The organism is Streptomyces sp. NPDC006487 (assembly GCF_042870555.1).
GTDB lineage: Bacteria > Actinomycetota > Actinomycetes > Streptomycetales > Streptomycetaceae > Streptomyces.
Genome location: NZ_JBIAHN010000004.1, coordinates 1 through 115,343, shown reverse-complemented (window position 1 = coordinate 115,343; position 115,343 = coordinate 1). Strand labels below are relative to the sequence as shown.

Genomic DNA, 115,343 nt, shown 5'->3' with positions numbered 1-115,343 from the left:
GCCGTCGTGGTCCCGCGCTCCTCCCAGCCCACCGTGGACTGGACCCCGACGATCAGCGGGAGCTGGAAGAGGCCGAGGGCCCCGCCCAGCAGCAGCATGATCAGTACGGGCTGCCAGACCGGGGCGGGGTAGGGGAGCAGGGTGAAGGAGCCGAGGATGAGGGCGGCGAGGGAGACCCCGGTGGCGGCGGTGTTGCGGAAGCCGATGCGCCGGTAGACGTGCTGGGCGCAGGCGGCGCTGATGGGCCAGCTCAGGGTCATCGCGGAGGTGACCAGGCCGGCGCCGGTGGGGCCGAGGCCGAGTACGGACTGGGCGTACGTCGGCATGAACACCATCGGGGCGACCATCAGCAGGCCGAGCCCGGCCATGGCCAGGTTGACGGCGGCGATGGTGCGCCGGCGCCACACCCAGCCGGGCAGGATGGGCTGCTCGGCCCGGCGTTCGACACAGACGACGAGCACGCCCAGCGCGGCGGCGGCCGCGAACAGTCCCAGCGAGGGCGCCGACAGCCAGGGCCAGGCGACCCCGCCCTGCACCAGCGCGAAGAGCAGCAGCCCTCCGCAGGCGAAGACGGAGAGGGCTCCGGCCCAGTCGACCGGGCCGGTACGGCCGGGGGCCCGCGTGGGCTCGACCAGATGACGGTTGATGACCCACAGGGCGGCGGCGGCCAGCGGCAGGTTGATCAGGAAGATCCAGCGCCAGCCGGTGTACGTGGCGATCAGCCCGCCGAGCGCGGGGCCGGTCAGTGCCGAGGTGGCCCAGACCGCGGACATCCGGGCCTGGATGCGCGGCCGGTCCTTGAGCGGGTAGAGATCGGCGGCCAGGGTCTGGACGGTTCCCTGCAGGGCGCCGCCGCCCAGGCCCTGGAGGATCCGGAAGGCGATGAGGGCGGCCATGTTCCAGGCCGCCGCGCACAGCAGCGAGCCGAGCAGGAAGAGGCTGATGCCGAGGAGCAGGACGGGCTTGCGGCCGTAGGTGTCGGACAGCTTGCCGTAGACGGGCAGGGTGACCGTTCCGGCCAGGATGTAGCCCGAGAAGATCCAGGAGAAGACGGCGAAGCCGCCGAGGTCGCCGACGATCTGCGGGACGGCGGTGGCGACGACGGCGCTGTCGAGGGCGACGAGGCCCATGGTCAGCATCAGGGCGGCGACGACGGCCGTCCGGGGCCGCGGCTTGGCGGAGGCGTGGGCTCCGGGTCCTGCCGGGTCGCTCCCGGGTATGCCTCCGGCGCTGCCGTCGGTACTCGCGCCCGTGCTCTCCCCTGAGCCCATGAAAAACCCTTCCCCCCGTGCGTACCTGCGCGGACACCTTCTCACTGCGGCAGGACGGGGTGGTATCCCCGTAGGGCGCCTCGTCCCAACGGGCGAGATCCCCTAGGGGTTGCTCCTTATAAGGATCCAGGGACGGTTCGTCCCGGGGGAGGAGGAGGAAAGGCCGCGGGGCTCCTTAACTGGTTACTACAGGGCGGGAGTCCGGGGGGTAGGGGTAGCACCCCTATGGATACGGCGATTGGCACCAGCGCGCCGCGGAACTCCGCCCAGCAGACTTCGAATGAAGCGCGTCACAGCGCGCGAACCGACGAGCAGACGCATCGACACGAGGGGAAACACCGTGACAACGGCTATGACCGAAACCAGGCACGGGGGTACTGGAGGGCATGAGGCCGTCGCGGCGCGGGCGCGGAAGGTCGTCAAGGCCTACGGCTCCGGCGAGACGCGGGTCGTCGCCCTCGACGCGGTGGACGTGGACATCCAGCGCGGCCAGTTCACCGCGATCATGGGGCCCTCGGGCTCCGGCAAGTCCACGCTGATGCACTGCCTGGCCGGTCTGGACACGGTCACGAGCGGCCAGATCTTCCTGGACGACACCGAGATCACCGGTCTGAAGGACAAGAAGCTCACGCAGCTGCGCCGCGACCGGATCGGTTTCATCTTCCAGGCCTTCAACCTGCTGCCGACGCTCAACGCCCTGGAGAACATCACGCTCCCCATGGACATCGCCGGCCGCAAGGCCGACGCGGAGTGGCTGAACCGGGTCGTGGAGACCGTGGGTCTGGCGGGCCGCCTCAAGCACCGTCCGACCGAGCTCTCCGGCGGCCAGCAGCAGCGCGTGGCAGTCGCCCGCGCCCTGGCGTCCCGGCCCCAGATCATCTTCGGCGACGAGCCCACCGGAAACCTCGACTCCCGGGCCGGCGCGGAGGTCCTCGGCTTCCTGCGCCGTTCGGTGAACGAGCTGGGCCAGACCATCGTCATGGTCACCCACGACCCGGTCGCCGCCTCCTACGCGGACCGCGTCATCTTCCTCGCGGACGGCCGGATCGTGGACGAGATGCACCGGCCCACCGCCGACCAGGTCCTGGACCGCATGAAGGACTTCGACGCCCGTGGGCGGACGTCATGACCGTCATGAAGACCGCGCGGCGCAACTTCCTCGCGCACAAGGGGCGGATGGCGCTCTCCGCCGTGGCCGTCCTGCTCTCCGTCGCCTTCGTCTGCGGGACGCTGGTGTTCACGGACACCATGAACACCACCTTCGACAAGCTGTTCGCGGTGACCAACGCCAATGTCACCGTCAGTCCGAAGGAGGCCGAGACCACCGGGGAGACCCCCGACACCGGCAAGCCGCAGGCGCTGCCGGGCTCGGTCGTCGAGCAGGTGAGGAAGGCCGAGGGCGTGAAGTCCGCCGAGGGCGGCGTGTCCTCGATGGCGGTCACCGTCGTCGACTCCAAGAACGAGAACCTCGGCTCGACCACGGGAGCACCGACCTTCGCGGGCAACTGGACCGAGAACGAACTGAGGTCGATGAAGATCATCGAGGGGCAGGCCCCGCGCGGCCCCACCGATGTGATGATCGACGGCGACACGGCGAAGAAGCACCACCTCAAACTGGGTGACGACATCCGCACCATCGCCGTCACCGGCGACATCCGCTCCAAGATCACCGGTATCGCCGCCTTCACCGTGACCAACCCCGGCGCGACCGTCGTCTACTTCGACACCGCCACCTCCCAGCAGAAGCTGCTCGGCGCGCCGGACGCCTTCACGCACGTGAACGTCACCGCCAAGGACGGGGTGAGCGACGCCCAGCTCAAGCAGAACGTCGCCGCCGCCGTCGGTGCCGACGCCTACAAGCTGCAGACCGCCAAGGAAGCCGCGGACGCCAACCGCAAGAGCATGGACTTCCTCGACATCATGAAGTGGGTGATGCTCGGCTTCGCCGCGATCGCCTTCCTCGTCGGGATCTTCCTGATCTTCAACACCTTCTCGATGCTGGTCGCCCAGCGCACCCGTGAGATCGGCCTGATGCGAGCCATCGGCGCCGACAGCGGCCAGGTCCTCAAATCGGTGGTCATCGAGGCCCTGCTGCTCGGTGTCGTCGGCTCGATCCTCGGCGTCGCCGCAGGCATCGGCCTGGCCGTCGGCCTGATGCAGCTCATGAGCGGGCTCGGCATGAGCCTGTCCACCGAGGACCTCACCATCGCCTGGACCACCCCGGTCATCGGGATCGTCCTCGGCGTCGTCGTCACCGTCGTCTCCGCCTTCATCCCGGCCCGCCGGGCCGGCAAGGTCTCCCCGATGGCCGCCCTGCGCGAGTCCGGTACCCCCGGCGACAAGAAGGCCGGCCGGATCCGCGCCGCCCTGGGCCTGGGCCTCACCGGCATCGGCGCCGCGGCCCTCTACCTCGCCGGCAGCGCCGACGCCGCCGGCACCGGGGCGCAGTGGCTGGGTCTGGGCGTGCTGTTCAGCCTCATCGGGTTCATCGTGATCGGCCCGCTCCTCGCGGGCGTCGTGGTCCGGGCCCTGTCCGCCCCGGTGCTGCGCCCCTTCGGCTCCATAGGCCGCCTCGCCGAGCGCAACGCGCTGCGCAACCCGCGGCGCACCGGCGCCACCGCCGCCGCGCTGATGATCGGCCTCGCGCTGGTCGCCTGCCTGTCGGTGGTCGGCTCCTCGATGGTGGCCTCGGCCACCGACGAGCTCGACAAGTCGGTCGGCGCGGACTTCATCGTCCAGTCCCAGACCGGGCAGCCGGTCGTACCGCAGGCCGAACAGGCGCTGCGCCGGACGCAGGGCCTGGCGCACGTCACCGCCTACCGGGAGGTCGACGCCAAGATCACCGCCCCCGACGGCACCACCGAGGGCGACGGCCTCGGGGTCCAGGACCCCACCTACGCCCAGGACGTCCGCCGCAAGACGACGGCCGGCGAGCACGCGGACGCGTACAAGCCGGGCTCGATGTCGGTGGGCTCCGAATACGCCACCAAGCACCGGGTCAAGCTCGGTGACGAGCTGACGGTCGCCTTCACCGGCGGCAAGACCGCCAAGCTCAAGGTCGCGGCGATCACCAGCGACGAGGGCAACCTCGACAAGGGCATGAAGTACGTCAGCACCGCCGTCGCCGAGGCGAACCTGCCCGCCGACAAGCTGCCCAGGCCCTTCATGGTGCTGGCCACCGCGAAGGACGGCCAGGACGAAGCCGCCTACGCGGCCGTCAAGTCGGCGCTGGCCGAGTACCCGCAGTACCAGGTGCTCAACCAGACGGACTACAAGCAGGCGCTCAAGGACCAGGTCGGCCAGCTGCTGAACGTGGTCTACGCGCTCCTCGCCCTCGCGATCATCGTCGCGGTCCTCGGCGTGGTGAACACCCTGGCCCTCTCGGTGGTCGAGCGGACCCGCGAGATCGGCCTGATGCGCGCCATCGGCCTCTCCCGCCGCCAGCTGCGCCGCATGATCCGCCTGGAGTCGGTGGTCATCGCCCTCTTCGGAGCCCTGCTGGGCCTCGGGCTCGGCATGGGCTGGGGCGCCACCGCCCACCAGCTCCTCGCACTGGAGGGCATGAAGATCCTCGAGATCCCGTGGCCCACCATCCTCGGCGTGTTCGCCGGCTCCGCCCTGGTCGGCCTGCTGGCCGCACTGGTCCCGGCTTTCCGGGCGGGCCGGATGAACGTCCTGAACGCGATCGCCAGCGAGTAGTCGCCGGCCGGTCGTACGGGGGAGCGCCCCGGCCCCGTCTCACCCGTTCGGGTGGGCCGGGGCCGGGGTCGTTCGCGGCAGGACCGGGTGTCCCGCCGCCACCGCCACGAGCGACCCGAATCCCGGCCGGATCCCACGCGCGGCCGTCGGACCCGCGTCGTAGGGTGGGAACCCCCGGCCCGTTCGACGTGTCGGGTCCTTCGCGTTGCCGCCCCGCGGGAACTCGCCGCACCTCACCGGACGGAAAGCCGCCTTCATGAGCCTGCACGGACTGCTCGACGCCGTCACCCGGGACCCCGCACTCGCCGAGGCGGTCACCGCGGCCGGGGACGGCAACCGCATGCACGTGGACCTCGTCGGCCCGGCCGCCGCGCGGCCCTTCGCCATCGCCGCGCTGGCCGCCCGTACGGGGCGCACCGTGCTCGCGGTCACCGCCACCGGGCGGGAGGCGGAGGACCTGGCCGCCGCGCTGCGCTCGATGCTCAACCCCGACGAGGTCGCGGAGTACCCGTCCTGGGAGACGCTCCCGCACGAGCGCCTGAGCCCGCGCAGCGACACCGTCGGCCGCCGCATCGCCGTACTGCGCCGCCTCGCGCACCCGAGCAAGGACGACCCTGCCGCGGGCCCGGTCTCCGTGGTCGTCGCGCCGATCCGGTCCGTGCTCCAGCCGCAGGTCAAGGGGCTCGGGGACCTGGTCCCGGTGAGCTTGCGCCAGGGCGAGAGCGTGGACCTCGGCGCGGTGACGCAGGCACTCGCCGCCGCCGCGTACGCCCGGGTCGAGCTCGTCGAGAAGCGCGGGGAGTTCGCGGTGCGCGGCGGCATCCTCGACGTGTTCCCGCCCACCGAGGAGCACCCGCTGCGCGTGGAGTTCTGGGGCGACGAGGTCGAGGAGATCCGTTACTTCAAGGTCGCCGACCAGCGCTCCCTGGAGATCGCCCAGCACGGCCTGTGGGCCCCGCCCTGCCGGGAGCTGCTCCTCACCGACCAGGTGCGCGAGCGCGCCGCGGCCCTCGCCGAGCTCCACCCCGAGCTCGGCGAACTGCTGCACAAGATCGCCGAGGGGATCGCGGTCGAGGGCATGGAGTCCCTGGCCCCGGTCCTGGTCGACGACATGGAGCTGCTGATCGACGTACTGCCGGCCGGTTCGATGGCCGTCGTGTGCGACCCGGAGCGGGTGCGGACGCGGGCCTCCGACCTGGTGGCGACCTCGCAGGAGTTCCTGATGGCCTCCTGGGCCGCCACCGCCGGCGGTGGCGAGGCCCCCATCGACGTGGGTGCGGCCTCGCTCCGCGGAATCGCCGACGTACGGGAACACGCGCGCGAGCTCGGCATGATGTGGTGGTCGGTGTCCCCGTTCGCCGCCGACGAGGACGCAGCGGTCGGCAGCGACAGCCTGACCCTCGGCATGCACGCCCCCGAGGCCTACCGCGGCGACACCGCCCGCGCGCTCGCCGACACCAAGGCCTGGATCGCCGACGGCTGGCGCACCGTCTTCCTGACCGAGGGCCACGGCCCGGCCGCCCGTACCGTCGAGGTGCTGGGCGGCGAGGGCATCGCGGCCCGCCTCGAGGCGGACGTCACCGTCCTGGAGCCCTCGCTGGTCCACGTCTCGTGCGGCTCCCTCGACAACGGCTTCGTCGACCCGGTCCTCAAGCTCGCCGTCCTCACCGAGACCGACCTGACCGGCCAGCGCACCGCCACCAAGGACCTCGGCCGGATGCCGACCCGGCGCCGCAAGACGATCGACCCCCTCACCCTGGAGGTCGGCGACTACATCGTCCACGAGCAGCACGGCGTCGGCCGCTACATCGAGATGGTGCAGCGCACCGTTCAGGGAGCCACCCGCGAGTACCTGCTCGTCGAGTACGCGCCGGCCAAGCGCGGCCAGCCCGGCGATCGCCTCTACATCCCCACCGACCAGCTGGAGCAGGTCACCAAGTACGTCGGCGGCGAGGCCCCGACCCTGCACCGGCTCGGCGGAGCCGACTGGACCAAGACCAAGGCGCGCGCGAAGAAGGCGGTCAAGGAGATCGCCGCCGACCTGATCAAGCTCTACAGCGCCCGCATGGCGGCCCCCGGCCACACCTTCGGCCCCGACACCCCCTGGCAGCGCGAGCTGGAGGACGCCTTCCCGTACGCGGAGACCCCCGACCAGCTCACCACCATCGCCGAGGTCAAGGAGGACATGGAGAAGTCGGTCCCCATGGACCGGCTGATCTGCGGCGACGTCGGCTACGGCAAGACCGAGATCGCCGTGCGCGCGGCCTTCAAGGCGGTCCAGGACGGCAAGCAGGTCGCCGTCCTCGTCCCGACCACGCTGCTGGTCCAGCAGCACTTCGGGACCTTCTCCGAGCGGTACGCGCAGTTCCCGGTCAAGGTGAAGGCGCTGTCCCGCTTCCAGAGCGACACCGAGTCCAAGGCGACGCTGGAGGGCCTGCGCGAAGGTTCCGTCGACATCGTCATCGGCACGCACCGGCTGTTCTCGCAGGAGACCAAGTTCAAGGACCTGGGCCTGGTCATCGTCGACGAGGAGCAGCGGTTCGGCGTCGAGCACAAGGAGCAGCTGAAGAAGCTGCGCGCCAACGTCGACGTGCTCACCATGTCCGCGACCCCCATTCCGCGCACCCTGGAGATGGCGGTGACCGGCATCCGCGAGATGTCCACGATCACCACCCCGCCCGAGGAGCGCCACCCGGTCCTGACCTTCGTCGGCCCCTACGAGGAGAAGCAGATCGGCGCCGCGATCCGCCGGGAGCTGCTCCGCGAGGGCCAGTGCTTCTACATCCACAACCGGGTCGAGTCCATCGACCGGGCGGCCGCCAAGCTCCGCGAGATCGTGCCCGAGGCGCGCATCGCGACGGCGCACGGCCAGATGTCCGAACAGGCCCTGGAACAGGTCGTGGTGGACTTCTGGGAGAAGAAGTTCGACGTGCTCGTCTCCACGACGATCGTCGAGTCCGGCATCGACATCTCCAACGCCAACACCCTCATCGTCGAGCGCGGCGACAACTTCGGCCTCTCCCAGCTCCACCAGCTGCGCGGCCGCGTGGGCCGCGGCCGCGAGCGCGGGTACGCGTACTTCCTGTACCCGCCGGAGAAGCCGCTGACCGAGACCGCGCACGAGCGGCTCGCGACGATCGCCCAGCACACCGAGATGGGCGCGGGCATGTACGTGGCGATGAAGGACCTGGAGATCCGCGGCGCGGGCAACCTGCTCGGCGGCGAGCAGTCCGGGCACATCGCGGGCGTCGGCTTCGACCTCTACATCCGGATGGTCGGCGAGGCCGTGGCCGACTACAGGTCCGCGATCGACGGCGGTGTGGAGGAAGAGCCCCCGCTGGAGGTCAAGATCGAGCTGCCGGTTGACGCGCACGTCCCGCACGACTACGCGCCGGGCGAGCGGCTGCGCCTCCAGGCGTACCGGTCCATCGCGTCGGCCAACTCCGAGGAGGACGTCAAGGCGGTCCGAGAGGAGCTCACCGACCGCTACGGCAAGCTGCCGGAGCCGGTGGAGAACCTGCTGCTGGTGGCCGGACTGCGGATGCTCGCCCGCGCCTGCGGGGTCGGCGACATCACCCTGCAGGGCCCCAACATCCGCTTCGGGCCGGTGGAGTTGCGCGAATCGCAGGAACTGCGGCTGAAGCGGCTCTACCCGGGCTCGGTGATCAAGCCGGCCGCCTCGCAGGTGCTGGTTCCGCGGCCGAAGACGGCCCGGGTGGGCGGGAAGCCGCTGGTCGGGCGGGAACTGCTGGGCTGGACCGGGGAGTTCCTCGCCACGATCCTCGGCTCGTAGGCGTGGCGCGCACGGGCGCGCCACGACCCCCGGCTCGTCGGCGCGCACACGGTGCGGGCGGACACGGCGACGGCCGCGACGGGACCTTCCGGTCCCCGGTCGCGGCCGTTCGCGTTCCCGCGGGGGCTACTTGTTCGGGTCGTCGTCGATGCCGAGCTTCTCTTCCATCTGCTGTTGGGCCTTGTCGACTTGGTCGGCGTACTTGTTGCCGGTCTTCTCGTTGACCTCTTGTTCGAGGTTGTCCGAGATGTCCTTGCCCTTGTCCTTGAACCTGTCGAAAATCCCCATGCTCGGGCTCCTTCCGTAATCCCGTTTGCGACGCTACGCCCGTTTGGGGTGGTTCGCCCGCTGGAGAGTCGGAACGCCCCGTAAAGCCATGAAGTTTATGATCTTGTCCTATGCGCCCCCACCTGCTGGTTCCCGCCCTCCTGTTCGCCGCGGCCGTCGCGCTCTCCGGCTGTACGGGGCTTCCCGGGCCCGGCGCCGGTGCGGGTGTGAACGCCCGCGGCCCGGCGAACGGGCCGGTGGCCCTGGCCTCGGTGGACGGGCTCGCGGTGAAGGGGCGGGCGCCGAAGACGGGGTACGCGCGCGAGCGGTTCGGCAAGGGCTGGCTGGACACGGACGGCAGCGGCTGCGGGACCCGCGAGGACATCCTCAAGCGGGACCTGGCCCGGACCACCTTCAAGGACGGCTGCAAGGTGCTGACCGGGGTGCTGGAGAGGGACCCCTACACCGGGGCCCGCATCATGCACGAGCGGGGCCGCACCGGCGTGGACATCGATCACGTCGTGGCCCTCTCCGACGCCTGGCAGAAAGGGGCCGGCGGCTGGGACAAGGGCAAGCGGATCGCCTTCGCCAACGATCCGCTGAACCTGCTCGCGGTCGACGCCGCGGCCAACCGCAAGAAGGGGGACGGTGACGCGGCCACCTGGCTTCCGCCGGACCGCGGGTACCGCTGCCGCTACGTCGCGTCCCAGATCGCGGTCAAGCAGAAGTACGGCCTGTGGGTCACGCCCGGTGAACGCGACGCGATGAAGCGGGTGCTGACCGGCTGTCCCGGGGAGCGCCTGCCGGCCGGGGGCAACCCCACCCGCCCGCCGGAGCGGCTGCGCTGATCCACCCCGCAGGGTCGGGTCCCGGGCCGCCGTTTCGGCCCGGCCCCGGACCACCCCCCTGCATCAGGTCGCGGGGCACCCTGTGCCGGGCCCCGGACCACCCCCTGCAACTCCCTGCCTCAGGGCTTTGATCAGCCCTTCTTCCAGTCCTGGCAGTCGGCGGTCTTGAAGAAGCCGTCCCCGGCGGCGATCGTCACGACGGCCTGACCCTCGGGGTTCTCGTTGGCGATGATCGTTTCGATGCTGCCGGTCGCGTCCTTGGTGCGCTCCCAGTAGCAGCCGCTGCCGTCCTCGGTGGAGCCGGCGGACTTGTAGGTGCCCGGGGCGACGTCGACGCCGACCTTGAGCATGCCGGCCTTGCCGGAGATCTCGGCCTTCGGGGTGCCCTTGGCCTTCGGGTCCACGAGCTCCCAGCCCTTGCAGCCCTCGGTCTTGAAGATCTTGTCGGTGGCGGCGATGGCCACGTAGGTGGAGCCGACGGCGTTGTCGTTGTCGATGATCGAGTCGGCCTCGCCCTTGGAGTCCTTGGCGCGCTCCCAGTAGCAGTTGTCGTCGGCCTTGTTGCCCGTCGAGCGGTAGAGCCCCGGCTGGACGTCGGAGCCGACCTGGAAGGTGCCGGTGCCCTTGACGGCCGACTTCGCCTTGCCCGCGTCGGCGGCCGGGGTGCTGCTCGACTTCGCCGGCTTCGAGGCGGCCGCGTCGGCGCCCTTGCCGGTGGTGGTGTCGGCGCCGCCGCACGCGCTGAGCGTCACCAGGGCGATGGCCGCGCCGCAGCCCGTCAGAACCTTGCGGGCGTTTCGGGCGGTCCAACTGGCGGGCGTGGTGTGGGACATGTGTGTGGCTCCTGCCTCATCTGACGACCTGTTCGGTGTGGTCATCACAGCAGATGCCTGTGAACCGAGTCAACGAGTTTCGTGTGGATTATTAAATTCACACTGTGAATGGGTCTCTCCTCTTTGCAGCGGTATGCTCGCGCACATGCCGGAGCAGAAGCCCCCCACCGAGGCCCCAGCCGCCCCATCCACGTCCGAGGCCACGCCCGACGCCACGTCCGAGGCCACGCCCGACGCCACCCCCGAAGTCACCGCCGCCGAGATCGCCCGCCTCGCGGGAGTCGGCCGCGCCGCCGTGAGCAACTGGCGCCGCCGGCATGCCGACTTCCCCCGTCCCGTCGGCGGCACCGACACCAGCCCCTCCTTCGCCCTGCCGGAGGTCACCGGCTGGCTCCGGGCCCAGGGCAAGCTCGCCGAAGTCCCGCTGCGCGAACGGGTCTGGCAGTACGTCGCCTCCCACCCCGGCGGCTCCGTGGCCGCGCTCGTCAAAGCCGGGAGCGCGCTGCTCCTCGTACGGGACCGGCCCAGGGAGTGGCTGGAGGCCTCGGCCGTCTCCGACGCGCGGATGGCCACCCTGCTGGCGCCCGCCGTCGACCGGGTGCTCGCCCTGCGGTTCGGGCCCGCGCACCCGCTCGGAGCCACCGGCCCCCTGCGGCCCACCGCGATGCCCTTCCTGCGGGCCGCCGCCGAGCTCGCCGCCGAACTCGGCACCAGGGGAGCCTTCGAGTTCCTGCTCGGCCGCCACCTCGAAGCCAACCCCCGGCAGTACACGCTCACTCCGGACGGCCTCGCCATCCTCATGGCCGCCCTCGCCGGGCCCTCGGCCCGGACCGTCCTGGACCCCGCCTGCGGCACCGGCAGCCTGCTGCGGGCCGTCCCCGGAGCCACCACCCGCTACGTGCAGGACAGTTCGCCCGAACTCGCCTCCCTCGCCGCTCTGCGCCTCGCCCTGCAGTCGGACGCGCCGGTCCGCGCGGCGGCCGCCGACAGCCTGCGCGCCGACGCCTTCGCGCGCCCCGCCGCCGAACCGGTCGACGCCGTGCTCTGCCACCCGCCGTTCAACGAACGCAACTGGGGCCACGAGGAGCTGTCCTACGACCCGCGCTGGGAGTACGGGCTGCCCGCCCGCGCCGAATCCGAACTCGCCTGGGTCCAGCACGCCCTCGCCCACCTGCGCGAGGGCGGCACCGCCGTCCTGCTCATGCCGCCCGCCGCCGCCGCCCGCCGCTCGGGCCGCCGCATCCGGGCCGACCTGCTGCGCCGGGGCGCGCTGCGGGCCGTCGTCGCCCTCCCGGCCGGCGCCGCGCCTCCGTACGGGATCCCGCTGCACCTGTGGGTGCTGCGCAGGCCCGCCCCGCACGCGGCGCCCCCCTCCGGGCTGCTCCTCGTGGACACCACCGCACTCGCCGACGGTCCCGGAGCGGGTCCGGGGCGGGCCGGCTGGGCCACCGTGCACAGCGCGGTGGAGGAGTCCTGGACGGCGTACGAGCGCGGCGGCCCGGCCCCCGACGTCCCGGCCCCCGACGTCCCGGGCGTGCGCCGCGTGGTGCCCGTCGTGGACCTGCTCGACGACGATGTGGACCTGACCCCGGCCCGCCACCTGCCGCCGCCCGCCGCGGGCGGCGGCGTGGCCGAGCTGACCGCCGTACGGGACCGGCTGGACTCGACGCTGACCCGCGCGGCCCGGCTCACCCCGCCCGCCCCGCCCGCCGTCTCCCCGGATGGGCCCGCCGCGGCGCCCGCCCGGCTGCCGATGACCACCGTCGGCGAACTCGCCCGCGCCGGAGCCCTGCTCCTGGCCACGGGCACCGGCGCCGGCGAGGGCCGGGCCCCCGTCCTGACCGAGCACGACGTGAGCGCTGGCACCGGACCCACCGGCACTCTGACCGCAGCCGCGGAGCCACCGCTGCTCACCGCACCGGGGGACGTGGTCGTCCCGCTGACCGGAGGCGCGGGCGTGGCCCGCGTGGTCGACGCGGCCACCGCCGGGGCGGCGCTCGGCCGGGGCCTGCAGTTGCTGCGTCCCGACCCGGCCGCGCTGGACCCCTGGTTCCTGGCCGGCTTCCTGCGCGCCACCGCCAACAACCGCCGCGCCAGCAGCCACGCGTCCACCACGACCCGGCTCGACGTGCGCCGCCTCGAACTGCCCCGGCTGCCACGGACCGAGCAGGAGGTCTACGGGGCGCGGTTCCGGGCGCTGGCCGAGTTCGAGGACGCCCTGCGGCTGGCCGCCCGGCTCGGGGAGCAGCTCGTACAAGGGCTGTACGACGGGCTGTCGGACGGCACGGTCCGGCCGGAGTGAGCGCCAGGGGGTGTCTTGCCGATCAGGCCGGGCTGCGACCGTACAACGGTTGAGCGCATCCCCTCACTCCCGGCCGGGAACGCTGTATACCCTCAGACGCGGAATCCTCCGCACTTCTCAGCCCTTCTCGCCCTTCCTCCACCCTTCCTCCGCACGGCCCGTCAGGAGCAGCGATGCACGGCCCCGGCACCCCGCCGCCCCACGGTCACCAGCCCAGCACCGGGGGCGTGGTGGCGCTCCGCGTGCTGTTCGCGCTGCTGCCCATCCTGAGCTGCGGGTTCCTCGCCTGGGGGACGATGCTGCGGCTCGCGCTGGTCACCCGCAAACCCCGGGACTGGTGGCTGTTCGGGGCCTCGTGCGCGGCCGAGGTCCTCTCGCTGGCGCTGATCGGCGCGGACCCGACCCCGGACGCCAGCGCCTGGCAGGGCAACGCGGGGGCCTTCGGCACGCTCCTGAACGGCCTCGTGGTGTGCATCTACTACCTGGTCGCCGAGATCCGGCACTTCGAGGCGCTCAAGGCCGGGCCCGCCGCGGCCGGCTGGTACCCGCCGCCCGCCTCCCCCTACGTACCGCCCCAGCAGCAGGCCGGGCCCGCCTACGGATACCCGCCGGCGGCCCAGACCGCCCAGCAGCCGCAGCACCAGCAGCCGCAGCACCAGCAGCCGCAGCACCAGCCCCAGCCCCAGCAGCCCGCCCCGCAGCAGGCCCCGGAGTCCGCGCCCGCCCCGACGCCGCCCCCGCGCATCGGGCAGGTCCGCGCCGAACTCGACGAGCTCAGCGAGCTCCTGCGCCGCCAGCAGCCGCCCCACAACGAGGGCCCCCGCCCGTGACGGACCGGCTCATCGGCGACCGCTACCAGCTCGCCACCATCCTCGGCCAGGGCGGCATGGGCCAGGTCTGGACGGCCTACGACCGGCGCCTGGACCGCCGTGTCGCGGTCAAACTGCTCCGCCCCGACAAGGTGGCCGGCCCCGGCTCCGTGGCCGAGGAGCTGCGCCGCCGCTTCGTGCGCGAATGCCGGGTCACGGCGCAGGTGGACCACCCCGGGCTGGTCACCGTGCACGACGCGGGCAGCGACGGGGACGAGCTGTACCTCGTCATGCAGTACGTGGAGGGCGCCGACCTCGCCGACCACCTCGCCGAGCACGACCCGTACCCGTGGCCCTGGGCGGTGTCGGTCATCGCGCAGCTGTGCTCGGTGCTGTCGGCCGTGCACGCGGTGCCGATCGTCCACCGTGACCTGAAGCCGCGCAACGTCATGGTCCGCCCGGACGGGACCGTGCTCGTCCTGGACCTCGGTGTCGCCTCCGTGATGGACACCGACACCACCCGCCTCACCAGCACCGGTTCGCCGATCGGCAGCCCCGCGTACATGGCCCCCGAACAGGCCATGGGCGGGGCCGTCGGCCCGCACACCGACCTCTACGCGCTCGGCGTGGTCCTGTACGAGCTGCTGTCCGGCAACGTCCCCTTCGCCGGCTCCACCGCGCTCGGGGTGCTCCACCGTCATCTGTACGAACCCCCGCTCCCGGTGCGCCAGTTGCGCCCCGAGGTGCCGCAGCAGCTGGAGGCCCTGCTCCTGAAGCTGCTGGCCAAGGACCCGCAGGACCGGCCCGCCTCCGCGCAGGCGGTGTACGCGGCCCTCGCGCCGCTGCTGCCCCACCACGGCTCGGGCGCCCCCACCGGCCCCCTCGACCCGACCCGCCCCTTCCTGCGCCCGCAGGCCCCCTGGCCCGACCGGGCCCACGTGATCCCGCCCCGGCCGGCGACCCCGCCCCCGCCGCCGCGGCCGGACGTCCCGGCGGCCGTCGAGGAGGCCAAGAAGCTCCTCGACCAGGGCATGCTCACCCAGGCGGTGGACATCCTCGGCGGCATCCTCCCGGCGGCGGCCGAGCAGCACGGCGCGCACTCGCCTGTGGTCCGCTCCCTGCGCAAGCAGTACGCGGCCACCCTGATGGACGACGGCCAGTACCGCCGCGCCCTGCCCGAACTGCGCCGGCTCGCCGAGGAGTTCCCGGCAGGCGACCCGCAGTCCCTGCGCTTCCGCTACGACGCGGCCCAGTGCCTGGAACAGCTCGGCGAACCGGGGGCCGCCCTCGCCGAGTACCGCGCGCTGCTGCCGCTCTTCGAGAACCACTACGCGAACCCGGACCCGGGCCTCCCGCTGGAGGTCCGCCGCCGGATAGCGCACCTGCTGCTCTCCCTCGGCGACCGCCCGGCGGCCCACGACACCCTGGCCCGCCTCCTCTTCGACGCGGAACGCCTGCACGGCCCGAACCACCCCTTCACCGAGGAGGTCCGCCGGACCCTGCTCTGGCTGGGCCAGGTCCGCTGACGCCCCGGCCGGCGCAGGTCGCGACGAGCCTCCGGCCGGTGCAGTCGCGCTGACGCCCCGGCCGGCGCAGGTCGCGCCTTCGCCCCGGCGCGTCAGGTCCGCCGACGCCGCCGGTCCGACGCGAGCGGCCCGGGCCGGCCGGGCAGCCCCAGCAGGGCGAGCAGGCCCAGCACGGCCGCCCCGGCGACGGCCGCGCCCGGGACGAGGCCCGGGGGCCGGAAGGTGCAGTCGATGCCGGTGGTGCGGCCGTCCAGCGGGATCGCGATCAGGCCCAGCCGGGTGGCGGCCGGGCGGCCGTTGCAGGTCCAGCCCGCGATCGCGGGGGCGGAGAGCACCGCCGTGCCCGTGCTGCCCGGCGGGAGCACCGCGCGGACGCCCGAGGAGCCGACCCGTACGGACACCGCCGCCGTGGCGCGCAGGCGGTCGACGGCCGCCGCCAGCAGGGAGCGGTCCAGGCAGGCCAGCTGCCGGTGCTCCGGAGCCGCCTGCTCGAAGACCAGCGCCGAGGCAGGGCCGCGGGAGACCCCCAGGGGCTGCAGGGCGGCCCTGTTGCGCGGCGGGTTGGCGTTCAGCCGGAAGGCCGGTCCGTCCGCGAGCCGGGCCGTCCCGTTGTATTCCGGGGCCCACAGGAAGGCCTCCGTCCCCGCCCGGCAGACCCCGGGGGAGAGCGGATCCTCGTAGACCCGCGCCCCCAGCAGCAGCTCCTGGTTGGCGAAGGGAGAGGCCCCGTACGCCGGCTGCGGACCCGGCGGGCGGACCGTGACCAGCGGCGGGACCTCGGCGCGGGTCACCGTGCCGTCGGGCCGCAGCCGGGCCCCGACGGAGAACACGGCGTCCGTCACCGGGTTGTCGAGGCTCTGCACATTGCGCCCGCGCGAGGTCCAGCCCGCCCCGAGGGCCGCCATGGTCCGCGTGAACAGGTCCGGGGTGTGGCTGCTGTAGTACGCGCCGCCCTCCCCGCCCAGCAGCATCGGGTCGTTGCCGGTCAGTGCGGGCCGCCCGGCGTCCGTGCGGTACGCGGGCCACCCCTCGGCTCCCGCCAGGGCCCCGGCGCGCGCGGTGTGCGCCGCGCCCCACACGGGGTAGTCGTCCAGGCCCGCCAGCTTGCCCCGCTGCCCGTTGGCGGTGGTCGCCGCCGCCTGGGCCAGCAGGACCAGCGCCAGCACGGCCGCCGCCGGCAGCACCAGGCGCCGGTGGCGCAGCGCCCACCAGGCGGCGCCCGCCAGGGCCAGGCCGCCGCCGAAGAGGGCGAGCCCCCACGGGGTCGCGAGCCCGCTCCCGCTCGCCGCGAGCAGCACCACCGCCAGCACCGCCGCCCCGCCCGCCAGCGCCCGCGCCCCCGGCGGGCCGGCCGACAGCCCCGCCCAGGCGGCCATCACCACGATCCCGGCCAGCACGAAGGTCTGCCGGTAGGGGCTGCCGTTGGGCGTCGCGAAGAGGTGCCATGCCAGGTGCGTCGGCATCCACTGGAAGGACAGCGGCACCAGCAGGACGAGCCCCGTCCACACCAGGCGCTCCCGCCCGGCCACCGCCCGGTGGAAGGGCAGGGCCGCCGCGAGCAGCAGGGTCCCGGTGCCGATGAACAGGGCGGGGGAGGAGAAGGAGTAGGTGGCGGGCAGCAGCCGGGCCAGCATGTCCTCGGTCGCCACCGGCACGAACGGCTTGAACCACCCCGGGTAGGCCTGCTTCGAGCTGAGGAAGAGGGGGACGAGCACCGGCGCCGACAGGGCGACGCCCAGCGTGGTGGTGAGCGCCGCCCGCAGGAGGCCTCGCAGCCGCTCCCGCGCGCCCTCCCGGGTGAGGAGCAGCCGGACCAGCAGCACCAGGACCGCGCCCAGCGTCGCCATGTAGGCGGTGTAGAAGTTCGCCGTCCAGCAGAGCGCCACCACCACGACGGCCGCCACCGGCCGGCGCGAGCGCAGCGCCCACTCACCCGTCAGACACAGGAGCGGGAAGGCGATCAGCCCGTCCATCCACATCGGGTTGTACGAGGCCTCGATCACCGACCAGCCGCAGAGCGCGTACGAGGCCCCGAGCAGCCCCGCCGCCCACGCCGGCCCGCGCCGCTGGGTGCGCAGCAGCCATGTCATCGCCGCCGCGGCGGCCGCCGTCTTGAGCACGGTGACCACGTACACCGCGAGGTCGATGTCCTGGCGCGGGAACAGCCCCACCAGGACCGCGAACGGGCTGGTCAGGTAGGTCCCGAAGTCGGGCAGGAAACTGGTGCCGTACCCGGACTGCCAGTTCAGCAGCAGTCCGCCCGCGGCGCGCCCGTGCAGCAGGTCCCACAGGTGCGCGTGGAAGGGCACGAACTGATTGCCGAGGTCGTTGATGCTGCGGTGGCGCGGCCCGTACGGGAAGACGCGCGCCACGGCGTCTCCGGCGCACACGGCCACCGTCGTGACCAGGGCGGCGAGCGCCGAGCCGAGCAGGGAGCGGCGGCGCGGGGAGCGGTGCGGTGTCGACATGGTGGGCCGACCGTGGCACTCCCGGTGGGCCGAAGGGTGGCCATCGGTGGACGCGAACCCCAACACCCCCGGAATCGTTGGTCGAACCAGTGGCTCTGATCACCCCGACTGCATAACATCGATCACCGCACGGCCCTTGTGCACCGAAGCACAATCTCCCGGCCCTGGAGGCTCCTTTGCACCGTCGCACAGCGCTCTCCGTTTCCGCCGCCCTGCTCCTGGCGGCCCCTCTGCTGTCCGCGTGCTCGGGCGAAGCCCGCCCCGGCACCGCGGCCGTGATCGGCGGCGAACGGATCACCACCTCCGCGCTCCAGGCCCAGGTGAACGACGTCCGCACCGCACAGAACCGCTCCGAACACGCGGCCGAGCTCATCGCGGCCGTCCCGCAGCTCGACCGGGTCAAGCTCAGCACCATGCTGCAGAGCCGGATCCTGGACCGGATGGCGAAGGACGCCGGGATCACCGTCACCCCCAAGGAGCTCCAGGAGGCCCGCAAGGCCTACGACGAGGGCAACCGCGGGGCCGAGGCGTTCGAGGAGGCCATCCTGCAGAAGGCCGCCGTCGCTCCCGACCAGATCGAGCGCTGGGTCCGGGACCAGGTGCTCTTCGAGAAGCTGAACGCCAAGTACGGCGAGGGCAAGCTCGCCGAGCCCGCCGCGAAGGCCGCGGCCGGGCTCGGCATCGAGGTCAACCCGCGCTACGGCGTCTGGGACCCCCAGCGGGTCACCCTCGGCGAGCACTCCACCCCGTGGATCACCCAGGTCACCCGGCCCGAGCAGCCCCCCACCGGCGCCTAGCCCGACGGCCCGGGCCGTCCCCGCGGGGAGGTAGGTTCGGAGGGTGACTGACGACGTGTCCTCCGAGCCCACCGGCCGCATCGTGCTGCTGACCACGAGCCACCGGGTGGCCCCCGGCGTGCTGTCCTGGCCGGCCTGGCAGACCCTGCACGCCGCGGACCGGGTGCTGTGCGCCGACCCGGGCCACGTCCAGCTCCCCTACCTCCGCGACGCGGGCGTCGAGGTGGCCCTGGAGACCCCCGACGCCCAGGCGCTGATCGAGGAGTGCGCCGGCGGGCACACGGTCGTCGTCCTGCTGAGCGGTGAGGGAGACCGGCGGCTCACCGACGGGCTGGCCCGCTTCGCCGGCTCGGGCCGCGTCGCCGTACCGGACCTGGAGCTGCTGCCGGGCTCGTACGATCTGCCGGGCGCGCGCCTCCTCGACCTCGTCCAGGTCATGGACCGGGTCCGGCGCGAATGCCCCTGGACCTCGGAGCAGACGCACGAGGGACTGGCCAAGTACGCCATCGAGGAGGCCTACGAGCTGGTCGAGGCCATCGAGGACGGGGACCGCGAGGAACTGCGCGAGGAACTCGGGGACGTCCTGCTCCAGGTCGTCTTCCACGCGCGCATCGCCGAGGAGGGCGGCCCCGGTGAAGAGGACGAGCCGTTCTCCATCGACGACGTGGCAGGGGCCCTCGTCGAGAAGCTGATCCACCGGCACCCGCACGTCTTCGGCGACGCGACCGCGGAAACCCCGCAGGACGTGCACGCACACTGGCAGCGCACCAAGCAGGTGGAGAAGCAGCGGGAGTCGGTGACCGACGGGATCCCGCTCGGCCAGCCCGGTCTCGCGCTCGCGGCCAAGCTGGCGGGCCGCGCCCGTGCCGGGGAGGTGCCCGTGGAACTGCCCCGCGGAGAGGGCGTCGGGTACGAACTGCTGGACCTGGCGGCGCGTGCCGAGGCGGCGGGGACCGACCCCGAGACCGCACTGCGCGCGGCGGCCCGGACCTACCGGGACGCGATCCGTGCGGCCGAGGGCGTCGGCGGATAGCCCTCGGCAGCGGGAGCCATCCCGCGACGGTGTCAGGCAGCGGTGTTCTCAGTACCCCCGGGGCGCGCGGCCCGACGGGTTGTGCCAGTGCGGGTCGGGGCGGTTGAGGAACCACTCGCCGAAGCCCATCGGGCGGCTTCCGTCCTCGTGGCTCTTGCCACTGGCAGGTACGGAGTCGTAGAAGATCCGGTCGGGGCGCGCGCCGAGCTCCTCCAGGAGGTACGAGGTCTCCCGGATGAACTGCGGCGGACCGCTGAGGTAGACGTCCTGGTCGGGCCAGAGCCCGCGGTTGCTGAGCGCGGTCGCCAGCCGGTCGGTGGCCTGGTTGCGGTGCCGGCCGGGAGCGGGGGTGATGTAGGTGACGCTCAGCCAGCCGAGGGAGGCCGCGTACTCGTCGATGAGCGGGCGGTCGTAGAGGTGGGCGGCGTCGCGTGCGACCACGAAGAGCCGTACGTCCTGATCGGGAGGGTGTTCCGCCAAGTCCTCCAGCATGGCGCGGACGGGTGCCCAGCCGGTGCCGGCGGCTATGAAGCTGACCGGGCGGTCCTCGCGGCGGAAGGTCATCTGCCCGCCGGCCGCGCCGACCCGCAGTACGTCCCCGGGCTGCGTCTCACGGATCAGGGCGGTGCTGAGGCGGCCCCCCTCGATCCGGCTCACGTGCAGGTCGAGCGTCCCGTCGGCGCGCGGCGCGTTCCCCAGGGAGTACGTGCGCCAGGTCGTCGGCACCCGGTCGCTGCTCACGCTCGCGTACTGGCCGGGGAGATGGGGGAAGTGCGTGTGCGGGCGGAGGGTGAGGACGCCGATGTCCTCCCCGTACAGCAGGTGGCGCACGACTTCGGCGTCCCACCAGGGTGGGTCCTCGCTCTCGGCGGCGCCGGCCATCATCGCGTCGGCGATCATCTGATACGCCTCTGACCAGGCCTTTTCCGTCTGGGGGTGCCAGGCGGAACCGGAGGCCTCGGCGAGCGCGGCGATGAGACTGGTGCCCACGGCCGCGTAGTGCTCGGGCCCCGCCAGGAACTTGCGGTGGTCGCGGCCGAGGTCGCGGAGATAGGGGACGAGCGTTTCGTTCTCCAGGTGGGCGATCACATGGGTGAGCGCGGCGAAGAGCCGGTCCCGCTGTCGTTCCATGTCTTCGAAGGAGGCCGGGAAGAGCTCACGGACTCCGGGGTTGTGCCAGAACAGGTGGGAGTAGAAGAACTTGACCGCATGCTCGGCCCGTCTCTCCACCACCGCGAAGCTGCTTTTCAAGATCCTCACATCCACAAAACCGAAAGTAGGAACGCCACGGAACGTGAGGTCAAGCCAGAGCCGATCTACGGACAGCCGCGACAACCACCCCATATGGGGTGATGGGCGAGCGGCGGGATACGGTCTCCGGGTGCACGAGCAGACCCCCGCAGCCCCCGAAGAGCCCGCCGCCGACCAGTCCGTGGTCGGATCCGCGGATGCGTCCGCCCCACCGCCGACCCTGTTCGACTGGGAGTTCGCGACCGACCCGTACCCGGCGTACGCCTGGCTCCGCGAGCACGCGCCCGTGCACCGCACCACGCTCCCGAGCGGCGTCGAGGCCTGGCTCGTCACCCGGTACGCCGATGCCCGCCAGGCCCTCGCCGACCAGCGGCTCAGCAAGAACCCGGCCCACCACGAGGGCTCCGCGCACGCCAAGGGCCGGACCGGGATCCCGGGGGAGCGCAAGGCCGAGCTGATGACCCACCTCCTCAACATCGACCCGCCCGACCACACCCGGCTGCGTCGCCTGGTGTCGAAGGCGTTCACCCCGCGCAGGGTCGCCGAGTTCACCCCGAGGGTGCAGGAACTGACCGACCACCTCATCGACCGGTTCTGTGAGAAAGGTGAAGCCGACCTCATCCACGAGTTCGCCTTCCCGCTCCCCATCTACGCCATCTGCGAGATGCTCGGCGTACCACGAGAGGACCAGGACGACTTCCGCGACTGGGCGGGCATGATGATCCGCCACGGCGGCGGCCCGCGCGGCGGGGTCGCCCGGTCCGTGAAGCAGATGCGCACCTATCTGGGGGAGCTCATCCACCGCAAGCGCGACGATCTCGGCGACGACCTGATCTCCGATCTGATCCGTGCCAGCGACCACGGCGACCACCTGACGGAGGCCGAGGCCACCGCCATGGCCTTCATCCTTCTGTTCGCGGGGTTCGAGACCACCGTGAACCTGATCGGCAACGGGGTCCACTCCCTCTTCATGAACCCGGAGCAGCGCGAGCGCCTCCAGCTCTCCCTCGCCGCCGGCGAGAGCGGGCTGCTGGCCACCGGCGTGGAGGAGCTGCTGCGCTACGACGGCCCCGTGGAGCTGGCCACCTGGCGGTTCGCCACCGAAGCCTTCGTGCTCGCAGGTCAGGACATCGCCGCCGGAGACCCCGTACTGGTGGTCCTGGCGGCCGCCGACCGGGACCCCGAACGGTTCGACGACCCGGACGCCCTGGACCTCTCCCGGACCGACAACCAGCACCTCGGCTACGGGCACGGCATCCACTACTGCCTGGGCGCCCCGCTCGCCCGGCTCGAAGGGCAGACCGCGCTCGCCACCCTGCTGACCCGGCTGCCCGATCTGGAACTGGCCGTGGCTCCCGGGGAGCTGCGCTGGCGCGGCGGGCTCATCATGCGGGGGCTGCGGACGCTTCCGGTCCGCTTCACCGTCGAATCAAAAGCCCAAAACGCCTGAAACCATCCTGACCGGAAGTCAGTTGGCTGCCCAAACTTGTGACTGGCGTTCGAAGGCCGCTAGGTTCTGCCGTTACCCCGCCGTTATGCGAAAGGTGCAGCCTCATGCGTTCCGGGAACGGCCGCCACAGACGCCCCCGACAAGTGCCCGCACTTGTCGTCACCGCCGGAGTCACCGGCACCGCACTCGCCTTGCCCCTGCTCGCCGCCACGGGCGCGAGCGCCGCGGAGACCTCCACATGGGACAAGGTCGCCGAGTGCGAGAGCGGCGGTACGTGGAGCGCCAACTTCGGCGGTGGCACGTACGGCGGGCTGCAGTTCAGCCAGGAGCAGTGGAAGAGCGCCGGCGGACTGGACTTCGCCGAGCGCGCCGACCTCGCCAGCCGCTCCCAGCAGATCGCCGTGGCCGAACGGGTCCTGGCTTCCCAGGGCCCCCAGGCATGGCCGCTGTGCGGGGTGCAGGCCGGTCTGACGCAGGACGCGCCCGCCGCCGAGGTGGACCCGGGCCTGCCCGGCGGTTCCGGATCCGCCGCCCCGGCTCCGTCCCGCCCGGACGCCTCCGTGCCCCACACCGGCTCGGGCAAGCAGTCCACGGACTTCGGAGCCCCGACGCAGAAGGGTCCGACCCCGTCGGCCTCGGTGCTGCCCGACTATCCGATCGGCGTGCCGGGCGAACTGCCCGTCATGCCGCTGCCGGAGCTGGAGACGCCGCCTCCCGGCCTCCCGGGCGACCCGACGGCTCCCACGAGCCCCGCGGACCCCACCGCCCCGACGGACCCCACCACTCCGGTGAACCCCACCACTCCCACACCGCCGTCCGTGGACCCGACCCTGCCGGTGGGGCCGACGCAGCCGGTGGACCCGACGGCTCCGGTGACTCCGTCCGCCCCGGGGAACTCGGCGAATCCGGCGAACCCGGGGAATCCGGCGAACCCGACACTTCCGGTCAACCCGGTTGATCCCACGGCCCCGACGACTCCGGCCGCGCCCGGCGAGTCCGCCTCCCCGACCGCTCCGGCGGCCTCCGGTGCGAGCGAGGGCGGCGGCAAGCACCGCGGCCCGGCCGCCGTCGAGACGCCCGCCGTGCCTGACGCCGCGTCGGACCCGACGTACACCGTGAAGGAGGGCGACAGCCTGATCGAGATCGCGGACGCCAACGGGGTGAAGGGTGGCTGGAAGGGTCTCTACGAGGCCAACGAGCAGGTCATCGGCGGCGATGCGGACCTGATCAAGCCCGGCCAGAACCTGGATCTAACGCATCAATAAGGACACTTGAAGCGCCCGGAACCAGCTGATTGTCCGTTTTCTGTAAGTGAGACATGTGTCTCTTCAGGTCAACTGGCGTGTCCGGCCCGGAGGGTTCCGCAAACCCCGCCCTCACCTGCGCAAACGCCCTTCCGGGGAGCGCAAGTAGGCACTGTTTCCCCCCGATGTCGCTCGTTGAACATCGGGGGGAGACCTGTCTACCTTCTGAATCGCTCGCCACCGCGGGCTCCTTCGACCGCATCGCCGAATCCTGCCGGCGGACGGAGGGAACACTCGTCGCGTAAAGCGCCGAAGGCAGGAGCGGGGGAACCAAGGTAGGCGCCGGTAGCGGCCGTTGAGAGACGGTCACATCGCCGGCTAGGGGTTAAGCCAAGCGCTAGGTCGCTCGGCCGGGCACTCACTCGCCCGAACCCGACAGCTCACCTCGTAGGCGTCGGTGAGGAGAACTCCATGCTGCTTTCGGGCAAGGGCAAGCACCGTCGCGGTTCCAAGGCCGTCCGCATCGTCACGCTCGCCGGTGTCGCCGGTGTCGCCGTGGCCGCGCCGCTGATGGCCGCGGGCACCGCCTCGGCCGCGACCGCTTCCGAGTGGGACCGCGTCGCCTCGTGCGAGTCCGGCGGCAACTGGTCCATCAACACGGGCAACGGCTACTACGGCGGCCTGCAGTTCTCGTCCTCCACGTGGGCCGCGTACGGCGGCAAGGCGTACGCCGCGCAGGCCAACCAGGCCTCCAAGTCGCAGCAGATAGCCATCGCCGAGAAGGTCCTCAAGGGCCAGGGCAAGGGCGCCTGGCCGTCCTGTGGCGTGGGCCTGTCGAACTCCTCCTACACGGGCGGCTCGACCCAGACCCCCGCCAAGCCGAAGACGCAGCCGAAGCCCGCGCCGAAGCAGGAGAAGGCCGCGCCGAAGCAGGAGACCAAGCGCGTCGAGGCTCCGACCACCCGCTCCGAGCGTCCGGCCGCGAAGACCGAGGCCCCCAAGACGGGCAACGGCTCCTACGCGGTCAAGTCCGGCGACACGCTGGGTGCGATCGCCGACGCGAACAACGTGGCCGGTGGCTGGGAGAAGCTCTTCGAGCTCAACAAGGACATCGTCACGGACGCCAACCTGATCTTCCCGGGTCAGAAGCTCAAGCTCAGCTGAAGCAGGAGCTGAAGCGGGACCCGAGGCGCGGGCCGAAGCCGAAGCTGAACCCCGGCTGAAACCTGCGAGAACGGTCGTGTCCGCTTTCGCGACACGCAGTAGTTCCACCGCATGATTCCACCGCCCGGCGCGCAACCCCCTTCGCGCCGGGCGGTGCTGTGTGCGGATGCCTTCGGTCTGACGGGGCCTCCGAAATGCCGATGATCAAGGGTCCTATGTCCTGTAAGAGGGGCATTCAGGCCCTTTTTCGTCCCAGGACCCGGGCGGTCGGCTGGCCGAGTGCCCGCAGGCGGTTAGGCTCTAAGCGGCAAGGCCATCCCACGGCCTGACATGCCACCGCACACCCAGCGTCACATCCCAGAAGGAGATGCTCGTGCCGTCCATCGACGTCGTCGTAGCCCGGGAAATCCTGGACTCCCGAGGCAATCCCACGGTCGAGGTCGAGGTGGGCCTCGACGATGGCAGCACCGGCCGTGCTGCAGTCCCGTCCGGCGCCTCCACCGGAGCGTTCGAAGCCGTAGAGCTCCGTGACGGTGACCCCAACCGCTACATGGGCAAGGGCGTAGAGAAGGCCGTCCTCGCCGTCATCGAGCAGCTCGGCCCGGAGCTCGTCGGCTACGACGCCACCGAGCAGCGCCTGATCGACCAGGCGATGATCGACCTGGACGCCACCGAGAACAAGGGCTCCCTCGGCGCCAACGCCATCCTCGGCGTCTCCCTCGCCGTCGCGCACGCCGCGTCCGAGGCCTCGGACCTGCCGCTCTTCCGCTACCTCGGCGGTCCGAACGCGCACCTGCTGCCCGTTCCGATGATGAACATCCTGAACGGTGGGTCGCACGCCGACTCCAACGTCGACATCCAGGAGTTCATGATCGCCCCGATCGGCGCGGAGTCCTTCTCCGAGGCCCTTCGCTGGGGCGCCGAGGTCTACCACACCCTCAAGAAGGTCCTGCACACCAAGGGCCTCTCCACCGGTCTGGGCGACGAGGGCGGCTTCGCGCCGAACCTGGAGTCGAACCGCGCCGCGCTCGACCTCATCGTCGAGGCCATCAAGCAGGCCGGCTACGTCCCGGGCAAGGACATCGCGCTCGCGCTCGACGTCGCCGCGTCCGAGTTCTACAAGGACGGCAAGTACGAGTTCGAGGGCCAGTCCCGCTCGGCCGCCGAGATGACCGAGTACTACGAGGAGCTCGTCTCCGCGTACCCGCTCGTGTCCATCGAGGACCCGCTGTACGAAGACGACTGGTCGGGCTGGAAGACCCTCACCGACAAGCTGGGCGCCAAGGTCCAGATCGTCGGCGACGACCTCTTCGTCACCAACCCCGAGCGTCTCGCCCGCGGCATCGAAGAGGGCTCGGCGAACGCCCTGCTCGTCAAGGTGAACCAGATCGGCTCGCTGACCGAGACCCTGGACGCCGTCGAGATGGCCCAGCGCAACGGTTTCAAGTGCATGATGTCGCACCGCTCCGGTGAGACCGAGGACGTCACCATCGCCGACCTCGCGGTCGCCGTGAACTGCGGCCAGATCAAGACCGGCGCCCCGGCCCGCTCGGACCGTGTCGCCAAGTACAACCAGCTCCTGCGCATCGAGGAGATCCTCGACGACGCGGCCGTGTACGCGGGCCGCAGCGCGTTCCCGCGCTTCAAGGGCTGATCAGTCCTTTAGGGCGCAAGCCTCCCTACGTCCCCGCACTCGGTCCCGTACCGTGTGCGGGGACGTAGTGCGTCGTGCGCATATAGGGGAGGCGGATCAATGGCCGGGAACCGGGACCGGTTCGCCACGTTCTCGACCGCGACCAGGCTCAAGCAGCTCGGTGAGCGGACCGCGGCGCACGTGTACCGCTCGCAGTCCCGCCGTCAGGTACGCCGCAGCCGGCTCACCGGCCGGGCCGCCCTGCTCGTCCTCGTCCTCTGTACCCTGGTCGTCGCCCTCGCGTATCCGATGCGCCAGTACGTGTCCCAGCGCTCGGAGATCGCGAAGCAGCAGAAGGACGCCGTCGCCGCGCGGGACCGGCTGGAACGTCTGCGCGACGAGAAGGCCCGCTGGCAGGACAACGCGTACGCCGAGCAGCAGGCGCGCAAGCACCTGCACTTCGTCCGGCCGGGGGAGATCAGCTACATCATGACCGACCCCGGTGCCGGCGGCGCCGAGCAGCGCCGCGGCGGACAGGCCGCCACCGACCGGCCCTGGTACTCCAACGTCTGGGACGGCGTCGACAAGGCCGACCGCCCGGGCGACTGAGTCCCACCCATCCACGAGAACGAAAAGACTTCCTCCAGGCATGCAGACGCCCCCGCCCCAGACCGACCGGACCGAGCCGACCGCCGCCGACATCGAGGCGTTCGAACAGCAGCTCGGACGCCCCCCGCGCGGGCTGCGCGCCATCGCGCACCGCTGCCCCTGCGGACAGCCGGACGTGGTGGAGACCGCCCCGCGGCTCCCCGACGGCACTCCCTTCCCGACGCTGTACTACCTGACCTGCCCGCGGGCCGCCGGTGCGATCGGCACGCTGGAGGCCAACGGCGTGATGAAGGAGATGCAGGCCCGCCTCGCCGTGGACCCGGAGCTGGCCGCGGCCTACCGGGCCGCCCACGAGGACTACATCACCCGCCGCGACGCCATCGAGGTGCTCCAGGGCTTCCCGAGCGCCGGCGGCATGCCGGACCGGGTCAAGTGCCTGCACGTGCTGGTCGGCCACTCCCTGGCCGCGGGCCCGGGCGTGAACCCGTTCGGCGACGAGGCCCTGGCGATGCTGCCCGAGTGGTGGGCCAAGGGCGCCTGCGTCACCCCGTGCGGCGAGAAGAAGGCCGACGAGAAGAAGGCCGACGAGAACGCGGCGGCGGAGGCGGGCGCGTGACCCGGGTCGCGGCCGTCGACTGCGGTACGAACTCCATCCGGCTCCTCGTCGCCGACCTCGACCGCGCCACCGGCGAGCTGACCGAGCTGGACCGGCGGATGATCGTCGTCCGGCTCGGCCAGGGCGTCGACAAGACGGGCCGGCTGGCCCCGGAGGCCCTGGAGCGCACCTTCGCGGCCTGCCGCGAGTACGCGGCGGTCATCAAGGAGCTCGGCGCGGAGCGGATCCGCTTCGTGGCGACCTCGGCCTCCCGGGACGCGGAGAACCGCGACGAGTTCGTCCGGGGAGTCCTGGACATCCTGGGTGTGGAGCCCGAGGTGATCAGCGGCGACCAGGAGGCCGAGTTCTCCTTCACCGGCGCCACCGGCGAGCTGACCGGCCGCACGGACCTGGAGCGCCCCTTCCTGGTAGTGGACATCGGCGGCGGCTCCACGGAGTTCGTGGTCGGCACCGACCACGTCCGGGCGGCCCGCTCCGTCGACGTGGGCTGCGTCCGGATGACCGAGCGCCACCTGACGGTGGACGGGGTCGTCACGGACCCGCCGACCGGGGAGCAGGTGGCCGCGATACGGGCCGACATCGAGGCGGCGCTGGACCTGGCCGCCGAGACCGTCCCGCTGGCCGAGGCGCGCACCCTGGTGGGCCTGGCCGGTTCGGTGACCACGGTCGCCGCGATCGCGCTGGGCCTGGAGGCGTACGACTCGGCGCGGATCCACCACTCCCGGATCCCGTACGAGACGGTCCGCGAGATCAGCGAGCGGATGCTGACGCTGACGCACGCCGAGCGCGCGGCCATCCCGGTGATGCACCCGGGCCGGGTCGACGTGATCGGCGCGGGCGCCCTGGTCCTGCTGGCGATCATGGAGCGGATCGGCGCCGCGGAGGTCCTTGTCTCGGAGCACGACATCCTCGACGGCATCGCCTGGAAGACCGCAGAAGAGGTCGAGACGGACAAGCAGCGCTCCTGACCCGCGGAAAGGCCGAACGGCGGCGCTCCGGTCAGTCGACCGGAGCGCCGCCGTCGGACTTGGAGTCAGATGTTGCGGTAGATGTCGCGGCGGTCGCCCAGCTTGACGACGAGGATGACGAGCTCGCCGTCCAGGACTTGGTAGGCGATCCGGTAGCTGCCGACGCGGAGCCGGTACAGGCCGGAGGGGCCGGTGAGCTTCTTGATGTCGGCGTCCTCGCGGTACGGGTCGTCCCCCAGCGCGGTCAGGGCGGCGAGGATCCGCATGGCTGCCGGCCTGTCGATCGCCCGGAGCTGCCGTTGCGCCGCGGTCGTGAACCGGAAGGCGTACTTCACGCCGCGCCGTCACCCCGTTCGCTGAACAGGTCGGCCAGCAGCTCGGCCATCGTCACGGTCGATCCGCCCTCGGCGAGTACCGCCTCCGCCTCGCGTGCGAGCAGCTCGTCCGCCGCCTCTTCGAGCGCGTTGAAGTCCGCGATGGGGACGAGGGCGGCCACCGGAGCGCCGTTCCGCGTGATGATGGTCGGGGCGCCCTGCTCGGCACGGTTGATGTGGTCCGCAAGATGGGCGCGGGCTTCGCGCACGGTCACGGCGTTCTCATCACTCATGACAGCGAGTGTACGCGCGAACGTGTACACCTGCCGGGTGTCGCGTACACGGGTGTGGGTTCACCGGTAATGCCGGACGGCATCGCCGGGTCCATCGCCTGGCGGCCGGTACGAGCGCACGTGACGGTGCCCCCGGCGGATCCCGCCGGGGGCACCGTCACGTCCGGACGGTCACCCCTCCAGCCGGACCGGCATCAGGAGCGAGAAGGACTCCTCGTCGTCGGGGCGGCGGATCGCCACGGGGGCCTTGGGAGCGCCGAGCTCCAGGATCAGCCGGTCCCGGGCCCCGGCGGCGAGCGCGTCCAGCAGGAACGCGCGGTTCAGGCCGACGTCGGCCGGGTCGTCGTCGCCGTCGGCGCCGAGGGACACCGTGCCCTCGCCGGTCACCCTGAGCACGCTGACGTCGCCGGTCGCGCCGTCCTGCTCGCGCTCGGCCGGGCGGACGGGGCCGTTTTCCAGTGCCTTGCGGAAGGCGGGTACGTCGACGGGGACGCGGCGCCCCGCGGGCAGGCTGACCAGGCGGCGGTAGTCGGGGAACTCGTGGTCCAGGCAGCGGCCGGCCGCCTGGCGGTCCGCCGACTCCGTCTCCAGGGCCACGCGGTCGCCGTCGACGGCGAGCAGGACCGGGGCGTCCTCGCTCAGCAGCGCCCGCATCGCGTCCGCGAGAGGGGCGGGTACGAGGAGCTGGAGGCGGGGTCCGGAGTGTCCGGCCGCCCCGGCGCGGGCGACGGCCAGGCGGTACCGGTCGGTGGCCACGACGCGCAGCGCCCCGCCCTCGATGTCGAAGAGGATGCCGCCGAGCACCGGCAGTGCGGGGTCGGAGCCGACGGCGAACCGGACCGCGTCCAGCGCGGCGGCCAGCTCGGGCCCGGAAACGGTGAGCCGGGCGGTCGTGCCGGCGGTGGCATGGGCGGTCGTGTTCGTGGTCGTGCTCGTGCTCGTGCTCATGAGGGTCTCCCTGCGGTCGAGTAGGGCGCGGATCGCGGAGAGCTCGGTGCGGGCATCGGACAGGCCCTGTTCGAGCCGGAGCAGGTGCGCCCGGAGCAGGCCGCGGACCAGATCGGTGTCCGCGCCGGCCCAGCCGGCCAGGACGAGCCGGATGTCCGCCAGGGGCATGCCGGTCCGCCGGAGCCGTGCCAGCAGCCGGGCCTCCTCGACCTGCTCGGGTCCGTACCAGCGGTATCCGCTGGCCGGATCCACCCGGACGGGAACCAGCACTCCGGCCCCGTCGTAGAACCGCAGGGCACTCACGCTCAGGCCGCTGTCCAGGGCCGTCTCGCCGATACTGCGCATCTCGTTCTCCACGCCCTGAACCCTGGGCCCTCGACCAGGTCGAGGGTCAACAGCGGGGGTCGAAAGCGGTCCCGGGGGGCCGCTCGGGGGTCTTAGGTCCCGTCGTCCACATGAACTTCGTGAAGTTCTTCACAAGGAAAAGGTGCCCGTGAGGGCTCTGGAGGAGCCTTTTGGGCGAGTCCGAGGCCCCTCGGGCCTTCTTTTCGCTCGCGTTCGTGCGATCGGCGGACCGTGCGAGCCTCTGGCGGTAGGTATCCACGAAGGCTGTGGTCTACTCCGCTTGAGGGCCTGGAGGCCAGGTCGGGACTGGTGTTCAACGACTCCCGTTACACCCTGGTTCCCGTTTCGCGCCATGACCTCGGTCACGTGGGCGGCGGAGTGTAGCAGAGGGTCTTCAGGTCCTTGTGAAGGGGCTCACGAGCGTCACCCCTTGGGGTGCTGGATACTCGTTCCATGAGCACCACGGAGCGTCCCAGGATCCTCGTTGTAGGAGGTGGGTACGTAGGCCTGTACGCAGCCAAGCGCATCATGAAGAAGATGCGCTACGGCGAGGCGACCGTCACGGTCGTCGACCCGCGCTCGTACATGACCTACCAGCCCTTCCTCCCCGAAGTGGCCGCAGGCAGCATCTCGCCTCGGCACGTCGTCGTACCGCTGCGACGCGTGCTGCCCAAGGCTGAGGTTCTCACCGGCCGGGTCACGAACATCGACCAGGACCGCAAGGTCGCCGTCGTCACGCCGCTGGTCGGCGAGGCGTACGAGCTGCCCTTCGACTACCTGGTGATCGCGCTCGGCGCCATCTCCCGCACCTTCCCGATCCCCGGCCTCGCCGAACAGGGCATCGGCATGAAGGGCGTGGAAGAGGGCATCGGCCTGCGCAACCACGTACTCGAGCAGCTCGACAAGGCCGAGTCCACGACGGACGAGGACGTCCGCCGCAAGGCCCTCACCTTCGTCTTCGTCGGCGGCGGCTTCGCCGGCGCCGAGACGATCGGCGAGGTCGAGGACATGGCCCGCGACGCCGCGAAGTACTACACCAGCATCAAGCGCGAGGACATGCGCTTCATCCTGGTCGACGCGGCCGACAAGATCCTTCCCGAGGTCGGGCCCAAGCTCGGCACCTGGGGCAAGGAGCACCTCGAGTCGCGCGGCATCGAGATCTACCTGAACACCTCCATGGACTCCTGCGTGGACGGCCACGTGGTGCTGAAGAACGGCCTCGAGGTCGACTCCAACACCCTCGTGTGGACCGCCGGCGTCAAGCCCAACCCGGTGCTGGCCCGCTACGGCCTGCCGCTGGGCCCCCGCGGCCACGTGGACGCCGAGCCGACCCTCCAGGTCAAGGGCACGGACTACATCTGGACCGCCGGCGACAACGCCCAGGTGCCCGACCTCGCCGCCCGCAAGGCCGGCGTGGAGAACGCCTGGTGCCCGCCGAACGCCCAGCACGCGCTGCGCCAGGCCAAGGTCCTCGGCGACAACGTCATCTCCGGGATGCGCGGCTTCCCGCAGAAGGAGTACGCGCACTCCAACAAGGGCGCGGTGGCGGGCCTCGGCCTCCACAAGGGCGTGGCGATGATCGTCATGGGCAAGATGAAGATCAAGCTCAAGGGCCGGCTCGCCTGGTACATGCACCGTGGCTACCACGGCATGGCCATGCCGACCTGGAACCGCAAGATCCGCGTCTTCGCCGACTGGACCCTCGGCATGTTCCTCAAGCGCGAGGTCGTCTCCCTCGGTGCCCTGGAGACCCCCCGCGAGGAGTTCTACGAGGCCGCCAAGCCGGCTCCGGCCGCCGTCGCCGCGGCCCCGGCCGAGAAGGCCAAGGCCTCCTGACCCCGTAGGGCCGGCAGGACGAGCACGACCAGCAGGACGAGTACGACCAGTACGACCCAGCGTGTCCCGAAGGGGCCGCCCGCCATCCGTGGTGCGGGCGGCCCCTTCGGCATATTCGGGACCGGATCCGGGTATGCCGTGCGGTCGGAACTTGTCGGAACTTGTCGGAGCTTGTTGGAGGGTCCCGCATGAACGACGCCGCGCCGCGGCTGGCCGCTTTAGCCGAAACCCTGATGGGAGCCCCTCTCCCCGTCCGCATCCGGGCCTGGGACGGCAGCGAGGCCGGCCCGCTCGGCGGACCCGTCCTGGTCCTGCACAACCGGCGCGCCCTGCGCCGGATCCTGTGGAAGCCGGGCGAGCTCGGCCTGGCCCGCGCCTGGGTGGCCGGGGACCTCACCGCCGACGGGGACCTGTTCGAGCTGCTGGACCGGGTCGGCGGGCTGCTCTGGGAGCGGGACCGCGAGCCCGGGCCGGCCGCCGCCGAGCACACCGGCACCGGGCCCGCCGCCCTGCTGCGCGACCCCCGCGCCCGGGCCGCCGTACGGGGCCTCGTGGGCCTGGCGCGGCCGTGGACCAAGCCGGCCCCGCCGCCCGAGGAGGCCGTCCGCCGCGGCGGACCCCGGCAGCCCCGGCACAGCAGGGGCAGCGACCGGCGGGCCATCAGCCACCACTACGACGTGGGCAACACCTTCTACGAGCGGGTGCTCGGCCCGTCGATGGTGTACTCCTGCGCCTACTGGACCCCCGGCGGGAGCCTGGAGGACGCCCAGCGGGACAAGCTGGACCTGGTCTGCCGCAAGCTCGCCCTGGGCCCCGGGGACCGGCTCCTGGACGTCGGCTGCGGCTGGGGCTCGATGGCCCTGCACGCGGCCCGGGAGTACGGGGCCAAGGTCACCGGGATCACGCTCTCGCGCGAACAGGCCGCCTACGCCCGCAAGCGGGTCGCGGAGGAGGGCCTGGCCGACCTCGTCGAGATCCGGGTCCAGGACTACCGGGACGTCAAGGACGGCCCGTACGACGCCATTTCCTCCATCGGGATGGCCGAACACGTCGGCGCCGACCGCTACCGCACGTACGCCCGGAGCCTGTACGGACTGCTGCGGCCGGGCGGGAGGCTGCTGAACCACCAGATCGCGCGGCGTCCCGAGCCCGACGAGGAGGCCTACCGGATCAACGCGTTCATAGACGCCTACGTCTTCCCCGACGGGGAGCTGTCCCCGCTGGGCACCACCGTCGGCGAGCTGGAACGCGCCGGCTTCGAGGTCCGCGACGTGGAGGCGCTGCGCGAGCACTACGCGCTCACCCTGCGGGCCTGGGTGGCCCGGCTGGAGGAGCACTGGGAGGAGGCCGTACGGCTGACCTCGCCCGGGCGGGCCCGGGTCTGGCAGCTGTACATGGCCGCCTCGGCGCTCGCCTTCGAGCACAACCGGCTCGGGGTCAACCAGGTGCTCGCGGTGCGCACCGGGACCCGGTCGGCCTCCGGGATGCCGCTGCGCGCCCGGGAGTGGCCGCGGTAGCCGGTACCGGGTGAGGGAACGCCGCAGGGCCCCGCGACGGGATGTCGCGGGGCCCTGCGGCTTCGTACGGAGGCGCTCGTACGGAGGTGCCCGTACGGCTGCTTCGGCTACTCCGTCTTGATCGCGGTCAGCATGTTCAGCCGGGCCGCGCTGCGGGCGGGCCACATGGCCGCCAGGGCTCCGACGATGCCGGCCAGCAGCATGAAGATCGCGATCCGGTCGAACGGGATCACCAGGGCGTAGTTCGGGATCGAGGCCTTGATGGTCTCGCCGACGGCCCAGGCGATGAAGGTGCCGAGGGCCACGCCGATGACCGCGCCGAAGAGCGAGATCACGATGGCTTCCAGCCGGATCATGTTCTTGACCCGGCCGCGGTCCAGGCCGATGGCCCGCAGCATGCCGATCTCCTGCGTCCGCTCGTACACGGACATCGCCAGGGTGTTGACGACGCCGAGGACCGAGATGATCAGCGCCATGGCGAGCAGGCCGTACATGATGTTCAGGGCGGTGTTGATCATGCCGCCCATCTCGTTGCGGATGTCCTGCTGGGTGGCGAAGGTGATCGCCGGGTTCTTGCCGAGGGCGTCGACGAGGGCCTGCTCGCCCTTGGCCGAGGGACCGCCGTCCATCTTGACGAGGACCTCGCGCAGGTACGGCTTGTCACCGTGCTTGTCGAGGATGCCGGAGTCGATCACGTAGGGGGAGAGCATGCCCTCCATGTCCTTGTAGACCGCGCCGACCTTCAGGTCCGCCTTCTTGTTGTCCACGAAGGTGACCTTCAGGGTGGAGCCGACCGACAGGCCGTCCTCCTTCGCGGTCTTCTCGGCGACCGCCACCTCGCCCTTGGCGAGGCTGGTGAGCTGCCCGCTGAGCACGTCGAAGTTGAGGAGCTTGCCGATGGTCGCCGGGTTGACCCCGGAGACGGAGCGGTAGGAGTCGCCGTTCCCGACCCGGAAGTCGCCGGCCTGCTGCGGGGAGACCGCCGTGACGCCCGGGGCCTTCTCCAGGGCGGGGATCACGGAGGCGTCCAGGCTGCCGAAGCTCTCGCCCATGGAGACCGTGTAGTCGGCCCTGAGGTTGTCCGTGGTCATCCGGTCGATGGCCTTGCCCATCGTGATGCCGAGTACGGACAGGGCGGTCACCAGGGTCAGGCCGATGGCCAGCGAGGCGGCGGTGACGGCGGTGCGGCGCGGGTTGCGGACCGCGTTCTGCGCGGCCAGCTTGCCGGCGACGCCGAAGACCTTCTCCAGCAGCGGGCGGACCGCCGCGATGACCGGACGGGAGAGGGCCGGCAGCAGGATGATGATGCCGATCATGGTGAGGAAGGCGCCGGCGCCGATGAGCATCTTGCCCTCCTTGCCCGTCATCGCGCCGCCGAGGATGCCCAGCAGACCGAGCAGGGTGACGGCGCCGCCGATGCTGTTGCGCAGCACCAGGGACTTGGCGGAGGCCGGCAGGTGGGCGCTGCCCATGGCGGCGACCGGGGAGATCTTGGCCGTACGGCGCGCGGGCAGCCAGGCGGCGAGCATCGTGACGACGATGCCGATGCCGATCGCCGCGGCGATGGTGGCCGGGGCGACGACCAGCGGACCGGCCGGGATCTTCACGTCGAAGGCGTTCATCGCGGAACGCATGCCGACGGCGAGCCCGACGCCGGCGATCAGGCCGATGGCGGACGAGATCACGCCGACGACCAGGGCCTCGGCCAGGACCGAGCGCTTGACCTGGCCGCGGTTGGCGCCGACGGCGCGCAGCAGGGCCAGCTCCTTCGTGCGCTGGGCGACCAGCATGGTGAAGGTGTTGTAGATCAGGAAGATGCCGACGAAGAGCGAGATCAGCGCGAAGGTCAGCAGCATCTGGTTCATGCTGCCCATGCCGGCCTCGATGTCCTTGGCCTGCTTGGCGGCGAGCTGGGCGCCGGTCTCCGCCGTGACGTCCTTGCCGACGATCGGCTTGATCTCGGTGAGCAGCTTGTCGGCGGAGACGCCGGCCTTGGCGCTGACCGCGAGCTCGTCGTAGTAGCCGGGCTCCAGGTAGAGCCGCTGGGCGGTCGGGGTGTCGAACAGGACGAGCGAGCCGCCCGCGTTGACCGCGCCGTCCTCGGTGGTGAAGACGCCGGCGAGCGTGTACTCCTTGGCCGGGCCGTTGTCGGCCACCCGGACCTTGTCGCCCACCTTGTACTTGCCGCGCTTGGCCGTCTCCTTGTCGAGGGCGATCTCGCCGGCCCCGGCCGGGCCGTTGCCCTCGGTGAAGGCGTAGCGGGGGTCCTTGCCGTCCTTGAGGGGGACGAAGTTGGCGCCGGTGTTGGACCAGCCGTTGCCGATCAGCTTTCCGTCCTGGTCGCCCACGGCGGCGAAGCCGTGGACGCGGCCGGAGGCGCTGTCGACGCCGCTCAGCGCCTTGACCTTGTCGAGGGACCGCTGGCTGATGCCCGGCTCGCCCTCCTTGACGCCCTCGTCGTTGCGCGAGGGGCCGTGGGAGGTGACGGAGACGGCAACTCCGTCGAAGCTCTTGGCGGACTGGTTCGACATCGCCTTGCCGACGGTGTCGGTGAAGACGAGCGTGCCGGAGACGAAGGCGACGCCGAGGACGACGGCGAGTACCGTCATCAGCAGCCGGGCCTTGTGCGCGAGCACGTTGCGCAAAGCGGTACGGAACATGGTGGAGGAGTCCAGGTCTAAGGGGTCAGCGGGGACGGACGGGCAACGAGGGGGCGCGTCCCTCAGCTGGTGCGGCCCTTGGCGTCGAAGGCCTTCATGCGGTCGAGCACGCCGTCCGCGGTGGGCTGGATCATCTCGTCGACGATGCGGCCGTCGGCGAGGAAGATGACGCGGTCCGCGTAGGAGGCGGCCACCGGGTCGTGGGTGACCATGACGACGGTCTGGCCGAGCTCGCGCACGGAGTTGCGCAGGAAGCCGAGGACCTCGGCGCCGGAGCGCGAGTCGAGGTTTCCGGTGGGCTCGTCACCGAAGATGATCTCGGGACGGGAGGCCAGGGCGCGGGCCACGGCCACGCGCTGCTGCTGGCCGCCGGAGAGCTGGGTGGGGCGGTGGGAGAGGCGGTCCGAGAGGCCGACCATGTTGATCACCGAGTCCAGCCACTGCTTGTCGGGCTTGCGGCCGGCGATGTCCATGGGGAGCGTGATGTTCTCCAGGGCCGTCAGGGTCGGCAGCAGGTTGAAGGCCTGGAAGATGAAGCCGATCTTGTCCCGGCGCAACTGCGTGAGCTGCTTGTCCTTCAGGGTGGACAGCTCGGTCTCGCCGATGCGGACGGATCCGGCGGAGAAGGTGTCCAGGCCGGCGACGCAGTGCATCAGCGTGGACTTGCCGGAGCCGGAGGGGCCCATGATCGCGGTGAACTGGCCCTGTGCGAAGTCCACGGAGACGTTGTCCAGAGCGACCACCTGGGTCTCGCCCTGGCCGTACACCTTGGAGAGGCCGGTGGCGCGCGCGGCGACGGCCTGGGTGGTGTGCGGGGCGTAGTTCATGGTGGTCACGGGGGCTGCTCCTGTCAGGGGCGGGGCGGGCGGACCGGGCTCACGGTCCGCGGCTGGCGGGACCCTTCCATCGTCGCGGCGGCCACCCCCGCTCCGGATCAGCCGTGATGCCCCTTCTCCGGTCCACTGGAGTCTGACCACGGAGGGCCGCGTCTCCTCCTTTGGTATGACGGCGGCCCAGAGGCACGTACGGGGAGTGCGCCAGCCAGGCGGCCCCGGCGGCCCCGGAGGCGGGCGGCGAAGCCCGGGGCGGAGGCCGGAGCGGAGGCCGCGGCGGGGGCGGAACCGGGGGCGGGACGGGAGCCGCAACGGAGCCGGGCCGAGGGGGTGGCGCACGGGGTGGCGTGCGGGGTGGCGCGGGCCATCGAAATCCCGTCAATCCCGTGGCGGCCAAGATCGACGCCCGGAACGTGCCGACCGTGGCTTCTGTCCCCTGACGGGGCATCAAGCGCCAATAAAATCAGACAACATCGGCGAGACGCCCAGGTGAGGGCGCAAGTGTTACGGATAGGCTCGGCGCAGCGTTCAAGGCTTTTCCTACGGGGCCGCTACGCCCTGCCCGGATGGTGGAATGCAGACACGGCGAGCTTAAACCTCGCTGACCCTCGGGTCGTGCCGGTTCAAGTCCGGCTTCGGGCACGATGACGTTCCGTTTCAGGCCGGAACGTGTGGAGGGCGGGGGCACACGCGTACCCCCGCCCGACCCGCCCGGCGGGCCCGTACCGGCGGGGAAAGATCCTCCTCCAGCAGTAGGGCGATTTCTTTGCGTTCGCATTACTCTTGATTCCAAGGCCGCGCACGGTGGCCATGGAGGAGTGAGATGAGGAGCAGCAACCCGGTCTTCTCGCGACGGGGATTCAGCCGCGACAACGGTGCTTATGCGGGCTTCGGCACGCAGCAGCCCCAGGCCCAGGCCGGGACCGCCACCAACCCGTACGCGACCAACCCCTATGCGACCGACCCGGCCACGGGTATGCCGCAGGCGCCGGTCCGCGGCAACGCGATGACCATCGACGACGTCGTGAGCCGCACGGCTCTGACGCTCGGCACGGTCATCCTGACGGCGGCGATCTCCTGGATCGTTCTTCCGGTCGACTCGGCCAACATCAACAAGTCGTACGGCATCGCCATCGGCGCCGCGCTCATCGCGTTCGTCTTCGCGATGATCCAGTCGTTCAAGGCCAAGCCGGTCCCGGCGCTGATCCTGGCCTACGCGGCGTTCGAGGGCGTCTTCCTCGGCGTGATCAGCTCGGCCGTCAGCACCTACACCGGCCCCGGCACGGTCGTTCAGGCCGTCATGGGCACGATGTGCGTCTTCGCCGGCGTGCTGATCGCGTACAAGATGCGCTGGATCAGGGTGAACCGGCGCTTCGTCGGCTTCGTGATGGCCGCAGCCATGGGCTTCATGCTCCTGATGGTCGTCAACCTGCTGTTCTCCGTCTTCGCGGGCGGCGACGGCCTCGGCTTCCGCAGCGGCGGCCTCGGCATCCTCTTCGGTGTCATCGGCATCATCCTCGGTGCCGCCTTCCTCGCCATGGACTTCAAGATGGTCGAGGACGGCGTGACCTACGGCGCCCCCCGCGAGGAGTCCTGGCTGGCGGCCTTCGGCCTCACCATGACCCTGGTGTGGATCTACATGGAGATGCTGCGCCTGATCTCCATCCTCAAGGGCGACTAGTCGGCCCCTGTACCCACAGGTTGAGCAGAGGAAGGCCCCGCGAGCACACGCTCGCGGGGCCTTCCCGCATGTCGGGGGTCAGCGGATCGGGTGATCTGAAGTCGGGGGCTGTGGACGGGGGCAGGGGCCGGCTCAGCCGAACTTGCGGGCGGCCCTGCGCAGGTCGTACTCGTGGATGATCGCCTTGGCCTGGCCGTACGACAGCTCGTGCGCGCCGAGCAGCCAGCTGACCTTCTCTTCGAACCGGACGAGGGAGGGGCCGTCGTCCACGGCCCTGAGCCAGTCGGAGAGTTCACGACCGGTGGTCTGGGGGATTCTGTCGATCATGTTGCGGTGCGTCTGCTCGGAGAACTCTACGGACATGGGCGCCTCCGGAGGTATCGCCTTGCTGTGCTGTTCCCTTCACGCCACCGTGCCGGAGAGTTCGCCCGTTGGCAATGGCGCCGGGGCGGCGCGTAAGGTCGGCCGGGTGCTCGATACCTCACCCCTGACCGCCGCCGTGGAACGTTTCGCCGACCGGCTGCGGGCGGCCCCGCAGAGCCGCCTCCAGCAGGGTGCCGCCGAGGTGGCGCTGGACCTGGCCCGGGAGCTCTCGCTGCGGGCCCAGCGGCTGGAGGCCGCCTCCGCGGGCGGTACGGCCGCAAGGGGCGGCACGGGGGCGGCTCCGGCGCGGACGATGCCCGACGCCGGGATCTTCGTCGTCGGCGACCAGCTGGCGGTGGCCGGGACGGACCTCGCGGAGGCCCTGCACGCCGCGGCGGCGGGCCGGGTGGCGGGCTCCGCGGCGGGACCGGGCCCGGACGCGGCGAAGGCCCCGTCCGAGATGCTGGACGAGGCCGTTCGGCTGGTGGATCAGGCGGAAGCCGGGGCGCTGCGGTGAAGCGAACCGATGCGGTGGGTCAGAGCGATGCGATGACGCGGTCGGCGAGGATGTAGACGTTGCTGTCCGGATCCTCGGAGTCGCCGCAGGAGAAGGTCAGCGCGTAGGCGCCGGAGATGCCCGAGCCGCCCAGCAGGACCGGTGCGCTGCCCGAGCGCAGGGCGTCTGCGAGCCGCTCGGCGGTCTCCCGGTGGCCCGGGGTCATGCAGAGCGTGGTGCCGTCGGTGAAGACGTACACGTCCAGGGTGCCCAGCGGGCCGGGGCGGACGTCCGCGAGGGCCGTACGGGCCTCCGCGAGCTCCTCCAGGCGGTTGACCGTGCGCTCGTGGTCGGCGCCGGGGTGCGAGGCCTGCACGGGCACGAAGTCGGGGTGCGAGGGGTGGCGCCGGCGGGCGGCGGCCAGCTCGGCCGAGTCCTCCGGGTATCCCTGGTAGTCCTCGGCGTCGTCGCCCAGGATCGGCTCCAGGCCGACCATGTCCGCCTGCCGGGGCAGGAAGACGGGGCTCTCCTCGCCGAGGCCGGACAGGCCGCCCAGCAGCGAGGGGGCGTCGGCGGCGTCACGCGCCTCCTGGGCGGCCCAGAAGGCGCGCGCCTCGGCGAGCTCGCGCTCGCGCTCCTCGGCCAGGGCCTCGGCGACGGCGGCTCGTATCTCGGCGGCGGGGGACTCCACGGCGCTGCGGGCGTGCGGGACGGTGGCACCACGGGGGTGCGAAACCGTCAGCTCACCGCGCAGTGCGGTGACCTGCTTGCGCAGCCCGTGGACGGCGTGCAGCGCAGCAGCGCCGACGGCCGTGGCAGCGGCCGTGGTCAGCAGTAGGGCAAGAGACATGGCGCTCACTGACTAACTCCTGATTGATTCGATCCCCCGACTTCCTACATCAGCTTGTCCTGACCTGGGAATGGCTTGCAGTGCATTACGTCATGAATTGGACAGGCCTTTCGTCCCGAAGTCCCCGCCTGAACCGGGCCTGACCTGCGAAAACAATGATCCCCCAGGACTAAGGTCACATCCTGGGGGACATTTGGTCACAGAATGGCCGCGACAGGATTAGATTCGGTGTCAGTACGCCGTAAGGGATCAAGCGGATCCCTTACGGCGTCTGGCCTCGGCTCTTGATCCCGACGGCCCTGCTTTGCTCGGACTAGCTCAGCCGCTCGATGATCATGGCCATGCCCTGACCGCCGCCGACGCACATGGTTTCGAGGCCGAACTGGTTGTCGTGGAACTGCAGGCTGTTGATCAGCGTGCCCGTGATGCGCGCGCCGGTCATCCCGAAGGGGTGACCGATGGCGATGGCCCCGCCGTTGACGTTCAGCTTCTCCAGCGGGATCTCCAGGTCCCGGTAGGAGGGGATCACCTGGGCCGCGAAGGCCTCGTTGATCTCGAACAGGTCGATGTCGCCGACGGTCAGGCCCGCCCGCTTCAGCGCCTGCTTGGAGGCCTCGACCGGGCCCAGGCCCATGATCTCGGGGGAGAGACCGGTGACGCCGGTGGAAACGATCCGGGCCAGCGGGGTCAGGCCCAGCTCGCGCGCCTTGGTGTCGCTCATGACGACCAGTGCCGCGGCGCCGTCGTTCAGCGGGCAGCAGTTGCCGGCCGTGATCAGGCCGTCGGGGCGGAAGACGGGCTTGAGTCCCTGGACGGCCTCCAGGGTGACCCCGGCGCGCGGGCCGTCGTCCTGCGAGACGACCGTGCCGTCCGGGGTGGTGACCGGGGTGATCTCGCGGGCCCAGAAGCCGTTCTTGATGGCTTCCTCGGCCAGGTTCTGCGAGCGCACGCCGAACTCGTCCATGTCCGCGCGGGTCACGCCCTTGAGCCGGGCCAGGTTCTCCGCGGTCTGCCCCATCCCGATGTACGCGTCGGGGGTGCGGCCGTCCTCGCGCGGGTCGTGCCAGGAGGAGCCGGTGGACTCGGCGACCTCCTTGGTACGGGCCTCGGACTCGGCGAAGAGCGGGTTGTGCGTGCCCGGGATGCCGTCGGAGGAGCCGTTCACGGACCGGGAGACCATCTCGACGCCCGCGGAGATGAAGACGTCGCCCTCGCCCGCCTTGATGGCGTGCAGCGCCATCCGGGAGGTCTGGAGCGAGGAGGCGCAGTAGCGGGTGATCGTGGTGGCCGGCAGGTGGTCCATGCCCATCTGCACCGCGACGATCCGGCCGAGGTTGTGGCCCTGCTCGCCGCCCGGGAGCCCGCAGCCCAGCATCAGGTCGTCGATCTCCCGCGGGTCCAGGCCGGGGACCTTGGCGAGGGCGGCCTGGATGACCGTGGCCGTCAGGTCGTCCGGGCGGACGTCCTTGAGGGATCCCTTGAAGGCGCGCCCGATCGGCGAACGGGCGGTGGAAACGATGACGGCTTCGGGCATCGGGGCTCCAAGGGAGGTGGTGTCGTACCGGGACCGCATGCGAAGTTACCGCCCCGTACCGTCGAGGTCACTGTCCATGCGATGTGACTCCGGTCGCTCTGGACGCGCCCGCCGTGCCGCCCGCCGCTCCGGCCGGTGCTGCGGCTCCTCCCGTCTCCTGCGCGAGGTCCTCGCCCGGCACCCGGCGCCTGCGCCGGTACTTGAGCAGGGCCCATGCGCCGCGGGCCCCGGTCACCTCCGTGCCGGCCTGCCCCGCCGCCGCCGAGGCGGCCTTGGCCAGCGGGAGCATGTCCTCGTTGCGCGAGACGTCCAGCCGGTCCGATTCGGGCCAGACGCCCAGGGCCGCGCACAGGGTCGGCAGTATGGCCATCGCCGCGGTCGCGTACCCCTCCGCCGACGGGTGGTAGGAGTCCGGTCCGAACATCTCGCGGGGGTTCGCCGCGAACTCCGCCCCCATCAGGTCGCCGATGGAGACGGTACGGGCGCCCAGCGCGAGCACCCCGATCGTCTGGGCGGCCGCCAGCTGGCGCGAGACCCTGCGCGCCAGCCACCGCAGCGGCTGGTACACCGGCTCGATGGTGCCCAGGTCCGGACAGGTGCCGACCACCACCTCGGAGCCCGCCAGCCGCAGCCGGCGTACGGCGGCGGTCAGCAGCCGCACCGACTGGGTGGGCGGCATCCGGCGGGTCACGTCATTGGCGCCGATCATGATCACGCACACGTCCGGGGGCGGGCCGTCACCGTCCAGCAGCAGCCCCGTCTGGCGGTCCAGGTCGTCCGACATGGCACCCGAGAGCGCCACGTTGCGCAGCTCGACCGGCCGCTCGGCCACCGCCGCCAGCCCCGAGGCCAGCAGGGCGCCCGGAGTCTGTCTGGCCCGCCGCACCCCCAGCCCGGCGGCCGTGGAGTCCCCCAGCACGCCGAACCGCAGCGGGCCCGGACTCATCTCGGGGCCGCCGAACTCGCTCCCGTACAGCCCGTCCGCGCGCGGCGGATCCGGCAGACCCGTGCCGACCGTGCGCTTCGCGAACTGCATCTCCGCCACTACCAGCCCGACCGCGGCGGCTCCGACGAGCCCGAGCCCGCCACCGCCGTACGCCGCCCCCGCCGCGATGCGGCGGGCCGTCCTCGCCCTGGACACCCTTCAAGCCACCTTCTCGGTCCTTGGCCGGATCCCTGTGCCGTCCCTGCAGACCCCGCCGTCCTGTTGACCTTCCTGCCCCGTACGGCCGGTCGGCCAATCCCTTTCCGCATAGTCTGGCGGTGCCTCCCGGAGAACCCGTGGAGTCCCCTCCTTGGAGAACATGGTGCAATTCCACGACTCGATGATCAGCCTCGTCGGCAACACCCCGCTGGTGAAGCTCAACCGTGTGTCCGAAGGCCTCCAGGCCACCGTCCTGGCCAAGGTCGAGTACTTCAATCCCGGCGGATCCGTGAAGGACCGGATCGCCGTGCGGATGATCGAGGCCGCCGAACAGAGCGGAGCACTCAAGCCCGGCGGCACCATCGTGGAGCCCACGAGCGGCAACACGGGTGTAGGACTCGCCATCGTGGCCCAGCAGAAGGGTTACAAGTGCATCTTCGTCTGCCCTGACAAGGTCTCGATGGACAAGATCAACGTCATGCGCGCGTACGGAGCCGAGGTCGTGGTCTGCCCGACCGCCGTCGACCCCGAGCACCCGGACTCGTACTACAACGTGTCCGACCGCCTCGTGCGCGAGACCCCGGGCGCCTGGAAGCCCGACCAGTACAGCAATCCGAACAACTCGCGCTCGCACTACGAGACCACCGGCCCCGAGCTCTGGGAGCAGACGGCCGGGAAGATCACCCACTTCGTCGCCGGCGTCGGCACGGGCGGCACGATCTCGGGCACCGGCCGGTACCTCAAGGAGGCATCCGGCGGCAGCGTGAAGGTCATCGGCGCGGACCCCGAGGGCTCGGTCTACTCCGGCGGCTCGGGCCGCCCGTACCTCGTCGAGGGCGTCGGCGAGGACTTCTGGCCCACCGCCTACGACCCCACCGTGACCGACGAGATCATCGCGGTGTCCGACAAGGACTCCTTCCAGATGACCCGCCGCCTCGCCAAGGAGGAGGGCCTCCTCGTCGGCGGCTCCTGCGGCATGGCGGTCGTCGCCGCACTGAAGGCGGCCGAGGGCCTCGGCCCGGACGACGTGGTCGTCGTCCTGCTCCCGGACAGCGGGCGCGGCTACATCAGCAAGATCTTCAACGACGAGTGGATGGCCGGACACGGCTTCCTCGAGGACGCGGGCCCCTCGGCCCGCATCCGCGACGTGCTCGCGGACAAGGCGGGCGGCATCCCCTCCCTGGTCCACATGCACCCGGAGGAGACCGTCGGCGAGGCCATCGAGGTGCTGCGCGAGTACGGCGTCTCGCAGATGCCGATCGTCAAGCCGGGCGCCGGCCACCCCGACGTCATGGCCGCCGAGGTCATCGGCTCCGTCGTCGAGAAGGAGCTGCTGGCGGCGCTGTTCGCGCAGCGCGCCTCCCTCGGCGACCCGCTGGAGAAGCACATGAGCGCGCCGCTGCCGCAGGTCGGCTCGGGCGAGCCGGTCTCCGAGCTGATGGCGGTGCTCGGCGAGGCCGACGCGGCGATCGTGCTGGTCGAGGGCAAGCCGACCGGTGTGGTGAGCCGTCAGGACCTGCTGGCGTTCCTGGCCAAGGGCGCCAAGTAGCGCGTACGGAGCCGTTCGCGGGGCTGCTCGCGGGGCTGCGTGCGGTGCCGCGTGCGGACGACGCGCAAACGGTACGGGCCCGTCACGTGACGGCAGCACCGGCTTAACACGGCTCCGGCACAGTGGTGGTTGTCGGCAGGGAAGCCCGGGAAACCGGGACCCGGCCGGCAACACGAACGGCGTCGGCGCACCTCCGGAGCGGCTCCCGGACCGCGTTGGACGCCACGGACGCGCGGACGGCCCTGACCCGGCCCGTGTCCTGCGCGGGGACCGCCGTCGTCCCGCCCCCGGGAAACCGGGGTGCGGCGGTCCCCGCGCATATTCGTGCGCGCGAGCGGCCCGCCGGCCCTACCGGGCCCCTGCCGCCCGACCGTCAGTCCAGCGGATCGGGACGGCGCTCGCCCAGGTGGAGCCGGCGGAACTTCGCCGCGTGGACGTAATTGACGCCCAGGATGCCGAGCCAGGCGACGACCAGACCGCTGAGGCCCGCCTGCGCGGCGCCGATCGCGGAGAGCGGGATCGCCAGCACCAGGGTGATGATCGCGAAGCCGAAGCGCTCGCCGAAGTTCCCGTCCGGGGAGCCGGCCGCACTCGGGTGGGTACCCCGGGCCGCGGAGATCCGCTCCTCCGCGAGGCGCCGGCGGACCTGCGTGTCGACCTTCTCCACGAACGAGTCCACCAGTGCGGCCTCGTACTCCGCCCCCAGCTCCCGCCGGGCGTCGAGCGTGGCGGAGAGTTCCTTCTTCAGCTCTTGGGACTCCATCCCGCCACCCTAGGAGCCGCCGTCCTTGCCGGCACTGGGGCTAGCCCCCGTATCGCGCCGGACCAGGGTGCGGACGGGGCGTACGAGGACGAGGGCGAGGGCGCAGCCGAGGCCGATCGCGGCGCCGGCCAGGAGGAGGGGGCGGACGCCGAAGAGGCCGCTGGCGGGGCCCGCGAGGACCTGGCCGAAGGGGATGGCGAGGATCGAGCCGCCGACCTCGTACGCGGTCACCCGGTTGAGCCGGTCCTGCGGTATCTGCGTCTGCACCGTGGTGGACCACTGGACGCCCCAGAACGCCCAGCCCACGCCGCTGACCGCGTAGCCGAGCATCAGCAGCGGCAGGTCGGGGACCAGGGCGGCCGCCAGCGGCATCATCGGGAACGCGAACATCGCGACGGCCCCGCCGAGCAGCGGGCGGGCCGGGCGGATCCGGATCGCGACGAGGCCGCCGAGGACGCAGCCGGCCCCGAAGGCCCCCTCCGCGTACCCGAAGGCCGCCTTGCCGTGCTCGGCGATGACCGAGGCCGCGCCGAGCGGGGTGAGCGGACCCCAGACGCAGACCCCGAGGACCCACCAGATCAGGATGACCGCCCACAGCCAGGACCGGGAGCGGAACTCCTGCCAGCCCTCCCGGAGGTTGGCGAGGGTGGACTCCTGGCGGCCGGAGGTGAAGCGCGGCAGCCGCAGCGCGAGCGCCACCAGGCAGATCCCGCTGATGGCGAAGGTGGCCGCGTCGATGGCGAACACCCAGGCCGTAGAGGTGGTGGCGACGAGCACGCCGGCGATGGCCGGACCGGCCATCGTGGACGCGCCCTCGCTGACCCGCAGCACGCCGTTGGCCTGCGTGGGGTCGGCGGAGACCTGCGGTACGAGGCTGGCGGTGCCCGGCTGGAACATCGCGGTCGCGATGCCGCCGAGCACCGATCCGCCGATGACGAACCACAGCGTCGGGTGGCCGAGCCAGAGGTACAGGGCGAAGGAGCCCTGGGCCGCGCAGCGGACCGCGTCCGCGCCGATCATCTGCGGCAGGGGGTGGAAGCGGTCCGCGAACACTCCGCCGAACACCACGAAGAGGGCGAAGGAGCCCATCCACGCGCCGAGCGCGTACCCGATGCCGCTCACCCCGTAGCCGAGGGAGATCATGGCCACCGCCAGGGCGACCGGCATCATCGTGTCGCCCAGCATCGAGACGACGCGGGCGGTGAAGTAGAGGCCGAAGTTCCCGGTCCAGAGGCGGGAACGGCGCCTGGGTGGGGCGGAGATGGACGAGGACACCATGGAGGGGCAGCCAATTCGCTTGGATGTGGGGGGTATTGGCCGGTGGGTCTCGGCGCGGCCGCACTCGAGGATCAAGGGCGGGTCGTCAGGCGGTCAAGCGAATTGGTCTGGGGCGGGGGAGGTGCGGGGAGGCTGCGTGGAGGCTGCGTGGAGTAGCCCCCGGGAGGCCGCGCCGAGCTCCCCGGAGGGTCTCGGATCGCGGGCGCGGGTTGCCGTCCTGCATAACCGCATGCAGAGTGCTCGGTGACTGAATATCCCGTTGGCGGCCGCCCGGCCGCCCGGCGGACGGGACGGAGGGGAACGGGATGAGCGAGAGCCCTGCGGCCCGGCTGCAGAAGCTGTTCGAGGGGCACCGGCTGACGCCGACCCAGCGGCGCATCGCGCACTGCATGGTGCGCGGGGCGGCGGAGGTGCCGTTCCTGTCGAGCGTGGAGCTCGCCGAGCTGGCCGGGGTGAGCCAGCCCTCGGTGACCCGGTTCGCGGTGGCGCTGGGCTTCGACGGCTATCCCGCGCTGCGCCGGCACCTGCGGGAGGTGGCTCCCGCCGAGCGGGCCGGGAGCGGGGACGAGGACGCGTACAACGAGTACCAGCAGGCAGTGCAGGGCGAGATCGAGAACCTGCGGCAGCTCTCCGCGATGCTCGCCGATCCGGCGCCGGTGCGGGAGGCCGGGCGGCTGCTGGCCGGGTCGAGCCCACTGCCCGTACTGGGGCTGCGCGCGGCGTCCTCGCAGGCGCGCGGGTTCGCGTACTTCGCCGCGAAGGTCCACCCCGACGTGCGGCTGCTCGACGAGGGCGGCTCCATGCTCGCCGACCGGATCGACGCGGCCGCGGGCGCCGGCGCCTCGGCCCTGCTGTGCTTCGCGCTGCCCCGCCATCCGAAGGAGGTCGCGGAGGCCCTGGAGCACGCGCGGGGGGCCGGGCTGGCCGTGGTGACGGTCGCCGACTCGGCCTTCGCGCCGGTGGCCCGCCACTCCGATCTGCTGATCCCCGCGCCCGTCGGCACCGGCCTGGCCTTCGACACGGCGTGCGCGCCGATGCTGCTGGGGCGCGTGCTGCTGGAGGCGATGGCGGACGCGCTGCCGGACGCCCAGGCGCGGCTGGAGGCCTTTGACGCGCGGGCCGCGGCGCGCGGGCTGTTCGTGGAGTAGCCCTTCGGCGGAGTGGGCGACCAATGATGCGGCGCCGACGCCGACGCCGACGCCGGCGGGGCTGGGGTGTGGTTGGGGCTGGGGCCGGGGGCGGGGTGGGGTGTCGGCCTGGACTGCATGATTTAGGCGCCCTGGGCGTGGCTTCGACAGTTGTGGGGTGTACCTGCGCCACACATCACGCTTTACGTCCCGGCCAACACCCCACCCCGCCCCCGTCCCCACCCCGCCCCCGTCCCCACCGCGCCCCCGTCCCCGCCCCGGCCGGAAGCCTTCCGCCCCCGACCGGGTGGGCCTTCCGGCCCCGCCGCGCATTCTCAGCCGTCCGGCGTTTGAGGACCGGGGTCTGGGGCGGAGCCCCAGGGGGTCCGGGCGCAGCCCGGTACCCCTTCCAGCCCGTCCGGCGTTTGAGGACCGGGTCAGGGCCGGGCCCTGGGAACGGTGGAAGGGCGGGTAGGGGACTTCGCCCGCGTAGCGGCAAGGGTCGCAGCGGGGACTTCGCCCCGTAGGGCCGAACCGCCCTGCCGTGCCTGCTCACGGGCTCCGCGCAGCGGGTTGGCGGGGGCGCAGCCCCGGGTCGGGCCCTCGGGTCGGCCCCCGGGTGTCAGAGGAGGGCGTCCGGGGTGGCTGCGCCGGCCTCTGTGAGGATCGTGGAGATGGGCTGGGCCGCGCGGGCCAGGGCGAAGCGGACCCCGCCCGAGGGGGTCACGGTGAAGCCGTGCACCGCCGGGCGCGGCAGGCTGTTGTACCCGTAGTGCGCGGTGAAGGCGTACGCCCCCGTGTCGGGCACGCACACCAGGTCCCCGGGGGCCAGCAGCGGCAGCTCCCGCGCGGCCGCCAGCAGGTCGCCCGCGAAGCAGGCCGGTCCGGCGATGTCCTGGGCCACGAGGGGCCCGGTCAGCGGAGCCCCCTTCGCGGAGTAGGGGAGGATGCGCAGCGGCCAGGCCGCGGGGGCGTACACCGTTCGGGTGGCCAGCTGGACTCCCGCGTGCGTGAGCGCGATCGCCCGCCCGCCGGTGGTCTTCGTGTACTCGACGCGGGTCAGCACCAGCCCGTGCTTGGCCGTCAGGGACCGCCCGAACTCCGTGACCAGCCCGTAGGCCCCCGAGAAGAGCCCGGGGACGGCCGTGCGCAGCGCGCTCACGTATTGCGCGCAGGTGGGAGTGGTGGCGTCGGAGGTGAAGTTCACCGGCAGCCCGCCGCCGATGTCCAGGGTGTCGACCTGCCGCCGCCCGGCCGCCGCGTTGATCTCCTCGGCCAGTGCGTACAGCTCCCGTACCCCCTCGGCGATGAGCGCCAGCGGTACTCCCTGGGACCCGGAGTGGGTGTGCAGCCGGGTGAGCCAGGGCCGGTCCAGGTACGCCCGTACGAGCCACTCGCGCGCACCCGGATCGCGCAGCGCGATGCCGAACTTCGAGGTGGCCGTGGCGGTGGAGAGGGCGTCGATGCTGCCCGCGCCGGTCTGCGGGTTGATCCGTACGCCGATCGGGGAGGCGGTGGGTGCGGGGCCCGCCGCCCGGACGAGTGCGTCGAGCCGGGCCAGCTCCTGGGGGTTGTCGGCGTTCACCGCGACGCCCAGGGCCAGGGCCTCCCGAAGTTCGGCGGCCGTTTTCGCGGGGGAGTCGAGGACGATGCGCTCCGGCGCGATCCCCGCCGCGCGGGCCAGGGCCAGCTCGCCGGGGCTGGCCACCTCGCAGCCGAGCCCGGCGTCGGCGAGCAGCCGCAGCACCGGCACGAGCGGGCACGCCTTGACGGCGAAGGCGTGCAGTACGGGGGTGCCGGGGGCGAGGGCCCGGGCGAAGGCGCTGGTCAGGGCGGTGGCGGAGGCGCGGATGCCGGCCGTGTCGAGCAGGCAGAGGAGGGGGGAATCCTCGTCGATCAGGCCTTGCTCCACTGCGGCCCGTACGGCCAGGTCCCGTCGCCCGGCGGAGCCCGAGTCGGAGCCCGAGTCGGAGTCCGCGCCGGCGTGTGCGTGTGCGTCGGCTGCCATGTCCGCCATCCCATCATCCGGCGCGGCCGCCCGCAGCTGTTGACTGAATCTATTCAGGGGGTAAAGATGTGAATAGATTGACCAACAACGGAGGAGGCACCGCCATGTCAGGACCCCGCCCCGTACGGGCCGCACGAGGTACCGAGCTGAGCACCCTGGGATGGCAGCAGGAGGCCGCGCTGCGGATGCTCCAGAACAACCTCGACCCCGAGGTCGCCGAGCACCCCGACAAGCTCGTCGTCTACGGCGGCACCGGCAAGGCCGCCCGCGACTGGCGCTCGTACGACGCGATGGTCCGCACCCTCCAGACCCTCAAGCAGGACGAGACGATGCTCGTCCAGTCCGGCCGCCCGGTCGGCGTCATGCAGACGCACGAGTGGGCGCCGCGCGTGCTCCTCGCGAACTCCAACCTGGTCGGCGACTGGGCCAACTGGGAGGAGTTCCGCCGCCTGGAGAACCTGGGTCTGACCATGTACGGCCAGATGACGGCCGGTTCGTGGATCTACATCGGCACCCAGGGCATCCTGCAGGGGACGTACGAGACCTTCGCCGCCGTCGCCGCCAAGAAGTTCAACGGGACCCTCGCCGGGACCATCACCCTCACCGCCGGCCTCGGCGGCATGGGCGGCGCCCAGCCGCTGGCCGTGACGATGAACGACGGCGTCGCCATCTGCATCGACGTCGACCCGCGCGCCATCGACCGCCGCATCGAGCACCGCTACCTCGACGTCAAGGCGAACGACCTGCGGCACGCGCTGCAGCTCGCCGTCGAGGCCCGCGACGCCCGCAAGCCGCTCTCCATCGGCCTGCTCGGCAACGCCGCCGACCTCCTCCCGCAGATGCTCGCCGAGGGCGCGCCGATCGACATCGTGACGGACCAGACCTCCGCCCACGACCCGCTCGCCTACCTGCCGGTCGGCGTCGACTTCGACGACATGGCCGACTACGCGGCCAAGGACCCGGCGGGCTTCACCACCCGCGCCCGCGAGTCGATGGCCACGCACGTCGAGGCCATGGTCGGCTTCATGGACGCGGGCGCCGAGGTCTTCGACTACGGCAACTCCATCCGCGGAGAGGCCCAGCTGGCGGGCTACGAGCGCGCCTTCGCCTTCCCCGGCTTCGTCCCCGCCTACATCCGCCCCCTGTTCTGCGAGGGCAAGGGCCCCTTCCGCTGGGCGGCGCTGTCCGGCGAGGCCTCGGACATCCACAAGACCGACAAGGCGATGCTGGAGCTCTTCCCCGAGAACGAGTCCCTGCACCGCTGGATCAAGATGGCCGGCGAGCGCGTCCACTTCCAGGGACTGCCCGCCCGCATCTGCTGGCTCGGCTACGGCGAGCGCGACAAGGCCGGCGAGCGCTTCAACGAGATGGTGGCCGACGGCACGCTCGCCGCGCCGCTGGTCATCGGCCGCGACCACCTGGACTGCGGCTCGGTGGCCTCCCCGTACCGCGAGACCGAGGCCATGCTCGACGGCTCCGACGCGATCGCCGACTGGCCGCTGCTCAACGCCATGGTCAACGTGGCCTCCGGCGCCTCCTGGGTCTCCATCCACCACGGCGGCGGCGTGGGCATGGGCCGCTCCATCCACGCGGGCCAGGTCACGGTCGCCGACGGCACGAAGCTCGCGGGCGAGAAGATCCGCCGCGTGCTGACCAACGACCCCGGCATGGGCGTCATCCGCCACGTCGACGCCGGCTACGACATCGCCGAGACGGTCGCCGACGAGCGCGGCGTCCGCATCCCGATGCGCGAAGGCGACTCGGCGTGACCCAGGAAGCCGCTGCCGGAGCCTCGTTCCACGACATGTGGGCCGAGCTCCGGCCCATCGGCCGGGACGCGGGCAGCGGCGGCTACCGCCGCTACGCGTGGACCGGCGCCGACGCCGACTGCCGGACCTGGTTCCAGGCGCAGGCCGAGGCGCGCGGGCTCGCGTACGAGACCGACCGCAACGGCAACCAGTGGGCCTGGCTCGGCGACCCCCTGGCCGGGGACGCCGTGGTCACCGGCTCTCACCTGGACTCGGTCCCCGACGGCGGGGCCTTCGACGGCCCCCTCGGGGTGGTGTCCTCCTTCGCGGCCCTGGACGAACTCCGCAGGAGGGGAGCGGAGTTCTCCAGGCCACTGGCCATCACCAACTTCGGTGACGAGGAAGGGGCCCGCTTCGGCCTCGCCTGCGTCGGCTCCCGGCTGGCCGCCGGACAGCTGACCAAGGAGAAGGCGTACGAGCTCCGCGACGCGGACGGCGTCAGCCTGCCCCGCGCCATGGAGGCGGCCGGGTACGACCCCGAGACCATCGGCGCCGACCCCGAACGCCTCGCCCGCATCGGCGCCTTCGTCGAACTGCACGTGGAACAGGGCCGCGCCCTCGACCTGTCCGGGGACCGGGTCGGCATCGCCTCCGCGATCTGGCCGCACGGCCGCTGGCGCTTCGACTTCCGGGGCGAGGCCAACCACGCCGGCACCACCCGGCTGGCCGACCGCCGCGACCCGATGCTCACGTACGCGCAGACCGTGCTCGCGGCCCGCGCCGAGGCGGCCCTCGCCGGTGCCGTGGCCACCTTCGGGAAGATCTCCGTCGAGCCCAACGGGGTCAACGCCATCCCCTCCCTCGTACGCGGCTGGCTCGACTCCCGCGCCGCCGACCAGGCCACCCTCGACACGGTCGTGACCGCCATCGAGAAGGCCGCCCGCGAGCGCGCGGACCAGGAGGGCATCGACCTGGACGTGGTCCGGGAGTCCTTCACTCCGGTCGTCGAGTTCGAGCACGCCCTGCGCGAGGAGATGAACCGGATCCTCGGCGGGGCCGTCCCCGTGCTCGGCACGGGCGCGGGACACGACGCCGGAATCCTCTCGGCGGCCGTCCCGACCGCCATGCTGTTCGTACGCAACCCCACCGGGGTCTCCCACTCCCCGCGGGAGTTCGCCGCCGAGGACGACTGCGTGGCAGGCGTCCTCGCCCTCGCCGACGTACTGGAAGGCCTCGCGTGCCGCTGAAGACGTACTGGCTGGAGCACGCCTGGCTCGGCACCCATGTCGAGCCGGGCGTTGCTCTGGACGTGTCCACGAGCGGCTCCGCCGCGGAAATCGGCCCCGGGCGGATCTCCGCCCTGCGGACCGGGGCCGAGACCCCGCCCCCGGGAGCGGAGGTCCTGCGCGGCCTGACGGTCCCGGGGCTGGCCAACGCGCACAGCCACGCCTTCCACCGGGCCCTGCGCTCGACGGTGCAGGTCGGCTCGGGCACCTTCTGGACCTGGCGCGACTTCATGTACAAGGTCGCCCAGAACCTCACCCCCGACAGCTACTTCGCGCTCGCGCGGGCCGTCTACGCCGAGATGGCGCTGGCCGGCATCACGGCCGTGGGCGAGTTCCACTACGTCCACCACGCCCCCGGCGGAGTCCCGTACGCCGATCCCAACGCCATGGGCGAGGCCCTGATCGCGGCCGCCGCCGAGGCCGGCATCCGCATCACCCTGCTGGACACGGCGTACCTGTCGGCGGGCTTCGGGGAAGCCCCCAACCCCCACCAGCTGCGCTTCTCCGACGGCACCGCGGACGCCTGGGCGGAGCGGGTCTCGGCCCTCAAGCCCAGCGAACACGCCCTGATCGGCGCCGCGATCCACTCGGTCCGCGCGGTACCGGCGGGACAGCTCGCCACCGTCGCCGGCTGGGCGTCCGAACGCCGGGCTCCGCTCCACGTCCACCTCTCGGAGCAGACCGCCGAGAACGACGCCTGCCTCGCGGCCCACGGCCGCACCCCGACACAGCTGCTCGCCGACCACGGGGTGCTCGGCCCGCGCACGACCGGGGTGCACAACACGCACCTCACCGACGGGGACATCGCCCTCCTGGGCTCCACCACCACCGGCACCTGCATGTGCCCCACCACCGAACGCGACCTCGCCGACGGCATCGGCCCGGCCGTCCGCCTCCAGCGCGCGGGCAGCCCGCTCTCGCTGGGCAGCGACAGCCATGCGGTGATCGACCTGCTCGAAGAGGCACGGGCGATGGAACTGAACGAGCGTCTGAGCAGCCGTACGCGCGGCCACTGGACGGCGAACGCCCTGCTCACCGCCGCCACCGAGGACGGGCACGCGGCCCTCGGCTGGTCGCAGGCGGGCCGCCTGGAGGCGGGTGCCCTCGCGGACTTCACCACCATCGCCCTGGACTCCGTCCGCACGGCGGGCGCGCTGCCCCGACTCGGCGCGGAGACGGCCGTCTTCGCCGCCTCGGCAGCGGACGTCCGCCACACGGTGGTGGGCGGCCGCCACATCGTCCGCGACGGGTCGCACACCCTCGTCGCGGACGTCCCGACGATCCTCGCCAACACGATCGCAGCCCTCCGCGGCTGACCACTCCGCCCGGAACGGGGTCCGGGGCCGCAGACCCCGGTTTCGCGAAGGGGCGGGGTGGGGGAACAAACAACTCGACGACCCGAGGGATCATGACCACCACAGCCATCACCAACATCGGCAGCCTCGTCACCAACGACCCCGCCCTGGGCGACGGCACCCCGCTGGGCCTGATCCACAACGCCGCGGTCGTCATCGAGAACGACACCATCGCCTGGGTCGGCCCCGCCGACAAGGCCCCGCCCGCCGACGAGGCCTTCGACGCGCAGGGCCGGGCTCTCATCCCCGGCTTCGTCGACTCCCACTCCCACCTCGTCTTCGCGGGCGACCGCACGGCGGAGTTCAACGCCCGCATGTCCGGCCACAGCTACTCCGCCGGAGGCATCCGCACCACCGTGGCGGCCACCCGCGCCGCCTCCGACGCCGAGCTCGAAGCGAACCTGCTGCGCCACCTCCACGAGGCCCGCCGCCAGGGCACCACCACCTTCGAGACCAAGTCCGGCTACGGCCTCACGGTCCAGGACGAGGCGCGGGCCCTGCGCATCGCCTCCGCGCACACCGAGGAGGTCACCTACCTCGGCGCGCACATCGTCTCCCCGGACTACGCCGACGACCCGGCGGGCTACGTGAACCTCGTCACCGGCGAGATGCTGACCGCCTGCGCCCCGTACGCCCGCTGGGTGGACGTGTTCTGCGAGAAGGGCGCCTTCGACGGCGAGCAGGCCCGTGCGATCCTCACCGCAGGCGCCGCCGCCGGGCTGATCCCGCGGGTCCACGCCAACCAGCTCTCCCACGGCCCCGGCGTCCAGCTCGCGGTCGAGCTGGAGGCCGCCTCCGCCGACCACTGCACCCACCTCACCGACGCCGACGTGGACGCCCTCGCCCAGGCGGCCGGGACGACCGTGGCCACGCTGCTGCCGGGTGCGGAGTTCTCCACCCGCGCGCAGTGGCCCGACGCGCGCCGCCTCCTCGACGCGGGGGTGACCGTGGCGCTGTCGACCGACTGCAACCCGGGCTCCTCCTACACGAGTTCGATGCCGTTCTGCATCGCCCTCGCGGTCCGCGACATGGGGATGACCCCGGACGAGGCCCTGTGGTCCGCCACCGCCGGCGGCGCCCGCGCCCTGCGCCGCGCCGACATCGGCATCGTCGCCCCCGGTGCCCGCGCGGACCTCGCCCTGCTCGACGCCCCCAGCCACGTCCACCTCGCCTACCGGCCGGGCGTTCCACTGGTCTCGGCCGTCTGGCAGAAGGGTCGCAAGACGGCCTGAAACAGCCCTAACCCGGACGCCGCAGACCGCCCCCGGGGGCGGTCTGCGGCCTATGGACGGGCTGTTGATACGGCGCTGTTCTTTGTCTTCCCTCCGTAAGGCCCCGGGCGTACCTTGAGCCACCAATCTGATGTGCCGTCAGTAACTTGTGGCCCAAGGTTCGAGGGGAAGACGAAGGTGTCCGACCGGAAACGCTCCACCGCGCTCGCGCTGGCCTCCGCGCTGGCGGGGGCGGCGGTACTGCTGGCCGCCCCCGCAGCCCATGCGGCCGTTGTCGACGTCCAGTACGACTGCAAGACCCCCATCGGGGACAAATCGGCGGTCTCGCCGATCGAGATCAAGGGGGTCAAGGAGGGCAGCGGGTACAAGCTGACGATGTCCTTCCAGAAGGGCGTCTCCTCCAGCCCCATCGAGCTCGGCAAGGGCGCGATGACGCCCAGTGCCGTGATCGTGGTCGGCGGCGCGGAGAAGGTGTCGGTACCGGTCTCCGGTCCGCCCAACCCCGAGGCCGTCCCGGCCAACACGCCCATCAAGATCAGCGACCTGTCGGGCACGTACACGCCCAAGAAGTCCGGCAAGGTCACGCTCACCGCGGGCGTGCTCACGATCAAGGCGATGGGTACGACCACCACTTGTACCCCGGGCAACAGCCCCAAGCCGTCCCTCGAACTCGATGTGACGGCCCCCGGCGGCGGCAGCGCCACCGGATCGACCGGATCGACCGGATCGACCGGATCCACCGGGGACAGCCTCCCGCAGACCGGCCCCGAGGACTCGGCCATCGCCCTCGGAACCCTCGGCGCCACCGTGATCCTCTCCGGCGCCGCCGGCGTGCTCTGGCTGACCCGGCGCGGCCAGCGGGCCCGGTCCTGAACGGAGCGCACCCGGTCATGCCCGTGCTCCACTCGCCCCGAAGGTCCGGCGGGTTCCGCCTCGCCACCGTCGCCGCCGTGGCCGCAGTCGTGCTCTCCTGCACGGTGGCGGCCCCGGCCGGCGCCGACGGGCCCGGCTGGACCGCAGAGCCCGCCGCCGGGAGCGCTCCGGCGGCGGCGAAGGCCGGGGCCCGCCCGTACGTCGCCCGCCCGTACTTCTACCTCTCGGGTCCCTCCGGCACGGTGCTGGAGGACCGTCTCGCCCTGGCCAACACCAGCGACCGGGAGCACACCATCACCCTGCGGGGCGCCGACGCCTACAACACGGCGGCCGGCGCCTTCGCCGTGCGTTCGGCGAAGGAGTCCACCGGCGCGGGACTCTGGATCAGCTTCGGCTCGGGCACCACGGTCAAGGTCCCGGCGCACACCCGCGCCGTGGTCCCCTTCACCGTCACCGTGCCGCCAGGCTCCCCGCCCGGCGATCACCCCGCCGCCGTCGTCGCCACCGAGGCCGGCCGCGAGGTGGGCGTACGGGTCCATCTGCGCGTCGGCGGCCCGGTACTGGCGGCGCTCACGGTCGAGGACGTCGCCGTACGGGGCAAGGGCGCGACCGCGCGCGTCGCGTACACCCTGGTCAACCGCGGCAACGTGGCACTCGCCCCCGAACTCGTCATCAGTGCCGAGGGAACCCTCGGCAAGGTCGCGGGCCGCAGCGCACGCACCCTGCCGGTCGAGGTGCTGCCCGGCCAGCGCGTGGAGCTGTCCGAACCCTGGCCCGGCGCCCCCGTGTTCGACCGGGTCGCACTGACCCTCACCGTCACGGCCCCCGGCGGTGCCCGCGCCACGGGGAGCGCCTCCGCCTGGTTCGTGCCCTGGGGGATCGCGGGCGCGACCGGCCTCGGGCTGCTGGGCCTCGGCGCCGTCGCCGCGGCGGCCCTGCTCCTCGAACGCAAGCGGCGGGTCCGGTCCGGCAGGTCCGGACCGGGGTCCGGGCCCGAGCCGCGCGGGAGCGCCGTGCCCGAAGAAGCCCCAGCGCCGGAACACGAGTTGACGGGAGCACCCAGGTGAGCGCCAAGGCCGGTGGGAGACACGGCGGCAAGGTCAGGGACCTGGTCGCGGGGGGACGCGCGGGGCTGGCGGCAAGGCTGGCGGCAGGGCTGGTGGCGTGCGCGCTGGCGCTGTTCGCGGCGGCCCCGGCCGCGGCGGACGAGGGGGCCGAACCCGCCGTGGCCCTCTCCCTCAAGGAGGCCGCCAAGGGCACGGAGATAGCCGTCACCGGGACGGGCTGGCGGCCCAAGACCATGGTGATGCTGCTGGTCTGCGGGCAGAACATGATCGGCGGCACCAACAGCTGTGCCAACGCCGACGGCGTGGCCGTCTCGGTCGCCGACGACGGGCACTTCTCCGCCCAGCTCCCGGTGGTCGCCCCGCCCAAGCCCTGCCCCTGCGTGGTCAACGTGACCTCCGTCAACGGGGACCAGTCCACCGTCGGGGCCCCGCTGAAGATCACCGACCACCCGGTGGCCGACCTGCCCGCCGAGGGCGGCACGGCCCGGCTCGCCCTGCTCACCGGGGTCCGGCTCAAGGGCGAGGACGGGGTGCTGACCTGGTTCGGGGCCCCGCCCGGCCGGAAGTTCACGGTCACCGTGGGCAACCTCGGCTCCGCCGCGGTCAAGGACCCGGTCTTCCAGCTCGGCACCGCCCACGGGGTGTTCGCACCGACCTGGGAGGAGGTCCGCTGGAAGGGCACCATCCCGCCCGGCGGCAAGGCGGAGGTCTCCCTCGACGCCACCCTGACCGCAGGGGCCCACGGGGACTACACCCTCTCCCTCAAGTACGGGGAGACGGTCCTGGCCACCCAGCCCTGGGGCGTGGCCCGCCCGTACGGGGTGCTGCTGTTCTGGGGCCTGCTCCTCCTGGTGATCCCGGCCGCGATCTTCCGGATCGGCATGGCCGTCGTCGACCGGGTCCGCCCGCGCACGGGACTCCCGCCGGGCAGCGGCCGCCACCGGGGCCACCGCCCGCAGCCCGACCCGGCGGCGGCGGTGACGGCCCGGCTGCCGAGGATCCCGGCGGTACGGGGGCCCGCGCGGGGCCCCGTACGAGGAGGACCGCCGTCCCGCTCCGCCCCGGCGGCCGAACCCCCACAGACCACCACGGCGGTACTGCCGTGGTTCACCCCGGACAGCGCGCCGGGGGCAACCGCACCGGAGACGACTCCACCAGAGACAACCGAACGACAGGGAACCGAACCGCAGACAACCGAACCGCAGACAACCGAACCACAGACAACCGAACCACAGACGTCCGCACCGTCTGAGAACAGTCCGACGACGAAAGGACACTCGTGAACACCCAACGGAGGGCGAGCGCGGCCGCGGTCGCGCTGCTGCTCGGCGGCGCGGGCATCGCCATGGGGGCCACGCCCGCACAGGCGGACGTGATCGAAGTCGAGTACAACTGCAAGACCCCCATCGGGGACAAGTCGGCGGTCTCGCCGATCGACATCAAGGCGGTCAAGGAAGGCAGCGGCTACAAGCTGACGATGTCCTTCCAGAAGGGCGTCTCCTCCAGCCCCATCGCGCTCGACAAGGGCTCGATGACGCCCAGTGCCGAGATCGTGCTCGGGGGCGCAGACAGCGGCGCGGTCAAGGTCGACGGCCCGCCCAACCCCGAGAAGATCCCCGCCAACACCCCCATCAAGATCAGCGACCTCACGGGCGTCTACACGCCCAAGAAGTCCGGCAAGGTCACCTTCACCGCCGGCGTCCTGCTGATCAAGGCGTTGGGCACCACCACCACCTGCACCCCGGGCAACAACCCCAAGCCGTCCCTCGAACTGGACGTGAAGGTCGGGGGTCCGACCCAGCCGCCGACGAGCCCGCCGCCGAGCAGCAAGCCGCCGACGAGCCCGCCGCCGAGCAGTCAGCCGCCCACGAGCGCCCCGCCGAGCAGTCAGCCGCCCACGAGCGCGCCGCCGAGCAGTCCGGCGCCCTCCCCGTCCGGTGGCGGCCAGACCGACTTCCCGGGGCAGACCGTCGACGTGACCTTCGACTGCGGGGCCTTCATCCCCGGTGGCCCCCTCAAGGGCAAGGTGACGATCAACGCGAAGAAGAACGGCGGCAACTACGACCTGACCGCCACGACCGCCAAGGGCGTGATGAACAGCCCCGCGGACCTTCCGGCGGGAGCGCTCCAGCCCGCGATGGACATCAAGCTCGGCGGCGCCGACAGCGGCGTCGTCAAGGTCAGCGGCCCGGGCAACGCCGAGGCGATCAAGGGCGGCTCGCCGGTCAGCCTCAGTGACATGAAGGGCACCTACAAGCCCGGCAAGACCGGAAAGACCACGCTGACCCCGGACAAGCTGACGATCAACGTGGTCATGGCCCCGGGCGCCGCCCCGATCGTGGTGCCCTGCGCCGCGACGGCCAGCGCGGTGTCGCTCACCCTGGACACCGCCGCCCAGCCCGGCGGCTCGGGCACCTCCGGGACCTCGGGCAGCGCCTCCGGCACGGCGGGCGGCCTCGCCGAGACCGGAGCCTCGGACGGCGGCGGCGTGAAGGCCCTGGCCCTGGTGGCCGGCACGGTCATGCTGCTCGGCGCGGCGGTCTTCACCTTCACCCCGTGGCGCCGCCTGCGCGGGCAGCGGTAGCCAGCCGGAGGCCGTGAGCACGGAAAAGGAACGGCCCGGCACGCCGAAAGGCGTGCCGGGCCGTTGCCCGTATCAGGGGGTGCGTCAGTGCACGCCGCCCATGAGGGGCTGGACCTTCTTGCGGTACATGTAGATCGCGATGCCGGCGAGGACCGCGAGCACGCCCTGGGTGGCGAACCAGCCCTGGGTGTCCGTCGGGGCGCCGAGCAGCTGGAGCAGCGCGATCGTGGAGTCACCGGCGGTGACCGCGAGGAAGAAGACGCCCATCATCTGGGAGGCGTACTTCTGCGGCGCCAGCTTGGTGGTCAGCGACAGGCCGACGGGGGAGAGCGTGAGCTCACCGACGGTCTGGATGAAGTAGACGCCGACCAGCCACATCGGGCTGACCTTCGTGTCACCGGTGGCCAGGCCCTGGGCGATCATCATGACGCCGAAGGAGACGCCGATCATGATCAGCGCGAAGGAGAACTTCGCCAGGGTGGTGGGCTCCTTGGAGCGACGGGCCAGCGCCACCCACAGCATCGCGAAGAGGGGCGCGAGCGCCATCACGAACAGCGGGTTGAGCGACTGGAACCAGCTCTCCGGGAAGTTGAAGCCGAACAGCGTGCTGTCCGTGCTGTCCTTCGCGAACAGGGCCAGCGTGGAGCCGGTCTGGTCGTAGATCGCCCAGAAGATCGCGGCGGCGGCGAAGAACCAGACGTACGCCGACATGCGCGAGCGCTCGACGCCCGAGAGGTCCTTGTCGCGCTTGATGCGCAGGATCGCCCAGGCGGGGAGGACCAGACCGGCGACGGTCAGCGGCCACAGCGCGTAGTTGATCGTGAAGATGCCGGCCAGGCCGATGGCCGCGTAGGCGGCGACGGCGACGCCGAGCCAGATCAGGCCCTTCTTGAGGACGGAGGACTTCTCGGCGGCGCTCAGCGGGCTCGGAACCGTGTTGGAGACCGGGTTCAGGTGGCGGAAGCCGAAGAAGTAGAAGGCGAGGCCCAGGGCCATGCCGACACCGGCCATGGCGAAGCCGAGGTGCCAGTTGATCTCCTGGCCGACGTAGCCGATGGTCAGCGGGGCGACGAAGGCACCGAGGTTGATGCCCATGTAGAAGATCGTGAAGCCACCGTCACGGCGGGGGTCGTTCTTGTCCGTGTACAGCTGGCCGACCATCGTGGAGATGTTGGCCTTGAGCACGCCGGAACCGGCGGCGATGAGCGCCAGGCCGATGAAGAACGAGATGGACGAGGGCACCGCCAGCAGGAAGTGACCCGTCATGATCACGACACCGGCCACGGCCACGGCCTTGCGGGCGCCCCAGACGCGGTCGCCGAGCCAGCCGCCCGGGAGGGCGAGCAGGTAGACCATCGCGTTGTAGACGGAGTAGATCGCGACCGCGGTCGCGTCGTTCATCCCGAGTCCGCCGTCGGCCACGTTGGTGGCCAGGAAGAGCACGAGCAGGGCGCGCATGCCGTAGAAGCTGTAGCGCTCCCACATTTCCGTCATGAAGAGGAAGGCGAGGCCGCTGGGGTGTCCGAGGAAGGTCTTCTCGGTGGACGGGTCCGCCGAGCCCTTCGTCAGGCTGGAAGCCATGGTCGATCCTTGCTTGCTCGGGACGCGCGGCTTCGTGAGCTCAACGGCGCCCGGTGAGGGGTGGCCGGTACCGGCTTCGGCTGTTCCGGACCCCACGCCCGGGGGTTCGCTCCGCGGGGGCGAAGACGAAGGAACATCCGACACCGGGATCCACGCCCTGCCGCGCTTCATCGCGCGAAGGGCCCGGCCCATAGGTCATTCACTGTCATCTGCACATCTGCCCCGAACGGGCGGTGCGACAACAATGCCTGCCCGATCAGGGCAGAAATAAAGACTTTCGGCTGTTTTTGGCTCGAAAGTCTCTTGGAGGTAGTGCATCAGGCGTCTCGACACCATACGACACGACAGTGCCGGATATGAAAGTACTTGAGATATGGATCACAGGTTGCGGTGGAACCAGCGGCGCATATTCGAAGGCGGTTAGTAGGTCGTAAGCCCAGATAGACAGGGCCTTGTACGCGGGCCTCTTCTTTCCCCCGCCGCGGACTACCATCACCCACATGACGCGTGTACTGCTCGCCGAGGACGACGCATCCATCTCGGAACCCCTGGCCCGCGCCCTGCGCCGGGAAGGGTACGAGGTCGAGGTCCGGGAGGACGGCCCCACCGCCCTGGACGCAGGACTGCAGGGCGGCATCGATCTCGTCGTCCTGGACCTGGGCCTGCCGGGCATGGACGGCCTGGAGGTCGCCCGCCGGCTGCGCGCCGAAGGCCACGGCTTCCCGATCCTGGTCCTGACCGCCCGTGCCGACGAGGTCGACACGGTCGTGGGCCTGGACGCCGGGGCCGACGACTACGTGACCAAACCCTTCCGCCTCGCCGAGCTGCTCGCCCGCGTCCGGGCCCTGCTGCGGCGCGGCGCCACGGAGGCCTCCCAGGCCCCCGCCACCCACGGGGTGCGCATCGACGTCGAATCGCACCGCGCGTGGATGGGCGAGGAGGAGCTCCAGCTCACCGCGAAGGAGTTCGACCTGCTGCGGGTCCTCGTCCGCGACGCCGGCCGGGTCGTCACCCGCGACCAGCTGATGCGCGAGGTCTGGGACACCACCTGGTGGTCCTCCACCAAGACCCTCGACATGCACATCTCCTGGCTGCGCAAGAAGCTCGGCGACGACGCGGCCAACCCCCGCTACATCGCCACCGTCCGCGGAGTCGGCTTCCGCTTCGAGAAGAGCTGAAACCACCCCGGACCGCACATCTAGGGCATTCTCTGAGCCATGCGCCGCCGCCTGATCAACTCCACGCTCGCCGTGGTGCTCGTCGTCATCGCCGTCTTCGGGGTCTCCCTCGTCATCGTCGAGACCCGCACCATCACCAGCAGCGCCCAGGACCGCATCGAGTCCGAGGCGCTGCAGCTGGTGGGCATCGTCGAGGGCGACGTCCTGGAGAAGAAGCCCGTCGACCCCGGCGCGCTCGCCGAACTGCTCGACGACGGCCGGTACGCCCGGATCACGATCCCCGGCCGGGAAACGGTCGAGGTCGGGACCCGCATCACCGACAGCGTCATCCGGGGCACCGCCCGCGGGGAGCAGGGCGAGACCGTGGTCGTCGAGGAGTCCCGCTCCACCGTCACCCGCGAGGTCGGCCGGACCCTGGCCGTGGTCGGAGCCGTCGCCCTGCTCGCCGTCGTGGCGGCCGTCCTGCTCGCCGTACGCCAGGCCAACCGGCTGGCCTCCCCGCTGACCGACCTCGCCGAGACGGCCGAGCGGCTGGGCTCGGGAGACCCGCGGCCCCGCCACAAGCGGTACGGGGTCCCCGAGCTGGACCGGGTCGCGGACGTACTGGACTCCAGCGCCGAGCGGATCGGCCGGATGCTCACCGCCGAGCGGCGCCTGGCCGCGGACGCCTCGCACCAGCTGCGCACCCCGCTCACGGCCCTGTCGATGCGGCTGGAGGAGATCACCGTCACCGACGACCTGGAGACCGTACGGGAGGAGGCGACGATCGCCCTCACCCAGGTGGAGCGGCTCACGGACGTGGTCCAGCGGCTCCTGACGAACTCCAGGGACCCGCGCACGGGCTCCGCCGTCCCCTTCGACCTCGACGAGGTCGTCAAACAGCAGCTGGAGGAGTGGCGTCCCGCCTACCGCAGCGCCGGCCGGGCCGTCGTCCGCTCCGGGAAGACCGGCATCCGAGCCGTGGGCACCCCGGGCGCCGTCTCGCAGGTCCTGGCGACCCTGGTGGAGAACTCCCTCATGCACGGAGGCGGCACCGTGGCCCTGCGGACCCGCGTGATCGGAAACCAGGCCGTACTGGAGGTCACGGACGAGGGTCCGGGCGTCCCGCCCGACCTGGGCAACCGGATCTTCGAGCGGGCCATCAGCGGCCGCAACTCCACCGGCATCGGCCTCGCCGTCGCCCGGGACCTCGCGGAGGCCGACGGCGGCCGCCTGGAGCTGCTCCAGACCCGGCCGCCGGTGTTCGCCCTGTTCCTCAGCCGGACCGCGCCCACACCCACCGAACCGGAGCAGACGGTCCGCTGAGACCTCAGTTCGCGGCGGTCTCCGGGGTCCGTGCCGCCGGCGCCTGCGCGTCCGCCGGGGCCTGGCCGTCACGCTGCTCGACGACCAGAGAGGCCGTGGTCGGCGCGGGCAGGGCCTTGAAGACCCAGGTCCGGTAGGACCAGAAGCGGAACACGGTGGCGATGCCGATGCCGGTGAACTTGAAGAAGTTCGAGGCGAGCGGCCCGTCCCAGTGGAAGCCGTACGTGGCCGTGAACAGGATGCCGTTCTCGATCACGAGCCCGATCGCGCTGAACGCGACGAACAGCCCGAGCTCACGGGTACGGCCCGCACCGGTCCGGTCGGCCCGGTCCCGGTAGGCGAAGTAGCGGAAGCCCAGGTAGTTCGTGACGATGGCCACCAGGGTGGCTATCACGCTCGCGCGCACCACCTGGAGGTCGGTGACCTGCCTGATCAGGTTGAAGACGCCCAGGTTGACCAGGACTCCCAGCCCGCCGACGGCCCCGAACCTGGCGATCTCGCGCGCGAGCCCGCGCACGCGGTCGAGGACGGATCCGCTCTCCGGCTTGCTCATATGAGGCTCAGTCCTGTCTTCGGGGCCCCCGTATGAGGCGTCACACGTTTTACACGTTCTACCTGTGCGCGCCCATGCTAAGTGTCGCCCCATCCGTACGTCTGCGCCTTCGGACACCGTGCGACACACGGCACACCCGCCACCGGCGGGCAGCGGGTTCCGGCCGGGGACGCCCCCATGCGGGTCCGGATGGCGGAATACCGCCGGATACCCTGGAGGAGTGACGTTCCCGGTAGTCGGCATGGTCGGCGGCGGACAGCTCGCCCGCATGACCCACGAGGCGGGTATCCCCCTCGGCATCAGATTCAAGATCCTCAGTGACACCCCACAGGACTCGGCGGCCCAGGTCGTGAGCGACGTCGTCATCGGCGACTATCGCGATCTGGAGACCCTCCGCGCCTTCGCGCGCGGCTGTGACGTGATCACCTTCGACCACGAGCACGTGCCCATCGCGCACCTGCGGGCCCTGGAAGCCGACGGCATTCCCGTCCGCCCGGGACCCGACGCGCTGGTGCACGCCGCGGACAAGGGGGTGATGCGCGCCAAGCTCGACGAGATCGGCGCGCCCAGCCCCCGCCACCGGATCGTGAGCGATCCGGCGGACGCGGCGGCCTTCGCCGAAGAGGTCGGCGGGTTCCCCGTCATCCTCAAGACGGTGCGCGGCGGGTACGACGGAAAGGGCGTGTGGTTCGTCCGTACGCAGGCGGACGCCGAGGCCCCGTTCAAGGCGGGCGTCCCGGTCCTGGCCGAGGAGAAGGTGGACTACGTCCGCGAGCTCGCGGCCAACATCGTCCGCTCCCCGCACGGCCAGGCCGTGTCCTACCCCGTCGTGGAGTCGATCCAGGTGGACGGGGTCTGCGACACCGTCATCGCCCCCGCCCCGAACCTCTCGGAGGCCCTGGCCGGCGAGGCCCAGGCCCTGGCCCTGCGCATCGCCAAGGAACTCGGCGTGACCGGTCACCTGGCCGTGGAGCTCTTCGAGACCACCGACGGCCGGATCCTGGTCAACGAACTGGCGATGCGCCCGCACAACAGCGGCCACTGGACCCAGGACGGTGCCATCACCTCCCAGTTCGCCAACCACGTACGGGCCGTCCTGGACCTCCCCCTCGGCGACCCGCGCCCCCGCGCCCGCTGGACGGTCATGGCGAACGTGCTCGGCGGGGACTACCCCGACATGTACGCGGCCTACCTGCACTGCATGGCCCACGACCCCCAGCTGAAGATCCACATGTACGGCAAGGACGTGAAACAGGGCCGCAAGGTCGGCCACGTCAACACCTACGGCGACGACCTGGACGATGTGCTGGAGCGCGCACGTCACGCAGCCGGCTACCTCAGAGGATCGATCACCGAATGAGCACCTCCGCAGCAGCTCCCGTCATCGGCATCGTCATGGGCTCGGACTCCGACTGGCCCGTCATGGAGGCCGCCGCCCAGGCCCTCGACGAGTTCGAGATCCCCTACGAGGTCGACGTGGTCTCCGCCCACCGGATGCCGCGCGAGATGATCGCGTACGGGGAGCAGGCCGACGGGCGCGGCCTCAAGGCGATCATCGCGGGCGCCGGCGGCGCCGCCCACCTGCCCGGCATGCTCGCCTCCGTCACCCCGCTGCCGGTCATCGGCGTACCGGTCCCGCTGAAGTACCTCGACGGCATGGACTCCCTGATGTCGATCGTCCAGATGCCGGCCGGAATTCCCGTCGCCACCGTCTCGATCGCCGGGGCCCGCAACGCCGGGCTGCTCGCCGTACGGATGCTGGCCGCGCACGACCCGGAGCTGCGCGCCCGCATGAACGACTTCCTGCACGACCTCAACGACCAGGCCACCGAGAAGGGCAAGCGGCTGCGCAACAAGGTCGCGGGCCAGGAGTCGTTCGGGTTCGGCAAGTGAGCGCGGCGGGCACGGCGGGCACGGCGGGCGCCGCCCGGCACCTGGACGCGGCGCGCGAGCTGCTCGCCGAGCACCCGGTCGTCGACGGGCACAACGACCTGCCCTGGGCCCTGCGCGAGACCGTGCGCTACGACCTGGACCGGCGCGACATCGGCCGTGACCAGAAGGGCCACCTGCACACCGACATCCCGCGGCTGCGCGCCGGCGGGGTCGGTGCGCAGTTCTGGTCGGTCTACGTGCGCTCCGACTACGCGGGGGACGACGCGGTCAGCGCCACCCTGGAGCAGATCGACGCCGTCGCCCAGCTGATCGACCGTTACCCGCGCGATCTGGTGCGGGCGCTGACGGCCGACGACATGGAGGCGGCGCGCGCCGAGGGCCGGATCGCCTCGCTGATGGGCGCCGAGGGCGGGCACTCCATCAACAACTCGCTCGCCACCCTGCGGGCCCTGCACCAGCTCGGTGTGCGGTACATGACGCTCACGCACAACGACACCATCGACTGGGCGGACTCGGCGACCGACGAGCCCCGGCACGGCGGCCTGAGCGAGTTCGGCCGCGAGGTCGTCCGCGAGATGAACCGGATCGGCATGCTCGTCGACCTCTCGCACGTCGCCGCGACCACGATGCGCGACGCGCTCGCGGTCACGGCCGCGCCGGTGGTCTTCTCGCACTCCTCGGCGCGGGCGGTCTGCGACCACGTGCGCAACATCCCCGACGACGTGCTGGCGCTGCTGCCGGCCAACGGCGGGGTCGCGATGGCCACCTTCGTGCCCAAGTTCATCCTCCCGGCGGCCGTCGAGTGGACCCTGGCGGCCGATGAGAACCTGCGCGCGCACGGGCACCACCACCTCGACACCACCCCGGCGGCGATGGCCCTGCACCGGGCCTTCGAGGAGGCGCGCCCGCGCCCGGTGGCCACGGCCGCCACGGTCGCCGACCACCTCGACCACATGCGCGAGGTGGCCGGCGTCGACCACATCGGCATCGGCGGGGACTACGACGGCACCGCCTTCACCCCGTCCGGGCTGGACGACGTGGCCGGGTACCCCAACCTGGTCGCCGAGCTGCTGGCACGCCGCTGGTCCAAGGCCGACCTGGCCAAGCTGACCTGGTCGAACGCGGTACGGACGCTGCGCGACGCCGAAGCGGTGGCGCGCGAGCAGTCGGCCTCCCGGGGTCCGTCCAACGCGGTGCTCCAGGTCTGAGGCCGAGGAGCCCCGCTTCTTCCTGACCGGCCCGCCCGGCGGATCCGGCGCACGGGCTGTGACCAGCGAACACCTGCCGGTTTACACCCGAACGCCACATCCGCCGGGCGCCTCCGGCGTCCCACATGTCACGGTGGCACCATCTTCCCTGCTTCTCTCCCGCTGCTTTTCGCAACGACACAGCCGCCGAGACCGGAGCGCACGCCATGGCCGACCTGCAGGACGAACCGCACTCGAACCCGGTGACCCCCGTGGGCCCCGGCTCCCTAGGAGCCGAGGATCCCACCGGCACGTTGCTCCCGGGCGCCCTGGACCGGGCCGCCGCACTGCTGAGCGTCCATCCCGTCGCGGATGGCTGCAACACCCTCGTCTGGACCCTTCGGACCAGTCCGTACCACGACATCGACACCTCGGACACGGGCGTCGACACCGACATCCCGCGGCTGCGCGCCGGGGGAGTGGGTGCCCAGTTCTGGTCCCTGCTGACCCCGCGCGAGGCAGCGGCCACCGACCAGGTGGTGTCCGACACCCTCGAACAGATCGACGGGGCACTGGCCCTGATGCGCCGTTACCCCGACAGCCTCTGCCTGGCGCTGACCGCCGATGACCTGGCGGACGCCCGCAACCGGGGCCGCATCGCCTCCTTCCTCGGCCCCGTGCCCGGCCGCACCCTGACGGACTCGCTGGGCGCGCTGCGCGCGTTCCACGCGCTGGGCGTACGGATCCTCGCGCCGGCCGGGGCCCCCTGGGCGATGGAGGGACTGACCGCCTTCGGCCACGAGGTGGTCAAGGAGATGAACCGGCTGGCGATGCTGCTGGACCTCACGGGCTGCCCGCCCGCGCCGGCCTGCCAGCTCGCCGCGGCCTCCAAGGCGCCGGTGATCATCTCGCACACCGGGGCGGCCGCCCTCAATCCGCACCCGGACAACGTGACCGACGAGGTGCTGCTCGCGCTGCGCGCGGCGAACGGCCTGGCGATGGTCACCTTCGACAGCGCGCTCACGGGGGACTCCCTGCACGCGGTCGCGGACCACGTGGAGCACGTACGAGCCGTCGCGGGCCCCCACTGCGTGGGCCTGGGGGCCGGCTTCGGCGCCGAGCCGGGCATCCCCCGGCCCGCGGGCCTGACGGACCCCTCGGGCTATCCGCGACTGATCGCGGAACTGCTGGAGCGGGGCTGGCCGGAGACCGATCTGGCGCTGCTGACCTGGGGGAACGCCCAGCGGGTGGTGCGCGACGTGGAGTTCACGGCCCGCGCGGCGCAGCACCGCAGGGCCTCCTGAGCGGGATTCAGACGCGCGCCGGGACCTCGGATCCGGCCTTGGACGCCGGGGCCCCCGCGGACCCGGCGTCCTTCCCGTTCACGGACCCGGCCGCGGGGACGGGGCTCACGCTCGCCCGCCACAGGCGCAGGCAGGACCAGACGGCGGCCCATCCCAGCAGGCCGTTGCGGAGCACCAGGAGGAACGTGCCGAAGCCGGTGCCCGGGAGGATCTCCGAGCCGTAGGTCAGCGGGTAGATCACGGTGCTCAGCGCGGTGGAGGCCACGATCAGCCAGGCCACCGGCCGCTGCGTGGTGTGCTTGCAGGTCAGGCAGACGGCCGCGAGGCCGACCAGCCAGATCAGGTACTGCGGGCTGAGCACGCGGCTGGTGATGGTGAAGACGAGGATGGCGCACAGCGCGGCGTCCAGCGGGGTCGCGGTCGTCCAGCGCCGGGCCTTCACCCGCCACAGCAGCAGCCAGGCGAACCCGGCGACCGTGAGGCCGACGGAGAGCAGGGCGACGCTGGAGACGTACGGGCCGAGGTACTCGTACGCGCCGTAGCGGACCTCGATCTTCCCGGACCAGGCGCCGACGAGCTTGCCGAGCATCAGGGCGGAGCCGCCGAGGGACTCGACCTGGATGCCGCGGTTGCCCTGGTTGCCCAGGAAGCCGAGCGTGTCGCGGAAGAACAGCGCGAGCACGGCGAGCAGGACGGCCCCGGCCGCCACCGCCGAGACGATCGCGTCGCGGGTGGTGCGGCCGCGCGGGGTGCCGATCAGCGTGAGCAGCGGCCAGACCTTGACCAGGGCTCCGACTCCGGCGAGGACGCCGCCGAGCTTGCGGCGGAAGCGCAGGCACAGCAACGAGCCGACGGCGAGCAGGGTGACCTGCAGGTCGTAGCGGCCGAAGGGCAGCGACAGCAGCAGCGGCAGCGTGGTCAGCCACAGCACGGCGCCCGCCAGGCTGCCGTCGGCGCGGCGGGCGGCGCGGACCAGGCCGACGGCGATCAGCGCGTCGCAGATCACGGTCAGGGCGACGAAGGCCTGGAAGTAGCTGAGGAAGGGGAGCAGGTCGGGCGACAGGAAGATCGCCGCCGCGGCCGGCGGGTACTGCCACATGACGTCGTCGTGCGGCATCGTCCCCGTGACGAGGACGTCGTACCAGTTGTTGTAGGTCTGGGTGATCTCCACGCGCACCGAGGAGGTGCCGTGCAGGTTCACCACGAGGAGGACCACCATCAGGGTCCGGGTGGCCAGCCAGAAGCCCGCCATGGCCAGGCGGCCGGCGCGCCCCCGGAGTGCGGAGTCGATGGTCCTGCTCGTACTGGTCATCGGCCGTGAGTCTAGCGATCCGGGCGGTACGGCCCCGGTGGCTCTCGCCAACGATCCGGTGACGAGATGTGAAACCGTGCATTCCGCAACGAAGCGGATCGGGGGCCGCGGGTCAGGCGCGCGGGCGGCCCATCGCCCGGTAGGTCCAGCCGGCCGCGCGCCACCGCTCGGGGTCGAGGGCGTTGCGGCCGTCGAGGACGAGCCGGTCGGTGACGACCTCGCCGAGGGCCGCGGGGTCCAGGTCGCGGAACTCCCGCCACTCGGTGAGGTGCAGGACGACCTCGGCGCCGCGGGCGGCGTCCAGGGCGGAGTCGGCGTACCCGAGGGTGGGGAAGACGCGGCGGGCGTTGTCCATGCCCTTGGGGTCGTAGACGGTGACCTGGCCGCCCTGGAGGTGGATCTGGCCGGCCACGTTCAGCGCGGGGGAGTCGCGGACGTCGTCGGAGTCCGGCTTGAAGGTGGCGCCGAGGACGGCGACGCGCTTGCCGAGGAAGGAACCGCCGACGGCGTCGCGGGCAAGCTCGACCATGTGGCCGCGGCGGCGCATGTTGATGGAGTCGACCTCGCGCAGGAAGGTCAGGGCCTGGTCGGCACCGAGCTCGCCGGCCCGCGCCATGAAGGCGCGGATGTCCTTGGGCAGGCAGCCCCCGCCGAACCCGATGCCGGCGCGCAGGAACTTCTTCCCGATGCGCTCGTCGTGGCCGATGGCCTCGGCCAGCTTCACCACGTCGCCTCCGGCGGCCTCGCAGACCTCGGCCATGGCGTTGATGAAGGAGATCTTCGTGGCGAGGAAGGAATTGGCGGCGGTCTTGACGAGTTCGGCGGTGGGGAAGTCGGTGACGACCAGCGGGGTTCCCTCGCCCATGGGGGTCGCGTAGACCTCCCGCAGGACCTTCTCGGCACGTTCGCCGCGTTCGCCGTCGACCCCGATGACGATCCGGTCCGGGTGCAGGGTGTCCTGGACGGCGAAGCCCTCGCGCAGGAACTCCGGGTTCCAGGCGAGCTCGATCTCCTCGCCGGCCGGGGCGAGCGCGGTCAGCTTCGCGGCGAGGCGCTCGGCGGAGCCGACGGGCACGGTGGACTTGCCGACGACCAGGGCGGGCCGGGTCAGGTGCGGGGCGAGGGATTCCACGGCGGAGTCGACGTAACTCATGTCGCAGGCGTACTCGCCGTGCTTCTGCGGGGTGTTCACGCAGACGAAGTGGACGTCGCCGAAGGCGCCGACCTCCTCCCAGGAGGTGGTGAAGCGCAGCCGGCCCGTGGAGCCCGGCAGTCCGGCCACGTGCGCGGCCAGCAGCTCCTCCAGCCCCGGCTCGTACATGGGGACGCGGCCGTCGGCCAGCATGGCGATCTTCTCCGGCACCACGTCCAGTCCGAGCACCTCGAACCCCAGCTCGGCCATTGCCGCGGCGTGCGTTGCGCCGAGGTATCCGGTGCCGATCACAGTGATCTTGAGGGGGGCCATGAGTGCTCCTGGAGGTGCTGGGCCGTTCGCGGCAACCGAGCATAGTCGGGCCGGTGGCCGGGGATGCATTCCGGCGTCCGTCACCCGTCCGCCGCCCGTCCGTCACCGCGCAGCCACCCGGTCACCGCCCGTCCGGCGTCCCGCACCGGCCCCGCTGTCATGCAACTCACGTGCGACGCCCGTGTCGCGGTCGGCGGCCGGACACTAAGCTTGGGCTACTTAACGGTAGTTAACACCACGCACCACCTGGGGAGTGAGAGATCTTGGCGGGTTCTGCCGACTTCGACCTGTACCGCCCGGCCGAGGAGCACGACATGCTCCGCGAGTCCGTCCGCGCGCTCGCCGAGGCGAAGATCATGCCCTTCGCCGCCGCGGTCGACGAGGAGTCCCGCTTTCCGCAGGAGGCCCTGGACGCCCTCGTCGCCAGCGACCTGCACGCCGTCCACGTGCCCGAGAGCTACGGCGGCGCGGGCGCCGACGCCCTCGCCACCGTGATCGTGATCGAGGAGGTGGCCCGCGTCTGCGCGTCCTCCTCCCTCATCCCCGCGGTCAACAAGCTCGGCTCGCTCCCGGTGATCCTTTCCGGATCCGAGGAGCTCAAGGCCAAGTACCTCGGCCCGCTGGCCAAGGGCGACGCGATGTTCTCGTACGCCCTCTCCGAGCCCGACGCGGGCTCGGACGCCGCGGGCATGAAGACCCGCGCCGTGCGCGACGGCGACTTCTGGGTCCTCAACGGCGTCAAGCGCTGGATCACCAACGCCGGCGTCTCCGAGTACTACACGGTCATGGCCGTCACCGACCCGGAGAAGCGCTCCAAGGGCATCAGCGCCTTCGTCGTCGAGAAGTCGGACGAGGGCGTCTCCTTCGGTGCTCCGGAGAAGAAGCTCGGCATCAAGGGCTCGCCGACGCGCGAGGTCTACCTCGACAACGTCCGCATCCCCGCCGACCGCATGATCGGCGCCGAGGGCACCGGATTCGCCACCGCGATGAAGACCCTCGACCACACCCGCATCACCATCGCCGCCCAGGCGCTGGGCATCGCCCAGGGCGCCCTGGACTACGCCAAGGGCTACGTCCAGGAGCGCAAGCAGTTCGGCAAGCCGATCGGCGACTTCCAGGGCGTGCAGTTCATGCTCGCGGACATGGCCATGAAGATCGAGGCCGCCCGTCAGCTGACCTACGCGGCGGCGGCCCGCTCGGAGCGCGTCTCCGGCGGCGGCCCGCACGAGGACCTCACCTTCTTCGGCGCCGCGGCCAAGTGCTTCGCCTCGGACGTGGCCATGGAGGTCACCACGGACGCGGTCCAGCTCCTCGGCGGCTACGGCTACACCCGGGACTACCCGGTGGAGCGCATGATGCGCGACGCGAAGATCACGCAGATCTACGAGGGCACGAACCAGGTCCAGCGCATCGTCATGGCCCGCAACCTGCCGTAGGGCCCGGCCTCGCGTGTTCCGACCGGCGGCGCAGCCTCTAGGCTGTGCGCCGGTCGGCTCCGGGTGCGGGGTCCCAGGGGGCGGGAACAGGATGTCCGTAGAACGTCACATCGCGGGGATGCTCCAGCAGATCGCCCGTCAGCAGGACTTCGTGGAGATCGCCCCGCAGGGCACCGCGCTGAAGGCGGCCGCCCTGGCGCACGTGGCCGAGCAGTACGGCTACGCGTACGACACGGCGTACCGGACCGGCTTCAAGAACTCGCTCGTCCAGGTCCGCATGTACCGGGACCCGCGACCCGAAGCGCGCGTCCGCGAAGCGGCCACCATCACCGCCCATCCGCAGGCGGGCAACGGCGGGACGGTGCCGGGGCTGGAGCAGGGTTCCCTGAAGCCGCTCCCCGGGGCGGCCGGCGCCGTGGCCGTGCTGAAGGACCTCGTCACCTTCGACGTCATGGCCGAGTACATCGCCGACCGGAGCCTCAAGACGAAGCTCTACCTCGCCTGCGTGGCCGTGACCGGTCTCATGCTCTTCGACAAGCCACCGGGCGAAGCGCTCCTCTCCGGCGGGGCGGTCGCGCTGCTGCTCACCGCGGCCCTCGCGGTGGGCACGACCCGCCGGGCGAAGATCGCACAGCGGCTGACGGCCGCCGGGTTCCACGAGGTGCGCGACCATCAGGGTGGCCGGCGGTTCCTGGGCCCCGGGCAGCAGTTGCCCGGCCACGCCAACCCGTTCGCGGCTTGAGGCCCCTGGCCTGCGGCGAAGACGGTCGCACACATCGGACACCTGCCCCCTGGGGATCCCCCGGATGGGCTAAATTTGGACCTTCGTACGCCGGAACCGGTTGGGGAGAACGCAAATGACGGAAGCGATCCTGCTGGTCGGCGGACAGGGGACGCGGCTGCGCCCCGTCACGGTGAACACGCCGAAGCCGATGGTCCACACGGCAGGCGTCCCCTTCCTCGCCCACCAGATAGCCCGCGCCGCCGCCGCAGGCGTCACGCACATCGTGATGGCCACCTGCTACCTCGCCGAGGTCTTCGAGCCCTACTTCGGCGACGGGTCCGACTTCGGCGTCCACCTGGAGTACGTGGTCGAGGACGAGCCCCTCGGCACCGGCGGCGCCATCCGCAACGCGGCGCGGCTGCTCACCGGCGGCCCCGACTCCTCCGTGCTCGTCTTCAACGGGGACATCCTCACCGGCCTGGACATCGCCGGGCTCGTCGAATCGCACAAGGCGGCCGACGCCGACGTCTCCCTGCACCTGGTCCGGGTCGACGACCCGCGCGCCTTCGGCCTGGTCCCCACCGACGCCCACGGGCGGGTGCTGGCCTTCACCGAGAAGCCGCAGACGCCCGAGGAGATCATCACCGACCAGATCAACGCCGGCTGCTACGTCTTCCGGCGCAGCGTGATCGACACGATCCCGGCCGGCCGGTCCGTTTCCGTGGAGCGCGAGACCTTCCCCGGTCTGCTCGCCTCCGGGGCCACCCTGCACGGGGTCACCGAGAACACGTACTGGATGGACCTCGGCAAGCCGGAGGCGATCATCCAGGCCTCCGCCGACCTGGTCCGCGGCGTCGTCCCCTCCCCGGCCGTCCCCGGACGCCGCGGCGAGTTCCTCGTCCTGCCCGGAGCCCACGTGGCGGCCGGGGCCAAGCTGTCGGGGGGCACCGTCGTGGGCGCCGGTGCCCGCATCGAGGCGGGCGCGGTCGTCCAGGGCTCCATCGTGCTGGCCGACGCGGTCGTCGGCCCCGACGCCCAGGTGTCCGCCAGTCTGATCGGCGCCGGCGCCTCGGTGGGCACGCGGACCGTGGTGGACGCCGCCGTCATCGGTGACGGAGCCGTCGTGGGCGCCGACAACGAGCTCCGCGCCGGAGCCCGGGTCTGGTGCGGGGCGCGGCTGCCCGACGCGGCGATCCGGTTCTCCTCCGACGCCTGAGCCGGGGCGGGCGCCCCTTTGCCGGGGCGGGGCGCCCGGCAAAGGGCCCCCCGCCTCCGTGATCAGTTCCCGCGGACGGTGACCTTCTCGTCCTTCTGGATCTGCTGGACCAGCTGCTGCACCTTCGCCTTGTCCCAGACGAGGTTGCCGCCGCGCTGACCGGAGATCGGCATGTTCATGGACACGCCGTCACCGCCGCTGATGCCCTTCATCGCGAAGAACATCGACCCCATGTCCCACAGGCCCATGTCCTTGTCCACGATCAGCGTGTCCAGACCCGCGCCCAGCACCGGGTAGAGCGCGAACGGGTTCAGGATCGTCGTCGGGGTCGCCGCCTGGCTCGCCAGCGCCGACAGGAACTTCTGCTGGTTCTTGGTCCGCTGCAGGTCCGACTCGGCGAAGGCGTAGCGGGTCCGTACGTAGGCCAGCGACTGCTCGCCGTTGAGCGTCTGCTTGCCCTCCTTGAAGTCGGCCCCGGAGTTCTTGTCCTTGAACGCCTTCTCGATGTTCAGCTCCACCCCGCCCAGCGCGTCCACGATGTTCGCGAAGCCGGCGAAGCCGATCTCCGCGTAGTGGTCGATGCGCAGGCCGGTGTTGAACTCCACCGTCCGCACCAGCAGCTCCGGGCCGTCCTGCGCGTAGGCCGCGTTCAGCTTCGTCCGAACGCCCTTGCCCACGTACTTCTTGCCCGAATCCGAGCCGACGAAGGACGGGATCTCCACGTCCGAGTCGCGCGGCAGCGAGATCATCGTGTTCCCGCTGGAGCACTTGGCCAGGATCATCATCGAGTCGGTGCGCTTGCCCTCGGCCGAGCCGGTGTGGAGCTTCTTCTTGTCCTCGGCGGACATGCCCTCACGGCTGTCGGAGCCCACGATCAGGTAGGTCGTGCAGTCGCCCTCCTTCGGGCGCTCGATGACCTTGGAGAGGTCGACCTCGCGGCGCACGTTGGAGTCGGCCCAGAAGTACGTGCCGATGCCCGTCACGAGCAGGCCGGAGACCAGCACGATCGAGCCGATCTTGATCCGCCTGCGCCAGTCCGGGGCCGGACCCGCCGGACGGACCGGGCCGCCGGGGCCACCCGGTCCGCGCCCGCGCGGCCCGGCGGGCGGGCGGCCGCTGCCGCCGCCGTAGACCTGGCCGGTGTTGTAGCCGCTGTCGACGCCGCCGCCGACGCCGCCGCTGTACGAGCCGTCCTGCTGCGGAGGCACGTAAGGGGCCCCGGCCGGCGGCTGGGCCGGGCGGCGCGGGGGCTGCTGGGGCTGCTGGGGCTGCACCGGCTGCTGCCGGGACGCCTGGGGGCCGGGACCGGGCCGCTGGACGTGCCTCATCCGCCGTGCGCCTTCCGGCTCCGCCTGGCCGCTGCCGCGGCCGTACCCGTCATCGCGGCGGCCGCGCTGGTCCTGCTCGCCGCTCCACCCGTCCCAGTCACTCATGTGCCCAAGAATGCCTGGCAGACAGGGGCGCGGAACACCCCCGGCGGCTGTTCGTACCGGTGCTGTTGCAGAGCTGATGCCGGCGGACCGCACTTGGGGCGTGTCTTTCGGATCAGGCCGGGCCCGCGGCGCCCGGCACCGCGGGCTGACCCGGCCTGATCCCAAAAGACACGCCCTAAGCTGTCTCCATGACAGAGATACCGGGCGAGCCGCCGGGAAAGCCGATCTCGGCTTCCCGCACCACCCTGAGCCACATCATGACCGCCAACGACACCAACCTCCTCGGCACGGTGCACGGCGGCGTGATCATGAAGCTGGTGGACGACGCGGCGGGCGCCGTGGCAGGCCGCCACTCCGGGGGCCCGGCCGTCACCGCCTCCATGGACGAGATGGCCTTCCTCGCCCCCGTCCGCGTCGGTGACCTCGTCCACGTCAAGGCCCAGTGCAACTGGACCGGCCGCTCCTCCATGGAGATCGGCGTACGCGTCCTCGCGGAGCGGTGGAACGAGTCCACCCCCGCCACCCAGGTCGGCAGCGCCTACCTCGTCTTCACCGCGGTCGACGCCGAGGGCAAGCCCCGCCAGGTCCCGCAGGTGATCCGGGAGACCGAGCGGGACGAGCGGCGCTACCAGGAGGCCCAGATCCGGCGCACCCACCGGCTTGCCCGCCGCCAGGCCATCCGCGACCTGCGGGAAGAACGCACCGCACAGGGGCTGGACGCCGACGTCTAGTGCGCCGGCGTCTCCCCGTGTTCCCCGTGTTCCCCGTGTTCCCCGTGCCCCCGCGTCCGCGCCCGCGTCCGCGCCCCACCCGGAAGGCCTCATGAATCGCCGCTCGGCCGTGTTCGCAGGCGTCGCCGGACTCGCAGGTCTCGCCGTGGCGGTCCCGCTGCTGACGGCCGCCTCCGAGCAGGACCCCGCCACCGCGGTCCCGCCGTCCCCGACCGCTTCCTCCGAGGCCTCCTCCGGCACGCGCGCGCCCCGTACGGTCCGCGTCATGCCCCTCGGCGCCTCGACCACCGCGGGCGTGGGGAGCTCCGACTTCGGCGGCTACCGGCTGCCGCTGGGGCGTCTGGTCGCCGGCCACTCGGGGTACGCCATCGATTTCGTGGGCTCCCGGGCACAGGGCCCCATGGACGACAACGAACACGAAGGGCACCCCGGCTACACCGTCGGCCGGATCCGGGCCGGGGTCGACCGGTGGATCGCGGCCGCCGGACCGGACGTGGTCCTGCTCCACATCGGCCTCAACAACCTGAACCGCGGCGGCGACCCGGACCGGGCCGCGGACGAGGCCGAGGACCTGGTCGAGCGGATCTTCACCCTGCGCCCGGGGGGCACCGTCATCATGCAGGGCCTGGTGCCCTCGACCCCCGGCTCGAAGGACCAGGACATCTCCGAGCCGATCGCGGCCTACAACCGGCGCCTCAAGCAGATCGAGGCACGGGAACAGGGGGCGGGCAGGCACTTCGCGTTCGTCAAGGCCCCCTGGCTGACCCCCGCGGAACAGGCGGACGCCTCCACGCCCGCCGAGCTGGCCGACGGCCTGCACCCGAACGACACCGGGTACGCGAAGGTGGCCGACGCCTTCTACGAAGCGATGGAGCGGGCCCACGCAGCGGGCTGGTTCGGGATGTGAGCTCGGTTCGCCCTTCCGGGGGCGACCTCTGCCCGCTTTAATAAATGAACGAGCATTTATGAATGAGGGGTGGCGATGATGGCACGTCCCCGAGGGGTCGAGGACGCGGTGATCCTGCGTGCGACGGCGCAGGTCATGGGCCGGGTGGGTCCCGCTGGTCTCACGCTGGCCGCGGTGGCGCGCGAGGTCGGACTGGTTCCGGCGACCCTGGTGCAGCGATTCGGTTCCAAGCGCGGTCTGCTCCTCTCGCTCGGCGACCTCTCCGAGAAGGACGCGAGCGAGACGGCCGAGCGCGTGCGCCGGTCGCACGACTCGGCGCTCGGGGCCCTGGTGGCGCTGACGGTGGAGTCGGCGGCGGTGATGGCCACGCCAGAGAGCTTCGCCAACCATCTGGCGTTCCTGTGCACGGATCTCGGGGATCCCGAGCTCTACGAGCGTGCGCTGGCCGTTCACCGCACCCACGGGCGGGTGATCGGGGAGCTGCTCACGGAGGCGGTCGGCGAGGGCGAGCTCCGCGCCGGGACCGATGCCGCGGCGCTGGCCCGCACCGTCCAGGCGATCACCGCCGGGGCAGGCCTGACCTGGGCACTCGAACGCGAAGGCACCCTCGCACAGCGGCTCCGGCAGGAGCTCGACGTCGTGCTGTCCCCCCACCTTCCCCACCTTCCGCCGCGAGCCGGCCACGACCAGGAGGAATCATGAAGACCGTTGGCGCACGCCCGCTGGCCGGCAAGGTGGCCCTGGTCGCCGGCGGTACCCGCGGCGGCGGACGGGGCATCGCCGTCGAGCTCGGCGCCGCCGGGGCGACGGTGTACGTCACCGGCCGCAGCGGAGCCGGTGGGCGCTCCGACCTGGACCGCCCGGAAACCATCGAGCAGACCGCCGAGAAGGTCACCGAGGCAGGCGGCCTGGGCATTCCCGCACGGACCGACCACAGCAGTCCCGACGAGGTCCGGGCCCTCGTCGACAGGATCGCCGCCGAACAGGACGGACGGCTCGACATCCTGGTGAACTCCGTCTGGGGCGGAGACCCGCTGACCGACTGGGAGCACCCCCTGTGGGAGCAGGATCTGGAGACCGGTCTGCGGCTGCTGCGGCAGGCGGTGGAGACCCACGTCATCACCAGCCGGTTCGCGCTCCCCCTCATGGTCTCCCGTAAGAGCGGCCTGGTCGTGGAGGTCACCGACGGCAACACCGCCCGCTACCGCGGCACGTTCTTCTACGACCTGGCGAAGTCGGCGGTCATCCGCCTCGCGGTCGCCCAGGCCGCCGAGCTGCGTCCGCACGGCGTCGCGGCCGTGGCCATCACGCCGGGATTCCTGCGCTCGGAGGCAGTGCTGGAGCATTTCGGTGTCACCGAGGCCAACTGGCGCGACGGCGCGGCCCAGGACCCGAACTTCGCCCACTCCGAGAGCCCGGCGTACCTCGGCCGGGCCGTGGCCGCACTGGCTGGCGACCCCGACGTCATGGCCAAGTCGGGACGGGCCCTGGCCACCTGGGGCCTGTACCGGGAGTACGGCTTCACCGATGCCGACGGCGCGCAGCCGGACTTCGCCGCCCACTGGGCCGAGAACCTGGCGGCGGAGTACGGGCCCCTCGGCGACCCGCTGTAACCCGGTCCGCCCCGACGACCTCCGCCGCCCCGACGATCCCGGCCGCCACGGCCCGTACGCCGGTTCGGTCAGGAGCCGCCGCAGACCACCTGGTCACCGGTGACCACACCGAACTCGCCCTGGTACGGATCCTCCGCGCGCACCGCCACCACCTTGCGGTAATCGGCGCCCGCGATCACCACGACGGTCCGCCCCTGCCCCCGCACGGCCCGCATCTCGCTGCCGGGCAGCGCGGTGGACACCGTACGGGCCGACCGGTCCCAGCGCGGGTCGTACGTGATCACCGTGCGCTTGACGTCCCGGCTCGCGCCGTTCCCCGGAGCCCGGGTGGTGTCGAAGCCGGTGGCGCGCAGCGCCGAGTCCACCCGGGTGCCCAGCCCGTCGATCCGGGTGCCGTTCTCCACCTGGACCCGGACCTGCCCCGGGGGCACGTCCACCGGCACCGCCGGCTGCCGGCGCACCGGCCGGCCGGGGGCGGGGGCCGGGGGCGTGGCCATCGGACGGTCCTCGCGCAGCGCCTGGAAGAGCTTCGCGGCCTTCCCCTCGTCCCATTTCACCGTCGAGCCGATGCCCTTGACCGGGAAGGAGGGGTTGCCGACGGGCACGGAGGCGAACTCCGAGGAGGACGGGGTGAAATCGCGCATCGCCTGTCCGAGCGCCAGCATCTGCTCCGAGCCGAAGCCCCTGTCGGCCCGGACCGAGCTCAGCAGGGTGGAGCTGACCTGCTTGAACTTGACGGGGTTGAGCAGCACCCCGCCGCCGGTGGCCTGTTTGATCAGCGCGGCGATGAACCGCTGCTGGCGCTGCATCCGGCCCAGGTCCGAGGCCCCGTCGACATGGCGCGAGCGCACGTACTGCAGGGCCTGGCCGCCGCTGAGCCGGTGGGTTCCGGGAAGCAGGTCGAGGCCGGTGTTGGGGTCGTGCATGGTCTTGGCGGTGCAGATCTCCACGCCGCCCATGGCGTCGACCGTCTTCATGAAGCTGGTGAAGTCGACTTCCAGGTAGTGGTCGATCTTCACGCGGGTCATGTTCTCGACGGTGCGCACGGTCAGCTGGGGCCCGCCCTCGGCATAGGCGGCGTTGAGCTTCACGGGGTGGGCCCCGTGCGGTTTGCCGCTGGAGCCGTCCACGTGCGCGGGCAGCTCCACGAAGCTGTCGCGGGGGAGGCTGACCACACTGGCCCGCGACCGGTCCGCCGAGAGGTGGACCAGCATGACGGTGTCGGTGCAGTGGCAGGGCGCGCCGCCCAGGCGGTACTCGCGCTTCTCCTCGGCGGTGATCTTGTCGCGGCCGTCGGTGCCGACGAGCAGGAAGTTCACCCCGTGCCCGGCCTGGGGGCGGTTCTTCATGTCCTTGAAGGGGTCCACGCGCTGGATCCCGGTGTCCAGCCCGGTCATCACGGCGTGCCCGAGTGCTCCCGATCCCAGGACGATCACCGACAGCCCGGCGGCGAGCCGGACCCCCCAGCGGGGTCTGTCCGCCGGCCGTCTCCCGCCGGCCCGCGCTCCGGCCGCACCGCCTGGCCGCGGCGCGCGCTGCGACGGCCGGGCGGACCGGGCGGGCAGGGCGGGTCGGGTGGGACGGTGCGGCTGGGGCACGGGGGACACCTCGCACGTTCGGCAGATTCGTCAGAACAGTAGGTCCATACGATCAGCCGTTGTCCGTACTGCTCATCCGGCGCGCACCCGGTTCCCCCGTACGCGGTAACGTGACACCGATACCCGACCTTGAAGGACCACATGCCCGCCCAGCAGCCCGCAGTCTCGGTGATCATGCCGGTACTCGACGAGGAGCGCCATCTGCGCGACTCGGTCCACCACATCCTCGGACAGGAGTACGGGGGTGAGATGGAAGTGGTGATCGCCCTCGGGCCCTCCAAGGACCGTACCGACGAGATCGCCGCCGAGCTGGTACGCGAAGACCCCCGCGTCCACACCGTTCCGAACCCCACCGGCCGTACCCCCGCCGCCCTCAACGCGGCCATCCAGGCCTCGCGCCACCCGATCGTCGTGCGCGTCGACGGCCACGGCATGCTCTCCCCGAACTACATCGCCACCGCGGTCCGCCTCCTGGAGGAGACCGGCGCGCAGAACGTCGGCGGCATCATGCACGCCGAGGGCGAGAACCCCTGGGAGGACGCCGTCGCCGCCGCGATGACCTCGCGCATCGGCGTCGGCAACGCCGCCTTCCACACCGGCGGCAAGGCCGGCCCCGCCGACACCGTCTACCTCGGGGTGTTCCGGCGGGAGGCCCTGGAGGCCGCCGGCGGGTACAACGTGGAGTTCATCCGCGCCCAGGACTGGGAGCTGAACTTCCGCATCCGCGAGGCCGGCGGGCTGATCTGGTTCTCGCCGGAGCTGAAGGTCCAGTACCGACCGCGGCCCTCGGTGCGGGCGCTCGCCAAGCAGTACAAGGACTACGGACGCTGGCGCCACGTGGTGGCCCGCTACCACTCGGGCTCCATCAACCTGCGCTACCTCGCCCCGCCGGCCGCCGTCTGCGCGATCGCCGCCGGTCTGGTCGTCGGAGCAGCCGTCACCCCGTGGGCCTTCCTCCTCCCGGCCGGATACCTCGCGGCGATCACCGCCGGCTCCGTCCCGGCCGGCAAGGGTCTGTCGTTGGGGGCCCGGCTGCGGATCCCCGTCGCCCTGGCGACCATGCACATGTGCTGGGGCTACGGCTTCCTGACCAGCCCGCGCTCGCTCGCCGCCAAGGTCATCGCGAGCCGCCGCCCGTCGGTGAGCCGGGACGCCGCCGAGCTCTGAGCCCGCGTACACACGAAAGGGGTGACCCGGTCCGACGAGGACCGGGTCACCCCTTTCGGTGTGTGGAGGCGTCAGCTCACCAGCGGAACGGCTCGTAGATGTCCATGCAGCTGGTGTCCGTGCCGTTGAGCACGTCGGCCGTCTCCGGGACGTCGCCGGCCTCGGGCGGCGCCTGCTGCGGGTAGACGGCGCCCTCGCGCCAGTCCGCACCCACCAGGACCGTGATCTTGGCTGCCGCGGCCGACTTCTGCACGGAGGTGCCCGGGATCCCGAGCGCCGCGGCCACGCTCTGCGCGTCGGCGGCCTGGGCGTCCGTGGCGTAGCGGACGACGGTCGCCTTCTCGGGGGTGAGCGCGCTGTCCGCCTTGGCCAGAGTGAACCCCTTGGCGACGAGCTGGCCCGCGATGGCCGTGGCCCGCTTGCCCACCGGCTGCGCCCCGACACCCGTGCCGTTGACCACCTGTACGGCGATCTTCGCGGGGGCGGACGCCGGCGGCGCGGAGGACGGCTGCGAGGTCGGCGCGGGGGCCGACGGCGATCCGCTCGCGGCAGGCGCCGGGTCGCCGTTCTTGTCCATGGCGACGTCCTTGCGGAGCAGCTCCCACACCTTCGGGGCGTCCGTGGGATTGACGATCAGCCGGTCCTTGTCCCAAGGGGCCGGCAGCACCGGGATCGTGGCCGTCGTGATGCGGTTGACCGGCACCTCCTTGAGCAGCAGGGCGAGGTCGATGAGCTTCTTGACCGACCCGATCTCCTCCGACACCTGCAGCGCCTTCGTGGCCGCCTCCGCCAGGCCGGTGAGGCGGGGGAGGTCGGTGAAGGCGTTCTGGCCCTTGAGGCCGCGCATCATCGAGTTCATGTACATGTGCTGCGCCTTGGCCCGGCCCATGTCACTGCCGAAGGAGTGCCGGGTGCGCAGCCACTGGAGCGCCTGCTTGCCCTGGATCCTGGTGGTGCCCGCCTTCAGCTTGAGGCCGGAACCGCCCGTCCCCGACCCCGGCTTCGACTGGTCGAAGACGTTCTGGTTGACGCAGACGTCGACGCCGCCGATCGCGTCGGCCATGCTCACGACACCGGTGAAGTCGATCGTCATCCAGTGGTCGATGTAGATGTTGGACAGCTTCTCCCAGGTGGCCAGGGTGCAGCCGGCACCCCCGCGCCCGAAGCTCTCGTTGATCATCGCCTTGATGGCCTTGTGCTTCTCGCCCGTCTTGGGGTCGGTGCACTCCGGGATGTCCACGACCGTGTCGCGCGGAACGGACGTCACCGAGGCGTTCTTCCGGTCGGCCGAGATGTGGATCAGCATCTGTACGTCGGCCCGCGCGGAGCCGACGCTGTCCGAGGCCCCGCCGAGCGCCTCGTTCTCCGGCTTGTCGCGGCTGTCGGAGCCGAGCATCAGGATGTTGATCGGGCGCCGGCCCGCGGCGTCGGCCTCGGTCCTGGCGACTCCGCTGTCGCCGCTCAGGCGCTGGCCGCTGCGGATGTTGCCGTTGAGGTGGCGGTAGTAGAGGTAACCGGCCGCCGCCGTCACGAGTATGAGCAGCGCCACGATGGAGGCCGCCCAGCGCAGTACGCGGCGTCGCCCCCGCCGGGTCGGCCGGTTGCCGCCGCCGCTGCCGCCGGCACCGCCGCTTCCGCGACCGGCCCGGCGGTGGCCGGAGCCCGACCTCGGCGCCGGTACGGCACTGGTGGCCGTCGGACGGGTGCCGGCGCCGGATATGCCGTCGCCGGCCCGGTCCGCCGCCCCCTCCCCTTGCACGCTGCTGTGCCTCACGCGTCCCCCATCACGATCACTCGGTGTCGGTAGTGTGCCGGTCCGCCGTGTTCCGGCACGTCATTTCGTGATCGCGGAGAGCCGGTCGGCCCCCCTGTCGGTCACTTGGCGCAGACGGACTTGTCCGCCTCTACCCGCTGGACGCCCTCGGGCGCCTGCTGTGGTGCCGTCATGGAGACCCCCGCCCCCTTGAAATCCGCACCGAGCGTCAGCTTCATCGGTGTCTTGGGCGCGGCGTCGGTCGTGCCCATCTTCAACGCCGTCGCCGGCAGGCCCATCATGTCCGCCAACGCCCTTGCCTGATCGGCCTGGTTGGGTGCGTACTCCAGCTGCGTGGCAGCCACCTTGGCGGGCGCGTTGCCCAGGTTGCTGGACTTGAGCACCCCCTCGGTGTTCTGCAGCCAGGTCAGCGTGCCGGACGCGGATCCCGCCGGGCCGCCGCCGTTGAGGACGTCCACCCGGACGTCCTTGGCCGCCGCGCGGGGGCCCTGTACGAGGGCGTCCAGCTTGGCCTTCGCGTCGGCGTCCGCCGCGTCCTTGGCGGCCTGTTCCTTCTTCTCGACCTCGGTCAGCGAGACGTCGCCACGGATCATCTGGAGCAGGGGCTCCGCCTCCGCCTGCTTGACCACCACGGTGGCCTTGGCGTTCGGCGGCTCCGCCGGATTGTCGATGACCGGGAGGGTGGTGAACGTGATGTTCTTGAGGTCGATGCCCTTCAACTCGCCCGCAAGATCGGTGAGTTTGCGAATCGACCCTATGCCCGAGTCGACGCTCAGCGATTTGGTGGCCGCCTCGGCGAGGGAGAGGAACTTCTGCGGACTGGTCAGGGTCTCCTTCGACTTCATCTCCCGCATCATCGAACCCAGGAACTGCTGCTGGGTCTTGATGCGGTCGAGGTCGCTGCGCTGGCCGAAGGCGTGCCGGGTCCGGACGAAGGCCAGTGCCTGCTCGCCCTGCAGCCGGTGCTCGCCCGCCGTCAGCTTGAGCTTGGAGTCCTTGTCGTTGACGTCCTTGGCCACGCAGACCGGCACCCCGCCGACCGCCGTGCTCAGGTTCTTCACCGCGTTGAAGTCGGCCATCATGAAGTGGTCGACCTGGATCCCGGTGAGCTCCTTGACCGTGCGCATCGTGCAGCCCGGGTCGCGGCCCGCCTGCCCGAGGCTGGTGTTGAAGCGGGCCCCGCGCTCGCCGGGGATGTCCTTCGTCGAACCGTCGGGCTGCTTCGTGGGGCAGACCGGCACGGTGGTGATCAAGTCGCGGGGGATGGACAGCGCCGTGGCGTTGGAGCGGTCCTTCGAGACGTGGAACAGGATCGTCGTATCGGCGTGGCCGACGCTGCCGGCGTCCCCGTACCCCTCGTTGCCCGCGCCGCTGCGCTTGTCCGTGCCGATGACCAGGATGTTGATCGGCTGGTCCTTCTTGAAACCGCCGCTCGTGCCCGCGTCGCCGACGTCGGTGACCCTGATGTTGCCGTTCAGGTGCTCGTAATAGAGGTATCCCGCCACCGAGCCGCCGACCAGCAGCACCGCGAGGGTTCCACCCGTGATGGTCAGGGCCCGTTTGCGGCCCCCGCCGCCGACTTTGCGCGAACGCCCGCCGCGCCGGCCGCCGCCGGGCGGGGGACCGTCACCGCGGCGCGGTCCGGGGACCGCCGGGGACGGGGCCGCGGGGGAGCGGGGGGGAACGGGGGCCCTGCGGGGCGCCGCGCGGGGGACGGAACGCTGCGAGGGTGCTTGCGCACCGGAATCTTCCAGTCGCAGCTCGTAGTTGCCGGTGCGGGGGTTGAGTACCCACTGGTCTGCGGGGTCGATCTCGTCGGCCCGTCCACGGCTTTGCGCATCCACGGTTTGCTCGAATCCTCCGTCGGTGCTTCGCGACGCGCCTCCCCCAGGCGCACGGTCAACGATCCGGCTGCTGGCACGCGGCCTCTGTACTGGTCGGGCGCCGGATCGCTCACCTTATCCGGACAGGTTCGCCGCAAACCATGCTGGTGATGAATTCCACGCACTTACAACGGGGCAATCGCCTCAACAAGCTCGGCCCGGACACCGGCTTTTGGGATTGCTTTACCGGCAGTCGGCCACGCCGGCCGTGGTACCGGTGAAAGTGGGGACGGGTGCGGAGGGCTCCGCGGTTCCCGGTCCGTCCGTTCCGGTGCGCGCCCCGTCCTCGGCCGTGGCCTCGTCCATCTCCCCGTCCGGCTCCCCGTCCGGCCGGGAGACCGGAGCGGGCGTGGCCGTGGTCTTGGGCGCGGGCGGGGCGATGGTGAGCGGCTGGTCCGCCCGCAGCCGCTGGAAGAGCTGGGTCGCGTCCGGCTGGCGCAGTTCGTCCCGGTTCGCGTCGGCGGCGTACGGCCGGCGGGGCACCGTGAGGAACTTGATCTGGTCGGTCGGGATGTCGCGTACGCCCCGGACCAGTTCGTACAGCCCCCGCAGCGAGGCCAGCCCCGGGTCGGTGGTCACCGAGGAGGTCGCCGCGTCCAGCAGCGGGTACAGCCGCGCCGGGTTGAGCAGCACGCCATTGCTCTGCACCTTCTTGACGAGCGACCCGAGGAACGCCTGCTGGCGCTCCATCCGCTCGGTGTCACTGCCGTTGCCCAGGCTGTAGCGGGCCCGTACGAAGCCCAGCGCCTGCTCGCCCTGCAAGGTCTGCCGGCCCGCCGGCAGCTTCAGCTTGGCCTCGGTGTCGTCCACCGGCCGCTTCAGGCAGACCTCCACCCCGCCGATGGCGTCCACCATCTTCTTGAAGCCGTTGAAGTCCAGCACCATGTGGTGATCGACGCGGATCCCGGTCATCGCCTCGACCGTACGGATCGTGCAGGCGGTCCCGCCCCACTCGAAGGCCCAGTTGAACTGGGCGAACTGCTCCCTGGTGCGGTTTCCGTCCGGCTTCAGGCACGCCGGTATCTCCGTCATCAGGTCCCGCGGTATCGACACCGCCGTCGCACTCTTCCGGTCCGCCGGCAGGTGCAGCAGGATCGTGGTGTCCGAGCGCTGCGTGCCCTCGTCCTGTCCGTACGGGGCGTTGCCCGCACCGGTGCGCGAGTCCGAACCGATCAGCAGGATGTTCTGCGCGCCGCCCGCCAGGTGGGCCGGGCGCTCCTTGTCGTAGCGCCGCAGCTCGGCGGCGGCGGAGGTGTCCTCGGCGATGTTCCCGTCGAGCTTGGAGTAGATCCACCAGCCCGTGCCCGCCCCGACGACGGCCAGCACACCGGTCCCGAGCCCGATCCAGCGCAGCAGCCGGCGCCGCCTGCGGACGTTCGGAGGCTTGTCGCCTCCGGCCGCATCGGTGCCGCCCGGTATGCCCGCGCTGTCCGTCACTCGCGTTCCGTCCCCTCACCCGAACCGGTACGGGCCGTACGGGTGAGTACGGCCTGTGCCGATCCTGCCCCCGGGTGATCGATGCGGCCCGGGGGCACGGCCGTGTATAGGGCCATGTGGGTGACAAATGGCCGATATCCGGCATTGGGCGGTGTGGGTGACGCCGGAGTCGGGCCTGATCAGGCCGTGTGGGTGACCCGCTCGCTCTCGATCCGCTGGGCCAGCGCTCCGTCCGCGAGCTCCTCGGCATTGCGGCACAGCACCACGGAGCCGCCCGTGGCCAGGGCCGCGTAGAGCCCGGCCGAGAGCCCCTCCCAGCTGTCGTAGCCCTGCCGGGACAGCACCCGCGCCCCCTCGCCGAAGCCGAGCTTCACCGCGTCCTCGCGGGCCCGCTTGCAGACCGCCGCGTACGAGAGCTCCTCGCCGCCGACCACCAGCCCCGGGGCGTCCGCGTCCACGGGCTGGAAGGGGGCGAAGCGGTCGCCCTGCCCCGGCACCTCCACGGCGTAGTCCGCGAACCCGGCCGGCGGCTGCGGGAAGCGCCCGCCCAGTGGCCGCAGCGCGAGCGCCACCCGCTCGCCGGAGCACGCGGAAGCCTCCTCCAGCGTGTCCGGCCCGCTCACGACGAGGTCGGCGCCGGCCGGATCCCCGCCCACCTCCACCACGACCCCGACGGAGGCGCAGGCGAGCAGCCATACGGCGCTCTGCCAGTGCGCGGGGAGCAGCAGGGCGAGCCGGTCGCCGGGTTCGGCGCCCAGGTCGCCCTGGAGCAGATTGGCGGTCTTGGCCACCCAATTGGCGAAGGTGGCGACGGACAATTCGACGCGCTCGCCCGTGGCGTCGTCGTAGAAGGTGACGAGCGGGCGGCCGGGATCGGCGGCGAGCGCGGATCGCAGCAGGTCGGCAGGGGTGCGGTCAGTGGCGTTCACGGACCAGAGCCTACGCGGGGCGGGCCGCGCCCCTGCTCCGTACGGCCGCAGCACGATCCCCCGTACGGAGGAGGGGTATCGGCGCGGTGCCGGACGGTACGTCAGTTCTCGGATGGCGCCCGCCTCCGGGAGTACTCAGCATCCTTTCCATGCGTGCATTCCTTGCTTCCTCCATCGGCGTCGCGACGGCTGCCGCACTGGCCCTGCCGCTCGCGCTCTCCTCCACGGCCCTCGCCCGCCCGGCCGCGACGCAGCCATCGGTCGGGGCGGGCTCGGCGGCCCCCGCGGCCCCCGCCGGATCCACCCAGTCCCTGCCGCTCGTCCCCGTGGGGCCCGCCGCGGACCGCACCCCCGGGGTCCCCGGCATGAGCACCTCGCCCCGGCTGCCCGAGACACGGGGCCTGTCGGCGCGCGAGGTCAAGACCTTCTCGCTGGTCGGCGTCGTCTGGGACGACGCGAGCACCCAGCTCGACGGCCGCGTCCAGGTCCGCACCCGCTCCGTGGCCACCTCGGCCTGGTCCGAGTGGCAGGACGTCGACACCCACAACGGTGAACACGCCGCCGACCCCGACACGGCCGAACGCGGCTCCGGCCGGGTCCGCGGCAGCACCGCCCCCCTGTGGGTCGGGCAGTCCGACGGCATCGAGGTCCGCGTCCAGGCGGAACCGGGCGGCCGCGTGGTGAGCAGCGGCCTCCCGACGGGCATGCGCATCGAGCTGGTGGACCCGGGAGACACGACCGGCCCCGGGTCGGACGGCAAGAACGCCCACACGTCCGACCCGGCCACACCCGACCACCCCGCTTCGCCCTCCTCCCCGGTTTCCCCCGTCGACGACGACAAGGGGGAGCTGGCACTCCTCCCCGGCATGACGATGGAGATGGCGGAGTCCTCCTCCGCGAACGTCCCGATGGCGCCCCTGGGCGCCCAGGAGATCCCGGCCCTCAACAAGGCCGACTCCACCGCCGACGCGGTCCTCGCCGACGAGGCGCTCGCGGCCGCCCCGTACATCGGCCCGCGCCCGAAGATCGTCACCCGGCTGGGATGGGGCGCGGACGAGAGCCTGCGCGAGAAGGGCTTCGTCTACACGAACACGGTCAAGGCCGCCTTCGTCCACCACACCGCCTCCGGCAACAACTACGCCTGCAAGGACGCCCCGGCCGTCCTGCGCAGCCTGTACCGCTACCACGTGGTCAGCAGCGGCTGGCGCGACATCGGCTACAACTTCGCCGTCGACAAGTGCGGCACCGTCTACGAGGGCCGGGCGGGCGGAGTCGCCAAGGCGGTGCTCGGCGCGCACACCATGGGCTTCAACACGGACAGCATGGGCGTGGCGGTCATCGGCACCTTCGCCTCCACGGCTCCCCCCAAGGCGGCCGTCGACGCGGTGGCCCGCCTCACGGCCTGGAAGCTGGGCCTCTTCGGAGCGGACCCCCGCGCGAAGACCACCCTCCGCTCGGGCGGCGGCAACCTCTACGCGAAGGGCAGCAACGTCCGCCTGAACGTCATCTCGGGCCACCGCGACGGCTTCGCCACGGAGTGCCCCGGCCGCCACCTCTACAGCCAGCTCCCCCCCACCCGAACCGCCTCGGCCAAACTCCAGGGCCGCCCCTAGCCGCGCACCTTTTCGACGCGCCGCTCGCGCCGCTCGGCCTTGGTGGGCCTCCTGGGCTTCGCGCCGCTGCGCCGGTCACCTTTTCGACGCGCCGCTCGCGCGGTGCGGCCCTGGCGGGCCTCCCCGGCTTCGCGCCGCTGCGCCGGACTCCGTCCGGCGGTGGCGGGGCGGGGGCTGGCGCCACCGCCGTCCCGGCGTGGGGTCCGGTGGGCGGGTGCGGGTGGCCGGGCCCTGCGGGGCGGGTTCCCCTACCCGCCCTTCGCCCGTTCCCCGGGCTCCGCCCGGACCCCTTGCCGGGGGCCGGCCCCCGTTCCTCGAGCGCCGGAGGGGCTGGATCTCCAGCCCCTCCGGCGCTCATGTGCAGGCCGAGGCCGCCCCAATCCAGCCTCGCCGGCGTGTGAGGCGCGGGGCCCGGGGCGGAGCACCGGGAAGGGTCCGGGCGCAGCCCGGCACCCCCTCCTTCAGCCCGTCCGGCGTTTGAGGACCGGGGTCCGGGCAGAGCCCGGGGAACGGCGGAAGGGCGGGTGGGGGACAGCCCCGCAGGGCTAGGCTCAAGGCATGGCCGGCCGCTACGACCCCCTCACCCGCACCGCGATCCGCGGCGGCCGCACAACCGTGCCCCCGGCCCCCGGCACGGCCCCGACTCCCGGCACCGGAACGGGCACCCGCACCCGCACCCGCACCCGCACGTGGACCCCACCCGGCCCCCTGGACCTGGGCCTCACCCTCGGCCCGCTCAGGCGGGGCCCCGCAGACCCCACGTTCCGCGCCACTCCGGGAGCGATCTGGCGGGCGACCCGCACCCCCGCCGGCCCGGCCACGCTCCGCGTCGCGCGCGACGGCGCCGGGGTGACCGCCACCGCCTGGGGCCCCGGCGCCGACTGGATCCTCGACGGTCTGCCGGAGCTGCTCGGCTCCGCCGACGACCCCTCCGGCTTCGTCCCCCGCCACAGGCTCGTGCACGCCAGCCATCGCCGCCGCCCCGGCCTGCGGCTGACCCGTACCGGCCTGGTCCTGGAGTCCTTGATCCCGACGGTCCTGGAACAGAAGGTCACCGCCGACGAGGCGTACCGCGCCTGGCGCCGCCTCGTACGCCAGTACGGAGAGCCGGCCCCGGGCCCGGGCCCGGACCAGACCCCGGGCCTCTACGTCATGCCCGATCCCCGGACCTGGACCCTCATCCCGTCCTGGGACTGGCACAAGGCCGGAGTCGATTCCAAACGCTCCGCGACCATCGTCCGCGCGGCCCGCCTCGCCGCCCGCCTGGAAGAAGCCGTCGCCATGGACCTGCCGGCGGCCACCGCCCGCCTGGAGGCGGTCCCCGGCATCGGCCCGTGGACCTCCGCCGAAACCCTCCAGCGCAGCAACGGCGCCGCGGACGCCGTCACGACGGGCGACCTCCACCTGCCCGGCATCATCGGCTACGCCCTGGCCGGAGACCGGGACGCCGACGACGCCGCCATGCTGGAGCTCCTCGCCCCCTACGCCGGCCAGCGCCACCGCGCGGCACGGCTCGTCCTCCTGGCCGGCGCCGCGCCGCCCCGCCGGGCCCCCCGGATGCCCCGGGGCGACATCGGCAAGCTCTAGGCCCTCTCTTTCGGATCTTGCCTGGCCGGCAAGATCCGAAAGAGACGACCTAGCCCGTGCCGTCCCACCCGCCCCGGAGGATCACCGCACCTCGATGAACTCCTCCGCCGAGCGCGCGGCCCGCTCCACCGGAGCGACCGCGGCGTGCCCGACGGCCACCGCACCCATCGGATCCCAGTCCTCCGGAAGCCCGAGCACCTTGCGCACCACGTCCCGGCAGAACATCGTCGAGGACACCCACGCCGAGCCCAGCCGTTCCCCGGCCAGCGCGACCAGGAAGTTCTGCACGCCCGCGCCCATCGCGACGACGAACATCTCGCGCTCCGCCGCGTCCCGCCGGGCGTGCCCGTAGTCGTGCGCGCCGTCCATGACCAGGCAGGGGACCACCAGGTAGGGCGCGGCCCGCAGGACCTCGCCCCGACGGACCCGCTTCGCGATGGACTCCTCGGACTTCCCGTCCCGCCGCAGGTCCTCGATCCAGGCGTCCCGCATCGCGTCCAGCAGCTCCAGCCGCGCGCCCGCCGACTCCAGCAGGACGAACCGCCACGGCGTCGTGTGGTGCGGGGCCGGGGCCGTCACGGCCGCCGCCACCGCGCGCCGGACCGCGCCCGGGTCCACGGGCTCGGCCGTGAAGGCCCGTACGGTACGCCGCTGCGTCACGGCTTCCCGTACCGCCTCCGAGGTGCCCAGCCGGAACATGTCGTCGGCCGGCGAGCGCACCAGGTCCACGGCCGAGGAGCCCTCGCCCAGGACGTGCGCCAGCCCGCGCACCACCGCCACCGGCAGGCCCTCCGCCTTGCCCTTGACCAGGTCGCCCGCGGCGGCCAGTTCGTCGGCGGTCGCGACGATCGTCGCGCTCAGCGGGTTCCCGTGGGCGTCGGTGCCCCCGCGCAGGTCGTCCAGGACCCGCACGCCCGCGGCGCCGATCGCCACGTCGGTGAGCCCGGTGCGCCACGGCCGCCCGAAGGTGTCCGTCACGATCACGCCCACGTCCACGGAGAGCAGCTCCCGCAGCCCGGCCCGGATCGCGGCGGCCGAGGCGTCGGGGTCCTCGGGCAGCAGCAGGACGGTGCCGGCCTCGGTGTTCGAGGCGTCGACCCCGGCCGCCGCCATGACCAGCCCCTGCCGGTTCTCCACGATCCGCAGGGTCCCCCGGCGCGCGACGACCCGTACGGTCTCGGCGTCTATCGCCGCCTCGCGCGAATCGGCGCGGACGATCCGGCCCTCAGCCTTGGAGACGACCTTCGAGGTGACGAGCAGGACGTCGCCGTCCCGCAGCTCCGGCCCGGCGGCGGCGATCAGCGCCGCCAGGTCGTCGCCGGGCCGCACCTCGGGGATCCCGCCGAGGGCCCGGACCTCGTAGGAGGGCCCGTGCGGGGCGGTCACCGGGAGGCCTCCGCCAGTTCCAGCGCGGCCCGCGCCATCTCCGCCGTGGCGGCCAGGTCGGTCATCATCAGCGGTACCGCGCGGCAGGTGATGCCGGCGGCCTCCACCTCGGCGACGGCGTCCGCGTCGGCGGTGTCGACGAGCCAGCCGTCGAGCAGCCCGGTGCCGTAGTGCAGGGCGACGGCGGCGGCGGTGGACTCGACGCCGACGGCGGCCAGCACCTTGTCGGCCATCCCGCGCACGGGAGCACCCCCGACGATGGGGGAGAGGCCCACGACGGGGGCCGTGGCGGCGGCCACGGCCTCGCGGATGCCGGGTACGGCGAGGATGGTCCCCACCGACACCACCGGGTTCGACGGCGGGAAGAGGATCACGTCGGCGGCCGCGATGGCCTCCAGGACGCCGGGCGCGGGCTTGGCCTGTTCGGCGCCCACGGGGACGACGGCCTCGGCGTCCACCGCGGCACGCATCCGGACCCAGTACTCCTGGAAGTGGATGACCCGGCGCTCGCCGGTCTGGGCGTCGGTGATCGCGACGTGGGTTTCGACGCGGTCGTCGGACATGGGGAGCAGCCGGACCCCGGGCTGCCAGCGGTCGCAGAGGGCCTCGGTGACGGCGCTGAGCGGATAGCCCGCACCGAGCATCTGCGTACGGACGATGTGGGTGGCGAAGTCGCGGTCACCGAGGCCGAACCAGGTCGGTCCGACCCCGTACGCGGCGAGTTCCTCCTTGACGGTGAAGGACTCGTCGGTGCGGCCCCAGCCCTGGTCCTCGTTGATGCCACCGCCGAGGGTGTACATCACGGTGTCCAGATCGGGGCAGACCTTGAGCCCGAACAGGTGAATGTCGTCACCGGTGTTGCCGATGACCGTGATGTCCGCGTCGGGAACCGCGGACTGGAGACCTCGGAGGAAACGGGCGCCGCCGATGCCGCCGGCCAGAACAACAATGCGCATGCGGGACAGTCTGTCAGCCGCGGGCCGGCCGCCGAGGGGCGGTGGTCGGGTGACGGGCGGGACGTGCCGGGCGGGCGTTGGGGCTAGACGGAGAGGGCCTCGGGCCGGGCCGGAGAGCAGCTGTGCATCGGCATCCGGGTCAGGCCGGGGAAGTACACGTGCAGGCTGACGGCCCCGTCGAGGCTGTCGTTCTGCACCTCGTGGGCGTAGCCGGGGGCGAAGACGCGCTGGGAGCCGGCGCCGAGGGTGAGCCGGCCGCGGGCGGTGTGCTCGGTCAGCTCGCCGTCCAGGACGGTCAGCACGCCGGAGGAGTCGCCGTGGTCGTGCAGGCCGCTGCCCTGGCCGGGGACCCAGCTGAGCAGCCAGACCTCGTAGCCGGGGCCGGTGCGCAGCCGGTGGTACCAGCGGGTCGTGGCGTCGTACCGGACCAGGTGCTCCCACTCGGAGCGGTCGGCGGCGATGGAACGCGCGAGGCCCACGAACTCGGCGACGGTGGCCGGGTGCTCGCGGGCGGGCTGCAGGAGGTGCTGGACGGAGAGGATGTCGCCGGCGATCTGGAGGTCGCTCTCGACACGCGCCGGGGCGATGGCTGCGGCGGTGGTGGCGTTCAGGGTGCTGGTGCTGTTCATCGGGGGGTTCCTCGACGGATGTCAGTCGTGCGGCGGCTGCTGTGGGGGCGAGCTGGAGCTCAGGGGAGCCGGAGCTCCCGAGGCATCAACAGCTGCAACAGCAACAGCGAACCTGGGCAGCGCACAGGAACCCACGAATGGGGGTCCAGGTGGCGGCTGAGGGCGCTGACATGGCTACAAGAAGACCGGGTGGGGGGCCGGACTGTCAACCCAATGTCCGATTTGGTAGAAAAGTTTCACCTCATCCGGTTACCGTGCCCGGAGAAAGGTTTGTGCAGTCCGCACCAGGGGATGTGGCGCTTCGAGTCGTGCCGCATCCCGCTGTTGCGGCTCTCAAACCCGCAAAGCTGTGCGATGTCTCTCTGTGGCTGAAATGTGATCTGTGCCGCTTCTTCGGCCGGATCGGAACCCCACCACAGAGTGACGCGTCGGCTACGGGGGAGAGGGAGCCGCGGATGAGGCCTGTGGCATGTGTCACGATTTTTGGCGATATGAACACTTTCTGCATAGGCTTGGTTCCGCAGAGTGAATAAGGGGCCCAATAGCAGATCTCGGCTTGACTGCGCTGGAGCCCCGCACTTGTAATTTCACTCGTGTCGTTACGTAGCGATGAGTGACGGCATGACCACGGGGACGCACAGACAGAGCGAGGGGCGCACATGACCGAGCTGGTTCAGGAACTGCTGGTCGAGGAGGCGGACGAAGAGCTCGGATGGCAGGAGCGAGCTCTCTGCGCCCAGACCGACCCCGAGTCCTTCTTTCCCGAGAAGGGCGGCTCGACCCGCGAGGCCAAGAAGGTCTGCCTCGCATGCGAGGTCCGCTCCGAATGCCTTGAGTACGCCCTCGCCAACGACGAGCGATTCGGCATCTGGGGCGGCCTGTCCGAGCGCGAGCGGCGACGCCTGAAGAAGGCCGCCGTCTGAAGCGCCCACGGCGCGCACCGAACGGCGCCCACGGCAGGGCCCGCGGAACGGCCCGCGGCACGGCCCACGACATATCCGGCGACATATCCGACGACCTGTCCGGCGGCACACCCGACGGCATAGCCGCCTGTGCACCCGGCCTCACGCACGGCAGCGGCCACAGTGCACGCATCGGTACAAAACGCAGTACAGCGAACGGCACGAACAGCACGGCATCGAGCAGAGCAAACGGTCCGCCTCCCGCACCTTCCCCGCAGGAGGCGGACCGCTGTGTTCCCAGCCGTTAGGGTGGGGCGCTGTCCAGCAGCCTCCGAGGGCACACCACCCCCGGACCCCCGGCCGGAGGGCCCGTACCGCGATGTCCCTGCACAGCCAGTCGAGCGCCTCCTATCAGGCTGCCGCCGCACCAGAGTTCCCCCGGCACGTCGTCACCGCGGTCCTCGTCGCCCACGACGGCGCCCGCTGGCTGCCCCGGACCCTCGCCGGACTCCTCGGCCAGGAACGCCCCGCCCAGAGCCACATCGCCGCCGACACCGGCAGCGCCGACGACTCCGCGCGCCTGCTCGGCGAGGCACTCGGCGAGGACCGCGTCCTGCACCTGGCCCGCCGCACCGGCTTCGGCGCGGCCGTCGACGAAGCGGCCCGCACCGCCGGCACCCTGACCCCCGAGGAACTCCCGTACCTCAAGCGCCCCTCCGGCTGGGACCCCGTCAGCCGCACGTGGCGCGACGACACGTACGACCTCCCCGACCTGCCCCACGGCGAGCCCGTCCAGTGGCTCTGGCTGCTCCACGACGACTGCGCACCCGAGCCCGACGCCCTCGCCGAACTGCTGCGCGTCGCCGACGAGAACCCCGAAGCCGCCGTCATCGGCCCCAAACTGCGCGGCTGGTACGACAAGAAGCAGCTCCTCGAAGTCGGCGTCACCATCGCCCGAAGCGGCCGCCGCTGGACCGGCCTCGACCGGCGCGAACAGGACCAGGGCCAGCACGACCAGATCCAGCCCGTCCTGTCCGTGTCCAGCGCCGGCATGCTGATCCGCCGCGACGTCTACGAAGCCCTCGGCGGCTTCGACCGCCGCCTGCCGCTGATGCGCGACGACGTCGACCTGTGCTGGCGCGTCCAGAGCGCCGGCCACACCGTCCTCATCGCCCCCGACGCCGTTCTGCGGCACGCCGAGGCCTCCGCCCGCGAGCGCCGCACCGTCGACTGCGTCGGCCGCTCCGCCGCCAGCCCGCACCGCGTCGACAAAGCCGGCGCCGTCTACACGATGCTGGCCAACAGCCCCGGCCGCGCCCTCCCGTACGTCCTGCTGCGGATCCTCTTCGGCACCGTCCTGCGCACCCTCGCCTACCTCGTCGGCAAGGCCCCCGGACAGGCCGTCGACGAGATCACCGGCCTCCTCGCCACCCTGCTCCGCCCCGGCCGGATCCTCGGAGCCCGCCGCCGCAGAGGCCGTGCCGCCGTCTCCGCCAAGGAACTGCGCCCCCTCTTCCCGCCGCCCGGCGCCAGCCTGCGCGCCAACGCCGAACAGATCGCCGGCTACTTCGGCGCCGACGGCGACACCGAGAGCAGCGCCGCCGGCCGGCACGGCGGAGCCGTCGAATCGGGACCCGGCGGAGACGACGCCGACTACCTGGAGATCGAACAGTTCGCGCGCCTCAAGCGGATCGCCCGCAAGCCCGCGCCCGTCCTCTTCGCCCTCCTCCTGCTCGTCTCCGTCATCGCCTGCCGCTCCCTCCTCGGCAGCGGCTCCCTCATGGGCGGAGCCCTGCTCCCCGCCCCCGACGGCGGACTCGACCTCTGGCGCGTCTACGCCGACGACTGGCAGCCCGTCGGCACCGGCACCACCGCCGGAGCCCCGCCCTACCTCGCCGTCCTCGGCGCCCTCTCCACCCTGCTCCTCGGCTCCACCAACGCCGCCCTGACCCTGCTGCTCGTCTGCTCGGTCCCGCTCGCCGGCCTCACCGCCTACTTCGCCTCCCGGCCGCTGGTGGAATCCCGGCTGCTGCGCGCCTGGGCCGCCGTCGCCTACGCCTTCCTCCCCGCCATCACCGGAGCCCTCGCCGGCGGCCGCCTCGGCACCGCCGTCCTCGCCGTCCTGCTCCCGCTCATCGCCCGCTCCGCCGTCACCGCCTTCGGCTTCGGAGAGGGGGAGGGCAGCTGGCGTTCCGCCTGGACCCACACCCTCCTGCTGACCCTGGCCACCGCCTTCACCCCCGTCGTCTGGCCGCTCGCCGCCGTCCTCGGATGCGCCGCGCTGGTCCTGCGCCGCGCGCACTGGAAGACGTACGGCCCCCGCCTCCTGGCGACGCTCGGGGTCCCGATCCTCGTCCTCGCCCCCTGGTCGCTGAGCCTGCTCACCCACCCCGGGGGCTTCCTGCGCGAGGCAGGGCTGCCCCACGGAGCCGGCTCGGCCACCGCCCTGGACCTGCTCGGCATCAGCCCCGGCGGCCCCCGCACCGCCGGCGGCCTGATCCTCCTCGGCGTCGTCCTCGCCGCCCTGGCCGCCCTGCTGCGCGCCGACCGGCAGTTCGCCGTACGCGCCGCATGGGCCACCGCGCTCGCCGCGCTCGTGCTGGCCGTCCTGGTCAACCGCACCACCTGGGCCGGCCCCGCCACGCTCGTCTACGGACTCGCCCTGCTGGCCGCCGCCGTCATCGGCGCAGACGGGGCCAAGGAGCGCGTCGCGGCCCGCAGTTTCGGCTGGCGCCAGCCCCTCGCCGCCCTGATCGCGCTCGCCGCCGCCGTCGGCCCGCTCGTCGGCGCGGCCGGCTGGATGCTCAGCGGAGCCGCCGGACCGCTGGAGCGCCGCGACCCCGTCCAGGTTCCCGCCTTCGTCGCCGAAGAGAGCGGCACGCGCGACCAGGCCCGCACCCTCGTCATCGGCGCGGACTCCCCGGCCGCCCTCTCCTACAGCCTGGTCCGCGGCTCGGGCGGCCGCCTCGGCGACGCCGAACTCGCCGACCGGGCCGGCAGCGACGCCCGCCTCGACAAGGTCGTCTCCAGCCTCGTCGCGGGATCCGGCGCCGACCAGACCGACCAGCTCGGCGGCTTCGCCATCCGCTACGTCCTGGTCCGCGACGGCGCCCCGCAGGAGATCGGCCGCGTCCTCGACGCCACCCCCGGCCTCAGCCGCCTCAGCAAGCTCGAAGGCAGCGCCCTGTGGCGCGTCGACCGGCAGGTCGCCCGCGCCGTCATCGTCTCCGGCAAGCCCGGCGAGGCACCCATCCCCGTCGCCTCCGGGCCCGTCGAGGTCCGCACCAAGATCCCGGCCGGCGAGGCCGGCCGCGTCCTGCGCATCGCCGACCGGGCCGACCCCGGCTGGCGGGCCACCCTCGACGGCAAGCCGCTCCAGGCCAAGACGCTCGACGGCTGGGCGCAGGGCTTCGAACTCCCCGCCGCCGCCGGCGAGCTCGACCTCGTCCACGAAGACGCCCTCACCCGGACCGCCTGGCACTGGGCCCAGGGCCTGCTCGCCCTGGTGCTCCTGGTGATGGCCCTGCCGGGCCGCCGCGCCCGCCTCGACGACGACCTGCCCGAGGAGGAGGCCCCCGCCGCCGAGGAGCCCGGCGAAGGCCGCCGGGCCCGCCGCCTGCGCGAGCAGTCCGAGCAGGAACCGCAGCCCGAGTCCGCCGCCGAGGCGGCCGTCGCGGCTGACCCGTACGCGCAGATCCCCGCGCAGCCGGTGTACGGCGAGGACGCGTACGCCTACCAGCAGGCGTACGGAGACCAGGGCGGCTACGCCTACGGCGGCCAGGAGCAGCAGCCGCAGCAGCAGTACGACCAGTACCCGTACGAGCAGCCGCAGCAGCAGTACACCGGCCACCCGGGCCCGCAGTACGACCAGGCCTACCCGCCCCAGCAGCCGTACGAGCAGCCGTACCCGCCCTACGAGCAGCAGCCCGGTCCCTCCGACGGCCACGACAACACCGACGGCTACGACCCCTACGGCCAGCACGACGGACAGCACGCCCCGCGTCCGGACGGGAGCCCCCAGCAGTGAAGCAGCGCGTACCCCTCACACTCGCCGCCGTCACGGCCGCCCTGGCCGCCGTCACCGGCCTGGCCACCCTCACCGCGCCGGCCGCCGACGGGGCCCCCGCGGCCGCGGCGGGCAAGCCGGCGGCCCGGATGCCGGTCGAGCGGTCCCTGCTGGTGTGCCCCGCGCCCAGCACCTCCGACATCGCCGAGACCCTCTACACGGCGATCACCCCGGGCGCGGCCGCCCCGGGAGGCAAGGGCACGGCCCGGCTGCTGGGCGCGACCAAGGAAGCCAAGCCCGTCCTGGAACTCAAGGAGCCCGGCAAGCCCGTGGGCGCCAAGGCATCCGGCGCCGAGGCCCCCGCGCTCAGCGGCGTGGCCGACGGGTTCCTCGCCCCCGGCTGGAGCGCGCAGCAGACCACCGTGGTCTCGGTCGGCCGTACGCGCGGCCTGCTCGGCGTCGGCTGCACCCGGCCCGGGACCGACTTCTGGTTCCCCGGCGTCAGCACCGCCAAGGGCCGCGAGGACTACGTCCACCTCACCAACCCCGACGACACCGCGGCCGTGGTGGACATCAAGCTGTTCGGCCCGGACGGCACGATCAAGGCCGAAGCGGGCACCAGCGAGAACATCCGCATCGACCCGAAGTCCAGCAAGGCCATCTCCCTGGCCTCCCTCGCCCCCGGCGCACAGCTCGCGGACGTCACCGCCCACGTGACCACCCGCGCGGGCCGGGTCGGAGCCACCGCCCAGGCGGGCGAGGAAGGCATCGGCGCCGACTGGCTGCCCGCCTCCGTGGACCCGGCCGGGACCCTGGTCCTGCCCGGCATCCCGGCGGACGCCACCTCCGTACGGCTGGTCGCCTTCGCCCCCGGCGAGGAGGACGCGGACCTCAACGTGAAGCTGGCCGGGCCGGGCGGCTCGATCAGCCCGGCGGGCAGCGAGCAGCTCCACGTCAAGGCGGGCATGACCGCGAGCCTCGACCTCAAGGACGTCACCCGCGGCGAACCGGGCTCCCTCGTCCTGTCCCCGGCGGACGCCAAGAAGTCCGTCCCGGTGGTCGCGGCGCTGCGGGTGGTCCGCGGCAGCGGCGCCAAACAGGAGACCGGCTTCATCCAGGCCTCCGCCCCCGTCGGTACCCGGGCGACCGTCGCCGACAACCGCCCCGAGGCGAACGCCACGCTGCTGTCGCTGACGGCCCCGCCCGGAGCCGACGCGACGGTCAAGGTGACGGCCTCGCCGGGCACGGAGGGCGGCGAACCCGCCTCCAAGGAGGTCACGGTCAAGGGCGGCACCACACAGACCGTGGCACTCGCCCCGACGGGCGGCAAGGGCGCCTACGCCCTCACGGTGGAAACCGTCTCCGGCGGCCCCGTCCACGCGTCCCGCACCCTGACGATCCCGCGCGACGGCATCCCGATGTTCACGGTCCAGGCCCTCTCGGACGACCGCTCCACGGTCTCGGTCCCCAAGGCGGCCCAGGACCTCTCGGTCCTGACCCGATAAGCCGTCCGGCGTTCGAGGACCGGGGTCCGGGGCGGAGCCCCGGGACCGGTTCAGCCCGTCCGGCGTGTGAGGACCGGGTCCGGGCGGAGCCCGGGGAACGGAGGAAGGGCGGGCAGGGGACAGCCCCGCAGGGCCACCTCCCGCACCGCCGGCGCGGGCCTGACCGGCAAGATCCGAAAGAGACGGCCTAGTCCGACCCGTACCGCGGATCCACCGTCTCGGGCGACAGCCCCAACAGCTCCGCGACCTGTTCCACCACGATCTCGTGCACGAGCATCGCCCGCTCGTCCCGCGACTTCGCCCGGATCTCCACGGGCCGCCGGAACACCACGATCCGCGCCGGCCGCCCACCCCCGGCCTCCGCGAGCGCGCCCAGCGGCACCGCCTCGTCGTTCCAGCCGGCCTCCGCGCCGCCCGGCGGCCCCGGCACGTCGCCGATCATGAACTCCACCTCCGCCAGCTGCGGCCACCGCCGCTCCAGCCGCTCCACGGAGTCCCGTACGAGGTCCCCGAAGAGCTCCCCGCGGCTCGCCGACAGCGGCACCTGCGGAGGGGCCACCGGCCCCCGCATCCCGCGCCCGTGCCGGTCGCGCCGCCGTACCCGTGGCTCACCGGTGGGGGAGCCGCCGGGCAGGGAGGCGGCCGGGGGCACGGGAGGGGGAGGCAGAGTGCTGTCCGTCACCCCCGCAGGGTAGCCCGCAGATCCACAGCGGGGCGGGGGAGATCGGACGACACGGGCGAGTGGCCGGGGGAGAGTCGTCGCGGCCCGGTCAAGAGTGCGGTACCGTCCAACGTCGTGAGCCTTGTACGTCGCTGTTCGCGCACCGCGTGCGGCCGCCCTGCCGTCGCGACTCTGACGTACGTCTACGCCGATTCGACCGCAGTTCTCGGCCCGCTCGCCACCTACGCCGAACCCCACTGCTACGACCTCTGCGCCGAGCACTCGGAGCGCCTGACCGCCCCGCGCGGCTGGGACGTCGTACGCCTCACCGATGGTTCGGCGCCCTCGCGTCCCACCGGTGACGACCTGGAAGCCCTCGCCAACGCCGTTCGCGAGGCGGCCCGTCCGCCGGAGCGCGCGGCCGGGGCCGGCGGCAGCGGTCAGGGCGGTCCCTCCACCGGGGAGACCCGTCGCGGACACCTGCGCGTCCTGCGTTCGCCGGATTCCTGACATTGCGTTGATCTGAAAAGCCGCACTGTGTCCACGGTAGGTTTGCTTCACCGCACATCACCTTCAGGAGGGCACGCAGTGGCCACCGATCTTTCGAACATCGTCAAGGCGTACGACGTACGAGGCGTTGTGCCGGACGAGTGGGACGAGCACTTGGCCGAGCTGTTCGGTGCCGCCTTCGTCGAGGTGACCGGCGCGCGGGCCATCGTCATCGGCCACGACATGCGGCCCTCCTCCCCGGCCCTGTCGGGCGCCTTCGCCCGAGGCGCGGCCGCCCGTGGCGTCGACGTCACCCTCATCGGGCTGTGCTCCACCGACCAGCTCTACTACGCTTCCGGCAAGCTGAACCTGCCCGGCGCGATGTTCACGGCCTCGCACAACCCGGCGCAGTACAACGGCATCAAGCTCTGCCGGGCCGGCGCCGCCCCGGTCGGCCAGGACACCGGCCTCTCCACCGTCCGCGAGCTCGCCGAGAAGTGGAGCGACGAGGGCGCCCCGGCGGTCCCCGCCGGCACCGTCCCCGGCACCGTCACCGAGCAGGACACCCTCACCGGCTACGCCGACCACCTGAAGGGCCTGGTCGACCTCACCGCCATCCGCCCGCTCAAGGTCGTCGTCGACGCGGGCAACGGCATGGGCGGGCACACCGTCCCCACCGTCTTCACGGGCCTCCCGCTGGACGTGGTCCCCATGTACTTCGAACTGGACGGGACCTTCCCCAACCACGAGGCCAACCCCCTCGACCCGAAGAACATCGTCGACCTCCAGGCCCGCGTACTGGCCGAGGGCGCCGACCTCGGCATCGCCTTCGACGGCGACGCCGACCGCTGCTTCATCGTCGACGAGCGCGGCGAGGGCGTCTCCCCGTCCGCCATCACGGCCCTGGTCGCCGCCCGCGAACTGGCCCGCAACGGCGGAACCGGCACCGTGATCCACAACCTGATCACCTCCTGGTCCGTGCCCGAGGTCGTCCGCGAGAACGGCGGCACCCCCGTCCGCACCCGCGTCGGCCACTCCTTCATCAAGGAGGAGATGGCCAAGTCCGGAGCCATCTTCGGCGGCGAGCACTCGGCGCACTACTACTTCAAGGACTTCTGGAACGCGGACACCGGCATGCTCGCCGCGCTCCACGTCCTGGCGGCCCTCGGCGGCCAGGACGGCCCCCTCTCGGCCCTGGTCTCCTCCTACGACCGCTACGCGGGCTCCGGCGAGATCAACTCGACCGTCGCCGACCAGGCCGGCCGCCTCGCCGCCGTCAAGGAGACCTACGGAGCGATCGAGGGCGTCACCCTGGACGAACTGGACGGCCTCACGGTGACCGCGGCCGACTGGTGGTTCAACGTCCGCGCCTCCAACACCGAGCCCCTCCTCCGTCTGAACGTGGAAGCCCGCGACGAGCCCACCCTCGCCAAGATCCGCGACGAGGCCCTGGCTCTCATCCGCGGCTGAACCTCGCCCCGCCCGCGCTCCCGGGCACGGGCGGCCAAAGTCGGCCCCGCCCGCGCTTCCGGGCACGGGCGGCCACAATCCGCCCCGCCCCGCACTTCCAGACGCCGCCGGCCAAATTCAGCCCGGCCGGCGTTTGAGGCGCGGGGCCCGGGGCGGAGCCCCAGCAGCGCACCCGCACCTCATGGCCGCCGCATCACCGCCGACCCCTCACCGAGGTCCTCCTCCACCCGCCACCGGAGGTGACTCGGCGGTAGGCTGACCTGGCCCGATCCACATCCCCGAAGGGAACCGCACATGCCGCTCGAAGCCGGCCTCCTGGAGATCCTCGCCTGCCCCGCCTGCCACTCGCCCCTGGAGGACAAGTCGGCCGACGCGGAGACCCCCGAGCTGATCTGCACCGGAGGCCAGGACTGCGGTCTCGCCTACCCGGTCCGCGACGGCATCCCGGTGCTCCTCGTCGACGAGGCACGCCGTCCCGCCTGAGCCTCCTACCGCCACCCCGCGCAAAAGCCGAGACTGGTTCCGTCCCACACAGGTTCCGTCACAGACATAGCCGGAGGCCGCCATGCTCGACGAGTCACTCCTCGACGCACCTGACGATCTCGCCCGCGCCGACCGCCGCGGCCTGCTCCGCGGCGCAGCCGACGCCGGCGCACGGGTACGCACCGCGGCCCGGCACGCCGCCGAGGCCGGTCTCGCCGACCTGCGCCCCGACGGCCGCCCCCGCGCGGTCCTCATCGCCGGGCCCGGCACCGCCGCCACCGGGGTCGCCGACCTGCTCGGCGCGCTCGCCGGCGCCTCCGCGCCCGTCATCCGGCTGCACCCGACCGGCGTCGCGCACGCCGCCGGGGCCCTGCGCTGGACCCTGCCCGGCTGGGCCGGCCCCGTCGACCTGCTGCTCATCGCCACCACCGACGGGACCGAGCCCGGCCTCGCCGTCCTCGCCGAGCAGGCCTACCGGCGCGGCTCCACCGTCGTCGCCGTCGCCCCCGAGCGCTCGCCGCTGAGCGAAGCGGTGGACGGCGCACACGGGCTCCTCGTACCGATGGCGAAAGCCCCGTACCAGGAGTACGACGAGTCGGCCGCGGCCGGCCCCGGCGCCCTCTGGGCCCTGCTGACCCCGCTGCTGGTGCTCCTCGACCGGGTCGGCCTGATCACCGCCGCCCCGCACACCCTGCAGCTCGTCGCCGACCGGCTCGACCGCACGGCCGAACGCTGCGGCCCCGCCATCGTCACCTACTCCAACCCGGCCAAGACCCTCGCGTCCGAGCTCGCCGACTCCCTCCCGCTCATCTGGAGCGAGGGCGCCGCCGCGGGACCCGCCGGACGCCGCTTCGCCGCCACCCTCGCCGAGCTCGCCGGCCGACCCGCACTCGCCGCCGACCTTCCCGAGGCCCTCCCGGCCCACGGGGTCCTGCTCGCCGGCGATTTCGCCGCCGGCGCCGACCCCGACGACTTCTTCCGCGACCGAGTGGAAGAACCGCAGGCCCTGCGCGCACGCATCGTCCTGTTGCGCGACAGGCCCGCAGGCGGACTGACAGCCGCCCCTGCCGCCCGAGAACTCGCCCTCAGCCACGACACGGCCATCAGCGAGCTCGAACCGGAGGAGGGCACCGAGCTGGAACAGCTCGCCGAACTCCTCGCCGTCACGGATTTCGCCACCGCCTACCTGGCGTTGGCCTCCGGGGGACACAGCTGAGGCGCACGAACGCGCGCCTCTCACCCAGGAAGACGACCGATGGACCGCCTCACTAACACGATCCGCCCCTACGCCTGGGGATCGGCCACCGCGATCCCCGAACTCATCGGAGTCCCGCCCACCGGCGAACCCCAGGCCGAGTTGTGGATGGGCGCCCACCCCGGCGCACCCTCACGCCTCGACCGCGGAGCCGGGGAGAGCGCCCTCTCGGACGTCATCGCGGCCGACCCCGAAGGCGAACTGGGAGTCGAGGCCGTCCGCAAGTTCGGCCCCGAGCTCCCCTTCCTCTTCAAGCTCCTCGCCGCCGGCGCCCCGCTCTCCCTCCAGGTCCACCCCGACCTCGCCCAGGCGAAGGCCGGGTTCGAGGACGAGGAGCGCCGCGGCGTCCCGATCGACGCACCGCACCGCAACTACAAGGACGCCAACCACAAGCCCGAGCTGGTCTGCGCCCTCACCCCCTTCGAGGGCCTGTCCGGATTCCGCCCGCCGCTGGAGGCCGCCGCCCTGCTGGAGGGCCTCGGCGTCAACTCCCTGAAGCCCTACGCCGACCTCCTGCGGGCACACCCCGAGGAGGCGGCCCTGCGCGAGGTGCTCACCGCCGTCCTGACCGCCGACCGCGCCGAGATGGCCCGTACGGTCACCGAGGCCGCGGCCGCCGCCGAGCGGCTCGGAGGCCCGTACGCCCCGTACGCCGGACTCGTCCACCACTACCCGGGCGACCCCGGCGTCATCGCCGCGATGCTCCTCAACCACGTGCGACTCCAGCCCGGCGAAGCCATGTTCCTCGGTGCCGGCATTCCGCACGCCTACCTCGACGGCCTCGGCGTCGAGCTCATGGCCAACTCCGACAACGTCCTGCGCTGCGGGCTCACCCCCAAGCACGTCGACGTGCCGGAGCTGCTGAAGGTCACCCTCTTCGAGCCCGGCGACCCCGGCATCCTGCGCCCGGAGGGCAACGGCGAGGAGGTCTACGAGACCCCCATCGACGAATTCCGGCTCTCCCGCTTCGTCCTGGCCCCCGGCGGCGCTCCCCGGGTGGTCCCCGACACCACCGCCCAGATCCTGCTGTGCACGGCGGGCTCACCGAAGGCCGGCTCCCCGAAGTCCGGCGAACTGGCCCTGGCACCCGGCGAATCGGTCTTCGTGCCGGCCGGCGAAAAGGTCGAACTGTCCGGAACCGGCACCGTCTTCCGTGCCACTGTGGTGGTCTGACGTACCGTCCCTCTCGGTGGCTGTGAGAATCTGCGGCCGTAGCGCGGCGTCCCGGCCCGGGGCGCCGCACCGAGGAAGGGACACATCGCAACCATGAGCGCGTCGGGCGGTACCAAGGCGATCGTGGCGGCACTCGCCGCCAATCTGGCCATCGCGGTAGCCAAGTTCGTGGCCTTCGTCTTCAGTGGCTCGTCCTCGATGCTCGCGGAAAGCGTCCACTCGCTGGCGGACTCCGGAAACCAGGGCCTGCTCCTGCTGGGCGGCAAGAAGGCCCAGCGCGAGGCGACTCCGGAACACCCCTTCGGGTACGGGCGCGAGCGCTACATCTACGCCTTCCTCGTCTCCATCGTGCTGTTCACCGTCGGTGGCATGTTCGCCATCTACGAGGGCTACGAGAAGATCCACGAGCCGCACGCGATCTCGCACTGGTACTGGCCGGTCGGCGTCCTCGTGTTCGCGATCATCGCGGAATCCTTCTCCTTCCGCACCGCGATCAAGGAGTCGAACGAGATCCGCGGCAGCCTCACCTGGGGCCAGTTCATCAAGCGCGCCAAGGCCCCCGAGCTCCCCGTGGTCCTCCTCGAAGACTTCGGCGCCCTCATCGGCCTGGTCCTCGCCCTCGCGGGCGTCGGCATCGCCCTGCTCACCGGCAACGGCGTCTGGGACGGCATCGGCACCCTGTGCATCGGCGTCCTGCTGATCATCATCGCCATCGTGCTCGCGGCCGAGACCAAGTCCCTGCTGCTCGGCGAGGCCGCCGGCACCGAGGACGTCGAGAAGATCAAGGCCGCCGTGGTCGACGGTGACGTCGTGACCGGCATCATCCACATGCGCACCCTGCACCTCGGCCCCGAGGAGCTCCTGGTCGCCGCGAAGATCTCCGTCCAGAGCGACGACACCGCGACCGAGGTGGCCAACGCCATCAACGCCGCCGAGGCCCGCATCCGCGCGGCCGTCCCGATCGCCCGCGTCATCTACCTCGAGCCGGACATCTTCAACGCCGAGGCCGCGGCCAAGGGCGCCAACCCGGGCCACTGACCCCGCACCCGACGCGGAGAGGCCCCCCAGCGACGCGCGCAGGGGGGCCTCTCCGCGCCCGGGGCTACTGGATCTCGCGCAGCACGTCCAGGATCGCGGCCTTGCCGGGCGCGGCCTGCAGCCGCTCCCTGAAGCCGGTGTCCATCAGCTTGCGCGACAGCAGCGCCAGGATCCGCAGGTGCTCGTCCCCGGCGGCCGCCTCCGGCACGGAGATCATGAAGACCAGCCGGGCCTTCGTCCCGTCCAGCGCGCCCCACTCGATGCCCTCGTCGGACCGGGCGAAGCCCACCGTCGGGCGGGTCACCGCGTCCGTCTTGGCGTGCGGGATGGCGATGGACTCGCCGAGACCGGTCGTGCCCTGCGCCTCCCGGGCCAGGGCGACCCGTACGAGCTCGTCCACGTCGGTGACGTTGCCGGTCGTGGCCAGCATCTCCGCCATCTCGCGGATCGCCGCCTCCTTGGAGCCGGAGGCCAGCTCCGTCTTCACGGTCTGCTCGGTGAGGTACCCGGACAGCACCTCCGGCGGCCCGCCCGCGGCCACCGGAGCCGCGGCCGCGGGCTGCTGCGCCCGGACGGCCGCACCGGCTGCTCCCGCACCCGCTGCGGCGGCGGCGACGCCGCCCGCGCCCACGGGGGCGCCCGCACCGACCAGGGCCGGCTCCGGCGCGAGGACCGCGGACCCGCCGCCGGTGACGCCCTCCCGGCGCAGCTTGAACTCGATCAGGGCGTTCGTCGTCAGCGCGGTCACGACCGCACCGGCCGCGATGGCCACGAAGAACATCGCGACGCCGCTGATCGCACCGAACAGCGAGACGATCGGGCCGCCGTGCGGCACCGAGTCCTGGACCCCGGCCACACCGGCGATCGCACCGGCTACCGCGCCACCGAGCATGTTCGCGGGGATGACCTGGGCGGGCCGGGCCGCGGCGAAGGGGATCGCTCCTTCGGAGATGCCGAAGAAGCCCATGAACAGGGCGGCGAGGCCGGTCTCCTTCTCCTCGTCGCTGTAGAGCTTGCGGCGCAGCAGCGTCGCCAGACCCTGGCCGAGCGGCATGACGGGGATGGCGGCGGCGGCCATGCCCATGACGTGGTTGTTGGTGCCGATCAGGCCGACGGCGACGAGGAAGGCGGTCTTGTTGACCGGACCGCCCATGTCGAAGGCGATCATCAGGCCGATGATGGTGCCCAGCACGATCGCGCTGGAGCCGGTCATCCCGTTCAGCCAGTCGGTCAGGTGCGTGAAGACCCAGGAGATCGGCTGGCCGATCACGTAGATGTAGAACAGCCCCAGGGCCACGGTCGACACGATCGGGATCACGATGATCGGCATGATCGGCTGGATGACCTTGGGGACCTTGACCTTCTTGATCCACATGACCAGATAGCCCGCGAGGAAGCCCGTCGCGATGGCACCCAGGAAGCCGGCGTTCGCATCGGCCCCGTAGATGTGCACGGCGTCCGCGGCGAGGAAGCCGCCGATCATGCCGGGTACGAGGGCCGGCCGGTCGCCCAGCGCGTAGGCGATGTAGCCGGAGAAGATCGGCAGCATCAGCGAGAAGCCGGTCACGCCGAGCTTGTTGACGTAGAACCAGAAGGTCCCGTCGGGAATGACCAGCCCGCCCTTGGCGTCCGCGTGCCCGCCGAGGGACAGGGACACGGCCAGCAGCAGACCGCCCACGACCACGAACGGGATCATGTGCGAGACGCCGTTCATCAGCGCCTTGTACGCCTGACTGCGCTGGTGGCCGCCGCCGCCGTCGCCGCTGCCCGCCGCCGCCGAAGTCCCGGACTGCACCGGAGCGCCCTGCGCGCGCCGGATCAGTTCCTCCGGCTTGTGGATGCCGTCCGCGACGCCGGTCGACAGCACCCGCTTGCCGGCGAACCGGTCGAGGTCGACTTCCTTGTCGGCGGCGATGATGACGGCGTCCGCCTGCCTGACATCGTTGTCAGAGAGCACGTTCTCGGCCCCGATGGAACCTTGGGTTTCCACCTTGATCGAGACGCCGAGGCGGTCGGCGGCCTGCTGGAGCTTCTCCGCGGCCATGTACGTGTGCGCGATACCGGTGGGGCACGCGGTAACGGCGACGATCCTCACGGGCTTCCGCCCGCCCACGTCCCCGCCTTCGGGAGGGCCTGCCGGACTGGTCACTGGAATCTCCTCACGACACATGCGTTGTCCTGCGGGATCGCGCGTACAACCCGACCCAACCGCATCCTCGTCCATGTAAGGGGGTGATCAAAAGTCCGAAAGGCCCCCAATCCTCCGCCGTAGGCCCCGAACTCCGGTCGAGACATGCTTTCGGTTCGCCTGGGCCGCGCTCCGCCGATCGGTGTAGATTCGTCATCAGTGTCAGGCGTCGCTGCTGATGGCGGTCGGGCGGTCTTCGAGACCGGCCGAGGGGAGAGAGGACCCCCGACGGACTGAGCGCCATGTGCGCCGTCTTGACGACGGTGCCCGGCTCAGCCGTACCCACCTCTCTACAGCACGAGGAGCAGCACACCCATGACTGCCGCTTTCACCGACTTCAAGGTCGCGGACCTCTCCCTCGCCGTCTTCGGACGCAAGGAGATCACCCTCGCCGAGCACGAGATGCCCGGTCTCATGTCGATCCGCCGGGAGTACGCGGCCACCCAGCCGCTCGCCGGCGCCCGCGTCACCGGCTCCCTGCACATGACCGTGCAGACCGCCGTCCTCATCGAGACCCTCGTCGCCCTCGGCGCCGACGTCCGCTGGGCCTCCTGCAACATCTTCTCCACCCAGGACCACGCGGCCGCCGCCATCGCGGTGGGCCCGAACGGCACCGCGGAGAACCCGCAGGGCGTCCCCGTCTTCGCCTGGAAGGGCGAGACGCTGGAAGAGTACTGGTGGTGCACGGAGCAGGCGCTGACCTGGCCGAACACCCCCACCGGCGGTCCGAACATGATCCTCGACGATGGTGGTGACGCCACCCTCCTCGTCCACAAGGGCGTCGAGTTCGAGAAGGTCGGCGCCGCTCCGGACCCGTCGACGGCGGACTCCGAGGAGTACGCCCACATCCTGACCCTCCTCAACCGCACCCTGGGCGAGGCCCCGCAGAAGTGGACGCAGCTCGCGTCCGAGATCCGCGGCGTCACCGAGGAGACCACCACCGGCGTCCACCGCCTCTACGAGATGATGGCCGAGGGCACCCTGCTCTTCCCGGCGATCAACGTGAACGACGCCGTCACCAAGTCGAAGTTCGACAACAAGTACGGCTGCCGCCACTCCCTCATCGACGGCATCAACCGCGCCACCGACGTCCTCATCGGCGGCAAGACCGCCGTGGTCTTCGGCTACGGCGACGTCGGCAAGGGCTGCGCCGAGTCGCTGCGCGGCCAGGGCGCGCGCGTCATCGTCACCGAGATCGACCCGATCTGCGCCCTGCAGGCGGCGATGGACGGATACCAGGTCGCGACCCTGGACGACGTCGTCGCGACGGCCGACATCTTCATCACGACCACGGGCAACAAGGACATCATCATGGCCGCCGACATGGCCAAGATGAAGCACCAGGCCATCGTGGGCAACATCGGCCACTTCGACAACGAGATCGACATGGCCGGCCTCGCGAAGATCGAGGGCATCGTCAAGGACGAGGTCAAGCCCCAGGTCCACACCTGGAAGTTCCCCGACGGCAAGGTCCTCATCGTCCTGTCCGAGGGCCGCCTGCTGAACCTGGGCAACGCCACCGGTCACCCGTCCTTCGTGATGTCGAACTCCTTCGCGGACCAGACCCTGGCCCAGATCGAGCTCTTCACCAAGCCGGCCGAGTACCCCACCGACGTCTACGTGCTCCCCAAGCACCTCGACGAGAAGGTGGCCCGCCTCCACCTCGACGCCCTCGGCGTCCGCCTGACCACCCTGCGCCCGGAGCAGGCCGCCTACATCGGCGTGGACGTGGCGGGCCCGTACAAGCCGGACCACTACCGCTACTGATCCCCACGGAACAGCGGCACCACGCTTCAGGTCAGGCCCCCGGCATCCGTGCCGGGGGCCTGCCCCGTACCCGCCCGAACCCAGGAAGACGCCCCATGCCCCGAGGCCGCTACGCGCTGCACGACCCGCACGACCACACCCCCCTCGGCGAGGAGCACTTCCACTGCGCCCCGGGCCCCTCCGGCTGGCGCTACGTCTCCCAGCTCACCGCGCCCGACGGTGCGCACCGCGGCTCCGTCGACCTGGCCGTCGACGAACTGGGCCGCCCCATCCGCCTCGAGGTCAACGCCTCCAGCTGGCAGGTCCGCGGCGCCGCCATCGACGGGATCACCTGGGTCCGCACCGACCCCGCCGGAGCCGAAGCCACCGAGGGCAACGTCCCCGGGGCCGCCGGCTTCACCGGCACCTCCCCGGCCTTCCTGGTCGCCACGGCCCGGCTGCTGCGCCTGACCCCCGGCGCCCCCGCCACCCGCGTCCGGCTCGTCGCCCTGACCGACCCCGTCCTGGCGGCCCGTACGACCGACCAGGCCTGGGCCCTCCTGAACCGCACGGAGCACCCCACGGACAGCGGCCCGCTGCAGGTCGACGAGTACCGCGTCACCGCCCTGGACACCGGCGAGGTCCATACGGTCCACATCGCGGGGGACGTGGTCCTCTCGGCCCCCGGCATCGAACTCGAACACCTGGAAACCCCGCCCTCCGCCTTCACCGACTAGCTAGGCGGGCGGGGCGAACCCGGTCGTCTTCGGCGGCTGTACGGACACGGGAGCCACCGGCGCGACCGGAGCCGGGGGCACCACCGCCGGAGCGACGGGCGCCACGGCAGGCATCACCACGGGCGCGGGCGGCCCGTACGGAACCGGAGCCGACCCGGGAGCGGGCTGCTGCTGCCGGAAGGCCCGCGCGGCGTCCCGCGACTGCCGCTCGTGCACCACGGCCATCAGGAACGCGGCGGCGGGCACCCCGACCGGCGGCGGAGCCCCCGTACGCGCCACCAGATCGTCCGCGAGCCGGGCCGCCAACGCGCCGCCCACCTGAGGATCGAGCTGGTCCATGCGCGTCAGGTACTGCCGGATCGCCAGCCACAGCCCGTCGGGCACCGCCGACAGGTCCAGCCCGCCGAACCTCCCGGCCAGCCACGGAGGCGGCGGGGGCACCGGCATCACCCGTGCACCCGGCACCCGCTCCCGGACGACCAGCGTCCCCGCGAACACGTCACCGAGCCGGCGGCCCCGCTCGGAGAACAGCGAGGCGATGCACGCCACGGACCCGAAGGTCAGCAGCAGTTCGAAGACGCCGAAGGCCCCGCGCACCAGCGCGTGCCGGAACCGGACCGGCCCGCCGTCGTCGCGCACCACGCGCAGCCCGCACGCGAGCTTGCCCAGCGACCGCCCGTGGCTGAGCGTCTCCACCGCGATCGGCACGCCGACCAGGACGAGCACGAACGAGGCCACCGACACGGCCGCCCGGGCCGCCCCGTCCATCGAAGCGGTGGCCAGCACGAGCCCGACGGAAATGAGCAGGTACCCGGTGACGTACACGACCAGGTCGAGCAGGATCGCCAGCGCCCGGCTCGGCAGCCTCGCCGGCCGCAGCCCCAGGACGACCGCGTCCCCCGTCACCAGATCGCTCACCGATGCACACCCTTCGCATGACCTGCCCCGCCCCATCTGCCTCCAGTCTGCCAAGCTGACGAAGCAAGCAGTAGGAGAAACCAGAGGGACCAGGGGCAGGGGAGCGCCAACCGCATGGATCTCGACGTCTTCGTTGCGGCCCACCAGGCCGAGTGGGCCCGCCTGGAACAGCTGCTGGGCCGGGGCCGGCGACTCACGGGAGCCGAGGCGGACGAGCTCGTCGCGCTCTACCAGCGCACGGCCACGCACCTCTCCCTCGTCCAGTCCAGCGCCCCCGACCCGATGCTCACGGGCCGCCTGACCCAGCTCGTCGCCCGTGCCCGCGCCATCGTGACGGGCACCCGGCGGTCCGGCTGGCGCGACGCGGCCCGCTTCTTCACCTCGGGCTTCCCGGCCGCCGTCTACCTCAGCCGCCGCTGGTGGATACCCACGGCACTGATCTCCACGGCCGTCGGCGTCCTCGTCGGCTGGTGGATAGCCACCCACCCGGAGATCCAGAACGCCATCGGGGCTCCGGAAGACCTGAAGGCGATGACGAAGCCGGGCGGCGGGTACGAGACGTACTACTCCAGCCACCCCGCGGCCTCCTTCGCGGCCCAGGTCTGGACGAACAACGCCCAGGCGGCCGCGGTCTGCCTGGTCCTGGGCGGCTTCCTGGGTCTGCCGGTCCTGTACATCCTGTGGCAGAACATGCTGAACCTCGGCGTCGGCATCGGCCTGATGTCCTCCGCCGACCGCCTCGACGTCTTCCTCGGGCTGATCCTCCCGCACGGCCTGCTCGAACTGACCGCCGTCTTCGTGGCCGCCGGTACGGGCCTGCGCCTGGGCTGGACGGTCATCGACCCGGGCCACCGCACCCGCCGCGTCGCCCTGGCCGAACAGGGCCGCGCCGCCCTCGGCATGGCCATCGGCCTGGCCGTGGTCCTCTTCCTCTCGGGCCTGATCGAAGGCTTCGTCACCCCCTCCGGCCTGCCCACGTGGGCCCGCATCAGCATCGGCGTGGCCGCCGAGGCGGCCTTCCTGCTCTACGTCTACGTCTTGGGCGGCCGCGCGGCCCGAGCCGGCGACACGGGCGACGTGGAGCAGGCCGACCAGACGGCGACGCTCCCCATCGCGGCCTGATGTGCGTGCGGCCCTGCTGAGCTGCTAGTCTCCTCGTCGTCCCGCAAACACCGTTGACACGGCAGCTGCGGGGAGGTAGATTCGAACGGTTGCCTCGAACTGGACAAGTTCGGCAGTGATGGTTTAAAGTCTTTCTCGCCCCCAGGAATTGAATTCCAAGCGGGCACACCCAACTCTTCATTCAGGAAACTGAAGCCGGGAAATCCGGTGGAAAACTTCTGATAGAGTCGGACTCGCCGGAAAGGGAAACGCGAAAGCGAAGAACTGGAAAGCGAAACCCGCTTCGACCGGGAATCGGACACGAAAGAGTCTGATAGAGTCGGAAACGCGAGAACAGAACAGAACGAAGCCCGGAGGAAAGCCCGAGAGGGTGAGTACAAAGGAAGCGTCCGTTCCTTGAGAACTCAACAGCGTGCCAAAAATCAACGCCAAAAAGTTGATACCCCGTCCATTTCGGTGGATGAGGTTCCTTTGAAAAAGACCTGTGAGGTCGCGGCTTCGGCCGGGATGCTTGCAGGCAATTACACAGCGAGGACGCAGTGGACGGTCGGTCTTATTCCGACATGACTGTCCCGCTCTAAGTGCGTG

91 protein-coding genes, 1 tRNA gene and 1 riboswitch (1 of these 93 running past the window's edge) are annotated in these 115,343 nt (G+C 72.0%); of the genes, 59 read left to right on the top strand and 33 right to left on the bottom strand.

All coding sequences use genetic code 11. The features are described from left to right. A protein-coding gene (locus tag ACFYM0_RS07995; RefSeq protein WP_388497918.1) for an MFS transporter crosses the window boundary here: on the bottom strand, positions 1-1,271 show its 5' portion. Its footprint begins 319 nt before the window's first position; the window shows 1,271 of its 1,590 coding nt (coding positions 1-1,271); the start codon lies at positions 1,269-1,271; its stop codon lies beyond the left edge, outside the window. Positions 1,272-1,623: 352 nt separating this feature from the next. Between ACFYM0_RS07995 and ACFYM0_RS07990 the strand changes: the two genes are divergently transcribed. From ACFYM0_RS07990 to mfd, 3 genes are all read left to right on the top strand, one after another. Further along, the gene (locus tag ACFYM0_RS07990; RefSeq protein ID WP_279345861.1) at positions 1,624-2,400 is read left to right on the top strand and encodes an ABC transporter ATP-binding protein; all 777 of its coding nucleotides are present in this window, start codon (positions 1,624-1,626) and stop codon (positions 2,398-2,400) included. Continuing rightward, on the top strand, positions 2,397-4,970 hold the full coding sequence (locus tag ACFYM0_RS07985; protein ID WP_388497916.1) for an ABC transporter permease: 2,574 nt from the start codon (positions 2,397-2,399) through the stop codon (positions 4,968-4,970). The genes ACFYM0_RS07990 and ACFYM0_RS07985 overlap by 4 nt, the downstream gene beginning before the upstream one ends. A gap of 256 nt (positions 4,971-5,226) precedes the next feature. Beyond that, positions 5,227-8,763, top strand: coding sequence for a transcription-repair coupling factor (mfd, locus tag ACFYM0_RS07980; RefSeq protein WP_388497914.1), 3,537 nt, complete (start codon positions 5,227-5,229; stop codon positions 8,761-8,763). A 126-nt stretch (positions 8,764-8,889) separates the two neighbouring features. Here the strand turns inward: mfd and ACFYM0_RS07975 are convergent, their stop codons facing one another. Beyond that, positions 8,890-9,051: an Rv0909 family putative TA system antitoxin gene (locus tag ACFYM0_RS07975; RefSeq protein WP_250737350.1), complete on the bottom strand. Its 162-nt coding sequence runs from the start codon at positions 9,049-9,051 to the stop codon at positions 8,890-8,892. Between the two features lie 110 nt (positions 9,052-9,161). Here ACFYM0_RS07975 and ACFYM0_RS07970 point away from each other — a divergent pair, with 110 nt between their 5' ends. Beyond that, entirely contained in the window at positions 9,162-9,878 is a 717-nt protein-coding gene (locus ACFYM0_RS07970) for an HNH endonuclease family protein (RefSeq protein ID WP_388497911.1), read from the top strand. Between the two features lie 131 nt (positions 9,879-10,009). Here the strand turns inward: ACFYM0_RS07970 and ACFYM0_RS07965 are convergent, their stop codons facing one another. Next, entirely contained in the window at positions 10,010-10,711 is a 702-nt protein-coding gene (locus ACFYM0_RS07965) for a hypothetical protein (RefSeq protein ID WP_388497910.1), read from the bottom strand. Between the two features lie 145 nt (positions 10,712-10,856). Here ACFYM0_RS07965 and ACFYM0_RS07960 point away from each other — a divergent pair, with 145 nt between their 5' ends. The 3 genes from ACFYM0_RS07960 to ACFYM0_RS07950 all read left to right on the top strand — a co-directional run bounded on the left by ACFYM0_RS07960 (position 10,857) and on the right by ACFYM0_RS07950 (position 15,348). Continuing rightward, the gene (locus ACFYM0_RS07960) at positions 10,857-13,013 is read left to right on the top strand and encodes an N-6 DNA methylase (RefSeq protein WP_388497908.1); all 2,157 of its coding nucleotides are present in this window, start codon (positions 10,857-10,859) and stop codon (positions 13,011-13,013) included. Between the two features lie 173 nt (positions 13,014-13,186). Beyond that, positions 13,187-13,843: a hypothetical protein gene (locus tag ACFYM0_RS07955; protein ID WP_388497906.1), complete on the top strand. Its 657-nt coding sequence runs from the start codon at positions 13,187-13,189 to the stop codon at positions 13,841-13,843. Next, positions 13,840-15,348 carry a protein kinase gene (locus ACFYM0_RS07950; RefSeq protein ID WP_388497904.1) on the top strand — a complete coding sequence of 503 codons (1,509 nt, stop codon included), beginning with the start codon at positions 13,840-13,842 and terminating at the stop codon, positions 15,346-15,348. Before ACFYM0_RS07955 ends, ACFYM0_RS07950 begins: the two co-directional genes overlap by 4 nt. A gap of 92 nt (positions 15,349-15,440) precedes the next feature. Here ACFYM0_RS07950 and ACFYM0_RS07945 read toward each other — a convergent pair whose 3' ends face one another. Further along, positions 15,441-17,816, bottom strand: coding sequence for a YfhO family protein (locus ACFYM0_RS07945; RefSeq protein WP_388497903.1), 2,376 nt, complete (start codon positions 17,814-17,816; stop codon positions 15,441-15,443). A gap of 176 nt (positions 17,817-17,992) precedes the next feature. Here ACFYM0_RS07945 and ACFYM0_RS07940 point away from each other — a divergent pair, with 176 nt between their 5' ends. Together ACFYM0_RS07940 and ACFYM0_RS07935 are read left to right on the top strand one after the other, a co-directional pair. Then, positions 17,993-18,613 carry a SurA N-terminal domain-containing protein gene (locus tag ACFYM0_RS07940; protein ID WP_388497901.1) on the top strand — a complete coding sequence of 207 codons (621 nt, stop codon included), beginning with the start codon at positions 17,993-17,995 and terminating at the stop codon, positions 18,611-18,613. A gap of 43 nt (positions 18,614-18,656) precedes the next feature. Further along, complete coding sequence (locus ACFYM0_RS07935) at positions 18,657-19,646, top strand: nucleoside triphosphate pyrophosphohydrolase (RefSeq protein WP_388497900.1); 990 nt, start codon at positions 18,657-18,659, stop codon at positions 19,644-19,646. A 48-nt stretch (positions 19,647-19,694) separates the two neighbouring features. Here the strand turns inward: ACFYM0_RS07935 and ACFYM0_RS07930 are convergent, their stop codons facing one another. Beyond that, positions 19,695-20,879: a globin domain-containing protein gene (locus ACFYM0_RS07930; protein WP_388497899.1), complete on the bottom strand. Its 1,185-nt coding sequence runs from the start codon at positions 20,877-20,879 to the stop codon at positions 19,695-19,697. Positions 20,880-21,078: 199 nt separating this feature from the next. Here ACFYM0_RS07930 and ACFYM0_RS07925 point away from each other — a divergent pair, with 199 nt between their 5' ends. The 7 genes from ACFYM0_RS07925 (at position 21,079) to ACFYM0_RS07895 (ending at position 28,581) form a co-directional block, all read left to right on the top strand. After that, positions 21,079-22,347: a cytochrome P450 gene (locus ACFYM0_RS07925; protein WP_388498488.1), complete on the top strand. Its 1,269-nt coding sequence runs from the start codon at positions 21,079-21,081 to the stop codon at positions 22,345-22,347. A gap of 104 nt (positions 22,348-22,451) precedes the next feature. Continuing rightward, the gene (locus tag ACFYM0_RS07920; RefSeq protein WP_388497898.1) at positions 22,452-23,612 is read left to right on the top strand and encodes a transglycosylase family protein; all 1,161 of its coding nucleotides are present in this window, start codon (positions 22,452-22,454) and stop codon (positions 23,610-23,612) included. A 276-nt stretch (positions 23,613-23,888) separates the two neighbouring features. Continuing rightward, positions 23,889-24,060, top strand: a riboswitch (cyclic di-AMP (ydaO/yuaA leader). A gap of 2 nt (positions 24,061-24,062) precedes the next feature. After that, positions 24,063-24,755 (top strand): transglycosylase family protein, encoded by a 693-nt coding sequence (locus ACFYM0_RS07915; protein WP_388497896.1) that lies wholly within the window; start codon positions 24,063-24,065, stop codon positions 24,753-24,755. Positions 24,756-25,122: 367 nt separating this feature from the next. Continuing rightward, entirely contained in the window at positions 25,123-26,409 is a 1,287-nt protein-coding gene (eno, locus tag ACFYM0_RS07910; protein ID WP_266908150.1) for a phosphopyruvate hydratase, read from the top strand. A gap of 99 nt (positions 26,410-26,508) precedes the next feature. Next, positions 26,509-26,997, top strand: a complete 489-nt coding sequence (locus tag ACFYM0_RS07905) for a septum formation initiator family protein (RefSeq protein WP_385378850.1) — start codon at positions 26,509-26,511, stop codon at positions 26,995-26,997. Positions 26,998-27,037: 40 nt separating this feature from the next. Further along, positions 27,038-27,613: a DUF501 domain-containing protein gene (locus tag ACFYM0_RS07900; protein ID WP_388497894.1), complete on the top strand. Its 576-nt coding sequence runs from the start codon at positions 27,038-27,040 to the stop codon at positions 27,611-27,613. Further along, positions 27,610-28,581, top strand: a complete 972-nt coding sequence (locus tag ACFYM0_RS07895; protein WP_388497892.1) for an exopolyphosphatase — start codon at positions 27,610-27,612, stop codon at positions 28,579-28,581. The genes ACFYM0_RS07900 and ACFYM0_RS07895 overlap by 4 nt, the downstream gene beginning before the upstream one ends. A gap of 65 nt (positions 28,582-28,646) precedes the next feature. Here ACFYM0_RS07895 and ACFYM0_RS07890 read toward each other — a convergent pair whose 3' ends face one another. From ACFYM0_RS07890 to ACFYM0_RS07880, 3 genes are all read right to left on the bottom strand, one after another. Next, complete coding sequence (locus ACFYM0_RS07890; RefSeq protein WP_388497890.1) at positions 28,647-28,916, bottom strand: type II toxin-antitoxin system RelE/ParE family toxin; 270 nt, start codon at positions 28,914-28,916, stop codon at positions 28,647-28,649. After that, positions 28,913-29,188 (bottom strand): type II toxin-antitoxin system Phd/YefM family antitoxin, encoded by a 276-nt coding sequence (locus ACFYM0_RS07885; RefSeq protein WP_031150838.1) that lies wholly within the window; start codon positions 29,186-29,188, stop codon positions 28,913-28,915. The genes ACFYM0_RS07890 and ACFYM0_RS07885 overlap by 4 nt, the downstream gene beginning before the upstream one ends. Positions 29,189-29,359: 171 nt before the next feature. Beyond that, positions 29,360-30,481, bottom strand: a complete 1,122-nt coding sequence (locus ACFYM0_RS07880; RefSeq protein ID WP_388497888.1) for a MerR family transcriptional regulator — start codon at positions 30,479-30,481, stop codon at positions 29,360-29,362. A 453-nt stretch (positions 30,482-30,934) separates the two neighbouring features. Between ACFYM0_RS07880 and ACFYM0_RS07875 the strand changes: the two genes are divergently transcribed. Together ACFYM0_RS07875 and ACFYM0_RS07870 are read left to right on the top strand one after the other, a co-directional pair. Further along, entirely contained in the window at positions 30,935-32,317 is a 1,383-nt protein-coding gene (locus ACFYM0_RS07875) for an NAD(P)/FAD-dependent oxidoreductase (RefSeq protein WP_388497885.1), read from the top strand. Between the two features lie 188 nt (positions 32,318-32,505). Then, complete coding sequence (locus ACFYM0_RS07870) at positions 32,506-33,834, top strand: class I SAM-dependent methyltransferase (protein WP_388497884.1); 1,329 nt, start codon at positions 32,506-32,508, stop codon at positions 33,832-33,834. A gap of 107 nt (positions 33,835-33,941) precedes the next feature. Here the strand turns inward: ACFYM0_RS07870 and ACFYM0_RS07865 are convergent, their stop codons facing one another. Next, a complete protein-coding gene (locus tag ACFYM0_RS07865) occupies positions 33,942-36,494 on the bottom strand; it encodes an ABC transporter permease (protein ID WP_388497881.1) in 2,553 nt (850 codons plus the stop codon). 62 nt (positions 36,495-36,556) lie between these two features. After that, positions 36,557-37,321, bottom strand: a complete 765-nt coding sequence (locus ACFYM0_RS07860) for an ABC transporter ATP-binding protein (RefSeq protein ID WP_388498486.1) — start codon at positions 37,319-37,321, stop codon at positions 36,557-36,559. 566 nt (positions 37,322-37,887) lie between these two features. Here ACFYM0_RS07860 and ACFYM0_RS07855 point away from each other — a divergent pair. Both ACFYM0_RS07855 and ACFYM0_RS07850 read left to right on the top strand, forming a co-directional pair. Then, a tRNA-Leu gene (locus tag ACFYM0_RS07855) sits at positions 37,888-37,969 on the top strand. A gap of 181 nt (positions 37,970-38,150) precedes the next feature. Then, positions 38,151-39,008 (top strand): Bax inhibitor-1/YccA family protein, encoded by an 858-nt coding sequence (locus ACFYM0_RS07850; protein ID WP_388497879.1) that lies wholly within the window; start codon positions 38,151-38,153, stop codon positions 39,006-39,008. 132 nt (positions 39,009-39,140) lie between these two features. Here the strand turns inward: ACFYM0_RS07850 and ACFYM0_RS07845 are convergent, their stop codons facing one another. After that, on the bottom strand, positions 39,141-39,371 hold the full coding sequence (locus ACFYM0_RS07845; RefSeq protein ID WP_250736957.1) for a DUF4287 domain-containing protein: 231 nt from the start codon (positions 39,369-39,371) through the stop codon (positions 39,141-39,143). A gap of 106 nt (positions 39,372-39,477) precedes the next feature. On the opposite strand from ACFYM0_RS07845, the gene ACFYM0_RS07840 reads away from it, so the two are divergent. Next, the gene (locus tag ACFYM0_RS07840; protein WP_388497877.1) at positions 39,478-39,888 is read left to right on the top strand and encodes a hypothetical protein; all 411 of its coding nucleotides are present in this window, start codon (positions 39,478-39,480) and stop codon (positions 39,886-39,888) included. Between the two features lie 19 nt (positions 39,889-39,907). Here ACFYM0_RS07840 and ACFYM0_RS07835 read toward each other — a convergent pair whose 3' ends face one another. The 3 genes from ACFYM0_RS07835 to ACFYM0_RS07825 form a co-directional block, all read right to left on the bottom strand. Next, a complete protein-coding gene (locus ACFYM0_RS07835; RefSeq protein ID WP_388497876.1) occupies positions 39,908-40,717 on the bottom strand; it encodes a hypothetical protein in 810 nt (269 codons plus the stop codon). Between the two features lie 313 nt (positions 40,718-41,030). Continuing rightward, positions 41,031-42,251, bottom strand: a complete 1,221-nt coding sequence (locus ACFYM0_RS07830; protein ID WP_388497874.1) for an acetyl-CoA C-acetyltransferase — start codon at positions 42,249-42,251, stop codon at positions 41,031-41,033. A 67-nt stretch (positions 42,252-42,318) separates the two neighbouring features. Next, positions 42,319-43,392: an SGNH/GDSL hydrolase family protein gene (locus ACFYM0_RS07825; RefSeq protein ID WP_388497872.1), complete on the bottom strand. Its 1,074-nt coding sequence runs from the start codon at positions 43,390-43,392 to the stop codon at positions 42,319-42,321. Between the two features lie 166 nt (positions 43,393-43,558). Between ACFYM0_RS07825 and ACFYM0_RS07820 the strand changes: the two genes are divergently transcribed. Beyond that, positions 43,559-44,944, top strand: coding sequence for a cystathionine beta-synthase (locus tag ACFYM0_RS07820; protein WP_327257502.1), 1,386 nt, complete (start codon positions 43,559-43,561; stop codon positions 44,942-44,944). Between the two features lie 373 nt (positions 44,945-45,317). Here ACFYM0_RS07820 and ACFYM0_RS07815 read toward each other — a convergent pair whose 3' ends face one another. Next, positions 45,318-45,707 carry a hypothetical protein gene (locus ACFYM0_RS07815; protein WP_388497871.1) on the bottom strand — a complete coding sequence of 130 codons (390 nt, stop codon included), beginning with the start codon at positions 45,705-45,707 and terminating at the stop codon, positions 45,318-45,320. A 9-nt stretch (positions 45,708-45,716) separates the two neighbouring features. Then, the gene (locus ACFYM0_RS07810) at positions 45,717-46,985 is read right to left on the bottom strand and encodes an MFS transporter (protein ID WP_388497868.1); all 1,269 of its coding nucleotides are present in this window, start codon (positions 46,983-46,985) and stop codon (positions 45,717-45,719) included. Positions 46,986-47,290: 305 nt separating this feature from the next. On the opposite strand from ACFYM0_RS07810, the gene ACFYM0_RS07805 reads away from it, so the two are divergent. Beyond that, the gene (locus tag ACFYM0_RS07805; protein WP_388497866.1) at positions 47,291-48,133 is read left to right on the top strand and encodes a MurR/RpiR family transcriptional regulator; all 843 of its coding nucleotides are present in this window, start codon (positions 47,291-47,293) and stop codon (positions 48,131-48,133) included. Between the two features lie 601 nt (positions 48,134-48,734). Here ACFYM0_RS07805 and ACFYM0_RS07800 read toward each other — a convergent pair. Next, the gene (locus ACFYM0_RS07800) at positions 48,735-50,120 is read right to left on the bottom strand and encodes a diaminopimelate decarboxylase (RefSeq protein WP_388497863.1); all 1,386 of its coding nucleotides are present in this window, start codon (positions 50,118-50,120) and stop codon (positions 48,735-48,737) included. Positions 50,121-50,224: 104 nt separating this feature from the next. Between ACFYM0_RS07800 and hutU the strand changes: the two genes are divergently transcribed. From hutU to ACFYM0_RS07760, 8 genes are all read left to right on the top strand, one after another. Beyond that, a complete protein-coding gene (gene hutU, locus ACFYM0_RS07795) occupies positions 50,225-51,889 on the top strand; it encodes a urocanate hydratase (RefSeq protein ID WP_388497860.1) in 1,665 nt (554 codons plus the stop codon). Between the two features lie 35 nt (positions 51,890-51,924). Next, positions 51,925-53,115 carry an allantoate amidohydrolase gene (locus tag ACFYM0_RS07790; protein WP_388498485.1) on the top strand — a complete coding sequence of 397 codons (1,191 nt, stop codon included), beginning with the start codon at positions 51,925-51,927 and terminating at the stop codon, positions 53,113-53,115. Further along, the gene (locus tag ACFYM0_RS07785) at positions 53,106-54,470 is read left to right on the top strand and encodes a formimidoylglutamate deiminase (protein ID WP_388497859.1); all 1,365 of its coding nucleotides are present in this window, start codon (positions 53,106-53,108) and stop codon (positions 54,468-54,470) included. The genes ACFYM0_RS07790 and ACFYM0_RS07785 overlap by 10 nt, the downstream gene beginning before the upstream one ends. A gap of 92 nt (positions 54,471-54,562) precedes the next feature. Beyond that, entirely contained in the window at positions 54,563-55,741 is a 1,179-nt protein-coding gene (gene hutI / locus ACFYM0_RS07780; protein WP_388497856.1) for an imidazolonepropionase, read from the top strand. A gap of 177 nt (positions 55,742-55,918) precedes the next feature. Continuing rightward, a complete protein-coding gene (locus ACFYM0_RS07775; RefSeq protein ID WP_388497854.1) occupies positions 55,919-56,614 on the top strand; it encodes an LPXTG cell wall anchor domain-containing protein in 696 nt (231 codons plus the stop codon). 17 nt (positions 56,615-56,631) lie between these two features. Next, positions 56,632-57,681, top strand: a complete 1,050-nt coding sequence (locus ACFYM0_RS07770) for a hypothetical protein (RefSeq protein WP_388497852.1) — start codon at positions 56,632-56,634, stop codon at positions 57,679-57,681. A gap of 89 nt (positions 57,682-57,770) precedes the next feature. Continuing rightward, the gene (locus tag ACFYM0_RS07765; RefSeq protein WP_388498483.1) at positions 57,771-58,964 is read left to right on the top strand and encodes a hypothetical protein; all 1,194 of its coding nucleotides are present in this window, start codon (positions 57,771-57,773) and stop codon (positions 58,962-58,964) included. Continuing rightward, complete coding sequence (locus tag ACFYM0_RS07760; RefSeq protein ID WP_388497849.1) at positions 58,961-60,265, top strand: hypothetical protein; 1,305 nt, start codon at positions 58,961-58,963, stop codon at positions 60,263-60,265. The genes ACFYM0_RS07765 and ACFYM0_RS07760 overlap by 4 nt, the downstream gene beginning before the upstream one ends. An 84-nt stretch (positions 60,266-60,349) precedes the next feature. On the opposite strand, the gene ACFYM0_RS07755 is transcribed toward ACFYM0_RS07760, so the two are convergent. Next, a complete protein-coding gene (locus ACFYM0_RS07755) occupies positions 60,350-61,846 on the bottom strand; it encodes a peptide MFS transporter (RefSeq protein WP_388497846.1) in 1,497 nt (498 codons plus the stop codon). Positions 61,847-62,346: 500 nt separating this feature from the next. Between ACFYM0_RS07755 and ACFYM0_RS07750 the strand changes: the two genes are divergently transcribed. Together ACFYM0_RS07750 and ACFYM0_RS07745 are read left to right on the top strand one after the other, a co-directional pair. Next, positions 62,347-63,024, top strand: coding sequence for a response regulator transcription factor (locus ACFYM0_RS07750; protein ID WP_243335168.1), 678 nt, complete (start codon positions 62,347-62,349; stop codon positions 63,022-63,024). Between the two features lie 39 nt (positions 63,025-63,063). Then, complete coding sequence (locus ACFYM0_RS07745; protein WP_388497843.1) at positions 63,064-64,329, top strand: ATP-binding protein; 1,266 nt, start codon at positions 63,064-63,066, stop codon at positions 64,327-64,329. Positions 64,330-64,333: 4 nt separating this feature from the next. On the opposite strand, the gene ACFYM0_RS07740 is transcribed toward ACFYM0_RS07745, so the two are convergent. Beyond that, positions 64,334-64,882, bottom strand: coding sequence for a GtrA family protein (locus ACFYM0_RS07740; RefSeq protein ID WP_388497840.1), 549 nt, complete (start codon positions 64,880-64,882; stop codon positions 64,334-64,336). Between the two features lie 220 nt (positions 64,883-65,102). Between ACFYM0_RS07740 and ACFYM0_RS07735 the strand changes: the two genes are divergently transcribed. From ACFYM0_RS07735 to ACFYM0_RS07720, 4 genes are all read left to right on the top strand, one after another. Continuing rightward, positions 65,103-66,242, top strand: coding sequence for a 5-(carboxyamino)imidazole ribonucleotide synthase (locus ACFYM0_RS07735; RefSeq protein WP_388497837.1), 1,140 nt, complete (start codon positions 65,103-65,105; stop codon positions 66,240-66,242). Next, complete coding sequence (purE, locus tag ACFYM0_RS07730) at positions 66,239-66,775, top strand: 5-(carboxyamino)imidazole ribonucleotide mutase (protein ID WP_388497836.1); 537 nt, start codon at positions 66,239-66,241, stop codon at positions 66,773-66,775. Before ACFYM0_RS07735 ends, purE begins: the two co-directional genes overlap by 4 nt. After that, positions 66,772-67,983 (top strand): dipeptidase, encoded by a 1,212-nt coding sequence (locus tag ACFYM0_RS07725; protein WP_388497834.1) that lies wholly within the window; start codon positions 66,772-66,774, stop codon positions 67,981-67,983. The genes purE and ACFYM0_RS07725 overlap by 4 nt, the downstream gene beginning before the upstream one ends. A gap of 206 nt (positions 67,984-68,189) precedes the next feature. Continuing rightward, positions 68,190-69,266, top strand: a complete 1,077-nt coding sequence (locus tag ACFYM0_RS07720) for a membrane dipeptidase (RefSeq protein WP_388497833.1) — start codon at positions 68,190-68,192, stop codon at positions 69,264-69,266. Positions 69,267-69,273: 7 nt separating this feature from the next. Here ACFYM0_RS07720 and ACFYM0_RS07715 read toward each other — a convergent pair whose 3' ends face one another. Next, a complete protein-coding gene (locus ACFYM0_RS07715) occupies positions 69,274-70,578 on the bottom strand; it encodes a glycosyltransferase 87 family protein (protein WP_388497831.1) in 1,305 nt (434 codons plus the stop codon). Positions 70,579-70,690: 112 nt separating this feature from the next. After that, complete coding sequence (locus ACFYM0_RS07710; RefSeq protein ID WP_388497829.1) at positions 70,691-72,043, bottom strand: UDP-glucose dehydrogenase family protein; 1,353 nt, start codon at positions 72,041-72,043, stop codon at positions 70,691-70,693. Positions 72,044-72,306: 263 nt separating this feature from the next. Here ACFYM0_RS07710 and ACFYM0_RS07705 point away from each other — a divergent pair, with 263 nt between their 5' ends. From ACFYM0_RS07705 to ACFYM0_RS07695, 3 genes are all read left to right on the top strand, one after another. Next, positions 72,307-73,479 (top strand): acyl-CoA dehydrogenase family protein, encoded by a 1,173-nt coding sequence (locus tag ACFYM0_RS07705; RefSeq protein WP_327253049.1) that lies wholly within the window; start codon positions 72,307-72,309, stop codon positions 73,477-73,479. A 91-nt stretch (positions 73,480-73,570) separates the two neighbouring features. Then, positions 73,571-74,221, top strand: coding sequence for a hypothetical protein (locus tag ACFYM0_RS07700; protein WP_388497827.1), 651 nt, complete (start codon positions 73,571-73,573; stop codon positions 74,219-74,221). Between the two features lie 115 nt (positions 74,222-74,336). After that, on the top strand, positions 74,337-75,419 hold the full coding sequence (locus ACFYM0_RS07695) for a sugar phosphate nucleotidyltransferase (protein ID WP_388497825.1): 1,083 nt from the start codon (positions 74,337-74,339) through the stop codon (positions 75,417-75,419). Between the two features lie 62 nt (positions 75,420-75,481). On the opposite strand, the gene ACFYM0_RS07690 is transcribed toward ACFYM0_RS07695, so the two are convergent. Continuing rightward, positions 75,482-76,852: an LCP family protein gene (locus ACFYM0_RS07690; RefSeq protein WP_388497823.1), complete on the bottom strand. Its 1,371-nt coding sequence runs from the start codon at positions 76,850-76,852 to the stop codon at positions 75,482-75,484. A gap of 188 nt (positions 76,853-77,040) precedes the next feature. Between ACFYM0_RS07690 and ACFYM0_RS07685 the strand changes: the two genes are divergently transcribed. From ACFYM0_RS07685 to ACFYM0_RS07670, 4 genes are all read left to right on the top strand, one after another. Next, on the top strand, positions 77,041-77,583 hold the full coding sequence (locus tag ACFYM0_RS07685; RefSeq protein WP_388497821.1) for an acyl-CoA thioesterase: 543 nt from the start codon (positions 77,041-77,043) through the stop codon (positions 77,581-77,583). Between the two features lie 91 nt (positions 77,584-77,674). Then, on the top strand, positions 77,675-78,490 hold the full coding sequence (locus ACFYM0_RS07680; RefSeq protein WP_388497819.1) for an SGNH/GDSL hydrolase family protein: 816 nt from the start codon (positions 77,675-77,677) through the stop codon (positions 78,488-78,490). Between the two features lie 75 nt (positions 78,491-78,565). After that, on the top strand, positions 78,566-79,192 hold the full coding sequence (locus tag ACFYM0_RS07675) for a TetR/AcrR family transcriptional regulator (protein ID WP_388497817.1): 627 nt from the start codon (positions 78,566-78,568) through the stop codon (positions 79,190-79,192). Beyond that, a complete protein-coding gene (locus tag ACFYM0_RS07670; RefSeq protein ID WP_388497816.1) occupies positions 79,189-80,103 on the top strand; it encodes an SDR family oxidoreductase in 915 nt (304 codons plus the stop codon). Before ACFYM0_RS07675 ends, ACFYM0_RS07670 begins: the two co-directional genes overlap by 4 nt. A 68-nt stretch (positions 80,104-80,171) precedes the next feature. Here ACFYM0_RS07670 and ACFYM0_RS07665 read toward each other — a convergent pair whose 3' ends face one another. Beyond that, on the bottom strand, positions 80,172-81,500 hold the full coding sequence (locus tag ACFYM0_RS07665) for an LCP family protein (RefSeq protein WP_388497813.1): 1,329 nt from the start codon (positions 81,498-81,500) through the stop codon (positions 80,172-80,174). 342 nt (positions 81,501-81,842) lie between these two features. Here ACFYM0_RS07665 and ACFYM0_RS07660 point away from each other — a divergent pair, with 342 nt between their 5' ends. Continuing rightward, a complete protein-coding gene (locus tag ACFYM0_RS07660) occupies positions 81,843-82,868 on the top strand; it encodes a glycosyltransferase family 2 protein (RefSeq protein ID WP_388497812.1) in 1,026 nt (341 codons plus the stop codon). Between the two features lie 76 nt (positions 82,869-82,944). On the opposite strand, the gene ACFYM0_RS07655 is transcribed toward ACFYM0_RS07660, so the two are convergent. From ACFYM0_RS07655 to ACFYM0_RS07640, 4 genes are all read right to left on the bottom strand, one after another. Beyond that, complete coding sequence (locus ACFYM0_RS07655) at positions 82,945-84,642, bottom strand: LCP family protein (RefSeq protein WP_388497810.1); 1,698 nt, start codon at positions 84,640-84,642, stop codon at positions 82,945-82,947. A 101-nt stretch (positions 84,643-84,743) separates the two neighbouring features. After that, complete coding sequence (locus ACFYM0_RS07650; protein WP_388497808.1) at positions 84,744-86,486, bottom strand: LCP family protein; 1,743 nt, start codon at positions 86,484-86,486, stop codon at positions 84,744-84,746. A gap of 222 nt (positions 86,487-86,708) precedes the next feature. Beyond that, complete coding sequence (locus ACFYM0_RS07645) at positions 86,709-87,962, bottom strand: LCP family protein (protein ID WP_388497806.1); 1,254 nt, start codon at positions 87,960-87,962, stop codon at positions 86,709-86,711. A 179-nt stretch (positions 87,963-88,141) separates the two neighbouring features. After that, positions 88,142-88,891, bottom strand: coding sequence for a TIGR03089 family protein (locus tag ACFYM0_RS07640; RefSeq protein ID WP_388497803.1), 750 nt, complete (start codon positions 88,889-88,891; stop codon positions 88,142-88,144). A 149-nt stretch (positions 88,892-89,040) separates the two neighbouring features. Here ACFYM0_RS07640 and ACFYM0_RS07635 point away from each other — a divergent pair, with 149 nt between their 5' ends. After that, the gene (locus ACFYM0_RS07635) at positions 89,041-90,504 is read left to right on the top strand and encodes a peptidoglycan recognition protein (RefSeq protein WP_388497801.1); all 1,464 of its coding nucleotides are present in this window, start codon (positions 89,041-89,043) and stop codon (positions 90,502-90,504) included. 558 nt (positions 90,505-91,062) lie between these two features. After that, entirely contained in the window at positions 91,063-92,091 is a 1,029-nt protein-coding gene (locus ACFYM0_RS07630) for a DNA-3-methyladenine glycosylase family protein (RefSeq protein WP_388497798.1), read from the top strand. Positions 92,092-92,172: 81 nt separating this feature from the next. Here the strand turns inward: ACFYM0_RS07630 and ACFYM0_RS07625 are convergent, their stop codons facing one another. The 3 genes from ACFYM0_RS07625 to ACFYM0_RS07615 all read right to left on the bottom strand — a co-directional run bounded on the left by ACFYM0_RS07625 (position 92,173) and on the right by ACFYM0_RS07615 (position 95,062). Further along, a complete protein-coding gene (locus ACFYM0_RS07625; protein ID WP_388497795.1) occupies positions 92,173-93,477 on the bottom strand; it encodes a coenzyme F420-0:L-glutamate ligase in 1,305 nt (434 codons plus the stop codon). Next, entirely contained in the window at positions 93,474-94,433 is a 960-nt protein-coding gene (cofD, locus tag ACFYM0_RS07620) for a 2-phospho-L-lactate transferase (RefSeq protein ID WP_388497792.1), read from the bottom strand. The genes ACFYM0_RS07625 and cofD overlap by 4 nt, the downstream gene beginning before the upstream one ends. Before the next feature lie 83 nt (positions 94,434-94,516). After that, positions 94,517-95,062: a cysteine dioxygenase gene (locus tag ACFYM0_RS07615; RefSeq protein ID WP_388497789.1), complete on the bottom strand. Its 546-nt coding sequence runs from the start codon at positions 95,060-95,062 to the stop codon at positions 94,517-94,519. 659 nt (positions 95,063-95,721) lie between these two features. Here ACFYM0_RS07615 and ACFYM0_RS07610 point away from each other — a divergent pair. The 3 genes from ACFYM0_RS07610 to ACFYM0_RS07600 all read left to right on the top strand — a co-directional run bounded on the left by ACFYM0_RS07610 (position 95,722) and on the right by ACFYM0_RS07600 (position 101,475). Continuing rightward, positions 95,722-95,985, top strand: coding sequence for a WhiB family transcriptional regulator (locus tag ACFYM0_RS07610; protein ID WP_112450237.1), 264 nt, complete (start codon positions 95,722-95,724; stop codon positions 95,983-95,985). A 358-nt stretch (positions 95,986-96,343) separates the two neighbouring features. After that, entirely contained in the window at positions 96,344-99,991 is a 3,648-nt protein-coding gene (locus ACFYM0_RS07605; protein WP_388497785.1) for a glycosyltransferase, read from the top strand. After that, positions 99,988-101,475 (top strand): DUF5719 family protein, encoded by a 1,488-nt coding sequence (locus ACFYM0_RS07600; RefSeq protein WP_388497782.1) that lies wholly within the window; start codon positions 99,988-99,990, stop codon positions 101,473-101,475. The genes ACFYM0_RS07605 and ACFYM0_RS07600 overlap by 4 nt, the downstream gene beginning before the upstream one ends. A 187-nt stretch (positions 101,476-101,662) precedes the next feature. Here the strand turns inward: ACFYM0_RS07600 and ACFYM0_RS07595 are convergent, their stop codons facing one another. Continuing rightward, on the bottom strand, positions 101,663-102,157 hold the full coding sequence (locus ACFYM0_RS07595) for a metallopeptidase family protein (RefSeq protein ID WP_388497780.1): 495 nt from the start codon (positions 102,155-102,157) through the stop codon (positions 101,663-101,665). Between the two features lie 114 nt (positions 102,158-102,271). On the opposite strand from ACFYM0_RS07595, the gene ACFYM0_RS07590 reads away from it, so the two are divergent. The 6 genes from ACFYM0_RS07590 to ACFYM0_RS07565 all read left to right on the top strand — a co-directional run bounded on the left by ACFYM0_RS07590 (position 102,272) and on the right by ACFYM0_RS07565 (position 108,044). Then, a complete protein-coding gene (locus tag ACFYM0_RS07590; RefSeq protein WP_327253030.1) occupies positions 102,272-102,646 on the top strand; it encodes a DUF3499 domain-containing protein in 375 nt (124 codons plus the stop codon). Between the two features lie 78 nt (positions 102,647-102,724). Continuing rightward, positions 102,725-104,095 (top strand): phosphomannomutase/phosphoglucomutase, encoded by a 1,371-nt coding sequence (locus ACFYM0_RS07585; RefSeq protein ID WP_388497777.1) that lies wholly within the window; start codon positions 102,725-102,727, stop codon positions 104,093-104,095. A 294-nt stretch (positions 104,096-104,389) separates the two neighbouring features. Further along, a complete protein-coding gene (locus ACFYM0_RS07580; RefSeq protein ID WP_274552984.1) occupies positions 104,390-104,578 on the top strand; it encodes a Trm112 family protein in 189 nt (62 codons plus the stop codon). 82 nt (positions 104,579-104,660) lie between these two features. Then, positions 104,661-105,794 (top strand): SIS domain-containing protein, encoded by a 1,134-nt coding sequence (locus tag ACFYM0_RS07575; RefSeq protein WP_243342092.1) that lies wholly within the window; start codon positions 104,661-104,663, stop codon positions 105,792-105,794. Between the two features lie 39 nt (positions 105,795-105,833). Beyond that, positions 105,834-107,006, top strand: a complete 1,173-nt coding sequence (manA, locus tag ACFYM0_RS07570) for a mannose-6-phosphate isomerase, class I (protein ID WP_388497774.1) — start codon at positions 105,834-105,836, stop codon at positions 107,004-107,006. Positions 107,007-107,099: 93 nt separating this feature from the next. After that, positions 107,100-108,044 (top strand): cation diffusion facilitator family transporter, encoded by a 945-nt coding sequence (locus ACFYM0_RS07565; RefSeq protein ID WP_388497772.1) that lies wholly within the window; start codon positions 107,100-107,102, stop codon positions 108,042-108,044. Positions 108,045-108,108: 64 nt separating this feature from the next. Here ACFYM0_RS07565 and ACFYM0_RS07560 read toward each other — a convergent pair whose 3' ends face one another. Then, entirely contained in the window at positions 108,109-110,193 is a 2,085-nt protein-coding gene (locus ACFYM0_RS07560; RefSeq protein WP_388497769.1) for a fructose-specific PTS transporter subunit EIIC, read from the bottom strand. 354 nt (positions 110,194-110,547) lie between these two features. Here ACFYM0_RS07560 and ahcY point away from each other — a divergent pair, with 354 nt between their 5' ends. After that, positions 110,548-111,999 carry an adenosylhomocysteinase gene (gene ahcY, locus ACFYM0_RS07555; RefSeq protein ID WP_388497766.1) on the top strand — a complete coding sequence of 484 codons (1,452 nt, stop codon included), beginning with the start codon at positions 110,548-110,550 and terminating at the stop codon, positions 111,997-111,999. 95 nt (positions 112,000-112,094) lie between these two features. Next, a complete protein-coding gene (locus ACFYM0_RS07550; RefSeq protein ID WP_388497763.1) occupies positions 112,095-112,715 on the top strand; it encodes a hypothetical protein in 621 nt (206 codons plus the stop codon). Here ACFYM0_RS07550 and ACFYM0_RS07545 read toward each other — a convergent pair whose 3' ends face one another. Beyond that, on the bottom strand, positions 112,716-113,633 hold the full coding sequence (locus tag ACFYM0_RS07545; RefSeq protein ID WP_388497760.1) for an RDD family protein: 918 nt from the start codon (positions 113,631-113,633) through the stop codon (positions 112,716-112,718). A 114-nt stretch (positions 113,634-113,747) separates the two neighbouring features. Between ACFYM0_RS07545 and ACFYM0_RS07540 the strand changes: the two genes are divergently transcribed. Then, entirely contained in the window at positions 113,748-114,755 is a 1,008-nt protein-coding gene (locus ACFYM0_RS07540) for a stage II sporulation protein M (RefSeq protein WP_388497757.1), read from the top strand. Positions 114,756-115,343: the final 588 nt, after the last annotated feature.

Bases quoted from the DNA above. Each gene is read 5' to 3' on its own strand.
- ACFYM0_RS07875 (WP_388497885.1), top strand. From the start codon at position 30,935: ATGAGCACCACGGAGCGTCCCAGGATCCTCGTTGTAGGAGGTGGGTAC.
- ACFYM0_RS07610 (WP_112450237.1), top strand. From the start codon at position 95,722: ATGACCGAGCTGGTTCAGGAACTGCTGGTCGAGGAGGCGGACGAAGAG.
- ACFYM0_RS07815 (WP_388497871.1), bottom strand. From the start codon at position 45,707: ATGGAGTCCCAAGAGCTGAAGAAGGAACTCTCCGCCACGCTCGACGCC.
- ACFYM0_RS07710 (WP_388497829.1), bottom strand. From the start codon at position 72,043: ATGGCCCCCCTCAAGATCACTGTGATCGGCACCGGATACCTCGGCGCA.
- ACFYM0_RS07845 (WP_250736957.1), bottom strand. From the start codon at position 39,371: ATGTCCGTAGAGTTCTCCGAGCAGACGCACCGCAACATGATCGACAGA.
- ACFYM0_RS07805 (WP_388497866.1), top strand. From the start codon at position 47,291: ATGAGCGAGAGCCCTGCGGCCCGGCTGCAGAAGCTGTTCGAGGGGCAC.
- ACFYM0_RS07800 (WP_388497863.1), bottom strand. From the start codon at position 50,120: ATGGCAGCCGACGCACACGCACACGCCGGCGCGGACTCCGACTCGGGC.
- ACFYM0_RS07720 (WP_388497833.1), top strand. From the start codon at position 68,190: ATGGCCGACCTGCAGGACGAACCGCACTCGAACCCGGTGACCCCCGTG.
- ACFYM0_RS07680 (WP_388497819.1), top strand. From the start codon at position 77,675: ATGAATCGCCGCTCGGCCGTGTTCGCAGGCGTCGCCGGACTCGCAGGT.
- ACFYM0_RS07565 (WP_388497772.1), top strand. From the start codon at position 107,100: ATGAGCGCGTCGGGCGGTACCAAGGCGATCGTGGCGGCACTCGCCGCC.
- ACFYM0_RS07755 (WP_388497846.1), bottom strand. From the start codon at position 61,846: ATGGCTTCCAGCCTGACGAAGGGCTCGGCGGACCCGTCCACCGAGAAG.
- ACFYM0_RS07605 (WP_388497785.1), top strand. From the start codon at position 96,344: ATGTCCCTGCACAGCCAGTCGAGCGCCTCCTATCAGGCTGCCGCCGCA.
- ACFYM0_RS07965 (WP_388497910.1), bottom strand. From the start codon at position 10,711: ATGTCCCACACCACGCCCGCCAGTTGGACCGCCCGAAACGCCCGCAAG.
- purE (WP_388497836.1), top strand. From the start codon at position 66,239: ATGAGCACCTCCGCAGCAGCTCCCGTCATCGGCATCGTCATGGGCTCG.
- ACFYM0_RS07990 (WP_279345861.1), top strand. From the start codon at position 1,624: ATGACCGAAACCAGGCACGGGGGTACTGGAGGGCATGAGGCCGTCGCG.
- ACFYM0_RS07750 (WP_243335168.1), top strand. From the start codon at position 62,347: ATGACGCGTGTACTGCTCGCCGAGGACGACGCATCCATCTCGGAACCC.
- hutU (WP_388497860.1), top strand. From the start codon at position 50,225: ATGTCAGGACCCCGCCCCGTACGGGCCGCACGAGGTACCGAGCTGAGC.
- manA (WP_388497774.1), top strand. From the start codon at position 105,834: ATGGACCGCCTCACTAACACGATCCGCCCCTACGCCTGGGGATCGGCC.
- ACFYM0_RS07575 (WP_243342092.1), top strand. From the start codon at position 104,661: ATGCTCGACGAGTCACTCCTCGACGCACCTGACGATCTCGCCCGCGCC.
- ACFYM0_RS07635 (WP_388497801.1), top strand. From the start codon at position 89,041: ATGCGTGCATTCCTTGCTTCCTCCATCGGCGTCGCGACGGCTGCCGCA.
- ACFYM0_RS07870 (WP_388497884.1), top strand. From the start codon at position 32,506: ATGAACGACGCCGCGCCGCGGCTGGCCGCTTTAGCCGAAACCCTGATG.
- ACFYM0_RS07740 (WP_388497840.1), bottom strand. From the start codon at position 64,882: ATGAGCAAGCCGGAGAGCGGATCCGTCCTCGACCGCGTGCGCGGGCTC.
- ACFYM0_RS07835 (WP_388497876.1), bottom strand. From the start codon at position 40,717: ATGTCTCTTGCCCTACTGCTGACCACGGCCGCTGCCACGGCCGTCGGC.
- ACFYM0_RS07905 (WP_385378850.1), top strand. From the start codon at position 26,509: ATGGCCGGGAACCGGGACCGGTTCGCCACGTTCTCGACCGCGACCAGG.
- ACFYM0_RS07850 (WP_388497879.1), top strand. From the start codon at position 38,151: ATGAGGAGCAGCAACCCGGTCTTCTCGCGACGGGGATTCAGCCGCGAC.
- ACFYM0_RS07675 (WP_388497817.1), top strand. From the start codon at position 78,566: ATGATGGCACGTCCCCGAGGGGTCGAGGACGCGGTGATCCTGCGTGCG.
- ACFYM0_RS07970 (WP_388497911.1), top strand. From the start codon at position 9,162: ATGCGCCCCCACCTGCTGGTTCCCGCCCTCCTGTTCGCCGCGGCCGTC.
- ACFYM0_RS07865 (WP_388497881.1), bottom strand. From the start codon at position 36,494: ATGTTCCGTACCGCTTTGCGCAACGTGCTCGCGCACAAGGCCCGGCTG.
- ACFYM0_RS07810 (WP_388497868.1), bottom strand. From the start codon at position 46,985: ATGGTGTCCTCGTCCATCTCCGCCCCACCCAGGCGCCGTTCCCGCCTC.
- ACFYM0_RS07920 (WP_388497898.1), top strand. From the start codon at position 22,452: ATGCGTTCCGGGAACGGCCGCCACAGACGCCCCCGACAAGTGCCCGCA.
- eno (WP_266908150.1), top strand. From the start codon at position 25,123: ATGCTCGTGCCGTCCATCGACGTCGTCGTAGCCCGGGAAATCCTGGAC.
- ACFYM0_RS07860 (WP_388498486.1), bottom strand. From the start codon at position 37,321: ATGAACTACGCCCCGCACACCACCCAGGCCGTCGCCGCGCGCGCCACC.
- ACFYM0_RS07915 (WP_388497896.1), top strand. From the start codon at position 24,063: ATGCTGCTTTCGGGCAAGGGCAAGCACCGTCGCGGTTCCAAGGCCGTC.
- ACFYM0_RS07580 (WP_274552984.1), top strand. From the start codon at position 104,390: ATGCCGCTCGAAGCCGGCCTCCTGGAGATCCTCGCCTGCCCCGCCTGC.
- mfd (WP_388497914.1), top strand. From the start codon at position 5,227: ATGAGCCTGCACGGACTGCTCGACGCCGTCACCCGGGACCCCGCACTC.
- ACFYM0_RS07715 (WP_388497831.1), bottom strand. From the start codon at position 70,578: ATGACCAGTACGAGCAGGACCATCGACTCCGCACTCCGGGGGCGCGCC.
- ACFYM0_RS07695 (WP_388497825.1), top strand. From the start codon at position 74,337: ATGACGGAAGCGATCCTGCTGGTCGGCGGACAGGGGACGCGGCTGCGC.
- hutI (WP_388497856.1), top strand. From the start codon at position 54,563: ATGACCACCACAGCCATCACCAACATCGGCAGCCTCGTCACCAACGAC.
- ahcY (WP_388497766.1), top strand. From the start codon at position 110,548: ATGACTGCCGCTTTCACCGACTTCAAGGTCGCGGACCTCTCCCTCGCC.
- ACFYM0_RS07745 (WP_388497843.1), top strand. From the start codon at position 63,064: ATGCGCCGCCGCCTGATCAACTCCACGCTCGCCGTGGTGCTCGTCGTC.
- ACFYM0_RS07790 (WP_388498485.1), top strand. From the start codon at position 51,925: ATGTGGGCCGAGCTCCGGCCCATCGGCCGGGACGCGGGCAGCGGCGGC.
- ACFYM0_RS07885 (WP_031150838.1), bottom strand. From the start codon at position 29,188: ATGAGTGATGAGAACGCCGTGACCGTGCGCGAAGCCCGCGCCCATCTT.
- ACFYM0_RS07670 (WP_388497816.1), top strand. From the start codon at position 79,189: ATGAAGACCGTTGGCGCACGCCCGCTGGCCGGCAAGGTGGCCCTGGTC.
- ACFYM0_RS07985 (WP_388497916.1), top strand. From the start codon at position 2,397: ATGACCGTCATGAAGACCGCGCGGCGCAACTTCCTCGCGCACAAGGGG.
- ACFYM0_RS07960 (WP_388497908.1), top strand. From the start codon at position 10,857: ATGCCGGAGCAGAAGCCCCCCACCGAGGCCCCAGCCGCCCCATCCACG.
- ACFYM0_RS07770 (WP_388497852.1), top strand. From the start codon at position 56,632: ATGCCCGTGCTCCACTCGCCCCGAAGGTCCGGCGGGTTCCGCCTCGCC.
- ACFYM0_RS07690 (WP_388497823.1), bottom strand. From the start codon at position 76,852: ATGAGTGACTGGGACGGGTGGAGCGGCGAGCAGGACCAGCGCGGCCGC.
- ACFYM0_RS07630 (WP_388497798.1), top strand. From the start codon at position 91,063: ATGGCCGGCCGCTACGACCCCCTCACCCGCACCGCGATCCGCGGCGGC.
- ACFYM0_RS07880 (WP_388497888.1), bottom strand. From the start codon at position 30,481: ATGCGCAGTATCGGCGAGACGGCCCTGGACAGCGGCCTGAGCGTGAGT.
- ACFYM0_RS07550 (WP_388497763.1), top strand. From the start codon at position 112,095: ATGCCCCGAGGCCGCTACGCGCTGCACGACCCGCACGACCACACCCCC.
- ACFYM0_RS07615 (WP_388497789.1), bottom strand. From the start codon at position 95,062: ATGAACAGCACCAGCACCCTGAACGCCACCACCGCCGCAGCCATCGCC.
- ACFYM0_RS07665 (WP_388497813.1), bottom strand. From the start codon at position 81,500: ATGACCGGGCTGGACACCGGGATCCAGCGCGTGGACCCCTTCAAGGAC.
- ACFYM0_RS07945 (WP_388497903.1), bottom strand. From the start codon at position 17,816: ATGTCGACACCGCACCGCTCCCCGCGCCGCCGCTCCCTGCTCGGCTCG.
- cofD (WP_388497792.1), bottom strand. From the start codon at position 94,433: ATGCGCATTGTTGTTCTGGCCGGCGGCATCGGCGGCGCCCGTTTCCTC.
- ACFYM0_RS07700 (WP_388497827.1), top strand. From the start codon at position 73,571: ATGTCCGTAGAACGTCACATCGCGGGGATGCTCCAGCAGATCGCCCGT.
- ACFYM0_RS07660 (WP_388497812.1), top strand. From the start codon at position 81,843: ATGCCCGCCCAGCAGCCCGCAGTCTCGGTGATCATGCCGGTACTCGAC.
- ACFYM0_RS07540 (WP_388497757.1), top strand. From the start codon at position 113,748: ATGGATCTCGACGTCTTCGTTGCGGCCCACCAGGCCGAGTGGGCCCGC.
- ACFYM0_RS07685 (WP_388497821.1), top strand. From the start codon at position 77,041: ATGACAGAGATACCGGGCGAGCCGCCGGGAAAGCCGATCTCGGCTTCC.
- ACFYM0_RS07955 (WP_388497906.1), top strand. From the start codon at position 13,187: ATGCACGGCCCCGGCACCCCGCCGCCCCACGGTCACCAGCCCAGCACC.
- ACFYM0_RS07830 (WP_388497874.1), bottom strand. From the start codon at position 42,251: ATGCCCGAAGCCGTCATCGTTTCCACCGCCCGTTCGCCGATCGGGCGC.
- ACFYM0_RS07975 (WP_250737350.1), bottom strand. From the start codon at position 9,051: ATGGGGATTTTCGACAGGTTCAAGGACAAGGGCAAGGACATCTCGGAC.
- ACFYM0_RS07900 (WP_388497894.1), top strand. From the start codon at position 27,038: ATGCAGACGCCCCCGCCCCAGACCGACCGGACCGAGCCGACCGCCGCC.